At 61.9% G+C, this 111863-nt stretch carries 110 protein-coding genes and 1 tRNA gene (1 of these 111 running past the window's edge); 71 read left to right on the top strand and 40 right to left on the bottom strand.

Annotation, left to right across the window (positions count from 1 at the left end; all coding sequences use genetic code 11):
* A partial coding sequence (locus tag QZ190_RS03155) for a PCRF domain-containing protein (protein ID WP_291913407.1) occupies window positions 1-835 on the bottom strand: 835 nt, incomplete at its 3' end.
* A gap of 119 nt (window positions 836-954) precedes the next feature.
* On the bottom strand, window positions 955-2226 hold the full coding sequence (gene hemA, locus QZ190_RS03160) for a glutamyl-tRNA reductase (protein ID WP_090141713.1): 1272 nt from the start codon (window positions 2224-2226) through the stop codon (window positions 955-957).
* A 135-nt stretch (window positions 2227-2361) separates the two neighbouring features.
* Here hemA and QZ190_RS03165 point away from each other — a divergent pair, with 135 nt between their 5' ends.
* The gene (locus tag QZ190_RS03165) at window positions 2362-2637 is read left to right on the top strand and encodes a hypothetical protein (RefSeq protein WP_291913411.1); all 276 of its coding nucleotides are present in this window, start codon (window positions 2362-2364) and stop codon (window positions 2635-2637) included.
* 61 nt (window positions 2638-2698) lie between these two features.
* Here QZ190_RS03165 and ugpQ read toward each other — a convergent pair whose 3' ends face one another.
* The 5 genes from ugpQ to ugpB all read right to left on the bottom strand — a co-directional run bounded on the left by ugpQ (window position 2699) and on the right by ugpB (window position 7734).
* The gene (gene ugpQ, locus QZ190_RS03170) at window positions 2699-3466 is read right to left on the bottom strand and encodes a glycerophosphodiester phosphodiesterase (RefSeq protein WP_291913413.1); all 768 of its coding nucleotides are present in this window, start codon (window positions 3464-3466) and stop codon (window positions 2699-2701) included.
* Window positions 3463-4476: a sn-glycerol-3-phosphate ABC transporter ATP-binding protein UgpC gene (gene ugpC / locus QZ190_RS03175; protein ID WP_291913415.1), complete on the bottom strand. Its 1014-nt coding sequence runs from the start codon at window positions 4474-4476 to the stop codon at window positions 3463-3465. Before ugpC ends, ugpQ begins: the two co-directional genes overlap by 4 nt.
* A gap of 110 nt (window positions 4477-4586) precedes the next feature.
* Window positions 4587-5441 (bottom strand): sn-glycerol-3-phosphate ABC transporter permease UgpE, encoded by an 855-nt coding sequence (gene ugpE, locus QZ190_RS03180; protein WP_291913417.1) that lies wholly within the window; start codon window positions 5439-5441, stop codon window positions 4587-4589.
* A gap of 9 nt (window positions 5442-5450) precedes the next feature.
* Window positions 5451-6332 (bottom strand): sn-glycerol-3-phosphate ABC transporter permease UgpA, encoded by an 882-nt coding sequence (gene ugpA / locus QZ190_RS03185; protein ID WP_291913420.1) that lies wholly within the window; start codon window positions 6330-6332, stop codon window positions 5451-5453.
* A 97-nt stretch (window positions 6333-6429) separates the two neighbouring features.
* Window positions 6430-7734, bottom strand: a complete 1305-nt coding sequence (gene ugpB, locus QZ190_RS03190; RefSeq protein WP_291913422.1) for a sn-glycerol-3-phosphate ABC transporter substrate-binding protein UgpB — start codon at window positions 7732-7734, stop codon at window positions 6430-6432.
* A 291-nt stretch (window positions 7735-8025) separates the two neighbouring features.
* On the opposite strand from ugpB, the gene QZ190_RS03195 reads away from it, so the two are divergent.
* From QZ190_RS03195 to aspS, 10 genes are all read left to right on the top strand, one after another.
* The gene (locus QZ190_RS03195; RefSeq protein WP_291913425.1) at window positions 8026-11901 is read left to right on the top strand and encodes an FAD/FMN-binding oxidoreductase; all 3876 of its coding nucleotides are present in this window, start codon (window positions 8026-8028) and stop codon (window positions 11899-11901) included.
* A 41-nt stretch (window positions 11902-11942) separates the two neighbouring features.
* A complete protein-coding gene (locus tag QZ190_RS03200; RefSeq protein WP_291913427.1) occupies window positions 11943-12362 on the top strand; it encodes a DUF971 domain-containing protein in 420 nt (139 codons plus the stop codon).
* A gap of 10 nt (window positions 12363-12372) precedes the next feature.
* On the top strand, window positions 12373-13104 hold the full coding sequence (gene ubiE / locus QZ190_RS03205) for a bifunctional demethylmenaquinone methyltransferase/2-methoxy-6-polyprenyl-1,4-benzoquinol methylase UbiE (protein WP_291913429.1): 732 nt from the start codon (window positions 12373-12375) through the stop codon (window positions 13102-13104).
* A gap of 35 nt (window positions 13105-13139) precedes the next feature.
* The gene (locus QZ190_RS03210) at window positions 13140-14147 is read left to right on the top strand and encodes a TIM44-like domain-containing protein (RefSeq protein WP_291913431.1); all 1008 of its coding nucleotides are present in this window, start codon (window positions 13140-13142) and stop codon (window positions 14145-14147) included.
* A 108-nt stretch (window positions 14148-14255) separates the two neighbouring features.
* Entirely contained in the window at window positions 14256-14768 is a 513-nt protein-coding gene (locus QZ190_RS03215) for a hypothetical protein (protein WP_291913433.1), read from the top strand.
* Complete coding sequence (gene ubiB, locus QZ190_RS03220; RefSeq protein ID WP_291913625.1) at window positions 14768-16342, top strand: ubiquinone biosynthesis regulatory protein kinase UbiB; 1575 nt, start codon at window positions 14768-14770, stop codon at window positions 16340-16342. The genes QZ190_RS03215 and ubiB overlap by 1 nt, the downstream gene beginning before the upstream one ends.
* A gap of 24 nt (window positions 16343-16366) precedes the next feature.
* Window positions 16367-17842 (top strand): sodium:solute symporter family protein, encoded by a 1476-nt coding sequence (locus tag QZ190_RS03225; protein ID WP_291913435.1) that lies wholly within the window; start codon window positions 16367-16369, stop codon window positions 17840-17842.
* A 198-nt stretch (window positions 17843-18040) separates the two neighbouring features.
* Entirely contained in the window at window positions 18041-18364 is a 324-nt protein-coding gene (locus tag QZ190_RS03230; protein ID WP_291913437.1) for an FmdB family zinc ribbon protein, read from the top strand.
* Between the two features lie 37 nt (window positions 18365-18401).
* Window positions 18402-19067 carry a DUF502 domain-containing protein gene (locus tag QZ190_RS03235; RefSeq protein ID WP_291913439.1) on the top strand — a complete coding sequence of 222 codons (666 nt, stop codon included), beginning with the start codon at window positions 18402-18404 and terminating at the stop codon, window positions 19065-19067.
* Window positions 19068-19113: 46 nt separating this feature from the next.
* The gene (gene aspS / locus QZ190_RS03240) at window positions 19114-20925 is read left to right on the top strand and encodes an aspartate--tRNA ligase (protein WP_291913441.1); all 1812 of its coding nucleotides are present in this window, start codon (window positions 19114-19116) and stop codon (window positions 20923-20925) included.
* A gap of 245 nt (window positions 20926-21170) precedes the next feature.
* On the opposite strand, the gene QZ190_RS03245 is transcribed toward aspS, so the two are convergent.
* The 3 genes from QZ190_RS03245 to QZ190_RS03255 all read right to left on the bottom strand — a co-directional run bounded on the left by QZ190_RS03245 (window position 21171) and on the right by QZ190_RS03255 (window position 23263).
* A complete protein-coding gene (locus QZ190_RS03245; RefSeq protein ID WP_291913444.1) occupies window positions 21171-21608 on the bottom strand; it encodes an RNA-binding protein in 438 nt (145 codons plus the stop codon).
* Between the two features lie 281 nt (window positions 21609-21889).
* On the bottom strand, window positions 21890-22270 hold the full coding sequence (locus QZ190_RS03250) for a lytic transglycosylase domain-containing protein (protein ID WP_291913446.1): 381 nt from the start codon (window positions 22268-22270) through the stop codon (window positions 21890-21892).
* Window positions 22271-22615: 345 nt separating this feature from the next.
* Window positions 22616-23263 carry an ATP-binding cassette domain-containing protein gene (locus tag QZ190_RS03255; protein WP_291913448.1) on the bottom strand — a complete coding sequence of 216 codons (648 nt, stop codon included), beginning with the start codon at window positions 23261-23263 and terminating at the stop codon, window positions 22616-22618.
* 160 nt (window positions 23264-23423) lie between these two features.
* Here QZ190_RS03255 and QZ190_RS03260 point away from each other — a divergent pair, with 160 nt between their 5' ends.
* From QZ190_RS03260 to QZ190_RS03330, 15 genes are all read left to right on the top strand, one after another.
* The gene (locus QZ190_RS03260; RefSeq protein WP_291913450.1) at window positions 23424-23981 is read left to right on the top strand and encodes a molybdopterin-dependent oxidoreductase; all 558 of its coding nucleotides are present in this window, start codon (window positions 23424-23426) and stop codon (window positions 23979-23981) included.
* A complete protein-coding gene (locus QZ190_RS03265; RefSeq protein ID WP_291913452.1) occupies window positions 23981-25876 on the top strand; it encodes a response regulator in 1896 nt (631 codons plus the stop codon). The genes QZ190_RS03260 and QZ190_RS03265 overlap by 1 nt, the downstream gene beginning before the upstream one ends.
* A 90-nt stretch (window positions 25877-25966) precedes the next feature.
* A complete protein-coding gene (gene nudB / locus QZ190_RS03270) occupies window positions 25967-26449 on the top strand; it encodes a dihydroneopterin triphosphate diphosphatase (RefSeq protein ID WP_291913453.1) in 483 nt (160 codons plus the stop codon).
* Window positions 26449-27204 (top strand): endonuclease/exonuclease/phosphatase family protein, encoded by a 756-nt coding sequence (locus QZ190_RS03275; RefSeq protein ID WP_291913627.1) that lies wholly within the window; start codon window positions 26449-26451, stop codon window positions 27202-27204. Before nudB ends, QZ190_RS03275 begins: the two co-directional genes overlap by 1 nt.
* A 2-nt stretch (window positions 27205-27206) precedes the next feature.
* The gene (gene clsB, locus QZ190_RS03280) at window positions 27207-28433 is read left to right on the top strand and encodes a cardiolipin synthase ClsB (RefSeq protein ID WP_291913455.1); all 1227 of its coding nucleotides are present in this window, start codon (window positions 27207-27209) and stop codon (window positions 28431-28433) included.
* A 68-nt stretch (window positions 28434-28501) separates the two neighbouring features.
* Window positions 28502-29230, top strand: a complete 729-nt coding sequence (folE, locus tag QZ190_RS03285) for a GTP cyclohydrolase I (RefSeq protein WP_291913458.1) — start codon at window positions 28502-28504, stop codon at window positions 29228-29230.
* Window positions 29231-29233: 3 nt separating this feature from the next.
* Window positions 29234-29656, top strand: coding sequence for a BLUF domain-containing protein (locus QZ190_RS03290; RefSeq protein ID WP_291913460.1), 423 nt, complete (start codon window positions 29234-29236; stop codon window positions 29654-29656).
* A 45-nt stretch (window positions 29657-29701) separates the two neighbouring features.
* Window positions 29702-30580, top strand: a complete 879-nt coding sequence (locus QZ190_RS03295; protein WP_291913461.1) for a DMT family transporter — start codon at window positions 29702-29704, stop codon at window positions 30578-30580.
* 1 nt (window position 30581) lies between these two features.
* Window positions 30582-31406: a DUF429 domain-containing protein gene (locus QZ190_RS03300; protein WP_291913463.1), complete on the top strand. Its 825-nt coding sequence runs from the start codon at window positions 30582-30584 to the stop codon at window positions 31404-31406.
* Window positions 31407-31553: 147 nt separating this feature from the next.
* On the top strand, window positions 31554-32024 hold the full coding sequence (locus QZ190_RS03305) for a GNAT family N-acetyltransferase (protein WP_291913465.1): 471 nt from the start codon (window positions 31554-31556) through the stop codon (window positions 32022-32024).
* Between the two features lie 178 nt (window positions 32025-32202).
* Entirely contained in the window at window positions 32203-32751 is a 549-nt protein-coding gene (locus QZ190_RS03310) for a GNAT family N-acetyltransferase (RefSeq protein WP_291913466.1), read from the top strand.
* A 10-nt stretch (window positions 32752-32761) separates the two neighbouring features.
* Window positions 32762-33244, top strand: a complete 483-nt coding sequence (locus QZ190_RS03315) for a pyridoxamine 5'-phosphate oxidase family protein (RefSeq protein ID WP_291913468.1) — start codon at window positions 32762-32764, stop codon at window positions 33242-33244.
* 68 nt (window positions 33245-33312) lie between these two features.
* Window positions 33313-33711 (top strand): cupin domain-containing protein, encoded by a 399-nt coding sequence (locus tag QZ190_RS03320; RefSeq protein WP_291913471.1) that lies wholly within the window; start codon window positions 33313-33315, stop codon window positions 33709-33711.
* Between the two features lie 4 nt (window positions 33712-33715).
* A complete protein-coding gene (locus QZ190_RS03325) occupies window positions 33716-34672 on the top strand; it encodes a putative transporter (RefSeq protein WP_291913474.1) in 957 nt (318 codons plus the stop codon).
* Between the two features lie 97 nt (window positions 34673-34769).
* Entirely contained in the window at window positions 34770-35519 is a 750-nt protein-coding gene (locus QZ190_RS03330; RefSeq protein WP_291913477.1) for a hypothetical protein, read from the top strand.
* Window positions 35520-35569: 50 nt separating this feature from the next.
* Here the strand turns inward: QZ190_RS03330 and QZ190_RS03335 are convergent, their stop codons facing one another.
* The 4 genes from QZ190_RS03335 to QZ190_RS03350 all read right to left on the bottom strand — a co-directional run bounded on the left by QZ190_RS03335 (window position 35570) and on the right by QZ190_RS03350 (window position 40657).
* Window positions 35570-37255, bottom strand: a complete 1686-nt coding sequence (locus QZ190_RS03335) for a SulP family inorganic anion transporter (RefSeq protein ID WP_291913479.1) — start codon at window positions 37253-37255, stop codon at window positions 35570-35572.
* A 23-nt stretch (window positions 37256-37278) separates the two neighbouring features.
* Window positions 37279-38619 (bottom strand): sulfatase-like hydrolase/transferase, encoded by a 1341-nt coding sequence (locus QZ190_RS03340; RefSeq protein WP_291913481.1) that lies wholly within the window; start codon window positions 38617-38619, stop codon window positions 37279-37281.
* A gap of 8 nt (window positions 38620-38627) precedes the next feature.
* A complete protein-coding gene (locus QZ190_RS03345) occupies window positions 38628-39602 on the bottom strand; it encodes a tripartite tricarboxylate transporter substrate binding protein (RefSeq protein ID WP_291913482.1) in 975 nt (324 codons plus the stop codon).
* Window positions 39603-39682: 80 nt separating this feature from the next.
* The gene (locus QZ190_RS03350; protein WP_291913484.1) at window positions 39683-40657 is read right to left on the bottom strand and encodes a tripartite tricarboxylate transporter substrate binding protein; all 975 of its coding nucleotides are present in this window, start codon (window positions 40655-40657) and stop codon (window positions 39683-39685) included.
* Window positions 40658-40769: 112 nt separating this feature from the next.
* Here QZ190_RS03350 and QZ190_RS03355 point away from each other — a divergent pair, with 112 nt between their 5' ends.
* On the top strand, window positions 40770-41294 hold the full coding sequence (locus tag QZ190_RS03355) for a MarR family winged helix-turn-helix transcriptional regulator (RefSeq protein ID WP_291913487.1): 525 nt from the start codon (window positions 40770-40772) through the stop codon (window positions 41292-41294).
* A complete protein-coding gene (locus tag QZ190_RS03360; protein ID WP_291913489.1) occupies window positions 41291-41812 on the top strand; it encodes a thermonuclease family protein in 522 nt (173 codons plus the stop codon). Before QZ190_RS03355 ends, QZ190_RS03360 begins: the two co-directional genes overlap by 4 nt.
* 45 nt (window positions 41813-41857) lie before the next feature.
* Here the strand turns inward: QZ190_RS03360 and QZ190_RS03365 are convergent, their stop codons facing one another.
* The 3 genes from QZ190_RS03365 to gpmA form a co-directional block, all read right to left on the bottom strand.
* On the bottom strand, window positions 41858-42613 hold the full coding sequence (locus QZ190_RS03365; protein WP_291913492.1) for a molybdopterin-synthase adenylyltransferase MoeB: 756 nt from the start codon (window positions 42611-42613) through the stop codon (window positions 41858-41860).
* 26 nt (window positions 42614-42639) lie between these two features.
* Window positions 42640-44088 (bottom strand): S41 family peptidase, encoded by a 1449-nt coding sequence (locus QZ190_RS03370; protein WP_291913494.1) that lies wholly within the window; start codon window positions 44086-44088, stop codon window positions 42640-42642.
* Between the two features lie 99 nt (window positions 44089-44187).
* Complete coding sequence (gene gpmA, locus QZ190_RS03375) at window positions 44188-44925, bottom strand: 2,3-diphosphoglycerate-dependent phosphoglycerate mutase (RefSeq protein WP_291913496.1); 738 nt, start codon at window positions 44923-44925, stop codon at window positions 44188-44190.
* 126 nt (window positions 44926-45051) lie between these two features.
* Here gpmA and QZ190_RS03380 point away from each other — a divergent pair, with 126 nt between their 5' ends.
* The 9 genes from QZ190_RS03380 (at window position 45052) to QZ190_RS03420 (ending at window position 53546) form a co-directional block, all read left to right on the top strand.
* Window positions 45052-45453, top strand: a complete 402-nt coding sequence (locus QZ190_RS03380; RefSeq protein ID WP_291913498.1) for a rhodanese-like domain-containing protein — start codon at window positions 45052-45054, stop codon at window positions 45451-45453.
* 45 nt (window positions 45454-45498) lie between these two features.
* Window positions 45499-45759, top strand: coding sequence for a glutaredoxin 3 (gene grxC, locus QZ190_RS03385; protein WP_291913500.1), 261 nt, complete (start codon window positions 45499-45501; stop codon window positions 45757-45759).
* 135 nt (window positions 45760-45894) lie between these two features.
* A complete protein-coding gene (secB, locus tag QZ190_RS03390; protein WP_291913502.1) occupies window positions 45895-46374 on the top strand; it encodes a protein-export chaperone SecB in 480 nt (159 codons plus the stop codon).
* 25 nt (window positions 46375-46399) lie between these two features.
* Window positions 46400-47401, top strand: coding sequence for an NAD(P)H-dependent glycerol-3-phosphate dehydrogenase (locus QZ190_RS03395; protein WP_291913504.1), 1002 nt, complete (start codon window positions 46400-46402; stop codon window positions 47399-47401).
* 6 nt (window positions 47402-47407) lie between these two features.
* On the top strand, window positions 47408-48595 hold the full coding sequence (gene rodA, locus QZ190_RS03400; protein WP_291913506.1) for a rod shape-determining protein RodA: 1188 nt from the start codon (window positions 47408-47410) through the stop codon (window positions 48593-48595).
* A complete protein-coding gene (locus QZ190_RS03405) occupies window positions 48592-49479 on the top strand; it encodes an NAD(P)-dependent oxidoreductase (RefSeq protein ID WP_291913508.1) in 888 nt (295 codons plus the stop codon). The genes rodA and QZ190_RS03405 overlap by 4 nt, the downstream gene beginning before the upstream one ends.
* Before the next feature lie 66 nt (window positions 49480-49545).
* The gene (locus QZ190_RS03410; RefSeq protein ID WP_291913510.1) at window positions 49546-50622 is read left to right on the top strand and encodes a P1 family peptidase; all 1077 of its coding nucleotides are present in this window, start codon (window positions 49546-49548) and stop codon (window positions 50620-50622) included.
* 111 nt (window positions 50623-50733) lie between these two features.
* On the top strand, window positions 50734-52194 hold the full coding sequence (gene tldD, locus QZ190_RS03415; RefSeq protein ID WP_090141441.1) for a metalloprotease TldD: 1461 nt from the start codon (window positions 50734-50736) through the stop codon (window positions 52192-52194).
* 230 nt (window positions 52195-52424) lie between these two features.
* Window positions 52425-53546, top strand: coding sequence for a 3-deoxy-7-phosphoheptulonate synthase (locus QZ190_RS03420; RefSeq protein WP_291913516.1), 1122 nt, complete (start codon window positions 52425-52427; stop codon window positions 53544-53546).
* A gap of 112 nt (window positions 53547-53658) precedes the next feature.
* Here the strand turns inward: QZ190_RS03420 and mpl are convergent, their stop codons facing one another.
* Window positions 53659-55029: a UDP-N-acetylmuramate:L-alanyl-gamma-D-glutamyl-meso-diaminopimelate ligase gene (mpl, locus tag QZ190_RS03425; RefSeq protein ID WP_291913518.1), complete on the bottom strand. Its 1371-nt coding sequence runs from the start codon at window positions 55027-55029 to the stop codon at window positions 53659-53661.
* Window positions 55030-55100: 71 nt separating this feature from the next.
* On the opposite strand from mpl, the gene QZ190_RS03430 reads away from it, so the two are divergent.
* The 6 genes from QZ190_RS03430 to QZ190_RS03455 all read left to right on the top strand — a co-directional run bounded on the left by QZ190_RS03430 (window position 55101) and on the right by QZ190_RS03455 (window position 60085).
* Window positions 55101-55685, top strand: coding sequence for a hypothetical protein (locus QZ190_RS03430; protein WP_291913520.1), 585 nt, complete (start codon window positions 55101-55103; stop codon window positions 55683-55685).
* Between the two features lie 14 nt (window positions 55686-55699).
* Window positions 55700-56242, top strand: a complete 543-nt coding sequence (locus QZ190_RS03435) for a TlpA disulfide reductase family protein (RefSeq protein WP_291913522.1) — start codon at window positions 55700-55702, stop codon at window positions 56240-56242.
* Between the two features lie 160 nt (window positions 56243-56402).
* Window positions 56403-56861 (top strand): acetyl-CoA carboxylase biotin carboxyl carrier protein, encoded by a 459-nt coding sequence (gene accB / locus QZ190_RS03440; RefSeq protein WP_291913525.1) that lies wholly within the window; start codon window positions 56403-56405, stop codon window positions 56859-56861.
* Between the two features lie 15 nt (window positions 56862-56876).
* Window positions 56877-58226 carry an acetyl-CoA carboxylase biotin carboxylase subunit gene (accC, locus tag QZ190_RS03445; RefSeq protein WP_291913527.1) on the top strand — a complete coding sequence of 450 codons (1350 nt, stop codon included), beginning with the start codon at window positions 56877-56879 and terminating at the stop codon, window positions 58224-58226.
* Window positions 58227-58231: 5 nt separating this feature from the next.
* Window positions 58232-59128, top strand: coding sequence for a 50S ribosomal protein L11 methyltransferase (prmA, locus tag QZ190_RS03450; protein WP_291913530.1), 897 nt, complete (start codon window positions 58232-58234; stop codon window positions 59126-59128).
* A 69-nt stretch (window positions 59129-59197) separates the two neighbouring features.
* A complete protein-coding gene (locus QZ190_RS03455) occupies window positions 59198-60085 on the top strand; it encodes a zinc-ribbon and DUF3426 domain-containing protein (RefSeq protein WP_291913533.1) in 888 nt (295 codons plus the stop codon).
* 89 nt (window positions 60086-60174) lie between these two features.
* Here the strand turns inward: QZ190_RS03455 and QZ190_RS03460 are convergent, their stop codons facing one another.
* The 6 genes from QZ190_RS03460 to QZ190_RS03485 all read right to left on the bottom strand — a co-directional run bounded on the left by QZ190_RS03460 (window position 60175) and on the right by QZ190_RS03485 (window position 67164).
* A complete protein-coding gene (locus tag QZ190_RS03460; protein ID WP_291913629.1) occupies window positions 60175-60675 on the bottom strand; it encodes a histone in 501 nt (166 codons plus the stop codon).
* A 192-nt stretch (window positions 60676-60867) separates the two neighbouring features.
* Window positions 60868-62007: a ribonucleotide-diphosphate reductase subunit beta gene (locus QZ190_RS03465; RefSeq protein ID WP_291913535.1), complete on the bottom strand. Its 1140-nt coding sequence runs from the start codon at window positions 62005-62007 to the stop codon at window positions 60868-60870.
* 141 nt (window positions 62008-62148) lie between these two features.
* Complete coding sequence (locus QZ190_RS03470) at window positions 62149-65028, bottom strand: ribonucleoside-diphosphate reductase subunit alpha (protein WP_291913631.1); 2880 nt, start codon at window positions 65026-65028, stop codon at window positions 62149-62151.
* Between the two features lie 450 nt (window positions 65029-65478).
* Window positions 65479-66069: a 1,6-anhydro-N-acetylmuramyl-L-alanine amidase AmpD gene (gene ampD, locus QZ190_RS03475; RefSeq protein WP_291913537.1), complete on the bottom strand. Its 591-nt coding sequence runs from the start codon at window positions 66067-66069 to the stop codon at window positions 65479-65481.
* A gap of 52 nt (window positions 66070-66121) precedes the next feature.
* On the bottom strand, window positions 66122-66364 hold the full coding sequence (locus QZ190_RS03480; protein ID WP_291913539.1) for a PP0621 family protein: 243 nt from the start codon (window positions 66362-66364) through the stop codon (window positions 66122-66124).
* Complete coding sequence (locus QZ190_RS03485; RefSeq protein WP_291913541.1) at window positions 66361-67164, bottom strand: inner membrane protein YpjD; 804 nt, start codon at window positions 67162-67164, stop codon at window positions 66361-66363. The genes QZ190_RS03480 and QZ190_RS03485 overlap by 4 nt, the downstream gene beginning before the upstream one ends.
* A 77-nt stretch (window positions 67165-67241) precedes the next feature.
* On the opposite strand from QZ190_RS03485, the gene ffh reads away from it, so the two are divergent.
* Complete coding sequence (ffh, locus tag QZ190_RS03490; protein WP_291913544.1) at window positions 67242-68627, top strand: signal recognition particle protein; 1386 nt, start codon at window positions 67242-67244, stop codon at window positions 68625-68627.
* 1 nt (window position 68628) lies between these two features.
* On the opposite strand, the gene QZ190_RS03495 is transcribed toward ffh, so the two are convergent.
* Genes QZ190_RS03495 through QZ190_RS03505 form a run of 3 tightly spaced genes read right to left on the bottom strand, consistent with a single transcriptional unit; the run spans window position 68629 to window position 71839 of the window.
* Window positions 68629-68958: a 2Fe-2S iron-sulfur cluster-binding protein gene (locus tag QZ190_RS03495; RefSeq protein ID WP_291913546.1), complete on the bottom strand. Its 330-nt coding sequence runs from the start codon at window positions 68956-68958 to the stop codon at window positions 68629-68631.
* A 14-nt stretch (window positions 68959-68972) separates the two neighbouring features.
* Window positions 68973-70451 (bottom strand): glutamine synthetase family protein, encoded by a 1479-nt coding sequence (locus tag QZ190_RS03500; protein ID WP_291913548.1) that lies wholly within the window; start codon window positions 70449-70451, stop codon window positions 68973-68975.
* Window positions 70448-71839, bottom strand: coding sequence for an aromatic ring-hydroxylating dioxygenase subunit alpha (locus QZ190_RS03505; protein WP_291913550.1), 1392 nt, complete (start codon window positions 71837-71839; stop codon window positions 70448-70450). The genes QZ190_RS03500 and QZ190_RS03505 overlap by 4 nt, the downstream gene beginning before the upstream one ends.
* Window positions 71840-72055: 216 nt before the next feature.
* Here QZ190_RS03505 and QZ190_RS03510 point away from each other — a divergent pair, with 216 nt between their 5' ends.
* Window positions 72056-72451, top strand: coding sequence for a gamma-glutamylcyclotransferase (locus tag QZ190_RS03510; protein ID WP_291913551.1), 396 nt, complete (start codon window positions 72056-72058; stop codon window positions 72449-72451).
* On the opposite strand, the gene miaB is transcribed toward QZ190_RS03510, so the two are convergent.
* Together miaB and QZ190_RS03520 are read right to left on the bottom strand one after the other, a co-directional pair.
* Window positions 72452-73789 (bottom strand): tRNA (N6-isopentenyl adenosine(37)-C2)-methylthiotransferase MiaB, encoded by a 1338-nt coding sequence (miaB, locus tag QZ190_RS03515; RefSeq protein WP_291913553.1) that lies wholly within the window; start codon window positions 73787-73789, stop codon window positions 72452-72454.
* A 162-nt stretch (window positions 73790-73951) separates the two neighbouring features.
* Window positions 73952-74536 (bottom strand): DUF2889 domain-containing protein, encoded by a 585-nt coding sequence (locus QZ190_RS03520; RefSeq protein ID WP_291913554.1) that lies wholly within the window; start codon window positions 74534-74536, stop codon window positions 73952-73954.
* Between the two features lie 60 nt (window positions 74537-74596).
* Between QZ190_RS03520 and QZ190_RS03525 the strand changes: the two genes are divergently transcribed.
* From QZ190_RS03525 to QZ190_RS03600, 16 genes are all read left to right on the top strand, one after another.
* Complete coding sequence (locus QZ190_RS03525) at window positions 74597-76168, top strand: fatty acyl-CoA synthetase (RefSeq protein WP_291913555.1); 1572 nt, start codon at window positions 74597-74599, stop codon at window positions 76166-76168.
* Between the two features lie 227 nt (window positions 76169-76395).
* Window positions 76396-77199: a GntR family transcriptional regulator gene (locus QZ190_RS03530; RefSeq protein WP_291913633.1), complete on the top strand. Its 804-nt coding sequence runs from the start codon at window positions 76396-76398 to the stop codon at window positions 77197-77199.
* A 20-nt stretch (window positions 77200-77219) separates the two neighbouring features.
* Window positions 77220-78422: an ABC transporter substrate-binding protein gene (locus tag QZ190_RS03535; RefSeq protein WP_090138563.1), complete on the top strand. Its 1203-nt coding sequence runs from the start codon at window positions 77220-77222 to the stop codon at window positions 78420-78422.
* A gap of 24 nt (window positions 78423-78446) precedes the next feature.
* Window positions 78447-79319, top strand: a complete 873-nt coding sequence (locus QZ190_RS03540; RefSeq protein ID WP_053170744.1) for a branched-chain amino acid ABC transporter permease — start codon at window positions 78447-78449, stop codon at window positions 79317-79319.
* Window positions 79316-80293 (top strand): branched-chain amino acid ABC transporter permease, encoded by a 978-nt coding sequence (locus tag QZ190_RS03545; RefSeq protein WP_291913562.1) that lies wholly within the window; start codon window positions 79316-79318, stop codon window positions 80291-80293. The genes QZ190_RS03540 and QZ190_RS03545 overlap by 4 nt, the downstream gene beginning before the upstream one ends.
* Window positions 80287-81066 (top strand): ABC transporter ATP-binding protein, encoded by a 780-nt coding sequence (locus tag QZ190_RS03550; RefSeq protein ID WP_291913635.1) that lies wholly within the window; start codon window positions 80287-80289, stop codon window positions 81064-81066. The genes QZ190_RS03545 and QZ190_RS03550 overlap by 7 nt, the downstream gene beginning before the upstream one ends.
* Entirely contained in the window at window positions 81063-81773 is a 711-nt protein-coding gene (locus QZ190_RS03555; protein WP_291913564.1) for an ABC transporter ATP-binding protein, read from the top strand. Before QZ190_RS03550 ends, QZ190_RS03555 begins: the two co-directional genes overlap by 4 nt.
* Window positions 81774-81869: 96 nt before the next feature.
* Window positions 81870-82862, top strand: coding sequence for a tripartite tricarboxylate transporter substrate binding protein (locus QZ190_RS03560; RefSeq protein ID WP_291913566.1), 993 nt, complete (start codon window positions 81870-81872; stop codon window positions 82860-82862).
* Window positions 82859-84139, top strand: coding sequence for a 3-isopropylmalate dehydratase large subunit (locus QZ190_RS03565; RefSeq protein ID WP_291913568.1), 1281 nt, complete (start codon window positions 82859-82861; stop codon window positions 84137-84139). Before QZ190_RS03560 ends, QZ190_RS03565 begins: the two co-directional genes overlap by 4 nt.
* Window positions 84136-84639, top strand: a complete 504-nt coding sequence (locus QZ190_RS03570; RefSeq protein ID WP_090138553.1) for a 3-isopropylmalate dehydratase — start codon at window positions 84136-84138, stop codon at window positions 84637-84639. Before QZ190_RS03565 ends, QZ190_RS03570 begins: the two co-directional genes overlap by 4 nt.
* 17 nt (window positions 84640-84656) lie before the next feature.
* Window positions 84657-86321 (top strand): hydantoinase B/oxoprolinase family protein, encoded by a 1665-nt coding sequence (locus QZ190_RS03575; protein WP_291913637.1) that lies wholly within the window; start codon window positions 84657-84659, stop codon window positions 86319-86321.
* Window positions 86318-88390, top strand: coding sequence for a hydantoinase/oxoprolinase family protein (locus QZ190_RS03580; RefSeq protein WP_291913570.1), 2073 nt, complete (start codon window positions 86318-86320; stop codon window positions 88388-88390). Before QZ190_RS03575 ends, QZ190_RS03580 begins: the two co-directional genes overlap by 4 nt.
* Complete coding sequence (locus QZ190_RS03585) at window positions 88387-88989, top strand: cysteine hydrolase (protein ID WP_291913572.1); 603 nt, start codon at window positions 88387-88389, stop codon at window positions 88987-88989. Before QZ190_RS03580 ends, QZ190_RS03585 begins: the two co-directional genes overlap by 4 nt.
* Before the next feature lie 4 nt (window positions 88990-88993).
* Window positions 88994-90394: an FAD-dependent oxidoreductase gene (locus tag QZ190_RS03590; protein WP_291913574.1), complete on the top strand. Its 1401-nt coding sequence runs from the start codon at window positions 88994-88996 to the stop codon at window positions 90392-90394.
* Window positions 90391-91272 carry an isocitrate lyase/phosphoenolpyruvate mutase family protein gene (locus QZ190_RS03595; protein WP_291913576.1) on the top strand — a complete coding sequence of 294 codons (882 nt, stop codon included), beginning with the start codon at window positions 90391-90393 and terminating at the stop codon, window positions 91270-91272. The genes QZ190_RS03590 and QZ190_RS03595 overlap by 4 nt, the downstream gene beginning before the upstream one ends.
* On the top strand, window positions 91269-91766 hold the full coding sequence (locus tag QZ190_RS03600) for a GNAT family N-acetyltransferase (protein ID WP_291913578.1): 498 nt from the start codon (window positions 91269-91271) through the stop codon (window positions 91764-91766). The genes QZ190_RS03595 and QZ190_RS03600 overlap by 4 nt, the downstream gene beginning before the upstream one ends.
* A 27-nt stretch (window positions 91767-91793) precedes the next feature.
* Here the strand turns inward: QZ190_RS03600 and QZ190_RS03605 are convergent, their stop codons facing one another.
* The 5 genes from QZ190_RS03605 to QZ190_RS03625 form a co-directional block, all read right to left on the bottom strand.
* Window positions 91794-92405 carry a hypothetical protein gene (locus tag QZ190_RS03605; RefSeq protein ID WP_291913580.1) on the bottom strand — a complete coding sequence of 204 codons (612 nt, stop codon included), beginning with the start codon at window positions 92403-92405 and terminating at the stop codon, window positions 91794-91796.
* A gap of 154 nt (window positions 92406-92559) precedes the next feature.
* Window positions 92560-93654: a VWA domain-containing protein gene (locus QZ190_RS03610; RefSeq protein ID WP_291913583.1), complete on the bottom strand. Its 1095-nt coding sequence runs from the start codon at window positions 93652-93654 to the stop codon at window positions 92560-92562.
* Window positions 93647-94624 (bottom strand): DUF58 domain-containing protein, encoded by a 978-nt coding sequence (locus QZ190_RS03615; RefSeq protein WP_291913639.1) that lies wholly within the window; start codon window positions 94622-94624, stop codon window positions 93647-93649. The genes QZ190_RS03610 and QZ190_RS03615 overlap by 8 nt, the downstream gene beginning before the upstream one ends.
* 31 nt (window positions 94625-94655) lie before the next feature.
* Window positions 94656-95636 carry a MoxR family ATPase gene (locus QZ190_RS03620; protein WP_291913642.1) on the bottom strand — a complete coding sequence of 327 codons (981 nt, stop codon included), beginning with the start codon at window positions 95634-95636 and terminating at the stop codon, window positions 94656-94658.
* A gap of 105 nt (window positions 95637-95741) precedes the next feature.
* On the bottom strand, window positions 95742-96665 hold the full coding sequence (locus tag QZ190_RS03625; RefSeq protein WP_291913585.1) for a trypsin-like peptidase domain-containing protein: 924 nt from the start codon (window positions 96663-96665) through the stop codon (window positions 95742-95744).
* 55 nt (window positions 96666-96720) lie between these two features.
* Here QZ190_RS03625 and QZ190_RS03630 point away from each other — a divergent pair, with 55 nt between their 5' ends.
* On the top strand, window positions 96721-97794 hold the full coding sequence (locus QZ190_RS03630) for a VWA domain-containing protein (protein WP_291913587.1): 1074 nt from the start codon (window positions 96721-96723) through the stop codon (window positions 97792-97794).
* 69 nt (window positions 97795-97863) lie between these two features.
* On the opposite strand, the gene QZ190_RS03635 is transcribed toward QZ190_RS03630, so the two are convergent.
* A complete protein-coding gene (locus QZ190_RS03635) occupies window positions 97864-98562 on the bottom strand; it encodes a glutathione S-transferase N-terminal domain-containing protein (protein WP_291913590.1) in 699 nt (232 codons plus the stop codon).
* 254 nt (window positions 98563-98816) lie between these two features.
* Here QZ190_RS03635 and QZ190_RS03640 point away from each other — a divergent pair, with 254 nt between their 5' ends.
* The 3 genes from QZ190_RS03640 to QZ190_RS03650 are packed head-to-tail and all read left to right on the top strand — an operon-like array spanning window position 98817 to window position 101661.
* Window positions 98817-99407, top strand: a complete 591-nt coding sequence (locus tag QZ190_RS03640) for a carboxymuconolactone decarboxylase family protein (protein WP_291913591.1) — start codon at window positions 98817-98819, stop codon at window positions 99405-99407.
* A gap of 37 nt (window positions 99408-99444) precedes the next feature.
* Window positions 99445-100422 (top strand): tripartite tricarboxylate transporter substrate binding protein, encoded by a 978-nt coding sequence (locus QZ190_RS03645; RefSeq protein ID WP_291913593.1) that lies wholly within the window; start codon window positions 99445-99447, stop codon window positions 100420-100422.
* A gap of 60 nt (window positions 100423-100482) precedes the next feature.
* Complete coding sequence (locus tag QZ190_RS03650; RefSeq protein ID WP_291913595.1) at window positions 100483-101661, top strand: MFS transporter; 1179 nt, start codon at window positions 100483-100485, stop codon at window positions 101659-101661.
* A gap of 9 nt (window positions 101662-101670) precedes the next feature.
* Here the strand turns inward: QZ190_RS03650 and QZ190_RS03655 are convergent, their stop codons facing one another.
* Window positions 101671-102666 carry an asparaginase gene (locus tag QZ190_RS03655; protein WP_291913597.1) on the bottom strand — a complete coding sequence of 332 codons (996 nt, stop codon included), beginning with the start codon at window positions 102664-102666 and terminating at the stop codon, window positions 101671-101673.
* A 3-nt stretch (window positions 102667-102669) separates the two neighbouring features.
* Window positions 102670-103515: a fumarylacetoacetate hydrolase family protein gene (locus tag QZ190_RS03660; protein ID WP_291913599.1), complete on the bottom strand. Its 846-nt coding sequence runs from the start codon at window positions 103513-103515 to the stop codon at window positions 102670-102672.
* 84 nt (window positions 103516-103599) lie between these two features.
* Here QZ190_RS03660 and QZ190_RS03665 point away from each other — a divergent pair.
* The 4 genes from QZ190_RS03665 to QZ190_RS03680 all read left to right on the top strand — a co-directional run bounded on the left by QZ190_RS03665 (window position 103600) and on the right by QZ190_RS03680 (window position 107476).
* Window positions 103600-103676: transfer RNA gene (locus QZ190_RS03665), tRNA-Met, on the top strand.
* Between the two features lie 110 nt (window positions 103677-103786).
* Window positions 103787-106327, top strand: a complete 2541-nt coding sequence (locus QZ190_RS03670; protein ID WP_291913600.1) for an FtsX-like permease family protein — start codon at window positions 103787-103789, stop codon at window positions 106325-106327.
* 45 nt (window positions 106328-106372) lie between these two features.
* Complete coding sequence (locus QZ190_RS03675) at window positions 106373-106777, top strand: group II truncated hemoglobin (protein ID WP_291913602.1); 405 nt, start codon at window positions 106373-106375, stop codon at window positions 106775-106777.
* 60 nt (window positions 106778-106837) lie between these two features.
* Complete coding sequence (locus QZ190_RS03680) at window positions 106838-107476, top strand: Smr/MutS family protein (protein WP_291913604.1); 639 nt, start codon at window positions 106838-106840, stop codon at window positions 107474-107476.
* Window positions 107477-107491: 15 nt separating this feature from the next.
* Here QZ190_RS03680 and QZ190_RS03685 read toward each other — a convergent pair whose 3' ends face one another.
* Window positions 107492-108319 (bottom strand): symmetrical bis(5'-nucleosyl)-tetraphosphatase, encoded by an 828-nt coding sequence (locus tag QZ190_RS03685; protein WP_291913606.1) that lies wholly within the window; start codon window positions 108317-108319, stop codon window positions 107492-107494.
* A 243-nt stretch (window positions 108320-108562) separates the two neighbouring features.
* Between QZ190_RS03685 and QZ190_RS03690 the strand changes: the two genes are divergently transcribed.
* Complete coding sequence (locus tag QZ190_RS03690) at window positions 108563-108862, top strand: H-NS histone family protein (RefSeq protein ID WP_291913609.1); 300 nt, start codon at window positions 108563-108565, stop codon at window positions 108860-108862.
* A gap of 216 nt (window positions 108863-109078) precedes the next feature.
* Window positions 109079-109594, top strand: coding sequence for a transcription termination/antitermination protein NusG (locus QZ190_RS03695; RefSeq protein WP_291913611.1), 516 nt, complete (start codon window positions 109079-109081; stop codon window positions 109592-109594).
* 19 nt (window positions 109595-109613) lie between these two features.
* Here QZ190_RS03695 and uppS read toward each other — a convergent pair whose 3' ends face one another.
* Window positions 109614-110309 carry a polyprenyl diphosphate synthase gene (gene uppS, locus QZ190_RS03700; RefSeq protein WP_291913612.1) on the bottom strand — a complete coding sequence of 232 codons (696 nt, stop codon included), beginning with the start codon at window positions 110307-110309 and terminating at the stop codon, window positions 109614-109616.
* Between the two features lie 106 nt (window positions 110310-110415).
* Window positions 110416-111863: the 3' portion of a cation-translocating P-type ATPase gene (locus QZ190_RS03705; RefSeq protein WP_291913615.1), read on the bottom strand. 1270 nt of this gene lie beyond the right edge of the window; only the last 1448 of its 2718 coding nucleotides appear in the window; its start codon lies beyond the right edge, outside the window; its stop codon occupies window positions 110416-110418.

Here is a 111863-nt window from a genome sequence, read left to right on the forward strand (position 1 = left end):
GGATGCGGGCCGTCAGCCCCTTCAGCGCTTGCGCCTTGTTGCTGTGCTGGCTGCGGCCGTCCTGGCATTCGGCCACGATGCCGGTGGGCAAGTGGGTGATGCGCACCGCTGAATCGGTTTTGTTGATGTGCTGCCCGCCCGCACCGCTGGCGCGGAACGTGTCGATGCGCAGGTCCGACGGGTTGATCTTGATGGCCTCGGCCTCGTCCGGCTCGGCCAGCACCGCCACGGTGCAGGCGCTGGTGTGGATACGGCCTTGGGTTTCGGTGGCGGGCACGCGTTGCACGCGGTGGCCACCGGATTCGAACTTGAGCGCGCCATACACCTGGTCGCCCTCGATGCGCACCACGACTTCTTTGAAGCCACCCAGCTCGCTCACCGATTCCGAGACGATCTCGCACCGCCATCCCTGGCTTTCGGCATAGCGCGTGTACATGCGCAGCAGGTCCCCTGCAAACAGGGCCGACTCATCGCCCCCGGTGCCGGCGCGGATTTCGAGAAAGGCCGGGCGGGCGTCGTCGGGGTCTTTGGGCAACAGCATGCGCTGCAACTCGGTTTCCAGGCTTTGCAGCTCGGCGCTGGCGCTGGCCGCTTCTTCTTCGGCCATCTCGCGCATGTCTTCCTCGTCCAGCATGGCTTGCGCGGCGGCCAGGTCGGCGCTGCGCTGCTGAAAGCGGGCAAAGCGCGAGGCCACGGCGCTGACTTCGGCATGTTCGCGCGAGAGCTTCAGGAACTGCGTCATGTCGGCCATGATGTCTTCGCGGGACAGCAAAAAGTCCAGCTCGGTCAGGCGCAGGGCGTAGCGTTCGAGTTGTTGGATGAGGAAAGGTTTCATGCGGGCGGGAACGGTTGGGAGCTTGGATCGCGGCGCTGGCCCTGAGTCGGTGCAGACGCTGCAGGCAGCAGGGACAGAGAAAGTGTCGGCGCGCAAGCCCCGACCTGCCAAGTCAGCCGCTAACGCTCTTTGCGCAGGAAAACGCGCTGCACCGTCTGCATGGTCTGCTCGCGGTGCTCTGGCTCAGCCCCGCGCAGCTCGGCCAAGGCGCCGTGCAGCATCTTCTGGGTCAGGCCCTTGGACAGGGCTTCCATCACGGCGATCGGGTCATCGCCCCGGGCCAGCAGCTTGCGGGCGCGGGCCAGCTCGGCTTCGCGCCAGGCGTCGGCCTGGTTTTGCAGTTGCTGGATCAGGGGCACGGTGCCGCGTTGGCCCATCCAGTGCATGAAGCTTTGCACGCCGGCATCGATGATGACCTCGGCTTCGGCCACGGCCGCTTGGCGGTGGGCCTGGCCGGTTTGCACCACGCTCGCCAAGTCGTCCACGGTGTAGAGGTAGACGTCTTCGAGCGACTTGACTTCGGGTTCGATGTCACGCGGCACGGCCAGATCGACCATGAACATGGGGCGATGTTTGCGTTTTTTCAGGGCCCGCTCGACCGCGCCCAGGCCAATCAGGGGCAGGGTGCTGGCGGTGCAGCTGATGACGGCATCAAATTCGTGCAGGCGCTCGGGCAGGTCGGCCAGGGGCATGACATCGGCCCCAAAGCGGTGGGCCAGCAATTCGGCGCGGTCCAAGCTGCGGTTGGCGATCACCATGCCTTTGGGCTGCTTGGCTGCAAAGTGGGTGGCCACCAACTCGTTCATTTCGCCCGCACCGACAAACAGGATGCGGATGTCTTGCAGGTTTTCGAACAGCTGGCTGGCCAGGCGCACCGAGGCGGCGGCCATGCTGATGGAGTGGGCCCCGATTTCGGTGGAGCTGCGCACTTCCTTGGCCACGGCAAAGCTGCGCTGGAAAAGTTGGTTCAGGGTGCTGCCCAGGGCACCCGCTTGTTCGGCGGCGCGCACGGCATCTTTGAGCTGACCCAGGATTTGGGCCTCGCCCAAGACCATGGAGTCCAGCCCGCTGGCCACACGGAACGCATGGCGGGCGGCTTCGTTGCCTTCGAGCAAATAGGTGTGGGCGTGCAGCTCGGACGCGCTCACGCCACCGGTTTGGGCCAGCCAACGCAGGGTGTCGTTGGTGGCGGCCTGGTCGGCGGCGCAATAAATTTCGGTGCGGTTGCAGGTCGACAAAATAGCCGCTTCGGGCTCTTGCGAAATGCGTTGGGACAGGTCACGGCGCAGGCCTTGCAGGGTGGGGACCAGTTTGTCCACGGCGAACGCAAACCGACCGCGCAGATCCAGCGGTGCAGTGGTGTGGTTCAAACCCAGGGTCCATACAGCCATGAGGGCCATTATAGGCACGCCCTGTCAACTTTGCTTGACACAATGACTACAAGAAAAGTAGACGTGGTTTTGCATGCACAATTTCAGGCTCCGGGGGCACTTGTGGCCAACTCGGACCACTCGGAGCGAGACTTCATGACGTTTTGGCAATTGGTTTTGCACCTGTTCAATTTTGCCCTGCCCGCTTTGGCCATGGCGCTGTTCATGCCTTGGGCCGGGCGCTGGGTCATCGGGCCAGGCCGGGCCAGCCTGCGCCGCCGCATGGGGGTGCAGGCCCTGTGCGGGCTGGCGGTGCTGGTGGGTGGGCTCTTGCTGCACGGTCAGGACGGCAAGATGAGCACTTACATCACCCTGGTGCTGGTGGCCGCGACGGCCGAGTGGTTGATGCAGCGCGGCTGGGCCACCAAGTAAGACCGCCCTGAACACCGCCCTGCGTGGGCTCATACCCCTTGGTTTCAGATGGCCCTTGGTTTCAAACCGGGCTGAACAGGTCCACCCGGTCGGTGATGATGCCGTCGGTGCCCAGGGCCAGCAGGTGCTGTGCGGCCCAGTCGTCGTTGACGGTGTAGCTCAGGCACCGCATGCCTGCGCCATGGACTTGGGCCACGGTGGCCGCGTTCCACAGCGCGTAGTTGGCCACCACGGCCACGCAGCCGAGTTCTTGGGCTTTCTCAAACCAGCCGGTCCAAAGCGTGTCGACCAGCAGGCCACGGGGTAATTCAGGAGCGGTTTGCTGGGCGGCGGCCAGGGCCTCGGGTTTGAACGAGGTCAGGAGCGGCGGCACGGCAGCACCCTCCCACAGTCGAGCGGCCAAGCGGGCCACTGCCTCACCTGTGGCGGCTTCGGTGCCTGGCGTGGGCTTGATCTCGATGTTGAGGAGGTAACGGTTGGCCAAGCAAAACCGCGCCAGCGCTTCGAGCGTAGGCAGGGCTTCACCTGCAAAAGTGCGCGAATGCCAGCTGCCCGCGTCCAGTTGCGACAGGGCATGCCAGGGCAGGTCACCGCCGATGCCGTGGCAATTGGTGGTGCGCTCCAGCGTGGCGTCGTGCATCAAGAACACCACGCCGTCGGCGCTGAGCTTGGCGTCGCACTCGAACATGCGGTAACCGTGCGCGGCACCTAAGCGGAAGGCGGCCAGGGTGTTTTCCGGTGCGAGCTTGCCTGCACCCCGGTGCGCAATCCAAAGCGGGTAGGGCCAGGCGGGGAGGTGGGCGGTGGTGGCCAATGTATCGGGTTTCATGCCGTGGCGATGCGTTGACCGGTTTTGGCGTCAAACCAGTGCAGTTTGTCCGCGCGGGGGGTGATGCAAAAGGACTCGCCAGCTGAAGGGGTGGGCAGGGAGGCGTCCAGGCGCAGCGTGAGGTTTTCTGTGCCCAAACGGGCGTGCACCAGCCGCTCAGCGCCAAGCAGCTCCACGGTTTCCACCTGCAAAGGCCAACCCGTGGGCGTGATGTCCATGTGCTCAGGGCGAATGCCCAGGATGCGGCCTGCGGGGGTGTCTGGGGCTTGTTGGAGCAAGTTCATCGGGGGCGAGCCAATGAAGCTGGCCACAAAGGTGCTGGCCGGGCGGTTGTAGACCTCTTCGGGCGTGCCGAACTGCTCCATGTGGCCGCCGTTCATCACGATCATGCGCTGGGCCAGGGTCATGGCTTCGACCTGGTCGTGCGTGACAAACAGGCTGGTGATGCCGAGTTCGCGGTGCAGCTTTTGAATTTCCAGCCGGGTCTGGGCACGCAGTTTGGCGTCCAGATTGGACAGCGGCTCGTCAAACAAAAAGACTTGGGGCTGGCGCACGATGGCGCGGCCCATGGCCACGCGCTGGCGCTGGCCGCCTGAGAGCTCGCGCGGCTTGCGCTGCAGGAGGTGAGAGAGTTCCAGAATGCCAGCGGCTTTGTCCACCCGTGCCTTGATCTCGTCCACTGGCACTTTGGCGATTTTCAGGCCATAGGCCATGTTGTCGAACACGCTCATGTGCGGGTACAGCGCGTAGTTCTGAAACACCATGGCGATGTCGCGCTCGGCAGGTTCCAGGTCGTTGACCACGCGCTCGCCGATCGAAATCGTGCCGCCCGAGATGTCTTCAAGGCCCGCCACCATGCGCAGCAAGGTGGATTTGCCGCAGCCCGAAGGCCCGACGATGACCACGAACTCGCCGTGTGCGATCTGAGCGCTCAGGTCGTGGATGACGGTGTTGGCCTTGGCCCCTTGGCCATAGGTTTTGAGGATGTGAGAGAGGGTGATGGCAGCCATATGTTTTTTGATCAGACGAGGACAGAGCGCCGCTTCGCATGGGTCTGTCCCCGGCTTGTTAATTCGACGAGGACAGAGCAACGCTTCGCATTGGTCTGTCCCCGGGGTTATTACTTCTCCGTATCAACCAGGCCCTTGACGAACCATTTTTGCATCAGGATGACGACCAGCGCCGGGGGGAGCATGGCCAAAATCGCGGTGGCCATGACCACGTTCCATTCGGTGTAGGCCTCGCCAGCGATCAGGCGTTTGATGCCCATGACCACCGGGTACATGTCTTCGTTGGTGGTCACCAAGAGCGGCCACAGGTATTGGTTCCAGCCGTAGATGAACTGGATCACGAACAACGCCGCGATCGAGGTGCGTGTCAGCGGCAACAGGATGTCGATGAAAAAGCGCATGGGCCCTGCGCCGTCCATGCGGGCGGCTTCCACCAGCTCGTCAGGCACCGTCAGGAAAAACTGCCGGAACAAAAACGTGGCCGTGGCCGAGGCGATCAGCGGCACGGTCAGGCCCGCATAGCTGTTGAGCATGCCCAAGTTGGAGACCACCTCGTAGGTCGGGCCGATGCGCACTTCGACCGGCAGCATCAGGGTGACAAAAATCATCCAGAACACCAGGTTGCGCAGCGGAAAGCGGAAATACACGATGGCAAAAGCCGAGAGCAATGAGATGGCGATCTTGCCCAGGGCGATGACCAGCGCACTGACCAAGCTGACCCACATCATGGGGGCGGCCGCCGGGATGCGGCTGCCTGCACTGGTTTCGCCGCCAAACAGGGCGGTTTTGTAGGTCTCCAGGGCGTGGCTGCCGGGCCACATGGACATGGGCACCGATTGGGCGATCTCGGCGGCGCTTTGGGTTGAGGCCACAAAGGTCAGGTACAGCGGGAAGGCCACGATCACCACCCCCAGGATCAGCACCAGGTGGGACAGGACCGTGAGGCCGGGGCGTTTTTCAATCATGGGGCGGGCTCAGTACTGGACTTTTTTCTCGACAAAACGGAACTGCACCACCGTCAGCGCCACCACGATCAGCATCAAGATGACCGACTGCGCGGCCGAGCCGCCCATGTCCAGCGCCTTGAAGCCGTCGTAATAAACCTTGTAGACCAAAATGGCCGTGTCTTTGCCGGGGCCGCCTTGGGTGGTGGCGTCGACAATGCCGAAGGTGTCAAAAAAGGCATACACCACGTTGATGACCAAGAGGAAAAACGTGGTGGGCGACAAGAGCGGGAACACGATGGTCCAGAAGCGGTGCCAAGGGCTGGCTCCGTCGATGGCGGCTGCCTCCAGCAGGGATTTGGGGATGGACTGCAGCCCCGCCAGGAAAAACAGGAAGTTGTAGGAGATTTGCTTCCACACAGCGGCCACCACGATCAGGGTCATGGCGTGGCCGGAGTCCAGTAGGTGGTTCCACTCGATGCCCACCGAGCGCAGGTAAAAAGCGATCACGCCCATGGGTGAGGCGAACATGAACAGCCACAGCACGCCCGCCACCACTGGGGCCACAGCGTAAGGCCAGATCAGCAGGGTTTTGTAGATGGCAGCGCCCTTGAGCACCCGGTCGGCCATCACGGCCAGCAGCAGCGAAATGCTCAGGCCGGAAAAAGCCACCAGCAGAGAAAAAACCGCCGTGGTCTTGAAGGATTCGAGGTAAGTGCTGTCGGCAAACAGGCGCTCAAAGTTCTCCAGTCCGACAAATTCGGTGCTGGTGCCAAAAGCATCTTGTGACAGCACGCTTTGGTAAAGCGCCTGCCCGGCGGGCCAGAAAAAGAACACCAGCACGATGGCCATTTGGGGCGCCACCAAAAGCCAAGGCAACCAGCGGGACTGAAATCGAACGCGTTTTTCCATAGGGGCAGAGTTTAGGCGAGCCACAAAAGCTCAAAAAGCAGGGGCGCGTGGCCCCTGCTTTCAAGACAAAACCCGGGCAGGCGCCCGGGGCGCGGGCTCACTTGTTGGCTTTTTGGAAGCGCTCGAGCTGCTCGTTGCCACGCTTAACGGCGGCATCCAGGGCTTCTTTGGGGGCTTTTTTGCCGGCCCAGACCTGTTCGAGTTCCTCGTCGTTGATGGTGCGGATCTGCACAAAATTGCCCAAGCGGATGCCGCGTGACTTCTCGGTGGTCTTGCGGATCATCTGCTCCACCGACACGTCGGTGCCAGGGTTTTGCTTGTAGAAGCCAGATTTCTCGGTCATCTCATAAGACGCCTTGGTCAGCGGCAGGTAGCCGGTGCGCTGGTGGCTCTTGGCCGCTTCTTCGGCCTTGGACAGGTGGGCAAAGAACTGGGCCACGCCCTTGTATTCATTGTCCTTCTTGCCTGACATGACCCACAGGCTGGCACCACCAATGACGGTGTTCTGGGGAGCGCCCGCCACATCGGGGTAATAAGGCAGGGTGGAGATGCCGGAAGCGAACTTGGCGTTGCGCTTGATGTTGCCGTACAGCGCAGACGAGCCGGTGGTCATGGCGCATTCACCCGAGACGAAGACCGCATCGGCCGCATTGCCCCGGCCTTTGTAGACGAACAGACCGGTTTTGGCCATGTTGGCCAGGTTCTCGATGTGGCGCACATGCAAGGGGCTGTTGAAGTTCAGGCGGGCGTCAATGCCGCGCATGCCATTGCCCTTGGTGGCGAATTCGGTGTTGTGCCAAGCCGAGAAGCTTTCGAGCTGGGTCCAGCTCACCCAGCTGGTGGTGAAGGGGCATTTGTGGCCGGAGGCCTTGAGCTTGCCTGCGGCCAGCGCCACTTCGGGCCAGGTCTTTGGTGGCTTTTCGGGGTCCAGGCCAGCGGCCTTGAAGGCGTCCTTGTTGTAATGGAAGACCGTGGTCGAGCTGTTGAAGGGGAAGCTCAGCATCTGGCCGTTGGGGGCGGTGTAATAACCGGCCACGGCGGGCACGTAGGCGTTGGCGTCAAAAGTGACACCGGCTTTTTTCATGACCTCGCCGACGGGCACGATGGCACCTTTGCTGGCCATCATGGTGGCGGTGCCCACTTCGAACACCTGCAGGATGTGCGGGGCATTGCCGGCACGGAAGGCGGCGATGGCGGCGGTCATGGACTCGTCGTAGCTGCCTTTGAAGGTGGGCACGATTTTGTAGTCTTTTTGGCTGGCGTTGAAATCCTTGGCCAGGTCGTTGACCCATTCACCCAGGGCGCCGCCCATGGAGTGCCACCACTGGACTTCGGTTTGAGCCTGGGCTGACACGCTGGCCAGACCCAAGGCGAGGGCGGTGAGGGAGAGTTTGAGTTTCATGCAGGCTCCTGAAAGGGGTAAAACAAAAATGAATAGACCGCTTGGAGGTGCCCAAGCTTGAAGGCCGTCGCCTTGTATTGGGGTCGATTCACATGTCGTGCTGATTAAAACCATGTGAAAGATCCATGACAACCCGGACTTTCCATGAGTCCAGACCCCTGGGTGACAGGTGCCCCCACCCCCGGCGCGTGTTTGCTGCACTGCGGTAACATCTCGCCTCAGCCGGTTAGACGCCTCCGTCCAGGTCTGGCTGAACGCGTTTTTACCCACGCATTTGACCGCGCACCCCCCATGAATGCTCCCACCACGCTCCAACTTTTGATGCAAGCCGACGCCGATGCGCCGCGCCTGCGCGAGATTCCTTACAACTACACCAGCTTTTCAGACCGCGAAATCGTGCTGCGCTTGCTGGGCGAGTCGGCCTGGGATCTGCTCAATGAACTGCGCGGAGAACGCCGCACGGGCCGCTCTGCCCGCATGCTGTACGAAGTGTTGGGCGACATCTGGGTGGTCGAGCGCAACCCCTATTTGCAGGACGACCTGCTGGACAACCCGGGCCGCCGTAAATTGCTGGTCGAGGCCTTGCAGCACCGCCTGGGCGAGGTGCAAAAGCGCCGCACCCCGGGCGTGGACGCCGCCCGCGACGCCTTGGTCGGTCAATTGCTGGCCATGGCTGCTCAGGCCGTGACGCAGTTCAGCGAGCGCTTCACCCGCATGGCCAAACTGCGCAGCCAGGTGCAAAAGACGCTGGGCCGCCTCACGGCCAAGGACAACATCAAGTTCGATGGCCTCTCGCGTGTGAGCCATGTGACCGACGCTACCGACTGGCGCGTGGAATACCCCTTTGTGGTGCTGACGCCTGATTCCGAAGTCGAGATGGCCGGTTTGGTCAAAGGTTGTATCGACTTGGGCCTGACCATCGTTCCACGCGGCGGCGGCACGGGTTACACGGGCGGCGCTATTCCCTTGACCTGGAAGAGCGCGGTCATCAACACCGAAAAGCTAGAAGCCATGACCGAGGTCGAGATGGTCGACCTGCCCGGTATTGCGCACAAAATTCCTACCATTTACTCCGAAGCCGGTGTGGTGACCCAGCGCGTGGCCGATGCGGCCGAGCGTGGGGGCTTTGTGTTCGCGGTGGACCCGACATCGGCCGAAGCCAGCTGCATTGGCGGCAACATCGCCATGAACGCGGGTGGCAAAAAGGCGGTTTTGTGGGGCACGGCGCTCGACAACCTGGCCAGCTGGCGCATGGTCACCCCTGACGCCGAATGGTTGGACGTGGTGCGCATGGACCACAACATGGGCAAGATCCACGACGCCGAGGTCGCCACCTTTGAGTTGCGTTACTTCAAGGCCGACGGCAAAACCCCGATCCGCACCGAAACCCTGGTGATCCCGGGCAAGACTTTCCGCAAGGAAGGTTTGGGCAAGGACGTGACCGACAAGTTCTTGAGCGGCTTGCCCGGTGTGCAAAAAGAAGGCTGCGACGGCCTGATCACCAGCGCCCGCTGGGTCGTCCACCGCATGCCCACCCACACCCGCACCGTGTGCATGGAATTCTTTGGCCACGCCCGCGAGGCCGTGCCCAGCATCGTCGAGATCAAAGACTTCATGTTTGCCGAGCAAAAGCGCACCGGCACCGTGATGGCGGGCCTGGAGCACTTGGACGACCGTTATTTGCGGGCCGTGGGTTATTCCACCAAGTCCAAGCGCGGCGGCTTCCCCAAGATGGTCTTGATCGGTGACATTGCCGGTGACAACGCCGACGACGTGGCCAAGGCGACCAGCGAGATCGTGCGCATTGCCAACTCGCGCAGCGGCGAAGGCTTCATCGCCATCAGCCCCGAGGCGCGCAAAAAGTTCTGGTTGGACCGCAAAAAAACCGCTGCCATTTCGCGCCACACCAACGCCTTCAAGGTCAACGAAGACGTGGTGATTCCGCTGCCGCGCATGGCCGAGTACACCGATGGCATCGAGCGCATCAACATCGAGCTGAGCCTGCGCAACAAGCTCAAACTGTGCCGCGAAATCGAAGCCTTCCTGGAGCGTGGCAACCTGCCGCTGGGCAAGCAAGACGATGCCAACGACATCCCTTCTGCCGAGTTGCTGGAAGACCGCGTGGCGCAAGCCCTGGCGGTGGTGCGGGAGGTGCGTGCGCAGTGGCAAGGCTGGTTGACCGATGTCGACACGCTGTTCCCTCAGCTGCAAGAGCACAGCCTGCGCGCCAGCTGGAAGACACAAATTCGCCCGGCTTTCCAGAACATCTTCTCTGGCTCGGCCTTTTTACCGATCCTGACCGAGGTCACGGCCATTCACCAGCGCGTGCTCAAAGGCCGCGTGTGGGTGGCGCTGCACATGCACGCCGGTGACGGCAATGTGCACACCAACATCCCGGTCAACAGCGACAACTATGAGATGCTGCAAACCGCGCACGAGGCGGTGGCCCGCATCATGGTGCTGGCCCGCAGCCTGGACGGTGTGATCTCGGGCGAGCACGGCATTGGCATCACCAAGCTGGAGTTCTTGACCGACGCCGAGTTGGCCAATTTCACCGCCTACAAAGCCAAAGTGGACCCGGAAGGGCGCTTCAATAAAGGCAAGCTGCTGCGCGGCGCGGCCCTGACGGGGCTGGGCGACGATGTGCACGCCGCTGACCTGACCCATGCTTACACCCCCAGCTTTGGCCTGATGGGCCACGAGTCGCTGATCATGCAGCAGTCGGACATTGGCGAGATCGCCGCCAGCGTGAAAGACTGCCTGCGCTGCGGCAAGTGCAAGCCCGTGTGCGCCACGCATGTGCCGCGTGCCAATTTGCTCTACAGCCCGCGCAACAAGATTTTGGCGACCTCTTTGCTGGTTGAGGCCTTCCTCTACGAAGAACAAACCCGCCGGGGCATCTCCATCAAGCACTGGCAAGAGTTTGAGGACGTGGCCGACCACTGCACCGTGTGCCACAAGTGCCTGACGCCTTGCCCGGTGAACATCGACTTTGGCGATGTGTCCATGAACATGCGCAACTTGCTGCGCAAGATGGGTCAAAAGAGCTTCCGCCCAGCGGCTGAGTTTCAGTCTTGGTTCATTGGTACGGCCAGTCCGAATGCCATTGCGTTGGGTCAAGCTTTGACCAAAATCAGTTTCAAGGCCCAGCGTTTGGGTAACCGTGTGTTGAATGTGTTTGCACGTCAACAAACCAAGGCTCCTCCAGCGTCAGTGGGTCAACCACCGATCAAAGAACAGGTGATTCATTTCATCAACAAAAAAATGCCCGGAGGCCTGCCCAAAAAGGGTGCCCGAGCTTTGTTGGACATTGAAGACAAAGATTACGTCCCGATCATTCGTAACCCTAAAACCACGAGTGCTGAGACCGAAGCGGTGTTTTATTTCCCCGGCTGTGGTTCGGAGCGCTTGTTCAGCCAGGTGGGCCTGGCCACCCAGGCCATGCTCTGGCATGTGGGCGTGCAGACCGTGTTGCCACCGGGCTACCTGTGTTGCGGTTATCCGCAAAAGGGCTCGGGTCAGTTCGACAAGGCCGAGAAGATCATCACCGACAACCGGGTGCTGTTCCACCGCGTGGCCAACACGCTCAATTACCTGGACATCAAGACTGTGGTGGTGAGCTGCGGCACTTGCTACGACCAGTTGCAGGGCTACGAGTTCGACAAGATCTTCCCCGGCTGCCGCATCATCGACATCCACGAGTTCTTGCTCGAAAAAGGCATGAAGTTGGACGCGGGCGGCGCCTACCTGTACCACGACCCTTGCCACAGTCCGATGAAGCTGCAAGCACCCATGAAAACCGTCACAGCATTGTTGGGTGATGGTGTTTTGGAAAGTACGCGCTGCTGCGGTGAAAGTGGGGGCTTGGCCACATCGCGCCCTGATATTTCGACGCAGATTCGATTCCGAAAAGAAGAAGAAATTCGCAAAGGCGAGGTCGCTTTGCGCCAATCGGGGGCAGTCACAGCGGAGGAGAACGTCAAAATTCTCACGTCTTGCCCGAGCTGTTTGATGGGTTTGAACCGTTACCAGGACGACCTGCAAAACGGCCTGCTCGAAGCCGACTACATCGTGGTCGAGATGGCCAAGCACATCCTGGGCGAAGAGTGGATGCCCGAGTACGTGAGCGCTGCCAATGCGGGCGGCATTGAGCGCGTTCTGGTGTAACCCCAACACGCAACCCGACAGCAAGATTTCGAAAGCAAAAGATGGCCGGATTGAAAAAAGACATGCCCCACCCCGAGTCGTTGACCCTGCACGGTCAGACCCGGGTGCTGGAGATCGGGTTTTCTGACGGTGCGCAGTTCCGCATCCCCTTCGAGCTGATGCGCGTGTACTCGCCCTCGGCCGAGGTGCAAGGCCACGGCCCTGGCCAGGAAGTGCTGCAAACCGGCAAGCGCGAGGTCGGCATTGCCGAAATCGAGCCTGTTGGCAATTACGCCGTGAAACCCACCTTCACCGACGGGCACGAATCGGGCCTGTTCACTTGGGAATACCTGTATTTTTTGGGCGACCAAGAAGTCGCTTTGTGGAAGCAGTATGAAGACCGCCTGCAAGCGGCGGGCTTGAGCCGCGACGCGCCCATGGTCGAAGCCTCGGCGGGCGGCAGCTGCGGTCACAAGCATTGAGGGGGCGGGCATGAGCAGCACCCACTTTGGTTTCAAAACCGTCGATGAAACAGAAAAAGCCAAGCATGTGCGTGGTGTGTTCGACTCGGTCGCGTCCAAATACGACGTGATGAACGACCTGATGTCCATGGGCTTGCACCGCGTGTGGAAGGCCTACACCGTGCAGGTGGCCAACCTCAAAGAGGGTGATCAGGTGCTGGACATCGCAGGCGGCACGGGCGACTTGTCCATGGCCTTTGCCAAAAAAGTGGGGGCCACGGGCCGTGTGGTGCACACCGACATCAACGAAGCCATGCTGTCCACTGGGCGTGACCGTCTGGTCGACCATGGCTTGGCCTTGCCCACCTTGGTGTGTGATGCTGAAAAGCTGCCTTTTCCAGACAACCATTTCAACGTGGTCAGCGTGGCCTTTGGTCTGCGCAACATGACGCACAAGGATGTGGCCTTGAAGGAAATGTGCCGGGTGCTCAAACCGGGCGGGAAATTGCTGGTTTTGGAGTTTTCGAAGGTGGCCAAACCCCTGGAAAAAGCCTACGACTGGTACAGCTTCAAGATCCTTCCCCAATTGGGTAAGTTGGTGGCGGGCGACGCCGACAGCTACCGTTACCTGGCCGAATCCATCCGCATGCACCCCGGGCAAGAAGACCTGAAAACCCTTATGAAAAATGCCGGATTTGGCCATGTGGATTTTCACAATTTGTCGGCTGGGGTGGTAGCCTTGCACATGGGCATCAAATGTTGACGCCCGAAATCTGAATTTCCTGAGTTGGAGACACCATGAACAACAAGTTGATGACACTGATGCTCGCAGGCGTGATGGCCTTGGGCAGCCTCAATGCTGAGGCAGCACGCCGCATGGGTGGCGGCAAGTCTGTTGGCCAGCAGTCGAACCAGGTGACCAAGCGTGACGCCGCGCCGCAAACCCCGGCCGCACCTGCACAAAATGCCGCGCCCACCAACGCAGCCAAGCCCGGTGCGGCACCTGCAGCCGCTGCCCCCAAGAAGCCTTGGGGTGCGATGTTGGGTGGCTTGGCCGCTGGTTTGGGTCTGGCCTGGTTGGCCAGCTCTCTGGGCTTGGGTGAAGCCTTTGGCAACATCCTGATGGCTTTGTTGATCGGTGTGGCCGTCATCGCCGTGATTGGCATGATCATGCGGGCCCGCCGAGGAGGTGCTGCACAAACAGGTGGTAATGGTGGCCTGGCTTACCAAGGTGCAGGCGCATCGGCTGATAACCCCGCCACCTACAAACAGTACAGCCCCCAAAACGTGGGCAACGACGCATCGGCCCGCCCATGGGAAGGTCAAAACACCCGCTTCGACAGCTCGGCTGCGTCGCAGTCCACCGGCTCCATGATCGGCTCGGGCATCGGCTCAGGCCTGAGCGGCTCGCAAACCTGGGGCATCCCCGCCGGTTTCGACGTCGACAACTTTGTCACGGCTGCCAAGCGCAACTTTGTTACTTTGCAAGACGCCTGGGACCGTTCGGACATCAGCGCCCTGCGTTCCATGATGACGGACGCCATGGTGGTGGAAATCCGCAACCAGCTGTCCGAGCGCGAAGCGCAGTTCCCCGGTCAGCCCAATAAGACCGAAGTGGTCATGCTCGACGCCCAGCTGCTGGGCATCGAAGAGCAGGCCGATACCTACTTGGCCAGCGTCGAGTTCAACGGCATGATTCGCGAAGACGCGGCTTCCGGCCCCAGCCCATTCCGTGAAGTCTGGAACATGACCAAATCCAAGCAAGGCGGCGGCTGGCTGGTGGCTGGCGTGCAAGCGCTGCAATAAAGACCGCGCCATAAAGCCCTGAAGCTTTGGGGCTGGCACTTTCGGGAATAATCGGGGACTATGGCAACACAGTCCCCTTTTTCATGGGCCGCTCAGGCGCTCCCCGACATGGTCAACCGTCTCGCGACCAACTTCCAGCCCCCGGACTGGGTGGTGGACGAGGGCATCAACCGCCTGGTTTTGTTCCTCAACCATGTGCTGATGAGCGAGCCCGAGGCCATGGCCCGTTTGGCCCGCCAAAAAGGCCAGCGCATCGAGCTGGTCTGGGACCGCATTCAACTTCAATTGAGCCCCACCCCTGCAGGCCTGCTCGAACGCGGCCGTTTTGAAGGCTTTGACCTGCGCCTGACAGTGACCGAGGACTCGCCCGTTTCCATCGCTTCGGCCTTGGCCCGGGGCGACAAACCCAAGGTCCGCATCGAAGGCGATGTGCAGCTGGCCGCTGAAGTCAATTGGCTGATCGACCATGTGCGCTGGGATGCCGAAGAGGATCTGGCCCGCCTGATCGGCGACGCCCCCGCGCATACTCTGACACAAGCTGCCCGTCAGGCCATGACGGCATTGCGCAGTTTTGTCGCCCAGCGACCCGGCACCGGCTTGCGCACGGGCAGCGCAGCATGATGCGCTGGGGCCGTTTCGGGCGCGGTGCCTTCATCGTCTTCATCGTCCTGCGCTACGGCCTGGACGAGTTGGTGCTCTCCAGCTTTCAGAAACCCTGGATTCGCCTGCTGGCCCGCGTACTTTCGGTGGGCCGCGACTTGCGCTCACCGCGCGCTGTGCGCCTGCGCGAGGCGCTCGAGCGTCTGGGTCCGATCTTTGTGAAGTTTGGCCAGGTGCTGTCCACCCGGCGCGACTTGCTGGCCCCCGACATCGCTGAAGAACTGGCCAAGCTGCAAGACCGCGTGCCGCCGTTCAGTTCTGCCATCGCGGTGGCCTCGATCGAGCGGGCTTTCAACCGCAAAGTCGACGACATCTTTGAAACTTTTGAGCGCGAGCCTGTGGCCAGTGCTTCGATTGCGCAGGTGCACTTTGCCACTTTGCGCGGCAAATCGGGTGACGTGCGTGAGGTGGCCGTGAAGGTGTTGCGACCCGGCATGCTGCCCGTCATCGACAAAGACCTGAGCCTCATGCGCATGATGGCCGGTTGGGTGGAGAGCCTGAGCGCCGACGGCAAACGACTCAAGCCTCGCGAGGTGGTGGCCGAGTTTGACAAATACCTGCATGACGAGCTGGACCTGGTGCGCGAAGCGGCCAACGCCGCGCAGCTGCGCCGCAACATGCAAGGCCTCGATCTGGTGCTGATCCCTGAAATGATCTGGGACTTTTGCCACCCAGAGGTCATCGTCATGGAGCGCATGCACGGCGTGCCCATCAGCCAGGTCGACCGTTTGCGCGAGGCGGGTGTGGACATTCCCAAGCTGGCCCGCGATGGCGTGACGCTGTTTTTCACGCAAGTGTTCCGCGACGGCTTTTTCCATGCCGACATGCACCCGGGCAACATCCAGGTGAGCCTGGCCCCGGAGACCTTTGGCCGCTACATCTCCTTGGACTTCGGCATCGTGGGCACGCTCACCGAGTACGACAAGGAGTACCTGGCGCAAAACTTCACCGCGTTTTTCCGCCGCGACTACAAGCGCGTGGCCGAACTGCACATCGAGTCCGGTTGGGTGCCCCCCGAAACGCGGGTGGACGAGCTGGAGTCGGCCATTCGCGCGGTGTGCGAGCCTTACTTTGATCGCCCGCTCAAGGAAATTTCGCTGGGCATGGTGCTCATGCGGCTGTTCCAGACCTCGCGCCGCTTTCAGGTCGAGATCCAGCCGCAGTTGGTGCTGTTGCAAAAAACCCTGCTCAACATCGAAGGCCTGGGCCGCGACCTGGACCCGGAGCTGGACCTGTGGAGCACGGCCAAGCCTTTCCTCGAGACCTGGATGCTCGAGCAAATCGGTCCCAAAAAGCTTTGGGAAGAGCTCAAGGCCCAGGCCCCGCATTACGCCAAACTGCTGCCGCAGTTGCCACGCTTGCTGCACGAGTACCTGAAACAACCGCGCCAAAACGATGCACGGCAGACCGAGCAGCTGCTGGCCGAGCAGCGCAGAACCAACAGACTGCTGCAAACCCTGATTTACGCCAGCTTGGGCTTTGTGGTCTCCTTGCTCGTTTTGCAGGTGGGCATGCACCTGCAACTGATTTACTAAGCCTGATTTTTGGAGGGTACGAAGGTGCTGCTGACTTTTGTGATCGCTTACTTGGCCGTGACCATCAGCATTGGTTTGTTGGCTGCACGCCGGGTCCATGGGGCCAAGGATTACCTGGTGGCGGGCCGGAGCTTGCCGCTGTACATGAACGTGGCCACCGTCTTTGCCACATGGTTCGGGGCCGAGACGGTCCTGTCGGTGTCGGCCACCTTTGCCAAGGATGGCCTCAATGGCATCCCCGGTGACCCCTTTGGTGCCACGGTTTGCCTGGTGCTGGCGGCTTTGTTGTTTGCTAAGCTGTTTTACCGCCTGAACCTGCTCACCATTGGCGACTTCTACAAGGTGCGCTATGGCAAGTCTGTGGAGGTGCTGACCAGCGTGGCGATTGTGTTGTCTTACCTGGGCTGGACCTCGGCGCAATTGACGGCGCTGGGCTTGGTCATTCATGTGCTCTCGTCCGGGGCGATTGATCTGAACTACGCCATCATGATGGGCGCCGCCGTGGTGCTGGTCTACACCGTGTTTGGCGGCATGTGGTCGGTGGCCTTCACCGATTTGTTCCAGACCGTGGTGATCGTGGTGGGCCTGGTCCTCGTGGCCACCTTGGTGGGCGGCAATGCGGGCGGCTTTGAGAAGGTGGTGGCGCAAGCGGCGGCCGACGGTAAGTTCGACATGTTCCCGGCCGACATGGATGCCGCCGCCTGGTGGGCCATGGCGGGTGCTTTCTTCGCCTTTGCCTTTGGCTCCATTCCGCAGCAGGACGTGTTTCAGCGCATGACCAGCGCCAAGGACGAAAAAACTGCCGTGCGCGGCACCGTCATTGGGGCCTTGATGTACTTTGTGATCGCTTTCATTCCGCTGTACATCGCTTATGCGGCCCTGATCGCCCATCCCGAGCTCAAAGCCTTGTTCGAGTCGGAAGACGCCCGCACCATCCAGCGCATCCTGCCCGATCTGGTGCTGGGCAAGATGCCCATGTGGGCGCAGATTTTGTTCTTTGGTGCTTTGTTGTCGGCCATTTTGTCGACCGCCAGCGGTGCCTTGTTGGCTCCCACCGCTACCTTTACCGAGAACGTGCTCAAGCCTTTTGTGCCCCACATGAGCGACCGCCAGTTCTTGCTGCTGCTGCGCGTCATTTTGGTCACTTTCACCTCGTTTGCCCTGTTGTTTGCCCTCAACAGCACCAGCACCATGTACGAGATGGTGCAAAACGCCTACAACGTCACCTTGACCGGGGCTTTTGTGCCGCTGGTGGCCGGAGCCTTCTGGCGGCGGGCCAACACCCAGGGGGCCTTATTTTCGGTGGTGTTGGGCGTGGGCACCTGGCTGGTGTTCAACTTCCTGGCTCCCGAAACCCTGGTGCCAGCCAACTTGCTCGGCCTGATGGCGTCCATCGTGGGCATGCTGCTGGGCTCTTTGGCACCGAGCGTGATCACCAACCGGGGTCAGTCCATGGCCAGCGCCTTGGACCACGCCGCCCGGGACACCTCCAGCCGCTGAAGCCACGGTCACAGTGGCTTTTATGGTCACTGTGGCCAGCGCGGACATTTTGGCCATCGGCCGACAAGGCCCCTTGGCCACAACCCAAGCCGTGAGGCCGGGCCAGCGCTGGGGTGTTGCCTTGGGTCTTGGGGCTTGAGGGGCGATGCCAAGCCTATAATTGAAGGTTTTCTTGCATCACCTTCAAAGGCTTTTCACATGCCCATTTACGCCTACAAATGCGACGCCTGCGGCCATGCCAAGGATGTTCTGCAAAAAATGAGCGACGATCCATTGACCGATTGCCCCGCTTGCGGCGCCCCCAAATTCAACAAACAGCTCACCGCCCCGGGTTTCCAGCTCAAGGGCACAGGCTGGTATGCCACTGACTTCAAGGGCGGCGGAGCAGCCGCAGTCCCTGCCGCAGCGGGCACCGCAGCAGATGCTGTCGCCGCACCGTCACCAGCTCCAGCCAGCGACAGTGCAGCGCCTGCCGCAACGGCCAGCGCCGCTGGCTGCGCCGCTTCGTGCGCCTGCCATTGATCTTTCTGAACGCTGACTTCACCGATTGCCCCACCCCATGAAACACCGCAGCTTCAAACAGTATTTCGTCACCGGCTTGCTGGTGTGGCTGCCCATGGGCATCACCGTCTGGGTGATCATGTGGTTGGTGGGCATGCTCGACGCCATCTTTTTGGCGGTGCTGCATGCGGCCGACACCTTGATCCCGGGCGTGCACGCCAGCGCCGAATACCTGCGTGGCGTGCCTGGCTTGGGCGTGGCCATTGTGGCCGTGTTCATTTTTGCCACGGGGGTGTTTGTGGCCAACATGTTTGGCCAATGGTGGCTGCGCAAATGGCACGGCCTCATGAACCGCATCCCTGTGGTGCGCAGCATCTACACCAGCGTCAAGCAGGTGGCAGACACCTTGTTTTCGGGCAGCGGCCATGCATTTTCCAAAGCCTTGTTGGTCCAATACCCGCGTCAGGGCTCGTGGACCATTGCGTTTTTGACCGGCACACCCGGTGGTGAAGTGGCCCAGCACCTGGGCCAGCCCATGGTCAGTGTGTACGTGCCCACCACGCCCAACCCCACCTCGGGCTTTTTCCTGATGATGCCCAAAGCCGATGTGGTGGAGCTCGACATGAGCGTGGATGACGCGCTCAAGTACATCATCTCCATGGGGGTGGTCGTGCCCGGCACGCCTGCGCCCAAGCCCATTGCAGCCCAGCCCCAGTTGGGCTGATGCCTTTTCCGAACCCTGTTCCTGCGAATCCAGAAAGTCCCACAACATGTCCATGCGTTCCCACTATTGCGGTCTGGTGACCGAAGCCCTGATCGGCCAAGCCGTGAGCCTGTGCGGCTGGGTCAACCGCCGCCGTGACCACGGCGGTGTGATCTTCATCGACCTGCGCGACCGCGAAGGCTACGTGCAGGTGGTGTGCGACCCTGACCGCCCCGACATGTTCAAAGTCGCTGAAGACGTCCGTAACGAATACTGCGTGCAGATCAAAGGCATCGTGCGTGCGCGCCCCGATGGCACCAGCAATGACGGCCTCAAAAGCGGCAAGATCGAGGTCTTGTGCCACGAGTTGATCGTGCTGAACGAATCGGTCACGCCGCCGTTCCAGATTGACGAAGACAACTTGTCCGAGACCACGCGCCTGACCCACCGTGTGCTGGACCTGCGCCGCCCCTACATGCAAAACAACCTGATGCTGCGCTACAAGGTGGCCATGGAAGTGCGCAAGTACCTGGACGAAAACGGTTTTGTGGACATCGAAACCCCGATGCTGACCAAGAGCACGCCCGAAGGGGCGCGCGACTACCTCGTGCCCAGCCGCGTGCACGATGGCCAGTTCTTTGCCTTGCCCCAGTCGCCTCAGCTCTTCAAGCAGCTCCTGATGGTGGCCGGCTTTGACCGGTACTACCAAATCACCAAGTGCTTCCGCGACGAAGACCTGCGCGCGGACCGCCAGCCCGAATTCACCCAGATCGATATCGAAACCTCCTTCCTGACCGAAGAAGAAATCCGCGACATGTTCCAGGGCATGATCAAACGCGTATTCCTCAAAACCATTGGCGTGGACCTGGGCGAGTTCCCGGTCATGACCTACCAGGACGCGATGCACATCTACGGCTCCGACAAGCCCGACCTGCGCGTGAAACTGCAGTTCACCGAAGTGACCGATGTCATGGGCGATGTGGACTTCAAAGTGTTCTCCGGTGCGGCCAACATGAAGGGCGGCCGCGTGGTGGCCCTGCGCGTGCCGGGTGGCTCGGTCGAAGGCGGCGGCATCAGCCGCGGCGAGATCGATGCCTACACCGAGTTCGTCAAGATCTACGGTGCCAAGGGCCTGGCCTACATCCGCGTCAACGACCTGTCCAAGGGCCGCGAAGGTTTGCAGTCACCCATCGTGAAGAACATCCACGACGCGGCATTGAATGCCGTGCTGGAGCGCTCGGGCGCCCAAAACGGCGACCTGATCTTCTTCGGTGCCGACAAAGAGAAAATCGTCAACGACGCCATCGGTGCCTTGCGCATCAAAATTGGCCACAGCGCTTTCGGCAAAGCCAATGGCCTGTTTGAAGACCGCTGGGCCCCGATGTGGGTGGTGGACTTCCCGATGTTCGAGTACGACGACGAAAGCCAGCGCTACACCGCCGTGCACCACCCGTTCACCGCGCCCAAAGACGGCCACGAAGACTGGATGGTCACAGCCCCCGAGAAGTGCATCTCCAAAGGCTACGACATGGTTTTGAACGGTTGGGAAATGGGCGGTGGCTCGGTCCGTATCCACCGCGCCGACGTGCAGCAAAAAGTGTTTGACGCTTTGAAGATCACGCCCGAAGAAGCCCAACTCAAATTCGGCTTCCTGCTCGACGCGCTGCAATACGGCGCACCACCGCACGGCGGCCTGGCCTTTGGTTTGGACCGCATCGTCACGCTCATGACCGGTGCCGAGTCGATCCGCGACGTGATCGCCTTCCCCAAGACCCAACGTGCCCAGTGCTTGTTGACCCAAGCCCCCAGCCCGGTGGACGAAAAGCAATTGCGCGAATTGCACATCCGCCTGCGCAATGTGGATGCGGTCAAAGCCTAAGCGGCGCTGACCGCTCCCATGCCAACGCCACCTTCGGGTGGCGTTGGCATTTGTGGGGTTGCCCAGTTCATCCGAATCAGCCAGCGAGGTGCACAGGCAGTCCAAAGCTTTTGTCGAGGATGGTGAAGGACCCACAAAAAAGGCCTCAAAACCGAAGTCTTGAAGCCTTTGATGTCTGTGTTCAGCCTGACGCTGAACCAGAAATTTTGCAACGGCATCGCTGCCGTTTGCGGGGTTTGCAGGGCTTAGTAGCCGCCGCGGCCGCCGCCGCCACCGCCGTAGCCGCCACCGCCGGAGCGATCGCCACCACCGCCGTAGCCGCCGCCACCGGAACGGCCGCCACCGCCGCCGTAGCCGCCACCGCCGGAGCGATCACCGCCACCGCCGTAACCGCCACCACCGCCGCCGAAGCCGCCGGTACGGGGAGGACGTGCCTCCATCGGACGGGCTTCGTTCACGGTGATGCTGCGACCGCCCAAAGATTGGCCATTCATGCCGTTGATCGCGGCTTGGGCTTCGGCATCGCTGCCCATTTCCACAAAACCGAAACCTTTGGAGCGACCGGTGTCGCGTTCCATCATGACTTTGGCGCTGGTGATGGCGCCGAATTCGCCGAATGCCTGTTGCAGGTCTTCGTCGCGAACGGTGTACGGCAGGTTGCCGACGTAAAGTTTATTGCCCATGGGGACTCCTGAAAAACACATGAAAACAAAAGCGATGGGGTCCCGAAAGCACAACAAACCTGAAAAGTGCCGCCGTAGCGCGCGAAACTGACCGATCACCTCAAATGTGACGTTTTATGGACGCGCACCATCAGATTATGGGGCATAGCATCAAAATAGCACCAAATATCGTCAATGTTTCTGGATTGACCTTGTTTTAAAGAGCCCTCTTGTGCCATTTACCAACACGAGACCCACAGCCCAGAGCTCATGCCCGCTTGGAAACTCCCAGGTGCCCAGCTTCAGCGCCAAACGCCTGTGCGCACCAACTCTTGTCGCAGTAGAGCCTGATAGCGTTGGTTGTGAATGGGGGTGGCCGAGTGGTAGGCGGCCACACCAAACCAGGTGTTGCCGTGGCGCAGCATGACGCGTTTGAGGTGCCAGGCCGCCACATGGGTGGCCACGCAGGGGTCCAGCAGCCGCTCGGGCGTGATGCCCCATTGCGCCAGTTCGCGAAAGTGGATCGAATTGATTTGCGCCATGCCTACATCGATGCTGCCATTGCGGTTGCGGCTCACCACATGGGGGCGCATGCCCGACTCCACTTGCAAGATGGCCCGCAGGATGTGGGGGTTCACACCATGGCGCTGCGCGGCCGGCATCAGGCAGGGGTCAGCGGCCAAGCCAGGGGCGGTCTTGGCTGGGCTAGGATTTTGGGCACGGGCATGGCCGGCTGCGAGCGCCCATGCCAGCCCACACAGGCAAAGGGCTGCGAGCTGCCGACAGTCAAAGCGCATCAAGGTGGTGACATTCATGTTTCGTTCAGGCCTGGCCAATTTCTACCCATGGGCTGGGATGAATCCAGACAGGTGGCTGGGTCGCGTATGACGCATTCAGCTGAGCACCCAAGGCCAGACCATGGGCCCCGCCAGCCAGCAGAGTCAAACAATATTTGTTTGGAGCATCGGCACGGTGATGGTTTTCTTGACCGACAAGCCTGCAAGGGGCAGCGCCTCCGTCACCCCATCTCAGAGCTGGAGGACTGACACCAGTGGCAGATGGGCGGGCTTTTCGTAGTCTGCGATCAGCCAGGCGCGCTCGGTGTTTTGAGCCCGTTGCGCCAAAAATGCCTGTAGGCTGCGGATGGATGCTTGGTCCAGCGAGACAAAAGGCTGGTCGAGCAAAGTGACCGTGGCTCCGCTGGCCAGTGCCGCCACCAGGCCCACCTTGCGGCGGCTCCCGGTCGAGAGCATGTTCAGCCGTTTGTCCAGATGAGGTGCCAATTGCAAGGCTTCGATCAGCTCGTTTTTCGTTTCATCCGACCAGGCGGGTAAAGACGCACGAAGCTTCGCCCAGCATTGCACGGGTGTGTCGCTGTCGTGCAGCGGCAAGCGCAGGTCGATCCAGAAAACCGCCGACGGCTGCGGCAGGCTCAAAGGGGAAGCCCCACTGGCCAAGCGCAGCTGCCCAGCCGTGGCCACCAGATCGCCGCTGAGCAAGCGCATCAAACTGGTCTTGCCCACGCCCTCATCGCCCAGCAAGGCGGACACACCTGCTGGCAGTTGCAGAGCAAGATCGCGAAATAGCTGCAGATCGCCCGGGCCACCGCTCAGGCCAGTGACGCTCAGCACGGTGTAGGAGGCCTTTTGTAGGAGGTCAAAAGTCTGTTTCAGCATGGCTTGAATGCTAGCAGCAGGCCATGCCGAGCCCGTCTGCTCGACCGGTGGGATGCAATTGGCAAACACTTTTACACTTTGAAACAAATTATTTTTAGTGTTTTAAATTGGAAAAATATAATTCTTAATCGTTCAATTGGCTAATAACGGAAAAACGATCATGTGCACAGGGAATTTGTTGGAAGTCGGCGAAAAGACAAAAACAGTCTTGCCCAATTTGCGCCGCAAGATCGGCGTGCTGTGCGTCATGGCGGGCATGTTCACTGGGTCTGCCGCATGGGCCCTGGAGGCGCCCAAAGGGCCTGTGGTTCTGCAGGTGTCGGGTCTGATTGAGGCACACAACCAGGGCAAAGTGGCCGCCTTGGACATGAAGGCCTTGCAGGCTTTGCCGCAAAAAAGCTTCACCACACAGACCCCCTGGGATCAAAAACCCGTGACCTTCAGCGGCCCCTTGCTGCGCGATGTTTTGCAGCTGGTCAAGGCCAAAGGCCAGCACATTCGGGCAGTGGCGCTCAACGATTACCGTGTGAAGCTGCCTGTGTCCGATGCGCGTGAGCACGATGTGGTGGTGGCTGTGCAAATGAATGGCCAAGCGATCCCGGTGCGCACCAAGGGGCCTTTGTTCATTGTTTACCCCTTTGATGCCAAAAAAGAACTCCAGCACAAGACCTACTACGAGCGCTCCATCTGGCAGCTCAAGGCCATTGAGGTGGAGTGATGCAAACGCGTGAGGGCACGCCCGAGGCAGAAGGGCCGCAACACCTGGCACCGTCCCGATTCTTCTGGGGGCTGGCCTTGGTGGCGGTCCTGGTGATCACGGCCTTGGTGGTGGCCACCACGGTGCAATGGCGTCAGGCCCAGGCCCTGGAGGCCGCAGCGCGGCTGCAGGAAGACTCACTCACGGCCATGACCACTAATCTGGAGCGTGAGTTGTGGCGTTTCGATGCGGCCATGTCCCGTGCAGACATTGGCTCTCCAGACACGACAGAGTCAGACTTGGCGCAGGAGCGGTCATTGCGCTTTGATATTTTGGTCAGCCGTGTCAATTTGTTGCTCAACAGCCCCAGCCTTGCGCGTGTGCACCACCGCGAGGAATACACCGCCTTGACCCCCCGCTTGCGCCAATGGGTGGCCAGAGCCACACCTTTGGTGGACGGGCAAGACTGGGCATCGACCGCATGGCCCGGACTCATGAAAGAGTTGCAGCAAATGGCACCCGAGGTCCAGGCCCTGAACTCCGCCTCCGACATGGTCATGGGTGAGTGGGTGCAAAAACAAGTGGCCACCGTGCGCGAACAAAGCCAATGGATCGCTTGGCTCACCTTGGCTCAAATCCTGGGTTTGGTGTTGGGCGCGGTGGGTCTGTACGTGCACGAGCGCAAGCAAAACCAGGCCCAAAGGGCGCAGCAACGCCTGCATGCGCAGTTGATGCAAGCCAAGGAACAAGCCGAAAGTGCCAACCAGGGCAAAAGTCGTTTCCTGGCCAACATGAGCCACGAGTTGCGCACGCCTTTCAACGGCATATTGGGCATGCTGGGCTTGTTGGAAAAAACCCAGAACGGCTCAGAGCAAGCGGATTTGATTCAGACCGCCAAGGGCAGCGCCTCGCATTTGTTGGCGGTGCTCAACGATGTGCTGGAGGTCTCGGCCCTGGAGGCGGGCAAAATCCAGGTGCATCCAGAGCCCACAGACATGGGCGATTTTTTGCAGGAAGTGCACCGATTCATGCGGGTGCAGGCGCAGAACAAGGGCTTGCAATTGCAACTGACGGGTGACCTGCACAAGCCCTGTGTGGTGATGGTCGACCCCTTGCGTTTGCGGCAAATCCTGTTCAATGTGCTGGGCAATGCCATCAAGTACACCGATCAGGGTCATGTCGAACTCCGCGTTCGACGCGAGTCGCTGGTCGATGGTGTGCAGTGGCAGATCGACATCGCCGACACCGGCATCGGCATGAGCGAGGCCACCCAACAAGGCTTGTTTGAGCGCTTTCACTGGGGCGATGCCTCGCTCACACGCAAACAATCGGGCTCGGGTCTGGGTCTGGAAATTTCCAGATCCTTGGCCCGCCTGATGGGCGGCGAGTTGAGTGCGCGCAGCCAACTGGGACAAGGCTCGGTGTTCACCCTGAGCTTGAAAACCCCCTGGTCGGCTTTGTCTGCTGCCCATGTCACCGCACCTGCACCGAGCGAAGATGTCCATCGTGCTCCTGCGCCACTCGATCCTGCACCTGCCAGCGAGCCCTTGCGTGTTTTGGTGGCGGAAGACCACCCGGTCAACCGCAAAGTGGTGGGCTTGTTGCTGCAAAGCATGGGCCACCAGGTCAGTTTTGCCGAAGACGGTCAACAAGCGCTCACGCAGGCCAGCCAGTCCGATTTCGATCTGGTGCTGATGGACATCCACATGCCGGTCATGGATGGCCTGAGCAGCGCCCGCCACATTCGTGCCTTGCCGGGTGAGCGGGGTCAGGTGCCCATCGTGGCGCTCACGGCCGATGTGATGAACGATGCGGCTGACCAAGCGATGGCTGCAGGCATGAACGCGTTTTTGTCCAAACCCTTGCAAAAAACACAGCTGCAGGCCGTCATGCCGCTCAAGCGGCGCCAGGCTTGACGCGCTGAACGGCCTGCATCGACGCGTTCATCAGAGGGCTGACTACAATGAATTGATCTTCTGGTCTTTCATTTGGAGTCTGCCCCGTCCATGACGCAACCGCTCTCCCCATCGCCTGCGCCCTTCAAAATTCCGGAGTCGGTGCTGGTGGTCATTCACACGCCTGAGCAAGACGTCTTGCTGATCCGGCGTTCTGACTGGGGCACCTGGCAATCGGTCACGGGCAGCAAAGACCACCCCAAAGAAAGCTGGCTGGAGACGGCCATCCGCGAGGTGCAGGAAGAAACCGGCATCGATGCCCGGGACCCGAGTTGCCGCTTGCAAGACTGGCAACTGGAAAACGTGTACGACATTTACCCCGCCTGGCGCTGGCGCTATGCGCCCGGTGTGAGCCGCAACACCGAGCGGGTGTTTGGTCTGTGTGTGCCGCAACGCATGCCCGTGGTGCTCAGCCCCCGCGAGCACACCGACGCGCAATGGCTGCCCTGGCATGCTGCGGCTGACCAGTGCTTTTCCCCCTCGAATGCCGAAGCCATCCTGATGCTGCCGCGTTTTGTATTGCCCAAGCCATGATGAAGCCCGAACGCCACGAACACCCGCTTTTGCGGGTGGCCACTTACAACATCCACAAAGGCGTTCAAGGCTTGGGGCCAGCGCGTCGTCTGGAGATCCACAACCTGGGTCACGCGGTCGAGCAGCTCGACGCCGACATCGTTTGCCTGCAAGAGGTGCGCCGCGAGCACCGCCGCGAGGCGGCTTATTTCAGGCACTGGCCCAGCCAGCCGCAAGCCGAGTATTTGGCCCCGGAGGGCTACGAGGCCATTTACCGCACCAATGCCATCACGCGCCACGGCGAGCACGGCAATGCCATGCTCTCGCGCTGGCCTGTGCTCTCGCACCAGCACCGCGACATCTCGGACCACCGCTTTGAGCAACGCGGGTTTTTGCACACACAGGTCGAGGTGGTGGACCGTGTGGTGCATGTGCTGGTGGTGCACCTGGGGCTGGTGCCCGCCAGCCGTGTGCGCCAAGTGGCTTTGCTGCTGGCCCACATTGCGCAAGACATTCCGGCCCACGCGCCGGTGCTGGTGGCGGGCGACTTCAACGACTGGGGCACGGGCCTGGGGCGACGCATGGCGCAGGCCGGGTTTCGGGAATGGCGCGAGCAGCCCACGCCCACCTACCCCTCGCGCTTGCCCTTGAATCAGCTCGACCATGTGTACGCCCGAGGCCTCACGCCTGTGCATGCGATGGTGCCCTCGGGGCGCATCTGGCAGCGCATGTCGGACCATTTGCCGCTGGTGGCCGAATTCGCCTGGAACGACTGAGCATGCGGCACAACCCGGCGCTGCGTGACGGCCACCAAATCCGCCTCATTGAAGGGGGGCAGGATTACTTTGAAACACTGGTGGCTGCGCTCGACCAGGCCCGCTCGCACGTGCTGCTGGAAACCTATATTTTCGACGTCCATGGTGCAGCCGTGCGGGTGGCCGAGGCGCTGGAGCGGGCGGCCTTGCGTGGTGTGCGGGTGTGGTTGGTGGTTGACGGCGTGGGCACCCCCCAGTTGCCCGAGGTCTGGCGCACGCGCTTTGCCCAGGCGGGGGTCGATTGGCGGGTGTATGCGCCTTTGGGCACCTTGGGCCTGCTCATTCCCAGCCGCTGGCGGCGGCTGCACCGCAAGCTGTGCGTGGTGGACGGGCACACGGCCTTTTGTGGCGGCATCAACATTCTGGACGACTGGTACGACCCGCACCACGGCAGCCTGGCCCAGCCCCGGCTGGATTTTGCAGTCGGCGCGCAAGGCGAGCTGGTGGGCCATATCCAAGACAGCATGACGCAGTTGTGGTGGCGCTTGCAGGGCGCACAGCACGCCCGCGAACGCAAAATTGCGCAATCCCTGCGCTCCTTCAAAACCGCAGGCCTGCCCCTGCCCTGGAAGCAGCCGCTGCCCCTGCCCGACGGCTCGCCGCCGCCCAGCAGAGCGGCTTTGCTGCTGCGCGACAACGTGTTGCACCGCAGCCAGATCGAGCGCGCTTACCTCAAAGCCATTGGCATGGCCCGCCACGAGGTCTTGATCGCCAACGCCTATTTTTTGCCGGGTCGCAGATTGCGCCAGGCCTTGGTGCATGCGGCCCAGAGGGGCGTGCGCGTGCGCTTGCTGCTGCAAGGGCGTTATGAATACTTCATGCAATACCATGCAGCCCGCCCGGTCTATGGCACCTTGTTGGCGGCCGGGGTGGAAATCTACGAATACGACGCGAGTTTTTTGCACGCCAAAGTGGCTGTGGTGGACCCCGACAACGAGCGCCCTTGGGCCACTGTGGGCTCGTCCAACCTGGACCCCTTGAGCTTGCTGCTGGCGCGAGAGGCTAACGTGGTGGTGGCGGACCGCTGGTTTGCGCAACAACTGCACCAACGTCTGAGTCAAGTGATGGCGTCGCAAAGTACGCCCGTGTCGGCCACTTTGGCCCAAAGGCGTTGGCACCAGCGCTTGCGTGACCGCCTGGCGTTTGGCCTGATGCGTTTGGCGCTTTTCCTCACTGGCCACCGGTATTGAAACGGGCAGGGGGCAAACCCCTGATCGCTGTGCGCCGATCAATCGCTGTTACGATCTTGCGCATGTTAATGAATTCCCCAGACGCCATGACTGCTTCTGCTGCCACGCCCGAAGACGACGGCGTTCCTGTTTCCGTGAAGATCCGCGAGCGCATCAACGCCGCCCGCAAACGCTTCCACGCCAACGACAACATCGCCGAGTTCATTCAGCCCGGCGAGCTGGAAAAGCTGCTCGACGAAGTCACTGACAAGATGGCGGGCGTGCTCGACAGCCTGGTGATCGACACGGTGAACGACCACAACACGGGCGATACTGCCCGCAGAGTGGCCAAGATGTACCTCAAGGAAGTGTTCAAGGGCCGCTATGTCGAAGGCCCCGAGATCACCGAATTCCCCAACGCCGAGCACCTCAACGAGCTGATGATCGTTGGCCCCATCACCGTGCGCAGCGCCTGCAGCCACCACTTTTGTCCCGTCATTGGCAAGATCTGGATCGGCGTGTTGCCCAACGAACACACCAACGTGATTGGCCTGTCCAAATATGCCCGTCTGGCCGAATGGATCATGGGGCGTCCACAAATCCAGGAAGAAGCCGTGGTGCAATTGGCCGACCTGATCCAGCGCAAAACCCAGCCCGACGGTTTGGCCATCGTCATGGAAGCGAGCCACTACTGCATGGGCTGGCGCGGCGTGAAAGACATGGACAGCAAGATGATCAATTCGGTCATGCGCGGAGCGTTCCTCAAAGACGTCAACCTGCGCCGTGAATTTCTGTCATTGATTCCCGGAAGGAACTGAACCATGTTGGTCCGCCTGCTTTACGCCAGCCGCACGGTCGATCCGCGGCCCGAGACGATTGAATCCATCCTGGCCCAGTCGCGCCAGTACAACCCGACCAGTGGCATCACCGGCATTCTTTGCTACGGCGGCGGCATTTTTTTGCAAGCCATTGAAGGCGGTCGCATCGCGGTGAGCGAGTTGTATGGTCACATCCAGAAAGACACCCGCCACAAGGATGTGGTGCTGCTGCATTACGAAGAAATTTCCGAGCGCCGCTTTGGTGGCTGGACCATGGGCCAGGTCGATGCGTCGCGCGTGAACACCAACATCTTGCTCAAGTACTCCGAGCGGGCCGAGCTGGACCCGTACAACGTCTCGGGCAAAGTCTCTCTGGCCTTGCTCGAAGAGCTGATGGCCACGGCCTCCATCATCGGCCGGGCTTAAAACGCCCACTCACCCCTAAGCCCCGCAAGGGGCTTTTTCACGCCCATGCCCCTGAGTGCGCTTGCCCTGGTTGTTCTGGCTGGATTCATCCATGCCTGCTGGAACATCGCGGCCAAAAAGGCCGGGGGCGACGTGCGCTTTGTGGCTTTCACCTCGGTGGTGCTGATGGTGTTTTGGGCCCCGGTGGGCCTGTGGGTGGGCTGGCAGCAAGTGTCCGATTGGGGTCTGTTGGAGTGGAGCCTGGTGTTGGCCAGTGCCTTGCTGCACATCGTTTATTTCATTGTGCTGTTGCGCGGCTATCGAAAGGCCGACCTGACGGTGGTTTACCCGCTGGCCAGAGGCTCGGGGCCGCTGTTGTCGTCCATGGTGGCGATTTTTTTCCTGGGCGAGCAAATTTCTTCGCTGGGCCTCTTCGGCATTTTGGGGGTGGTGGGGGGGGTGTTTTTGATTGCGGGCGGCCCGGGTCTTTGGCAGGCCGCACAAGACCCTGAGAAGAAAGCGCGTGTGCGCACTGGCATTTTTTATGGCGGCGTCACGGGCCTGTTCATCGCCAGCTACACCGTGGTCGATGGCTATGCCGTCAAGGTGGCGCTGATGTCGCCCATCCTGGTGGATTATTTCGGCAATCTGGTGCGTTTGGTTTTCTTGTTGCCCACCTTGCTGCGCGACCGTCCGGTCGTTTGGGCGCTGTGGTTGCAGCAGCGGCGTTACGCCTTGGTCGTTGGCATTTTCAGCCCCGTGTCGTATGTGCTGGTGCTGTACGCGCTGCAGGTGGCGCCGCTGTCGCATGTGGCCCCGGCGCGTGAAGTGTCCATGCTGTTTGCCGCCTTGCTGGGGGGCCACCTGTTGGGCGAAAAAGACCGGGGTCCTCGCATTGCCGGGGCCGTGCTTATCGCTGCTGGCGTGATGGCCTTGGGGTGGTGAGATGAACACGGTGTCCTTGATCGGTTGTGATTTTTCCAGCAGCCCGAGCAAACGCAAACCCATCATGCTGGCCCTGGGTCAGGCCCGGCAGGGCAGGGTGCAGCTGCAAGCCCTGCAGACATTTGAAACGTTGAACGCTTTTGGCGACTGGCTGGCGCAGCCCGCCGACTGGGTGGGTGGTTTTGACTTGCCCTTTGGACTGCCGCGTGAACTGGTCGAGACCCTGGGCTGGCCTACCGACTGGGCCGCCTGTATGGACCATTATTGCGCCTTGGATCGACCTCAAATTCGCGAGCAGTTTGCAGCGTTTTGCAATGCCCGCCCGGTGGGTGGCAAATTCGCCCACCGCGCCGCAGACCGACCTGCGGGCTCCAGCCCGTCCATGAAATGGGTCAACCCGCCCGTGGCCTACATGCTGCATGCGGGCGTGCCCCTGTTGCGGCAAGCGGGTGTGCACCTGCCTGGCTTGCACTCAGGCGACGTGCGCCGTGTGGCGCTGGAGTCCTACCCCGGCTTGCTGGCGCGAGAGGTGCTGTGCAACCAGAGCTACAAAAGCGACGACAAAGCCAAACAAACCCCCGAGCGCCTGCTGGCCCGCCGCGAACTTCTGAGCGCGCTGGAGCGCGGCCAGACCCGCTTGGGCCTGCGCCTGGTGGCCAGCAACGCGCTGATGGGCCGCCTGGCTGACGACGCCAGCGGCGACGCCCTCGACGCCACCTTGTGCCTGATGCAAGCGGCCTGGGCGCAGCAGCAGCACGAGGCGGGGCATCCGCAATACGGCTTGCCGCCGTGTGATCCGCTGGAGGGGTGGATCGTCACGGCGTGAAGGGTTGCCATTGGTTGCCTTTGGTATTCTTTTGTTATGGCATCATGGGTCACGTCATGGGTCACAGGAGCCGCTGCCGATTGGCTGGTGGCCAAACAACCACGATGCACCATTTCATTCGTCCAAGCCAGACAAATCCACAGCACCATGCACATCGAAATCGATGACCTGAGCCGGCCCCAAGTTCATGCGCTGCTGCGCGAGCACTTGGCCCACATGCATGCATTGAGTCCAGCCGAACAGGTATTCGCTTTGGACTTGAACCAGCTCAGGGCGCCCGACATCACCTTCTGGACCCTTTGGGAAAACGATGAGTTGCTCGGTTGCGTGGCACTGAAGGCGTTGTCAGCCACGCATGGCGAAGTCAAGTCCATGCGCATAGCCGACCCACACCGTGGCCGTGGCGCTGGTCGTGCGTTGCTCGTTCAAGTGGTGGAAACGGCCATGCAACGCGGCTATCAAAAATTGAGCCTGGAAACAGGGACACATCCCGAATTCATGCCCGCACAGCAGCTGTACCTGAGCATGGGTTTCAAGGCCTCAGGCCCGTTCGCAGATTACGAGGCCAACGCGCACAGTTTGTTCATGGAACTGGCGCTTGTGAATAGGGTCCTGTGAGGCGAGAGGGATCGAATTGCAAGCTTGGTCACAATTTTGAAATAAGTATGCGCTTCAAAAAATTAGCCTTGCACACTGAAAAGCTGGTCAGCATTGACATGCTTCGACCCGTGGGTCACCGCCATTGCGCACGACGCCCTTCGATTTGAAGATTGAAGAGTTTTTCAATACGCCTGACATGCACACCATCATGCCAATAGCCCCACTCACCGCCGCACATGCCATGGCTTACAAGGCCTTGATGCTGCATGCCTACGAGCATGCGGCCGATTCATTCACCTCCACGCCTCAAGAGCGCGCATTGGAGCCGGACAGTTGGTGGCGCGGGCGCATCGATGATCCTTCAGGGTTGACATGGGTGTGGGGTGCTTTTGCCGAGGCTGAACTGGTGGGTACGGTGTCCGTGGAATACGCCGCAAAAACGAAAACACGCCACAAGGGCCTGATCGTGGCCATGTTTGTGCGTGAACATTTTCGCGGGCAAGGCCTGGCCCGCAAACTGATGCGTGCAGCTGTTGAGCATGGCATGGCACGCCAAGGCCTACGCGTTCTTCAGCTGGAAGTGACGCAAGGCAATACCCATGCAGAACGGCTTTACCAAAGTCTGGGTTTTGAGCCTTTCGGGGTGGAGCCCATGGCTGTTTGGACGCCTGACGGATACCGATCCAAAGTTCACATGTGGTTGGATCTGGCGTCAATGGGCGCACGCAAGAATCAACCTTCTTGAACAGACCCCCATGAAGACCAAGACGCCCATCTTGTCCACGGCTGTCCGAGAATCCGCCCGCAGCAGCGTCTTGTGCTGGCTGGCCACGGTCGATGCCGACGGGCAGCCCCATGTCTCGCCTAAAGAGGTCTGGTCCATCGCGGATGACCAGCATGTGGTGGTGGCCCATATCGCATCGCCTGTGACGGCACGCAACATCTGCCAGCAGCCGCAGGTGTGCCTGAGCTTTGTTGATGTGTGGGTGCAAAAAGGCTTCAAGCTGTTGGGCACGGCGCAAGAGGTGCTTGCCGATGACCCCGTTTTTTTTGCTTGGGCAGCGCCGCTCTTGGCCATGGTGGGGCAGCGCTTTGTCATCCACAGTGTGCTGGTCATTCGCGTCACTTCCGTGGCTGCCATCGTGGCGCCCGGTTATCGGTTTTTTCCGGATGAAACCACCGAGGCCTCGCAAATCGAAGCGGCCATGCGCACCTATGGGGTGCGGCCCATGGCCTGAGGTCGCCCGCAGGCACGTCGCCAGCGCGCCAGCCGTTACGATAGCCCACAACCATTCAGGAGATGCAGATGACGACACAAGGCTTTGTGGTGACCCACGCCAAGGACGCGCAGTTTGACAAAGGGCTGCGTTCCTTTTTTGAATACCGCGATTTGGGCATGAAGGCGGCCACGGGCGGGCGGGTCACGGCCAGTGTGATCCGGGCGGCTGGGGGGCAAGAGTTTTCCAGCCAAGCGCATTTTCACAAGACGCAGTTCCAGTTGGTCTATGTGCTCAAGGGCTGGATCGAGTTCGAGTACGAAGGCCAGGGCGTGGTGCGTTTGGAGGCGGGTTCGTGCGTGCACCAGCCGCCTGAAATTCGCCACCGCGAACTGGGCCACAGCCACGATGTGGAGTTGCTGGAGGTGGTGCTGCCCGCCGACTTTGACACCGTGACGGTGGACAGCGTCAACCCGAAAAAGGCTTGAGCCGATGTTCCGCAGTTTCTTTCTCTCCCGCCGTTGGGCCTTGTGGGCTTGGGGTGGCTTGTTGGTTTTGGTGGCGCTGGTGTTCATCACCGTGCAGCAGACCGTCAAGCTGAACGCTTGGTATGGCGAGTTTTATGACCTGTTGCAAAAGCCTGAACAAGCCGGAGGACTGGAGAAGTTCTGGGGCTTCATGCTGCAGTTTGCGTGGATTGCTTTTCCGTTCATGTTGCTGCGCAGCATGGAGACGTATCTGGCCTCTCACTTCGCTTTTCGTTGGCGTCAGGCGTTGACCGAGGTCTACCTGCCGCGCTGGAAGGCCACCGATGCCACGGTGGAGGGTGCGTCGCAGCGCATACAGGAGGACTGCATGCGCTTTGCCCGCCAGACCGAAAACCTGGGCCTGGGCTTGGTGCGTGCGCTGCTCACGCTGGTGTCGTTCATTCCGATTTTGTGGGCTTTGTCCGCGGGCATGGCGATTGCCTGGCTGCAGTTTGAGGGCTCGCTGTTTTGGGTGGCGCTGGTCACGGCCGTGGGCGGCACAGTCATTTCATGGTTTGTGGGCATCCGTTTGCCGGGGCTGGAATACAACAACCAGAAAACCGAGGCTGCCCTGCGCAAGGACCTGGTGTTTGCCGAGGACGAGCGCAGCCGCATGGATTTGCCCACGGTGTTGGAGTTGTTCATGGGGGTGCGGCTGAACAATTTTCGATTGTTCAACCACTACGCTTACTTTCACCTGTGGAGCAATTTGTACAGTCAGATGATGGTTATTTTTCCTTTCCTGCTCATGGGGCCTTCCTTGTTCACGGGTTTGATCACCTTGGGGGTGATTCAGCAGGTGAGCAATGCCTTTGGCAAGGTCAACGACGCGTTTTCTTACCTGATTGAGCGCTGGACCGACATCACGGAGCTGCGCTCGATCTACAAACGCTTGTCGGAGTTTGAAAAGGCGTTGGCTTAGACCCACGTTCAGCGCGCACTTGTGGACTCTTTTGTTTTCATTTTTGGCTTGCATGGGTACACTTGAAGACCGTTTCAACCTTCATGGCAGGTCTTACATGCAATCCGCTTCACGCTTTTTTCGCCATACCTCCCTGGTTCAGGGCATGCAGCACGCCACGCTGATCTGTGCCGTGGGGGGTGTGCTGGCCTGGGCCACGCCTGTTGGGGCGCAAACCGGCTGGCGCTCCGTCGCGCCTGCATCGTCTGGCCCCGCTGTGGTGGTGACGCCAATTCCGGAGGCCGTTGCGCCCGAGCCCCAGGCCCAGGCCCAGGCCCAAGCCCCGGCTGAAGGCGGTTTACAAATGTTTGGTGTGACCTTGAGCACGGCCACACGTGCCGACATGCGTCAAGCCATCCGAAATGAGGGCTTGAAGCCCCAGCGTGAGGACGATGCCTTCCAGGAAGACATTTACGAAGCCCTCAACTGGATGCCTGGTTTGCTTCAGATGAAATTCAGTTATGCCTCACAGGGACAAAGGCTGGCGCGGGTGGACTACGTGTTCATGACCTTCTCTGACAACGCGCATGTGGAGGATGTGAAACTGCGCATCGAGGGCCGTTTTGGTCGACCCCAGCGTGTCACGGGCCGTGAGCAAAGCGGACCGTATCAAGCGGTTTGGCGCTTGCCAGACCAGATGGAAATCTTCGTGGCGCGTGAATGGCCCCAAAAAACCACCCAACTGCGCTTCACCAACCTGCCCGTTTGGGCTCAGATGCGGCCCGATTCGGTCCGCGAGGACGGTCAGGTGGTCCGGCGCGAGAGAAACCAGAACAACCAGGCTTTGCCCATGTGGGTGTCGCGCTGACATTGTTGATGGATAGGGTCAAAGCCATCACGCAGATGGCTTGAAAGCCCTCAAATGGCCGCTGCCGCGATGTCGTCCGGCAATGGGGTCAGCTGGGCCAGGCCCTGCAGCGTTTCGGCGTCGGTGCGGTAGAGCTGCAGGTAGGGTCCCTCGGCCAGTTCTCCCGCCCGGCGCAAGGTGGTCTCTACTGGCAGCTTGATCCCGCTGATGTGCAGCGTGATGCTCCGGCTGGCCAGTTGGCGGTGCAGCTGGCCAAAGGTGTCCACACCCGTCACATCGATGCGGTTGATGGGCTGGGCAAACAGGCAAACGTGTTTCACATCGGGGTGGCGGGCCAGATGGTCGGTGATGGCCCTGTCAAATTCGCTGGCGGCGGCAAAGTCCAGTTCGGCGTCCATGCGCAGCGCGTAAAGCTGGGGCCCCAAGGGCGGCAATTTCCACAGATGCCGGTCGCGCAGGCTGCCGTCGATGTGCAGGCCGACTTCGATGATGCGCGGGTGCAGACGGGTGTGCAAAAAGTGGCTCAAGCCCACCAGCACACCGGTCATCACACCCCAGTAAATGCGTGGCGCGGTCAACAAGGTCATGGCGAAGGTGATGCCCGCCGTCATGGTTTCGATGCGGCCCACGCGCCAGAGGCTCAAAAACTGCCGGGGCTGGAACAAATTGAGCACGGCCACAATCACGGCCGCCGACATGACCGAGCGCGGCACAAATTGCAGCGCGGGCATGAGGATGAGCAAAGCCAGCAGCACAAAGCCGACCGAGGCGACCACCGCCCAGCCCGATCGCGCCCCGGCGTAGAGCATGAGGGCCGAGCGTGAAAACGAGGTGCTGGTGGCAAAACTGCCCGAAAACGCCGAGGCGATTTTGGCCAGGCCCTGGCTGAAGAGTTCGGTGCTGTCGTCCCAGCGCTTGCCGTCGCGGCGGCACTCGATGCGGGCGCTCGACGCTGTTTCCAGAAAACTCACCAGCGCGATCACCATGGCAGGCACCCACAACTGGTTGATCATGTCCAGGCCGGGCCATTCAGGCCAGTAAAAGTCGGGCAGGCCCGAGGGCAGCAGGCCGACGACGGCGCCATGGTCCTGGTAATCGGTGGCATAAGCGATGGCCGAGGCGATGCCCATGACGATCATGATGCCGGGCCAGCGCGGCTTGAAACGCCGCAGCAGCAAAAGCACGGCCAAGCTGCCCAGGCCAAACAGCGCGGGCCAACTGCTCAGCCAGGTGGGCCAGGTCTGCACATCCCAGCTCCAGGCTTTGATGCCCAGCAGGCCAGGCACTTGCGAAGCCATGATGAGCAAGGACGCAGCCTGGGTGAAGCCGGTCATGACCGGGGCGCTGACCAGGTTGATGAGCCAGCCGTAATGCCCCAAGCCCAGGAGCAGTTGAAGGGCCCCCGACAGCAGTGATAACCAAACCGCCAGCGCCACCCATTCGGGAGAGCCGGGTTCGGCCATGCCCGTGAGCGAGGCGCCAATCAGCACGCAGGTGAGTGCAGCCGGGCCGACCGACAAGCGGTTGGCGCTGCCAAACAGCACGGCCAGCAAAGCGGGGATCAGGCAGGTGTACAGCCCGGTGACCAAGGGCATGCCAGCCAAGCCGGCGTAGGCCACGGCCTGTGGAATCATGACCAGCGCCACCGTCAGGCCCGCCAGCACTTCGGTGCGGACCAGCGGTGCCGTCAGTCGGGGCCACTGGCGAAAAGTCAAAAAGCGTTGCATGTCAGGCATGCCCGATCTTAGCCGCCAAGGCCTCAGCGCTGAGGCATGTCTTTGACCGAGTAGCCCAGGCTGATGGTCGCGTCTTCGGGGATGGCGGGCACGGTGCTGTCCCAGGCTTCCCAGGCAGCGCGCAGGCGTTGCAGGGTCTCGGGCTGGTGCTTGGCCAGGTTGGCACGCTCGCGCTCATCGGCCGGGATGTTGAACAAATAGTCGTTGCCGTCCACCCGCAGGTATTTGTAGTCGCCCATTCGCAGGGCGCGTTGCCCCCGGTGGTTCATGCGCCAGTACAAGGGGCGTTCGAACTGGTGTTGGGCGTCGCGCAGCACAGGCAGCATGGATACACCATCAAAGGGCAAGTCGTCATGCGCTTTGGCGCCTGCCAACTCGACCATCGTTGCCGACCAGTCCATGGTCATGCAGTGTTGCGTCGAGGTGCCGCCGGGTGCGATGACGGCCGGCCAGTGGGCGATCCACGGCACACGGATGCCGCCTTCGGTCAGGTCCATCTTGCCGCCCACCAAAGGCCAGTTGTCAGAGAATCGCTCGCCGCCGTTATCGCTGGTGAAAACGATCAGGGTGTTGTCGAGTTGGCCTGTCTTTTTGAGGGTATCCACCACCCAGCCGATGCCTTCGTCCATGTGGTGGATCATGCGGTGGTAGGTGTGGATGTTGCCGCCGTGCAGGTGGAACAGGTTGTCTTTGACTTCTTGCGCCAGCGCATGGTCTTCACGGGTTTCCCAAGGCCAATGTGGCGCGGTGTAGTGCAGGCTCAAAAAGAAAGGCGTGCCCTGCGCTGCGCCGGGGGCCATGCGGTTCACAAAGTCCACCGCCTTGTGCGAGATCAGGTCGGTGAGGTAGCCGTCTTCTGGCGTTTCGTTTTCGTTTGTGAACAGGTCGTGCGCGCCGCTGGAGGCGCAGTGTGTGAAGTAGTCCACGCCGCCCGACATGGGGCCAAAAAATTCTTCGTAGCCCGACTTGATGGGGCTGAAATGGGGTGGGTAGCCCAAATGCCATTTGCCGATCAAGGCGGTGCGGTAGCCGCTGGCCTTGAGCAGCGAGGGCAGCGTCGGGTGCTCGGGCGGCAGGCCCAGCACCGCGCTGCCTCTGCTCTTGCTGTTGATGGGCTCGTCGGCACCGCCGCGCAGGCGGTACTGGTAACGGGCGGTCATCAGCGCAAAGCGGGTGGGCGAGCACACGGGCGAGTTGGCATAGCCTTGCGTGAACTTGAGGCCGTTGGCGGCCAGTTGATCGAGCACGGGCGAGACTTTGCCGAACTTCGCGTCCCGGCCGCCGTAGCAGCCGAGATCGGCAAAGCCGAGGTCATCGGCCACGATGAAGATGATGTTGGGGCGTTGTTGTGAAGGCGTGTTCATGGTGGGCGTCAATCGACTTTCATGCCCGTAGATTTGACCACACGGTCGTAGCGCTGAGATTGATCGGTCAGTCGTTTGGCGGCATCTTGGCCGGTCAGGCCCTCATAAAACAAATCCATGCCTGCCAGTTGGGTTTGGGTGTCTGGGCGCTTCAATGCGTCTGAGAAGGCTTTTTGCAGCAGCTGCACCACGGGCTCGGGTGTGGCCGCTGGCACCATGGCCACGTAGAGCACTTCAAGCTCCAGGTCCTTCAGGCCGACTTCGGCCACAGTCGGGATGTCGGGGGCTGAACGCGAGCGCTGACGGCTGGTCACGGCCAAGGCATTGACCTTACCGGCTTTGACATGCGGCAGCATGCCGGGGGTGGCGAGTACGCCAGCATCTACCTCGCCTGCCACCACGGCAGCGACGGCGGGTGCGTTGCCTTTGTAGGGGATGTGCTGGATCTTGATCTTGGCCGCATCCATGAAAATTTCTGCAGCCAGATGGCCGGGGCTTCCGCTGCCCGCGCTGCTGAAGTTCAGGCCCTTGCTTTTGCCTTGGGCGATCAGGTCTTTGAGGGTTTTGAAGCCAGTGGAGGGGTGGGCGCCGACCAACAAGCCCGAGGAGACCATGACCATGATCGGCCGCAGGTCAGCGGGCTTGAAGGCCATGCTTTTGTAGATGTAGGGGTTGACCGTGAAGGTGGTGTCGATGCCGAACAGCACGGTGTAACCATCGGCCGGGCTTTTGGCCACAAAGTCGGCTCCGATGTTGCCGCCAGCGCCGGGCTTGTTTTCTACCACCACAGGCTGCTTGGTCTGGGTGGTGATGAATTCACCGACGCTGCGCGCCAGAAAATCGGCCGGGCCACCGGCTGGAAAATTGGACACAAACTTGATGGGTTTGCTGGGATAGTTCTGGGACCATGCAGGCATGGCCAAAGCGCAAGCGGCCAGACCGAAAAACAAGGCTGTGCGGCGCTGGGTTGTCGAGACGTTCATGACAAATTGAGTGAGTGATGAGGGTGATTCATTGGCGCAAGGCCTTGGCACGGGGTCGGGTCAAAGTGCAAGCCTGGGCTTCAGTCCAATTGCACGCCCGTGGCCTTGATGGGTTTTTCCCAGCGGGCCAGATCGGCTTTTTGCGCTGCTGCCAAATCGGCTGAGTTGGAGCCAATCGGTTCATAGCCCAGTTTGACCATTTTTTCTTTCATGGCCGGGTGGCGGGCCATTTTCATCATGGCTTTTTCCAGGCGACTGAGCACCTCGGCAGGCAGGCCCGCCGGGCCGTACATGGCAAACCAGGCGGTGGCGTCCATGTTGATGCCGGACTCTTGGAGGGTGGGCACCTCCGGCACTTGCGCGTCGCGTTTCGCGCCCGTCACGGCGATGATGCGCACCTTGCCCGAGCGGTGCAGTTCGGCGGTTTCCGAGACCACGTCAAACTTGTAACCAATGTGGCCGCCCAGCAAGGCATTGTTGGCGGGTGCACCGCCCTGGAATGGGATGTGATTCAGTGTGATGCCCGCAGATTGCTCCATCAGTACGCCCATGAAATGCGGCAAGGTGCCGGCGCCCGGTGTGCCGTAGCTGGCCGAGGCCGGGTCGGTTTTGGCTTTGGCCGCCATCTCGGCCATGTTTTTCACGTTGCTGGCGGGGCCAGAGACCACACCAAACTGAAAGCGTGCAATTTGCGAAATGGGCGTGAAGTCTTTCACCGCGTCGTAGTCGAGTTTTTTGTAAACGTGCGGGAACAGCACCATGGGGCCGCTGGGCAAAATGACCACGGTCTGGCCATCGGGTTTGGCGGCCTTGGTCATGTTCAGGGCGATGCGCCCGCCTGCGCCGGGCTTGTTGTCGACCACGATGGTGCCAAAGTCGTCGCGCAGCGCATCGGCCACCATGCGGGCCAGCACATCGGCCGAGCCGCCGGGCGGAAAGCCGACCAGGATTTTGAGTAGGGGCTTGTCTTGGGCCTGCAAACTGGGTGTGATCACGGCCAGTGACAGGGCGACCAAGCCCAGGGCTCGGCGGGTCAGGTGTCTGATGGTATTCATGAAAGTCTCTTGGTGAGTGTGGCTAAAGCCCGGGTGCCCGGTTCCAATGTGACGAAAATGTAGTCCTTGCCGTGACAATTGTTCTAATCAATCATCCTCCCGGAAAACCCTGATGTCGCTGTCCCCATCCCAACGTCTGGCCTCCATTGAAGACCTCCTGCTCTACAGGTTGGGCCGCTTGTCCAGCACAGCCGGTGCTTTGGTGGTGCGGCTGTGCGAAGGGGGTTACGGCATCACGCGCCGGGAATGGGCGGTGGTGGCGCAGTTGTATGAAAACGGCAGCTTGCCGCCCTCGGTGCTGGCTGAGCGCATGCACCGTGACCGCGCCCGCACTTCCCGCACCTTGACGGCTTTGGGCAAAAAACAATTGGTGCTGCGCACAGTGACGCCGGGTGACCGGCGCGGTGCGCGGGTGGAGTTGACCCCTGCTGGGCGGCAGTTGTATGACGATTTGATGCCGCGCATCCAGGCCATCAATGGCCAGGTTTTGAGTGCCTTGGAAGCCGATGAGGTGGTGCAGTTTGACGATGTGCTGGTGCGTCTGCAGGCGCGCGCCCAAAGCCTGGTGATCGAGCTCAGTCCCAATTGGCCGCGTGCCAACCGCCGGCGCGGCCCGTTGGCGCGGAGCCCGGCATGAGGGTTTGGCTATGGGGCGTGCTTTTGGCTTGCTGGCTGGGGAGCGTTGGGGCACAAGAGCGCAAGTCCCCGAGCCAGGCCAAGGCCGAGGTCTGGACCGGCTGGGTCAGTTGGGTGATGGACGGTGACACGGTGTTGGTGGTGCGCCCGGGCCAGAAAGAGCCGGTCAAGCTGCGCCTGGATGCCGTGGATGCGCCTGAAACCTGCCAGCCCGGCGGCCCTGCGTCACGCGACGCCATGATCGCGCTGGCGCTGCGCAAGCCGGTTCAGGTGCAGTCGCTGGGGCACGACGGCTACGGGCGGGACATTGGCCGTTTGTGGGTCGATGGGGCTGACCTGGGGGCTGAGATGGTGCGCTCGGGCATGGCCTGGGCTTACCGGTTTCGCACGGGCCGGGGGCCTTATGCGGCGTTGCAGCGGCAGGCGCAAAAGGAAAAGCGCGGGGTGTTTGCCGGGCGCGAAGAGCCTATGTCACCCGCTTTGTTCAGGAAGTTCAACGGCAGTTGTCACGCCCCTTGAACTTGTAGCAAGGGATGCTGGCTCAGGGGCTGGCGTGGACGTGGTTCAGGCCCGGTGAGCCGCGCACACCGGACACAGCGGGTTGCGCTGCATGCGGATGTCGGTCCAGGACAGCTCGCGCCCGTCGAGCATGAGCAAACGCCCGGCCATGTGGCTGCCCATGCCGCTCAGGATCTTGAGGGCTTCGGCCGCTTGCACCGTGCCGATGATGCCCACCAGCGGCGCGAACACGCCCATGGTGGCGCAACGCGTTTCTTCGGGCAGTTGTGCGGGCGGGAAGATGCAGGCGTAGCAAGGCGTATCGGCCTGCGTGCTGTCAAACACCGAGACCTGCCCGTCCATGCGGATGGCCGCGCCCGAGACCAGCGGTTTGCGGTGCACCACGCAGGCCAGGTTCACGGCCTGACGGGTTTCAAAGTTGTCGCAGCAGTCGATCACCACATCCGCTTGGGCCACCAGGGTGTCCAGCAAGGCCGCATCGGCGCGTTGGGTGATGGGGGTGACGCGCACGTCTGGGTTGATTTGCGCAATCGCGGTGCGCACCGACTCGGCTTTGAACTGGCCCACCCGGTCCAGGGTGTGGGCAATTTGGCGCTGCAAGTTGGTGGCGTCCACCTCGTCGTGGTCGACCACGGTGATGTGGCCCACGCCCGCACTGCCCAGGTACAGGCTGACCGGAGAGCCCAGGCCGCCCGCACCGATGATGAGGGCATGCGAGGCCAGGAGTTTTTCCTGGCCGTCGATGCCCAATTCGTTGAGGAGGATGTGCCGCGAGTAGCGCAGCAGCTGCGTGTCATCCATGGGCTGCCTCCGCCAATCGCTGACGCTCAGTCTTTTTTGTCGACTTTGCGCTCGGCCAGCGTGGTGCTGGCTTTGACAGGCTGGCCTTTGAGTTGCTTGAGGGCCTGGGCCAATTGGAAGTCCTTGTCGGAGCCAAACTCGGGCACGCGGCGCTCGGCCACGGGCTTTTTGGCTTCTTCTTCCAGTTTTTTCATGGCCTCTTCACGCGCTTGCTCACGGGCCGGGTCTTTTTTCTCTTCGGCTTCCTTGCCGTTGGAGAGGTGCTTTTGCAGGTCGGCTTCGCGGGTGCGCAAGGCGGCAAAGACGTTGCCGGTTTCGGTCTCGTCCAGCATCACGTCGGGCACGATGCCCTTGGCCTGGATGGCGCGGCCACTGGGCGTGTAGTAGCGGGCGGTGGTGATTTTGAGGGCGGTGTCAGGTCCCAACTGGCGCACGGTCTGCACCGAGCCTTTGCCAAAGGTCTGGCTGCCCATGAGGGTGGCGCGTTTGTAGTCTTGCAAGGCGCCGGCCACGATCTCGCTGGCCGAGGCCGAGCCTTCGTTGACCAGCACCACCAAAGGCACTTTTTTCAGCGCACCCCCCGTGGCCTGCGTCATGCGGGTGATGGGGTCGTTGCTGCTGTTGCGCCGCCAGAACTGGGGCGAGGCCTTGTAGGTGAATTTGCTCTCGGCCAGTTGGCCGTTGGTGGTGACCACCGTGACGTTCTCGGGCAAGAAGGCTGCCGACAAGGCCACGGCAGCGTCGAGCAAGCCGCCCGGGTCGTTGCGCAAGTCCAGCACCAAGCCCTTGAGCTGGGGGTCTTGCTTGTACATGTCTTCGATCTTGCGGGCAAAGTCTTCCACAGTACGTTCCTGGAACTGGGACACGCGGATCCAGCCGTAACCTGGCTCGATCAGTTTGGATTTGACCGATTGGGTCTTGATTTCTTCGCGGATGATGGTGACCGGGAAGGTGCGGTTTTCGTCTTTGCGGAAGACGGTGAGCACCACCTTGGTTTTGGGCTCGCCACGCATGCGCTTGACCGCTTCGCTGAGCGACAGGCCTTTGAGGGGGGTGTCGTCGACCTTGGTGATCAGGTCGTTGGTTTTGAGACCGGCCCGGTCCGCTGGGGAGCCTTCGATGGGGGTGACGATCTTGACCAGACCGTCTTCCTGGCTGATTTCGATGCCCACGCCGACAAAGCGGCCCGAGGTGCCTTCAGAAAACTCCTTGAAGCTTTTCTTGTCGAAGTACTGTGAATGCGGGTCCAGGCTGGCCACCATGCCGGAGATGGCTTCGGTGATCAGTTTCTTCTCGTCCACGGGCTCGACGTAGTCGCTTTTGACCATGCCGAATACGGCCGCCAGTTGCTGCAGCTCTTCCAGCGGCAGGGGGGCCATGTTGCCGCGCGCCACGGTTTGCAGCGACACCGTCGTGAGCGCTCCGGCCAGAGCGCCAACGCTGAGCCAACCGACGATCTTGAGTTTATGTCCCATTTTGCGTGTGCATGTGCAGTGAAATTGAATTCAATATACACCCGCAAGCCCCGAGCCGTGGGGCTTGGCGTGTAATTTCCTGTAAAGGTCTTTCCTCAGTCAGGCTTTGCCCTGGCTGGCCACAGCTGCGGCAGCTTTGGCAGCGGCTTCGGCATCGCCCAGGTAATAGTGGCGAATGGGGCGCAGGTCTTTGTCCAGTTCGTACACCAAGGGGATGCCATTGGGGATGTTCAGGTGCACGATGTCGGTCTCGGAGATGCCGTCCAGGTACTTGATCAGGGCGCGGATGGAGTTGCCGTGTGCGGCGATCAAGACGCGCTTGCCCGCCTGAATGCTGGGCGCAATGCTGTCGTTCCAGGCCGGCAGCACGCGGGCCACGGTGTCTTTCAGGCATTCGGTCAGGGGCACCACGGCCGGGTCGGGGTAGCGGCGGTCGCTGCGCTCGCAGCGGGGGTCGGTCGCTTCCAGGGCGGGCGGCGGGGTGTCGTAGCTGCGACGCCAGACCAGCACCTGCTCGTCGCCAAATTTTTTGGCCATGTCGGCTTTGTTCAGCCCCTGCAGCGCGCCGTAGTGGCGCTCGTTCAGGCGGTAGTCCTTGACCACGGGCAGCCAGGTGCGGTCCATTTCATCCAAGGTGTACCAGAGCGTGTGGATGGCCCGCTTGAGGACCGAGGTGTAGCACAGGTCAAAGTCCCAGCCTTCGGCCTTGAGCAGTTTGCCCGCCGACATGGCCTGGCTCACACCCGTGGGGGTCAAGTCCACATCGGTCCAGCCGGTGAATCGGTTTTCCAGGTTCCAGGTGGATTCGCCGTGGCGAATGAGGACAAGTTTGTACATGGGCAAAGGGGCCGCAAAAGGGCGCGCAGAAGGGGGGTGAAACAAAGGTTGAGCCCGTCATTTTAGAATCGGCACTGGTAGGCCTTTGATCGGGCCTTTGTTTTTTTGCCTCAAAAGGTCTGATTCGTGAACTTTCTCATAGACAACTGGATGCTGCTGGCCATGGCGCTGGCTTCGGGTTTTGCTTTGCTTTTGCCGGTGTTGACCAAGGGCAGTGGGCTGGATCCGCAAGCCATGGTGCAGCTGATGAACCGCGACAAAGCGGTGGTCATTGACGTGTGTGAGCCTGATGAATTTGCCCGCAGCCATGTGATCGGTGCCAAAAACCTGCCCTTGGGCCAGTTGGAGGACAAGCTGGGCCAAGTGGTCAAAAACAAGTCGGCCCACGTCATCATGGTGTGCCAGGTGGGTGCGCGTTCGGCGCGCGCAGCGGCTACTGCGCGAAAGCTCGGCTATGACAATGTGCAGTCGCTCTCGGGTGGTTTGCGCGCCTGGGTCGCGGCCAGCATGCCGACCGAAAAATCCTGATCCCTCATTGACCCACCGTCATCCACATCCCCACCAGGAAATCCCATGCCCGCCGTCAAGATGTACACCACCGCCGTTTGCCCCTACTGCACGCGTGCCAAGCAAATTCTCAAATCCAAAGGCGTCGAGCAGATTGAAGAAATCCGCATCGACACCGACCCCGCTCAGCGCGACCACATGATGCAAATCACCGGTCGCCGCACGGTGCCGCAGATTTTCATCGGCCAGACCCATGTGGGCGGCTGCGATGACCTGGTGGCGCTGGACGCCCAAGGCGGTTTGCTGCCTTTGCTGCAAGCAGCCTGAAGCCTCATCGGGCTGTCAGGGTTTTCACAAGCCTGGGCCGGCCCGAAGGCGGTCATTCATCGCTGATAATCGCCTGTCTTTCCTCCTCACCGGACCGGTTTCCCCTCCGGCCCAACCTTTTCCAAAGAGTTTCCTATGCCCGATACCGCTGTCACTCCAAGCCCCGAAGTTCAAGCGCCTGTTTTCCAGATTCAGCGTGTGTACCTGAAAGAGGCTTCGCTGGAGCAACCCAACTCACCCGCCATCTTGCTCGACCAGCAGCAACCCAGCGTGGACATCCAGCTGGGCGTGGAAGCCACCCCCGTGGCCGAGGGCGTTTTTGAGGTCTGCGTGACCGCCACCGTGCACACCAAAATTGCCGACAAGACCGTGTTCCTGGTCGAGTGCAAGCAAGGCGGCATTTTTGAAATCCGCAACCTGCCCGATGACCAGATGGGCCCCGTGATGGGCATCGCTTGCCCGCAAATCGTGTACCCCTACCTGCGTGGCAATGTGGCCGACCTGATCACCCGTGCGGGCTTTCCGCCTGTGCATTTGGCCGAGATCAATTTCCAGGCCATGTACGAGCAGCAGCAAGTCCAGCAAGCCGAGCAGGCCGCTGCGATCACGCAGTAAGCAGAACCCGAGGTTCAGCCGGACCATGCACATCACCCTCCTTGGTGCCGGCGCTTGGGGCACCGCCATGGCTTTGGCGGCGGCCCGGCACCCGGGTGGGCACACGGTCACCTTGCATGCCCGCGACGCCAGCCAAGCCGAGGCTTTGCGCACGCAAAGGCAAAACGCCCGCTACCTGCCGGGTGTGGCCTTGCCCGAGTCGATTGAAATTTCATCGGCCCCGTTGGCGTCTTTGCTGGCGTCTTCGCCCCACTGCGATTTGTGGGTCATTGCCACGCCCATGGCGGGTTTGCGCACCGCGCTCGCGGCCATGGCCGATGTGCGTGCGCCTGTGGCCTGGCTGTGCAAGGGCCTGGAGTCGGGCACAGGGCTGATGCCGCACGAGGTGCAGGCCCAGGTGGCGCCGCACCTGCAAGCGGGCGCTTTGAGCGGTCCCAGCTTTGCCCTGGAAGTGGCGCGTCAGCAACCCACAGCTTTGGTGGCGGCCAGTACCCACGCCAGTGTGCGCGACGCTTTGGTGCAGGCCTTTCATGGCCCGGCCTTGCGTGTTTATGCCAACCGCGACATCGTGGGGGTGGAAGTGGGAGGGGCCGTTAAGAACGTGCTGGCCATCGCCACAGGCTTGTGCGATGGGCTTGATCTGGGCCTGAATGCGCGCGCTGCCCTCATCACCCGGGGCTTGGCCGAGATGACGCGCTTGGGCTTGGCGCTGGGCGCGCACAGCGACACGTTCATGGGCTTGTCGGGTTTGGGTGACCTGGTGTTGACGGCCACGGGCGACCTGAGCCGCAACCGCAAAGTCGGCTTGCTGCTGGCCCAAGGCCAGTCGCTCGACCAGGCGGTGGCCTCGCTGGGGCATGTGGCCGAGGGGGTGTACAGCGCCCGCACGGTCCTGCAGCGTGCCCGCGACTTGGGGGTCGACATGCCAATCACCGAGGCGGTGGTCGCTTTGCTGGACGCTCGCTGCAGTGCCCGAGAGGCCGTGCAGGCCCTGATGGGGCGCGACCCCAAGGGTGAATTTGCCTGATTCAGCATGAACAAGACCGCTCGCCAAGGCCCGCTGACATCGGCCTCCGTCTTTCAAAAACCCACCACGCTGCAGCGGTTGTGGCGTTTGCTCGAGGGTTTTGACGGGCCCTTGGCTTTCGCCGTTTTTCTGTTGGCCTGCCTGGGCATGGTGATCATGTATTCCTCGGGCTATGACCACGGCACCCGTTTTGTCGACCATGGCCGCAACATGCTGATTGCAGGGGCCATCCTGTTTGTGGTGGCGCAGATCCCGCCTCCCAAACTCATGGCCTGGGCGGTTCCGGTGTACGCGGTGGGTGTGATTTTGCTGGTGGCGGTGGCCCTTTTTGGCATCACCAAAAAAGGCTCTACGCGCTGGATCAACCTGGGTGTGGTGATCCAGCCCAGCGAGATCATGAAGATTGCCTTGCCCCTGATGCTGGCCGCCTGGTTCCAAAAACGCGAGGGCCAGTTGCGGCCCTTCGACTTCGCGGTGGCCTTGTTGATTTTGGGCATCCCCGTGGGCCTGATCATGAAGCAGCCGGATTTGGGCACCTCCTTGCTCGTGCTGGCAGCGGGCTTGGCCGTGATTTTCTTTGCCGGACTCAAGTGGCGCTGGATTTTGCCGCCCGTTGGCTTGGGTTTGGTGGGCATCGTGGTGCTGGTGATCATGGAGCCCACCCTGTGCCAGCCCAATGTGGATTGGCATGTGCTGCACGAGTACCAGCGGCAAAGGGTGTGCACCTTGCTGGACCCGGGCCGAGACCCGCTGGGTAAGGGCTTTCACATCATCCAGGGCATGATCGCCATCGGCTCGGGCGGCTTTTGGGGCAAGGGGTTCATGCAAGGCACGCAAACCCACCTGGAGTTCATTCCCGAGCGCACCACCGACTTCATTTTTGCGGCCTTGGGTGAAGAGTTCGGGCTCTTGGGTGGCCTGGTTTTGCTGGCCTGCTTTTTCTTCCTGATTTACCGGGCCCTGGTCATCGCCATGCAGGCCCCCACCTTGTTCAGCCGATTGCTGGCGGGCAGCATGGCCATGATTTTTTTCACCTACGCCTTCGTGAACATGGGCATGGTCAGCGGCATCTTGCCGGTGGTGGGTGTGCCTTTGCCTTTCATCAGTTATGGCGGCACGGCCATGGTCACCCTGGGGCTGGCGCTGGGCATTCTGATGTCGATCGCCAAATCCAAGCAACTGGTGCAGACATGACCCATCTGGCGCAGGTCGCGGTGGTGGGGGCTGGCAATATGGGCGGTGGCATGCTGACCCGTTTGCGCGGTCTTGGCTGGTCTGTGGCGGTGCATGACATCGACCCGCTGGCTCAGTCCAAGGCGGTGGCTTTGGGGGCCGTTGCTTGTGGGTCCGCCATGGAGGCTGCCCGACATTTGATGCCCGACGGTGTGTTGATGGTGGTCGTGGTGGATGCCGCACAAACCGAGGCGGTGCTGTGGGGCGAGGGCGGCGCTGGCCCTGTTTTGAAGCCTGGTCAAGCGGTCATGCTGTGCCCAACCCTGGGGCCTGCCACGGTGCAAAGCCAAGCCGAGCGTTTGGCGCAGATGGGCATTGACTGCATCGATGCGCCCATGTCCGGTGGTCCCGTGCGGGCCCAAGAGGGCACGATGAGCTTGATAGTGGCCTGCTCGGATGCGGTGTGGCAGCGCAGCCAAAATCTTCTGAATGCCTTGAGCCAGCAAGTTTTTCGCGTCGGAACCCGCGCTGGAGACGGCGCGCGCACCAAGCTGGTCAACAATTTGCTGGCTGCGGTGAATCTGGCAGGCGCGGCCGAGGCCATGGCCTTGGCCGAGCGTTTGGGGCTCGATCCTGCCGCCACACTGTCGGTGATTGAAGCCTCCAGTGGTCAAAGCTGGATTGGCTCGGACAGGATGCGCCGGGGTTTGGCGGGTGATTTCGAGCCGCGTGCCCACGTCACTTTGCTGGCGAAAGACACGGGCTTGGCTGTGCAAGCAGCTGACGAAGTGGCGTTTGATCCGCCCTTAGGGCGCTTGGCAAGGGACTTGTTTGCGCAAGCCCTGGGGCATGGTTGGGCTGACTTGGACGATGCGGCCTTGCTCAAACTCATGCGCCAGCGCTGAAGCACTGCCATCAGCGCGCTTGGCGGATGGTTGGATTTGAAAACCCCCTGACCCCGGAGAACGCCCATGAACCGACCCCGAGCCCGTGAATTGGGCCTGCCTTTTGCGGGCCAGACCGGCCCCTTCAACGCCATCACCGACGTGCCCGGGGTGACGGTGGGCTTCACCACCCTGACCGACCCCTCGCGCCGCATGCGCACAGGGGTCACGGCCATCGTGCCCCGGCAGGATGCGAACAAGCCCATGCCCGTGTGGGCGGGCTTTCATGCGCTCAATGGCAATGGCGAGATGACCGGGGTTCATTGGATCAACGATGCGGGCTATTTTCTGGGGCCCGTGCTGATCACCAACACCCATGGGGTGGGGGCGTGCCATCAGGGGGCGGTGCAATGGATGCTGGGCCGTTACGCCGAGCATTTTCAGAACCACCACGCCTGGGCCATGCCTGTGGTGGCCGAAACCTACGACGGGGTGCTCAACGACATCAATGCCCTGCATGTGCAAGCGGCGCATGCCGTGGCCGCGCTCGACGCCGCCGCCAGTGGGCCGGTGGCCGAAGGCTCGGTGGGGGGCGGCAACGGCATGATCGCCTACGAATTCAAGGGTGGCACCGGCACATCTTCGCGCCAGATCCAGGTGGCAGGCCAGACCTACACCCTGGGTGCGCTGGTGCAGGCCAATTACGGCAGGCGTCACTGGCTGTCGGTGCTGGGTGTACCTGTGGGGCAAGCCATGCCGGGCGGCTTTGCCAAGAAAGAAAGTGGCTCCATCATCGTCATTTTGGCCACCGATGCGCCCCTGTCGGATGCGATCTTGCGTTCGCTGGCCAAGCGGGCAGGCCTGGGCATCGCACGCTCGGGCAGTCCGGGGGGCAATTCATCGGGCGATATTTTTCTGGCCTTTTCGGTGGCCGATCCCATGCCTCACCCCGAAAAAATGGGCGCAGTGATTCAGCGCCACAGCCTGAACTGGGAGGTGCTGGACCCGCTGTATGAAGCCGCAGTGCAGGCTGTGGACGAGGCCGTCATCAACGCTCTGGTGCAGGGCGAGGATGTGCCCACCGTCAAACCGGCCGGGCATGTGGTGCCTGCGCTGGACACGGCCAAGCTGCTGGACTTGATGCGCCAGCATGGCCGGATGTAGGCTTTCAGGGCGGCGGTTCTTTGATTTGCGAACCCGACTCGGACACGGTCGGCACAGTCCTGGCCTCTCCAGCCCCGGCAAGGGTCTTGATCCGTGCCTACAATGGCTCCCATGATTTCACGCGAACCCACCATCGAACGTCTGGCCACAGCCCGCTCCCTCTTGCTGGAGCCTTTTGGTCTGGACGAAACCCACCTCAGCCGCGCTTTGGCCGCCATCAAGGCCCATGCTGTGGACGATGCCGACCTGTACTTTCAGTACACCCGCTCCGAAGGCTGGAGCCTGGAAGAGGGCATCGTCAAGACCGGCAGCTTCAGCATCGACCAAGGTGTGGGCGTGCGGGCCGTGTCGGGCGAGAAAACCGCCTTCGCCTACTCGGACGACATCTCCGAAGCCTCTTTGATGGATGCGGCCATGACGGTGCGCACCATCGCGCAGGCCACGCAAAACAAACGCATCAAGGTGCCGGCCCGCAAGGTCTCGGCCAGCCGCTCGCTTTACCCGTCGCTCGACCCGATGTCCACGCTGGACAGCACAGCCAAGGTGAATTTGCTCGGCCGTGTCGAAAAAATCGCCCGTGCCAAGGACCCCCGCGTGGTGCAGGTCATGGCCGGTCTGGCCACCGAATACGACGTGGTCATGGTGGCCCGCGCCGACGGCACCCTGGCCGCCGATGTGCGCCCCTTGATTCGCCTGTCGGTCACGGTGATTGCCGAGCAAAACGGCCGCCGCGAAGTGGGCAGCAGCGGCGGCGGTGGCCGCTTTGGCCTGGCTTATTTTGACGATGGCATGGTCGAGACCTATGTGCAAGAAGCCGTCTCGGCCGCGCTGATCAACCTCGAAGCCCGACCCGCGCCTGCGGGCGAGATGACGGTGGTGCTGGGCAATGGTTGGCCCGGCGTGCTGCTGCACGAAGCCGTGGGCCACGGTCTGGAGGGTGACTTCAACCGCAAGGGATCGAGCGCCTTCAGCGGCCGCATCGGCCAGCGCGTGGCGGCCAAAGGCGTCACCGTGCTCGACGACGGCACCATCGCTGACCGCCGGGGCTCGCTGAACGTGGACGACGAAGGCCACGCCAGCCAAAAGAACGTGCTGATCGAAGACGGCATCTTGCGCGGCTACATCCAGGATTCGATGAACGCCCGCCTCATGGGCGTCAAACCCACAGGCAACGGCCGCCGCGAAAGCTACGCCCATGTGCCCATGCCGCGCATGACCAACACCTACATGCTGGGCGGCGACAAGAGCGCCGAAGAAATTGTGGCCAGCATCAAAAAGGGTCTGTACGCCACCAACTTCGCGGGCGGCCAGGTGGACATCACCAGTGGCAAGTTCGTGTTTTCGGCCAGCCAGGCCTACTGGGTGGAAAACGGCAAGATCCAGTATCCCGTCAAGGGTGCCACCCTGATCGGCAGCGGCCCCGAATCGCTCAAGAAGATCAGCATGATCGGCAACGACATGAAGCTCGACTCGGGTGTGGGCACCTGCGGCAAGGAAGGCCAGAGTGTGCCCGTGGGTGTGGGTCAGCCTACGCTGCGCATCGATGGCCTCACCGTGGGCGGCACGGCCTGAGGCGCCTGTTCGGGTTTGCCCTTGGGCGGTCCCGTCAGGAAGCGTCATCAACCTGTGATACATTGAATACATGTCTTCGCGCATCGCTTTTTACTTTTTTTATTTTTGGTTCTCAGTCCCCGGCGGACGAGAGGCGAGCGCATAAGCACCCGAACATCTCGACACACACCGCCGGAGCCCCAAAGCCCGGCGGTTTTTTTTCACCTGTTTTTAAATCTGAGGAGTCCACGATGAACGCCAAAACCGCAGCCCCCGAGAGCTGGTATCCGAATGCCGCCGACCGCAAAGGCCAGACCGACGACGAACGCATCAAGGACATCACCGTGCTCCCACCGCCAGAACATTTGATCCGCTTTTTCCCGATTGCCGGCACGGCCACGGAAACCCTGATCACCCAAACCCGCAAAGCCATTCAGAAGATCGTGCACGGCCAAGACGACCGCTTGCTGGTCATCATCGGCCCTTGCTCGATCCACGATCCGGCTGCAGCCCTCGACTACGCCCGCCGCCTCAAGCCCCTGCGTGAAAAATACGCCGACACGCTGGAGATCGTGATGCGCGTGTACTTCGAAAAGCCCCGCACCACCGTGGGCTGGAAAGGCCTGATCAACGACCCCTACCTGGACGAGAGCTACCGCATCGATGAAGGCCTGCGCATCGCACGCCAGCTGCTGATCGAGATCAACCGCCAGGGCCTGCCCGCAGGCAGCGAGTTCTTGGACGTGATCTCACCCCAGTACATTGGCGACCTGATCAGCTGGGGTGCCATCGGCGCTCGCACCACCGAAAGCCAGGTGCACCGCGAGTTGGCTTCGGGCCTGTCGGCCCCCATCGGCTTCAAGAACGGCACCGATGGCAACATCAAGATCGCGACCGACGCCATCCAGGCCGCAGCCCGTGGCCACCACTTTTTGTCGGTGCACAAGAATGGTCAGGTTGCCATCGTGCAGACCCAAGGCAATCAGGATTGCCATGTGATTTTGCGCGGCGGCAAAGCCCCCAATTACGACGCTGAAAGCGTGGCCGCCGCTTGCAAGGAACTCGAAGCCGCCAAGCTGCCTGCTACTTTGATGGTGGACTGCAGCCACGCCAACAGCAGCAAAAAGCACGAGCGCCAGATCGACGTGGCCAAGGACATCGCCGCGCAGATCAGCGGCGGCTCGCGCCAGGTGTTTGGTGTCATGGTCGAAAGCCACCTCAAAGACGGTGCCCAGAAGTTCACGCCCGGTCAGCACGATGTGACCCAGCTGACCTACGGCCAGAGCATCACCGACGCTTGCATCGGCTGGGACGACAGCGAAGGCGTGTTGCAGGTGCTGTCGGATGCGGTCAAGGCTCGCCGCGCAGGCTGATGGAAGGCGCGGCCTTTGACCCTTCATGGGAGGCCGCACCTGCAGTCGAATGATGGCATGGGCTGTAGCCCACATTGGCGAGCAGGCGCTCGCTCCCCCTCAGGGCAGGACCTCAGCGGGTCGCCAAGGCGGCGAGCAGCTTGGCGTGAATCCCGCCAAAGCCGCCGTTGCTCATGCACAGCAGGTGGTCTCTGGGCTGCACTTGCGCCAGCACTTGGGTGATGACTTCGTCTATGTTGGTGCCCACTTGCGCTTTGGCCCCCATGGGCAGTAGCGCCGCAGTGGCATCCCAGCCCAGTCCGCCCGAATGGCAAAACGCCAGATCGGCTTCTTCCAAACTCCAGGGCAGCTGGGCTTTCATGGTGCCGAGCTTCATGGTGTTGCTGCGTGGCTCGAAGATGGCGAGGATGCGTGCCTTGTCCACTTGGCGGCGCAGGCCGTTGACGGTGGTTCGGATCGCGGTGGGGTGGTGGGCGAAGTCGTCGTAAACGGTGATGCCGTTCACTGTGCCGCGCACCTCCATGCGGCGTTTGACGTTTTCAAAAGTGGCCAGTGCTTGGGCCGCCACCGCTGGGTTCACGCCCACATGCTCGGCAGCCGCGATGGCAGCCAGCGCGTTGAGTTGGTTGTGCACGCCGCCAATCGCCCATTGCACCTTGGCCACCGGTTGACCAGTCTGCAACACCTTGAAACTGGAGGGTTCGCCTTCGGCCACAAAGTCGCTCACCGCTGCACCAAAGGTTCGAACTTCGCTCCAGCAGCCTTGTGCCAGCACGCGAGTCAGGCTTTCCTCCAGGCCATTGACCACCACCCGGCCCGAGCCGGGTACGGTGCGCACCAGGTGGTGAAACTGGCGCTCGATGGCGGCCAGGTCGTCAAAAATGTCGGCGTGGTCGAACTCGAGGTTGTTCAGGATGGCGGTGCGCGGGCGGTAGTGCACAAATTTGCTGCGCTTGTCGAAGAAGGCGGTGTCGTATTCGTCGGCTTCGATGACGAAGTACTTTCCGCCGCCCAAGCGTGCCGATACGCCGAAGTTGAGCGGCACGCCACCCACGAGAAAGCCGGGTTCCAGCCCCGCCTGCTCCAGCACCCAGGCCAGCATCGAGGTGGTGGTGGTTTTGCCGTGCGTGCCCGCCACCGCCAGCACATGGCGGCCTTGCAGCACATGCTCGGACAGCCACTGGGGGCCGCTGGTGTAGGGTGCGCCGGCTTCCAAAATCGCTTCCATCAGCGGGAATTTGGGGCTGCCGTCGGCCAGTCGGGCGCGGCTGACCACGTTGCCCACCACGTACATGTCGGGTTGGACGGCCATCTGGTCGGCGTCAAAACCCTCGATCAACTCGATGCCCAAAGCCCGCAGTTGATCGCTCATGGGCGGGTAAACGCCCGCGTCACACCCCGTCACCCGATGCCCTGCCTCGCGGGCCAGCGCGGCCAGGCCCCCCATGAAGGTGCCACAAATGCCCAAGATATGTATATGCATGCCCGGATTTTAGGGGGCCATCGGGCGCAGCCCGGACGGTGACCCCTTGGGGCCGGTCACAATCGGTGCCCATGAACGACCTTGCCCTTGAAATTGCCGCCACCGCTGCCCGTTTGGTGGTGGAAGAAGGCTTGGCCTTTGGCCCGGCCAAGCACCGCGCCCTCAAAGAGCTGGGCCTGCCCACGCGCACCGCTTTGCCCAACAACGATGTGGTCGAGGCCGAGGTGCGCGACTACATCGCCTTGTTTTGTGCCGACACGCAGCCGGGCGAATTGCTGGCCTTGCGCGAATTGGCAAGGGTCTGGATGCAGCGCCTGGCCGAATTTCGCCCGCACCTGGGCGGTGCGGTCTGGCAAGGCTGGGCCACGCGCTTGTGTGATGTGGATCTGGCCTTGTTTTGTGACGACCCGAAATCGGCCGAAATCGCCCTGATCAACCAGAACCAGCGATACGAGACGCAAACCGTGCGCGGCCTGCACGGCGATGATGTGGAGGTGCTGAGCCTGCACAGTTTTTGTGAGGCCTTGAACGAAGATGTGGGCGTGCACCTGCGCATTTACGACCTGGACGATTTGCGCGGGGCTTTGCTGCCCGATGCGCAAGGCCGTTCGCCGCGGGGGGATTTGGCTGCTTTGGAGCGCCTGCTGGCGTCATGAAAGACAATTCGAACATGAATCAACCCCACGCCAATGCCTCCAGACGCCACTTGATTTGGGGGGCCGGTGCGGCCGCTGCAGTCGCCGGGGTCGGCATGGCCTTGTGGCGGTTTGAGCCTCGGGACGTGGCGCAGGCCGAAAGGCACCCGTTTTGGGGTCAGCAGTACGAGACGCCTTCGGGCCAAGCCTTGGCCATGGCTGCTTTTAAGGGCAAACCCCTGCTGCTGAACTTTTGGGCCACCTGGTGCCCGCCCTGCATCGAAGAATTACCGATGATTGACGCCTTCTGGCGTGAAAATACAGCCAACGGCCATCAAGTGGTGGCTTTGGCCATAGATCAGCCCAGCGCTGTGCGCAAATTCCTGAGCCGTCAAGCACTGGGTTTTTCCGTGGGATTGGCCGGTCTGGAAGGCACCCAATTGGCCAAATCCTTGGGCAATGCCGCCGGTGGCTTGCCATTCACTGTATTTTTCAAAGCAGATGGCAGCATTTGGCGACAAAAGATGGGGCAACTCACGGCCGATGATTTGGCTCAATGGCGCAGCGCCACCCTTTGAGGCGGTACAGACCGAACGCGCAGGTGCCACAGCCGTATGAAACCGCTGACAGGCCTCAATACACCGCGGCTGTTCGGTCAAGAAAAGGCAAATTCAAGGGATTTGACTGGAATTTGGTGTAAATTCGCTCCATTACATGTGCTCAAGCAATGGAGGATCTATGGATTTGCGCAAACTTAAAACACTGATTGACTTGGTGTCCGACTCGAACGTGTCGGAGCTGGAAATCACCGAAGCCGAAGGCAAGGTCCGCATTGTCAAGAGCATGGGTGTGGCCCAACCGGTGGTGATGCAGCAAGCCGCTCCTGTGGCCGCCGCGCCTGTCGTGGCCGCCCCGGCCGTGGCTGCCGTCGAGGCCGCACCTGTGGTGGCTGCAGCGCCCGCTGGCCACGCTGTGAAGTCGCCCATGGTGGGCACTTTCTACCGCTCCTCCAGCCCCGGCTCGGCACCATTCATCCAGATCGGCTCGGTGGTCAAAGAGGGCGACACCCTGTGCATCATCGAAGCCATGAAGATCCTCAACGAGATCGAATCCGACAAGTCCGGCACCGTCACGCAGATTCTGTGTGAAAACGGACAGGCCGTGGAATACGGTCAGCCTCTTTTCATCGTCGAATAAACCCACGGGGATTTCATGTTCAAGAAAATCCTGGTCGCCAACCGAGGCGAAATCGCCTTGCGCATCCAGCGCGCTTGTCGCGAGCTGGGCGTCAAGGCGGTGATGGTCTATTCCGAAGCCGACAAAGAAGCCAAATACGTCAAGCTGGCCGAAGAAGCCGTCTGCATTGGTCCGGCGGCATCCCCGCTGAGCTACCTCAACATGCCCGCCATCATTTCGGCTGCCGAAGTGACGGATGCCGAGGCGATTCACCCCGGTTACGGCTTTTTGAGCGAGAACGCCGACTTTGCCGAACGGGTCGAGAAAAGCGGTTTCCAGTTCATTGGCCCCACGCCCGAGTCGATCCGCATCATGGGCGACAAGGTGTCGGCCAAGCAAGCCATGATCCGCGCGGGCGTGCCCTGTGTGCCTGGCTCCGAAGGCGAATTGCCCGATGACCCGGTGCAAATCCGCCGCATTGCCAAAGCCGTGGGTTACCCGGTCATCATCAAGGCCGCTGGCGGCGGTGGTGGTCGCGGCATGCGCGTAGTGCACACCGAGGCGGCACTCGTCAACGCTGTGCAAATGACCAAGGCCGAAGCCGGTGCGGCGTTTGGCAATCCGGCGGTCTACATGGAAAAGTTCCTTCAGAACCCGCGCCATGTGGAAATTCAGATCATGGCCGACAAGCACCGCAACGCCGTGTATTTGGGCGAGCGCGACTGCTCCATGCAGCGGCGTCACCAAAAGGTGATCGAAGAGGCGCCGGCACCGGGCATTCCCCGCAAGCTGATCGACAAAATCGGCGAGCGCTGTGTGGCCGCCTGCAAGAAGATCAATTACCGCGGGGCGGGCACCTTCGAGTTCTTGTATGAAAACGGCGAGTTCTATTTCATCGAGATGAACACCCGTGTGCAGGTCGAGCACCCGGTGACCGAGTGGGTCACCGGCGTGGACATCGTCAAGACGCAGATCATGGTCGCTGCCGGTGAGAAACTGCCGTTCACCCAAAAGCAGATCCAGATCCGGGGACACGCCATCGAGTGCCGCATCAACGCGGAAGACCCCTTCAAGTTCACGCCATCGCCGGGTCGTGTCACGTCGTGGCACATGCCTGGCGGCCCTGGCGTTAGGGTCGACTCGCACGTTTACAACAACTACTTTGTGCCACCGAACTACGACTCGATGATCGGCAAGCTGATCGTTCATGGCGACACCCGCGAGCAGGCTTTGGCTCGCATGCAAACAGCTTTGAATGAAACTGTGATCGAAGGCATCAGCACCAACGTGCCCTTGCACCGCGAGTTGATGGTCGACGCCAAGTTCATGCAAGGCGGCACCAACATCCATTATTTGGAACACTGGCTGAGCCAGCACAAGCGCTGAACTTTATGTATGAACTGAGCCTGCTGTGCCCCGAAGACCGGGTGGACGTGCTGAGCGATGCGCTCGATGCCCTGGACGCCTTGAGCGTGTCGGTGGAAGACGCGGATGCCCAGACGCCCGCCGAACAAGCCCTGTTTGGCGAACCCGGCATGCCGCCACCCAAAGACGGCTGGCAGCGTTCGCGCATGGTGGCCTTGTTTGCCCAGGAAGCGGCGGCCAAGGAGGCGGCCGTTTTGTTGGGTGCGCAAGACTTTTTTGAGGACTGCCAGTTGCTCGGCATCCAGACCGTGGAAGACCAGGACTGGGTGCGCTTGACCCAGTCGCAGTTTGCGCCGGTCGAGGTGACGCCTGATTTCTGGATCGTGCCCACTTGGCACGAGCCGCCCGAACAAGCCCGCCAGATCATCCGACTCGACCCAGGTCTGGCTTTTGGCACCGGCACCCACCCCACCACCCGCATGTGTTTGCGCTGGATTGCCCAGCACGACCTGCAGGGCCAGCGCGTGCTCGACTACGGTTGCGGCTCGGGCATTTTGGCCATTGGCGCCGCCAAATACGGTGCCACCGACATCGACGCGGTGGACATCGACGAAGCGGCGGTGACTTCAACCGAGTTGAATGCACTGGCCAACGGTGTTCGGCTGCAGGCCGGTTTGCCCGACAAAGCGCAAGGCCAGTACCAGACCGTGTTGGCCAATATTCTGGCCACGCCATTGAAAGTGCTGGCTCCCCTGTTGTGTTCTTATGTGGCCCCCGGTGGGCACTTGGTACTGGCCGGTATCCTGGAGCGCCAGGCTGAGGAGCTTCAAGCCGCGTACGCGCCTTGGGTGACTCTTGTGGTGGCCGATGCCCAGGAAGGCTGGATCTTGATGACCGCCAAGTTGTCGGCTCAGCCCGCTTGATGCGGGTCAGGGCGTGCTCCGATCGGCGCAGACCGCCTGAGTCTGCTTAAGCCTGTCTACAATCTGGCCATGAACAGGATCACCCGCTGCCCCTCGTGCACCACGGTTTATCAGCTGGGGGAAACCCATTTGCAGGCAGCCAAAGGCTGGTTGCGCTGTGGTGCCTGCGGCCATGTTTTTGACAGCACGGGCTTGGTGTTGCGCTGGACGCCAGCGCCTGATGCCTCAGCTGTTTCGTCTGCAGCTCCAGCGTCCGCTGCGCATGAAGATGGGTCATTGAGCGCTGCGCAAGCGCATCCTGGGCCCGACTTGGTGGCCGATCCGGCAGACCGCATTGCAATCGACGGTTTTTTAAAAAAGGAAGACCACAGCGCTCCATTTCAGGCTCGGCCAGCGCAATCCGAGCTGGCCGCGTTTGAACAGGCTTTGTCCAGTTTCAAGCCTGAACCTTTGACTTTTGAGCCCTTGGCTCAGCCAGAGAAGGCGGCTGCTGCAGTGCCCTCTCGGTCATGGCTTGTGCCTTACGCGGTGCTGAGCTTGGCCTTGTTGCTGCTGCTGCAGTTGGCCTATGTGCAAAGAGATGCTCTGGTGGCCTCATGGCCTGCCAGTGAATCCGTGTTGCGCCATGTGTGCCAGTCCTTTGGTTGCCAAATCAATCCGCTGCGCGATGTCGAGGGCGTGGTCATCGACAGCTCCAGCTTGGTGCAACGCAGCGACGACCATGTGCTGACTTGGTCCGTGCGCAACACCACGCGCCGCGTTCTGGGTACGACGGCCTTGGAGCTGAGCTTGATGGACCCCCAAGGCAAATTGGTGCTGCGCACCGTGGTCTTGCCTGCGCAGACGGGGGCGCCGCCAACCCTGTCCCCTGACCAGTCCTGGTCGGGCAGCTTGAAGGTTCTGGTCTCGCCCGAGCTGGTCTTCAGCGATTACCGCTTGCTCAGTTTCTACCCTTGATCCTGGCCGGTTAGCCAGCCCTCTTGCACGTAAAAAAGCCCGGCACTGTTGCCAGTGACGGGCTTGGTGGCTAGCGCCTGAACTGTGAATCAGGGCTTGGCGGCCGAAGGAAACGGCCACGCAGCTTGAGGATTCAGAGTCGTTTGTGCAGCCGGGGCAGCGGGTGCTTTGGATGCCTTCTTTGCTGCTGGTTTTTTGGCCGCTTTTTTCACAACCGCTTTTTTGGCCGCTGGTTTTTTGGCTGCAGTTTTCTTGACTGCGGCTTTTTTGGCCGGTGCTGCTTTTTTGGCGGGAGCGGCTTTTTTCGCTACGGCTTTTTTGGCCGGTGCTGCCTTTTTCGCTGCTGGCTTTTTGGCTGCGGCTACTTTCTTGGCGGGAGCGGCTTTTTTGGCCGGTGCTGCTTTTTTGGCGGCTGGCTTTTTGGCTGCGACTGCTTTTTTGGCAGGAGCGGCTTTCTTAGCGGGAGCTGCTTTTTTGGCGGCGGGTTTCTTGGCTGCGGCTACTTTTTTAGCTGGAGCCGCTTTCTTGGCCGGTGCGGCCTTTTTCGCTGGAGCAGCTTTTGTTGCTGCTGCTTTTTTTGCAGTTGCCATGATTTTCTCCTTGATCAAGTTGAGAACTCAACGGAAAGGGAACGCTTGGTGCTTGTTGGATTGCACAAAGCGATCCATGACATTGGGGAAGTCCCCAGTGCCATGAACGCGGAAAAGCCACACCGCCCAAAGTCCAAAGACTTTGTCGCGTGTGGCTGGAAGAGGGGGGACATGGAAGGGTGGATCAGAAGATCAGTCCCAGGACAAGGCCCCGCCGGTTTGGTATTCGATGACCCGGGTTTCAAAGAAGTTGCGTTCTTTTTTCAGGTCGATCATCTCGCTCATCCAGGGGAAGGGGTTCTCTTCGTTGGGGAAGAGGGCCTCCAGACCGATCTGGGTGGCGCGGCGGTTGGCGATGTAGCGCAAATAGCCTTTGAACATGGAAGCGTTCATGCCCAACACGCCACGGGGCATGGTGTCTTCTGCGTACTGGTATTCCAACTCAACCGCTTTGAGGAACAGGTCCTTGATTTCGGCTTTGAATTCGTTGGTCCACAGCTGTGGGTTCTCGAACTTGACGGTGTTGATCAGGTCAATGCCGAAGTTGCAATGCATCGACTCGTCGCGCAGGATGTACTGGTATTGCTCGGCAGCACCGGTCATCTTGTTTTGACGACCCAAGGCCAGAATCTGGGTAAAGCCCACGTAGAAAAATAGGCCTTCCATCAAGCAGGCGAACACGATCAGCGACTTGAGCAAGGTCTGGTCGGCTTCAAGGGTGCCGGTCTTGAAGTGAGGGTCCATGATCACGTTGATGAACGGGATCAGGAATTCGTCCTTGTCACGGATCGATTTGACTTCGTTGTAAGCGTTGAAAATTTCGCTCTCGTCCAGACCCAATGACTCCACGATGTACTGGTAGGCGTGGGTGTGAATGGCTTCTTCAAATGCTTGACGCAACAGGAACTGGCGGCACTCGGGTGCTGTGATGTGGCGGTAGGTGCCCAGCGTGATGTTGTTGGCGGCCAGTGAATCGGCTGTCACGAAGAAGCCGAGGTTGCGCTTGACGATACGGCGCTCATCTTCGGTCAGACCGTTGGGGTCCTTCCACAAGGCGATGTCGCGGTTCATGTTCACTTCCTGCGGCATCCAGTGGTTGGCGCAGGTGGCCAGGTATTTTTCCCAAGCCCATTTGTATTTGAAAGGCACCAGCTGGTTGACGTCGGTTTGGCCGTTGATGATGCGCTTGTCGGCGGCATTCATGCGGCGTGGTGCCGCAGGCGCAGCTGCGGCAGCCGACGGCGCAGCGCTGGCAGCAGCGCTGTCTGCACCAGTGAAGGAGGGCATTGCAGGTTGCAACGCGGGTTTGACTTGATCGTCCCAGGACAGCATAAAAAATTCCAGTTCTCAAATTATGAAAGCATGACCAAAAATTGCAAAGCCGTTCGTCCATTTAGGACGCAGGCTGCGCATGAAGTGTTGTGCCATTGCATCGAACAGCGCACGTATATGCGCTGCGCGGTGCAAGGACCCTCACTGGCAAGCTTCGCAACCTGGATCGTCGATGGCGCAGAACTTGATATCGGTGGCAGGCGTTGCAGCCATTTGCGCTTGCGCGGCAGCGGCGGCGGCCTCGATGGCGCTCATGCCACTACCGGGTGCACCCGATGCGGACACCGCGTTGTGTGAGCCGGAACTCACGGTGGATTTTTCAACTTGCGTGGCGCTCGAGGTGCGCAGGTAGTAGGTGGTTTTCAAGCCGCGCAACCAAGCGAGCTTGTAAGTGTCGTCGAGTTTCTTGCCCGATGCACCAGCCATGTAAATGTTCAGCGATTGCGCCTGGTCAATCCACTTTTGGCGACGCGCTGCGGCCTCAACCAACCAGGTGGTTTCAACTTCAAACGCGGTGGCGTACAAGGCCTTGATGTCTTGGGGCACGCGGTCGATGGGGCGCAGCGAGCCGTCAAAGTGTTTCAGGTCCATGACCATCACGTCGTCCCACAAACCCAGACGCTTCAAGTCCCGCACCAGGTAGCTGTTGATGACGGTGAACTCGCCAGACAGGTTGGACTTGACCGACAGGTTGCCAAAGCAAGGCTCGATCGAGGCGTCCACACCAATGATGTTGGAGATGGTGGCGGTGGGCGCAATGGCCACGCAATTGGAGTTGCGCATGCCGTCTGCCTTGATTTTCTGGCGCAGGGCGTCCCAGTCCAGCGTGGACGAACGGTCCACTTCCACATAGCCGCCGCGCTCGCGTGCCAGCAAGTCGATGGTGTCCAAAGGCAAGATGCCCTGGTCCCACAAAGAGCCCTTGTAGCTGGAGTACTGGCCGCGCTCTTTGGACAACTCGGTCGAGGCCCAGTAAGCGTAGTAGCAGATCGCTTCCATCGACTGGTCGGCAAACTCCACAGCCGCTTGCGAGGCGTAAGAGATGCGCATCTCATACAGCGAATCCTGGAAGGCCATCAGGCCCAGGCCCACAGGGCGGTGGCGGATGTTGGAGTCGCGGGCTTTTTTGACCGCGTAGTAGTTGATGTCGATCACGTTGTCCAGCATGCGCATGGCCGTGGAGATGGTCTTTTTCAGCTTGTCGTGGTCGAGGACCTTGCCGCTGGCGCTGTCCTTGAGGTGGCGTGAGAGGTTGACCGAGCCCAGGTTGCAGACGGCGGTTTCGGTGTCGCTGGTGTTGAGCGTGATTTCAGTGCACAGGTTGGACGAGTGCACCACACCTGCGTGCTGCTGGGGCGAGCGCACGTTGCAGGCGTCCTTGAAGGTGATCCAGGGGTGGCCGGTCTCGAACAGCATCGACAGCATCTTGCGCCACAGGTCGGTGGCGGGCAGTTTCTTGCTGGGCTTGATCTCGCCGCGCTCTGCTTTGGCCTCGTAGGCGGTGTAGGCTTTTTCGAAATCTGCCCCGAATTTGTCGTGCAGATCCGGGCAGTCCGACGGCGAGAACAAGGTCCAGTCGCCTTTTTCCATGACGCGGCGCATGAACAGGTCGGGGATCCAGTTGGCCGTGTTCATGTCGTGTGTGCGGCGGCGGTCGTCGCCGGTGTTCTTGCGCAGCTCCAGGAACTCTTCGATGTCCAGGTGCCAGGTTTCCAGGTAGGTGCAGACCGCGCCTTTGCGCTTGCCGCCCTGGTTGACGGCGACAGCGGTGTCGTTGACCACTTTGAGGAAAGGTACCACGCCTTGGGATTCACCGTTGGTGCCCTTGATGTGCGAGCCCATGGCGCGCACACGGGTCCAGTCGTTGCCCAGACCGCCCGCGAACTTGGACAGCAAGGCGTTTTCCTTGATGGACTCGTAAATGCCGTCCAGGTCGTCGGGCACGGTGGTCAGGTAGCAGCTCGACAGTTGGGGGCGCAAGGTGCCGCTGTTGAACAGCGTGGGGGTAGACGACATGAAGTCGAACGAAGACAGGACTTCATAGAACTCGATGGCGCGGGCTTCGCGGTCGGTCTCGTTGAGCGAGAGGCCCATGGCCACACGCATGAAGAAAGCCTGCGGCATTTCGATGCGCTGCTTGCGCACGTGCAGGAAGTAGCGGTCGTACAAGGTCTGCAGGCCCAGGTAATCGAACTGAAGGTCTCGCTCGGGCTTGAGGGCTTCAGCCAGTTTCTTCAGGTCAAACTGGGCCAACTTGGCGTCCAGCAGGTCGTTGTCGATGCCTTTTTTGATGAACTGAGGAAAGTAATTGATGTACTCATCGGCCATCTGGTCCTGTGTCACTTCTTTGCCCAGGATTTCCTTGGCAATGGTGTGCATGAGCAAGCGGGCGGTGACGTAGGTGTAGTCAGGGTCTTTTTCGATCAAGGTACGCGAAGCCAGGATGGAGGCCTTGTACACCTCTTCCATGGGCACGCCGTCGTACAGGTTGCGCATGGTCTCGGCCAGGATGGGCTCGGGGTTCACGTCTTGGCCCAAACCGGCGCAGGCGTTGACCATGAGGGACTTGAGGTAGTTCAGGTCCAGGGCCATGCGTTTGCCCTGGTCGATCACGTGCAAGGCAGGCTCTTGAGGGGCGGAGGCCACAGTTTGGGGTTGTTGGCTGCGCTCTTGGGTGCGGCGTTCGCGGTACAGCACGTAGGCGCGGGCCACTTCGTGGTTGCTGCTGCGCATCAGGCCCAATTCGACCTGGTCTTGCACGTCTTCAATGTGGAAAGTGCCGCCACCGGGGCGTGAGCGCATCAGGGCGCGCACCACGTTCTGGGTCAGTTCTTCGACCACTTCGCGCACGCTGGCAGAAGCGGCCCCTTGGGTGCCGTGCACCGCCAGGAAGGCTTTCATCATGGCCACGGCAATCTTGTTGGGCTCGAAGGGCACCACGGCGCCATTGCGGCGGATGATCTGGTAATGGTTGAGGGGGTGCACTGTGGCAGCGCCAGCCCGTTCAGCGGGCAGGCTCATCAGGCCGGAGGACGTGGGGGGGATGGTCAGGTCAGTTTGCATGGTCATCTTTGTGTTTATGGTCTGGGTTGAATCGGTCAAAAAGCCGTGAAATACGGCTCAGGCCTGTTTGTGAGAATTTGTAACGGACACTATATCTGGTGTCTGGGGTCATGACAAGCCACTACAGGTAGTGTACCGGCTCAAGATGGGCTGCGGAGCGAAAGTACAAGGCTTGGGTTTTGTGCGCGGCGTGAGAATGGGCTTTTCAGAGGCTGAAATAAGCCGCTGAAAATCAACAAGAGACGGGCTTGAGCGGTTGAAGCTCAGTTGCAATGCGACTTCCAAGGGTTTTTCAGGCTCAAACGCTCGTTTTACGGCCCTGCCAAGCGTGGGCTGCTGGATTCAGAAACTGATGAAATGTTCGGATAAATGTAAAAAAAGCTAAAAAATATTTTTTTGTGTGTCGCATCAAAAGCACAAGGGGAAACACTGATTTGGCAGTTCGACAGCTGCCTTCAGCCGCATCCAGTCAAAACCCACCCCCGGATCGTGTTTGCGGCCCGGCGCGATGTGCTCATGGCCGGCGATGTGCGCGATCGGGTAGTGCCGGTGCAAGGCCAGGCACAGTCGGCTCAGTTGCTCGTATTGGGCGTCCTCGAACACATCGCCCTCCAGGCCTTCGAGCTCGATACCGATCGAGTCGTCATTGCATTGGGGGCGTCCTCTGTACTCGGACTGCCCGGCATGCCAGGCCCGATCGTCGGCGCTGACAAACTGCCACAGGCTGCCGTCCCGCCGGATGTAGAAGTGCGAGGACACCTGCAGGCCTCGAATTTGAGAGAAATACGGATGCGCATCCCAATCCAGCTGGTTGGTGAACAGCGCTTGCACCTCCTGGCCGCCGTATTGGCCGGGCGGCAGGCTGATGGAGTGGATGACGAGCAAATCGATGCAAGCACCTGCGGGCCTGGGGCCAAAGTTGGGCGAATCCAGCCTGAGGGCGGGCGCGTACCAGCCCTGGTCCCAAAGGTGAGAGGGTTCGGCGACGTGGTCAGGCATGCTTGGGCGTGGTCGGTGGCGGTGGTCGGGCTCTGCAGGCAGGCCCGGGGTGTCACACCGGGTTGCGGTCTTGTGCGGCTGCGCGGTGTTCGGTGCTGCAGTACAGCCCCTTTTCACCCGTGACGGCTTCGTCTTGCGGCAGGTGGATGCCGCAATGCAGGCAGACCGCCATGTTGGCGGGGGTGGCCGGAGTGGCCGGGGGTTGGGCTTGGGCGGCGTCTGAGTTGACGCGGCGGCTGCGTTTGAAGACCCAGATCGCCAATACAATGACCAAGAGCCAAATCAGGTATTTCATCCCACGCGTCCAATCAAGACTTCCAGCACAAAGCGCGAACCCGCGTAAGACAGCAGCAGCAAGCCCGCGCCGATGTAGAGCACCCGCACGGCGCGGCGGCCCCGCCAGCCCCATTGGCTGCGGCCCACCAGCAAGGTGGCAAAGGTGAGCCAGGACAGGACGGCAAAGACGCGTTTGTGGTCCCATCGCCAACCGGTGTGGCTTTGGCCATACAGCGCCTCGCCAAACAGGGCACCCGCCACCAAAGTGGCTGTCAGCAGGGCAAAGCCGGCCGCTACAAAGCGAAAGGTCAGTCGCTCCAGTGTCAACAGCGGCAGGCCGCTGGAGCCTTCGTGGGCCTGGCGGATGTCATGCTCCGTGCGGGTCATCATCCAGGCGTGCACCACGGCGGCTGCAAACATGCCATAGGCCGATAAACCCAGCGCAAAGTGCAGGGGCAGCCAGGCCGAAGCCTGGGTGGTGATCAAGGTGCCCGGAAACACCCAGGCCAGCACCACGGTGAGGGCGCCTAAGCTGCCCACGGCCCAGCGGGCCTTGAGTTTGGGGAAAAACTGGGTCTCAATCATGTAGGCCGTGACCACCAGCCAGGCGGTGACCGACAGCGCCGGGGCAAAGCCAAAACGCACCGGCCCCATCAACAGCACCAGCAAACTGATGGCGTGCAAGGCCCAAGCCAGCCAAAGCAGGCGGCGCGCGTGCACATCGCTCAGGCGGCGGGGCACCAAAGCGGGCAAGGCATAGATCAGGGCTGCCAATGCCGAGAAGGGCAGCGTCCACAAAGGCGCACTCGCTAAAATCATGAGTCCGAGTTTAGCCTTTCAGGCGCTGCCGCTGGGGCTTCGCCAACACGCTTGACCGGTTTTTTCTGGATTCCCCCATGGCCTCCGCCCTGACCGACAAACTCTCACGCCTCGTTAAGACACTCAGCGGACAGGCCCGCATCACCGAATCGAATGTGGCCGACATGCTGCGCGAGGTGCGCATGGCCTTGCTCGAAGCCGATGTGGCCTTGCCGGTGGTGCGCGATTTCATCGCCCGCGTGAAGGAAAAAGCCCTGGGCCAAGAGGTCATGGGCTCACTCAAGCCTGGCCAGGCCTTGGTGGGTGTGGTCAACCGCGAATTGGCCGCCACCATGGGCGAGGGCGTGTCCGACATCAACCTGGCTGCCCAGCCACCCGCCGTGATCCTGATGGCCGGTCTGCAAGGGGCTGGTAAAACCACCACCACCGCCAAGCTGGCCAAGCACCTGATTGAAAAGCGCAAAAAGAAAGTGCTCACGGTCTCGGGCGACGTGTACCGCCCTGCGGCGATTGAACAGCTCAAGACCGTCACCGCGCAAGCTGGTGCCGAATGGTTCCCCAGCTCGCCTGACCAAAAACCGATCGACATTGCACGCGCCGCCATCGATTACGCCCGCAAGCACTTTTTTGATGTGCTGCTGGTCGACACGGCCGGTCGCTTGGCGATTGACGAAGCTTTGATGGCCGAAATCAAGGCGCTGCATGCTGAACTCAAGCCTGTTGAAACCCTGTTCGTGGTGGACGCCATGCAGGGTCAGGACGCGGCCAACACCGCCCGTGCCTTCAGTGATGCCTTGCCGCTCACCGGCATTGTGCTCACCAAATTGGATGGCGATTCACGTGGCGGTGCGGCCCTGTCGGTGCGCCAGATCACGGGCGTGCCCATCAAGTTTGCGGGTACGAGTGAAAAAATTGACGGCCTGGAAGTGTTCGACGCCGAGCGCCACGCAGGCCGGGTGCTGGGCATGGGCGACATCGTGGCCCTGGTCGAGCAGGTCACGGCCGGTGTGGACATGGAGGCCGCGCAAAAACTGGCGTCCAAGGTCAAGAGTGGCGGCAGTTTTGACTTGAACGACTTTCTGGCACAGATCCAGCAGATGAAGCAAATGGGCGGTTTGTCGAGCCTGATGGACAAGCTGCCCAGCCAGCTGACGGCCAAAGCCGGATCGATGGACATGGACAAGGTCGAAAAAGACATTGGCCGCAAGCAAGGCATCATCCACAGCATGACGCCCCAAGAGCGCAAAAAACCTGAGCTGATCAAAGCCACCCGCAAGCGCCGCATTGCTGCTGGCGCGGGCGTTCAGGTGCAAGACGTGAACCGCATGCTCAAGGAGTTTGAGCAGATGCAGGACATGATGAAAAAAATGTCCGGCGGCGGCATGATGAAGATGATGAAACGCATGGGCGCCATGAAAGGCATGATGGGCGGCGGCGGGGGCTTCCCCGGCATGCCGCGCTGATTCAGTACTGGCTTGCGGGCAGCGTGACCTGCAGGCCGTCCAGCTCTGGGGTGAGCATGATCTGGCACGACAGGCGACTGCCCGGCTCGCGCGTTTGGGCGGTGAAGGCCAGCATGCCGTCTTCGTCGCCGGTCATGGCTGGCAACTTCGCCAGCCAGTCCCCTGGCACCACCACATGACAAGTCGCGCAGGTGAGCAGCCCGCCGCAGTCGGCCTGGATGCCGGGCAAATTGGCATCGACTGCGGCCTGCATCAGGCTTTGGCCAGGCGCGGCTTGCAAGGTGTGGGCGGCTTGTGCCGGGTTGTGAGGGTGCAGGTGGATGGTGATCATGTTCAAAAGGTTTTTCAAATGCGCCCGAAATACTCGCGGCGGTGGAATTCCTGGGCGTCATCGGCCTGCGCCAAGCGCTGGTGTTCGGCTTGTTTGATGGTGCTGTAGTAATCGACAAAAGGCTGGCCCAGCGCCTGGCACAAGACCGCATCTTTTTGCAAGGCGCGCACCGCATCGGCCAGGCTGGTCGGGATGGTGTGGGCACCTGCCGAGTAAGGTGTTTCGGTGGCTGGCGGCGCTTGCAGCTGTGTGTCCACACCATCCAGGCCCGCATGGATTTGCGAGGCCATGTACAGGTAGGGGTTGGCAGCGGGCTCGCCCAGGCGGTTTTCTATGCGGGTGGCCTTGTCGCCCGCGTTGCCGATCACGCGCAGCATCGCACCCCGGTTGTCGCGGCCCCACAAGATCGACTGCGGCGCCATCGCGTTGGGTCTGAAGCGCCCATAACCATTGCTGGTGGCTGTGCACAAGGCGGTGAGCGCCGGGGCATGGGTCAGCAGCCCTGCCAGCCAGGACGCGCCCGCATCGCTCAACACCTGCCGCACATCGCGTGAGGTGCTGCCGGGCTCGGGCACATCGCGCATGAAGACAGGGCGGCCCGTGGTGTCGACCAGGGATTGGTGCAAGTGCCAGCCGCTGGACATGATGGCGTCAAAGGGCGGGCGGCACATGAAGGTGGCGTGGTAACCCGCGCGGCGCAGGGCCTGGCGCGTGGCATTGCGAAACAGCACCATGTGGTCGGCGGCCGTCAGCGCATCGCGCACGTCAAACACCGCTTCGACCTGGCTGGGGCCCAGTTCGATTTCGAGCGAGATCAGCGGCAAGCCCAACGCTTGCGCGGTGCGCTGCACGATGCGCAGCGGCTCTTCGGCGCGGTCAAACCAGGCCTCGGTCAGCAAGTTGAAGCCCGGGTGGATCAGGCTGACCTCGGGCGCGGGGCCGGGCCAGGCGGCGCGACTCGGGTCCAGGTCGTGCCCGTGCAGCGGGTCTTTCAGGCGGTAAATGTGGAACTCAACTTCCAGCCCGCAGCGCATCTGCCAGCCGCGCTCGGCCAGGCGTTGCACGGCCTGCTGCAGCACATGGCGTGAGTCGAGCGGCACGATGCGGCCATCGGCCAGGTAGGGCTGGCACTGCAGCCAGCCGGTTTTGTCGGTCCAGGGCAGCACCTGCCAGCTGCCCGGGTCGGGCATGAGCGTGAAGTTGCTGGCCCCGGCAAAGCCGGGCAGCGTCTCTTCGATGCCCGGTTCGAACACCTTGAAGGCGGTGCGGTCCGAGCTGTCTTTGAGCAGCAAGGTGCTGACCATGCCGATGCCGTTGGCCAGCGCCTGGCGCAGCTGCGAAGCCACGAGGGTCTTGCCGCGCACCACGCCGTGCAGGTCGCACCAGCCCAAACGGATCAGCTCGATGCCCGAGGCCTCAACCTGTTGCAGCAATTGCACGCAATCCGCTTGCCGCTCCGGGCTGTTCAGGCCGCAACGTTCGGCGAAACTCATGCTGCGCTCGTGTCGGCTGGGCTTGGCACATCAGCTGTCAAGGTGGCGTCCCAAGGCGCGCCGCTGCGTTTGGCCGCGCAGGCTTCGCGCCACCATTGCGGCCACTGCCCGCTGGGCGCGATGCCGTCCACCGTGTCGGGCCCCACGCGCTGGCGGGCCACAGCGGCTTGTGCAAAGCCGGGCGGCAAGCCCCCGGCCTGCACGGTCTCAATGGCTTTGAGCAGCATGCGCCGGTTGGCCATGATCACCTTGTCGCTGGTGCCCAGGTGCTCGCGGGTGCGGTCCTGGATCGCGCCCATGCTCTCGCAGGCCCACTGGTCGTGCACATTGATGTCGTCTTCGCCCATGCCCAGATAAGTGCGCGAAATTTGCTCTTCGGGGTTAAAGCCCCAGTGGTTGTGTCGGCCCGCTTTGGGGATGTAGTCGGGCAGCGTGACCGAGGGCAGGCGCTGGTTGCGCATGGCCTCTTTGTCCACCGGGCCGGCAAAGCTGGTGAACACCGAATACCAATAGGTGTGCGTGTCGTCCACCGGCACATGCATCTGCGTGATGGTCATGGTTTCGGACAGCGGAATCACAAAGGTGTGTGGGAACAGCGCATTCGTCACCCGCACATGGGTCAGCGCCTCGTTGATCGGGCGCAGGGCCGTCAGGCGCAGGCCCGCATCGGTGGGCTCAAACGAAATCTCGGGCTGGTCCAGCTCGCGCATCACCCGCGTCATGGGCCAGCGCTCGCCTTGCACATCGCCCGCACTCGCGCCGCGAAACTGGCGGCCATAACTGCCTTCAAGCGACTCGTCATTGAAGAAGCGGTGCAGGTAGGACGCATGCGCCGGGTCAATGCCCACCTCAAACGCCTGCAACCAGTTGCAGTGCCACAGGCCCTTGAAGGCAAAGGTGTGTGTGGCCGGAGCGCTGAAAGCGTCGATGCCCGGCAGTGGCGGCGGGGTCTGGCCTTCGGGCCCGAACCAGCCAAACAAAATGCCGCTGCGCTCGGTGATCGGGTAGCTGCGTTGGCGCACCCGTGTGCACAGCGTGCTGCCAGTAGGCTCGGCAGGGGTTTCAATGCACTGACCCGTCACGTCGAACTTCCAACCGTGGAAAGGGCAGCGCAGGCCATCGCCTTCGTTGCGGCCATAGGTTAGGTCAGCGCCCCGGTGCGGGCAGTCGCGGTCGAGCAAGCCGTAGTTGCCCTGCGCGTTGCGAAACAGCACCAGGTCCTGCCCCAAAATGCGCACGGCTTTGACGGCGCGAATCCCCATGCGCGGATCGAGCACGGGGTTGAACTCGTCCACCAGCGCCACGGGCTGCCAATAGTGACGCATCACTGCGCCGCAAGGCGTGCCCGGGCCGATGCGGGTGATCAATTCGTTTTGTTCAGCTTTCATGGGAGGCCTCTGGACAGTGAAGTCCGCGTCTGGATGGTGTTTGCGCCGAGTGGGCGCACGCACACCTGCGATGACTATCAGTTTAAACCGCAGCGCAGGGCCCACCCGCCAACAGGCGACAGGCGACAGGCGACAGGCGACAGGCGACAGGCGACAGCATGACCCGTGTCAAGTGGGGGCCAGACAAGGCGCGGCCACTGACGCAAAATTGGGCCCATGACACAGCTACTTTTTATCTACGGCACCTTGATGCCCGGCCTGCGCCTGGAGGCCCAAATGCAAGGTGCTCGCTTTGTGGGCGCAGCCCAAGTGCCCGGCCGCTTGGTCGACGTGGGGCGCTACCCCGGGTTCCTTGTGGGCGATGGCCTGGTCACGGGCGAAGTCTATGAGGTCGATGCTGCACACCTGGCCCGGCTGGATGCGGTGGAAGACATGGTGCCCGGCGACCGCGCCGCCTCGCAATACTGGCGCGAGGAGGTCACCGTGGCGGCCGGCCCGCTGCAGGGCCAGCGGGTACAGACCTATGTGTACAACCGCCCGGTGGACGGCTGCACACCCATTGCGCACGGCGACTACCGCCGCTACATCCGCGAGGTCGGGCGGGAATCTTGATCAGTCTTTGATCACCAACTCGCCGCGCAGCGAGTGCGACAGGCCTTGGGTGATGCGCACATCCGCCATCTGACCGATCAGGCGGTCCATGTTCGGGCCGCCGGGGAAGTTGACCACCCGGTTGCACTCGGTGCGACCCGCCAGCTCGGTGGCGTCCTTGCGTGAAGGGCGCTCCACCAAAATGCGCTGCACCGTGCCCACGCGGCTGTCGCCAATGCGCTGCACGTTCTCTTCGATGGTTGCTTGCAGGTGGTGCAGGCGGCGCAATTTTTCGGCGTGCGGCGTGTCGTCGTGCAGGTTGGCCGCAGGCGTGCCGGGGCGAGGGCTGAAGATGAAGCTGAAACTCGTGTCAAAACCCACATCGGTGATCAGCTTCATCATCTTGTGGAAGTCGTCCTCGGTCTCGCCGGGGAAGCCCACGATGAAATCGCTGCTGAGCGACATGTCGGGGCGGATCGCCCGCAGCTTGCGGATCGTGCTCTTGTATTCCATGGCGGTGTAGCCACGCTTCATGGCCATCAGGATGCGGTCCGAGCCGTGCTGCACCGGCAGGTGCAGGTGGCTCACCAGTTTCGGGATCTTTTCGTACGCGTCGATCAGGCGTTGCGTGAACTCATTCGGGTGGCTGGTCACGTAGCGGATGCGCTCGATGCCCGGCATGTCGGCCACATATTCCAGCAGCAAGGCAAAGTCGGCAATCTCTGAGGTACCCCCCATCTTGCCCCGGTAAGCGTTCACGTTTTGGCCCAGCAGGGTGATCTCTTTCACGCCCTGCGCGGCCAAGCCCGCCACTTCGACCAGCACATCGTCAAACGGGCGCGAGACCTCTTCGCCCCGGGTGTAGGGCACCACGCAGTAGCTGCAATATTTGCTGCAGCCTTCCATGATCGACACAAAAGCGGTGGCGCCGTCCACCTTGGCAGGCGGCAGGTGGTCAAACTTTTCAATCTCGGGGAAGCTGATGTCCACTTGCGGGCGCTGCTTGCGCTCGCGTTCGTTCAGCAATTCGGGCAGGCGGTGCAGGGTCTGCGGGCCAAACACCACGTCCACATAAGGCGCACGCTTGATGATCTCGGCGCCTTCCTGGCTGGCCACACAACCGCCCACGCCAATCAGCACGCCCTTGGCTTTGAGGTGCTGGACCCGGCCCAAGTCGCTGAACACTTTTTCTTGTGCCTTCTCTCGCACCGAGCAAGTGTTGAACAAAATCAGATCGGCCTCATCCACATCCTGCGTGGGCTCATAGCCCTGGGCCGCGCCCAGCACATCGGCCATCTTGTCCGAGTCGTACTCGTTCATCTGGCAGCCAAAGGTTTTGATGAAAACCTTCTTGCTCATGCGGCCTCCACGGATTCAATGGAGGAGATGAAGTCAAGGCAAAGCAAAGCACGCCCGCGAGGGGCCAAAGTGCAGCGGTTCATGGTGTAGATCCAGAGGCTGTGAAAAAGAAAAGCGCAGATGCGCTTTGGAAGCTGCAGATTATCGCAGGCGAGCCCCAGCTCAGTTGCCAACGTCCTCAGCGGCCTTCGGCTTGAAAAACATCGGATACGCCCGTTGCACCGTCGGGCTGTCATAGGCCCAGCTGTGGCATTGGCCCAGAAAATAAGGCGCTTGGGTCATTTCGGGGTGGGGCTGGCCTGCCAGTTCGCGGCGCTGCCATTGGCCTGAAGGCAGGGTTTGGTAAGCGGCGGTGGCCATGTTGAACAGCATTTCGCGCAGGTGGGTGCAGCCGTCGGTGCCGCCTACGTGTTGGTTGATGACTTTGCGCCAACCCGGGCCCATGGTGCAGCCGATGAGCTTGTGCATGTTGTGTGGTGCCCCGCTGCATTCGGCGTGCGGGATGTCGTCCATGGAGGTGGCGATGTCCTGGATGACCATTTGGTTGTTGAGCGTGACGCGGATTTTCAGGTTATGGATCGGCTGATCGCCGGGGAAAAGCCGTTCGTTGGGCACCTGGAAGCCGAAGGTCTTGACGTCGGTCAGTTGGGCTTCGATGTCCCACAGGCCGTCTTCGCGGTCAAAGCCTTGGTACACCACGGTGCGCGTATGTGACAGTTTTCGGGGGGAGGGTGGTGGAAGTGCCAATGGAAATCTCGAATCGGTGATGTTGAATGCTTGGATCATATCTACAGAGGAGCCCTGAGCATGTCCCAAGCTGTTCAACACACCATCCACCCCGCCGTTCGCCGCCAGACCATTGCCGATGCACTGCGCCGCACCGCGATCCGCTTGCCCACCAAGACAGGCATCGTGTGCGGAGCCACCACCTGGACGTATGCCGAGTTCGATGCGCTGGTCACGCGCCTGGCGGCAGGCCTGTCCCATATCGGCGTGGCCGAGGGCGACAAGGTGGCGGTGCTGGCCCGCAACTCGCATGGTTTTGCGGCGCTGCGCTTTGCCCTGGCCCGCCGGGGCGCGGTCATGGTGCCGATCAACTTCATGCTCAAGGCCGAAGAGGTGGCTTACATCTTGCGCCACGCAGGTGCCAAGACCCTGGCCACCGACAGCGGCCTGGCCGAGTTGGCGCAGTCTGCAGCCAAGCTTGACACACAAGTGCAGCAATTCATTTGGCTGCCATCCGAAGACCCGAGCGAGCCCGTGGCGGGCATGCACAGTTTTGATGCGCTGGCGGCTTGCACCGATGCGCTGCCCGATGTGCAGCTGGGTAGCTACGATGTGGCGCAGATCGTCTACACCAGCGGCACCGAGTCTTCTCCGAAGGGCGCGCAGCTCACGCACGATGCCGTGCTGTGGCAATACGTCAGCTGCGTGATCGACGCCGAAATCGCAGAGGCGGATGTGGCCCTGCACGCGTTGCCGCTGTACCACTGCGCCCAGCTCGATGTGTTTTTTGGCCCAGCCATTTACATGGGCAGCACCAACGTCATCACTTCCAAACCCACGCCCGACAACCTGCTGCCGATGCTCGAAAAGTTCGGCATCACCAGCTTCTTTGCGCCGCCCACGGTGTGGATTGCGCTGCTGCGCTCGCCGCTGATGGATGCGGGCAAGCTCGCCAGGCTGGCCAAGGGTTATTACGGCGCGTCCATCATGCCGGTGGAGGTGCTCAAGGAATTGGCCTCGCGCCTGCCCCAAGTGCGTCTGTGGAACCTGTACGGCCAGACCGAAATCGCGCCGCTGGCCACCATGCTCGGCCCAGACGACCAGCTGCGCAAACCGGGTTCGTGTGGCAAAGCCGTGCGCAACGTCGAAACGCGCGTGGTGAACGATGCCATGCAGGACGTGGCCGTGGGCGAGGTGGGTGAGATCGTGCACCGTTCGCCACATTTGATGCTGGGCTACTTTCATGACGACGAGCGAACCCAGGCCTCGTTTGAGGGCGACTGGTTCCACAGCGGTGATCTGGGCATGATCGACGACGAGGGCTACATCACCGTGGTGGACCGCAAGAAGGACATGATCAAGTCTGGCGGCGAAAACGTGGCCAGCCGCGAGGTGGAGGAAATGATTTACCGCCTGCCGCAAGTGAGCGAAGTGGCGGTGATCGGCCTGCCCGATCCCAAATGGGTGGAGGCTGTGACAGCCGTGGTGGTGGTCAAGGCCGGGCAGACCTTGGACGAGGCGGCGGTGATCGCGCACTGCGCGCAGCACATGGCCGGTTTCAAGTGTCCAAAGCGCGTGGTCTTCACCGATACGCTGCCCAAGAACCCAAGCGGCAAACTGCTCAAGCGGGATTTGCGCTTGCGGTATGCGTGAAGCGTTGAGCGTTGAGCGCGCAGGGGCCTGTCTGACATCCCGGACTTGATCCGGGATCCATGTATTTTGTTGCTTTGGAGGGGCCAAAACATGGACCCCGGCTTGGGGGCCGGGGTGACAAACTTCAAAAGACGCGTGGACCAAGGGAAATCCCTGATCAAATGTTCTATGCATAAGACCTGAATGTTCTATTGACAGGACAATGGGACTGTTCCACCATGGCGGTCATGGATGCCCATCTGCCTTTGCCCAAGTACCACCAGATCTATCTGGTGCTGCGCGAGCAATTGCGCGAGGGCCGCTTTGACGATGGTTTGCCGGGCGAGCTGGCCTTGATGGGGCAGTTTGGTGTGGCGCGTGTCACGATCAGGCGGGCTTTGTCGCAGCTGGCCGAAGAGGGCCTGATTCAGCGCGAGCCCGGGCGGGGCACACGGCCAGTCGCGGCGCGCGCACAAGAGGTGAAGATGCAGGCCTCGACCATGGCCAGTGGCCAGCAGGCCCGCCTGACGGGTTTGCTGGAAAACCTGGTCACCATGGGCATGCGCACCAAGGTGAGGGTGCTGACTGTGGAACGCATGCGTGCCCCGGTGGACGTCGCCGCCGCGCTCAAGCTGCACAGCGCGGCTCTGGTGCAAAAAGCCGAGCGCGTGCGCAGCACGCCCGAAGGCCCCCTGTCGCACATCACCACTTGGGTGCCCGATGCGATTTCGGCTGGCTTTGGCAAGCGCGAGCTGGCGCAAAAACCCATTTTGGTGCTGCTCGAAGAGTCGGGCGTCAAGGTGGGCCGGGCTGAGCAAACCATCTCGGCCCGACTGGCCGATGTGGGCATGGCCCAGCATCTGGATGTTTCTGTCGGATCGGCCTTGCTGGCGGTGCGGCGTTTGATTTATGACGAGGACGACCGTCCCGTCCAATGGCTGCATGGCTTGTACCGACCGGACCGGTACGAATACCAGATGCAGTTATCCCGCGTTGGCAGCATCGATGCCAAGGTGTGGGTAAGCCAAGAGCTGTCCGCCAACTTTCATTGACCTACTTAAAGGATGTTCTCATGACCTCACGTCGCACTTTCATGGGCCAGTCCGCTGCTGCGGCCTCGGCGCTCGCGTTTCCATTGGTGGGCGGGGCTCAGCCCAAGCCCATCAAAGTGGGTGTTTTGCACCCTGTGACCGGTGCCTTGGCCTACTCGGGCCAGCAGTGCCGTATGGGCGCCTTGATGGCGATTGAAGACATCAACAAGGCTGGCGGCATCAAGTCGCTGGGCGGCGCCAAGATCGAAGCCATGCTGGGCGATGCGCAGTCCAGCCCCCAAGCGGGCACGGCCGAGATCGAGAAGATGAACGAAGCGGGTGTGAGCGCCGTGGTCGGTGCCTTTGCATCCGCCATTTGCCTGGCCACGACGCAAGCCGCAGCCAAATACAACCTGCCCCATGTGGTGGACGTTGGTGTGGCCGACCAGATCGTCGAGCGCGGCCTGAAAAACACCTTCCGCTTTGGCCCTGGCTACAAGAAGTGCGCCGAAGTGGCCGTGTCCAGCCTGCACGTTTTGAACACCGCTGCAGGCAAGCCCGCTCGCACCGTGATGATCGTGCACGAAGAGTCGCTGTTCGGCACAGGCACGGCCAACTTGCTGGCCAAAGAGCTGCCTGGCTACGGCTACGAAGTCAAAGAAATCATCAAGCACGCCAACCCCACGCGTGACTTCAACAACATTGCGCTGCGCATCAAGCAGGTCAACCCCGACATCCTGATCCCGGCCAACTACTACAACGAATACGCCCTGCTGGTGCGCACACTGCAGCAGCAAAAGATCACGCCCAAGGCCATTTACTCGGTGCTGGGCGGTGCGGCGTCGAGCTACAAGTTCGTCAAGGAATTCCCAGATGCGGCCAACGGCATCATCGACTGCAACCATTGGTTCAACCCCAAGGACAAGCGTTCGGCCGAGTTGCGCAAGCGCGTGGAGGCTCAAGGCCAGTTCTTCAGCTACGAAGTGTTCATGACCTACACCGCCATGATGCTGCTGGCCGATGCGATCGAGCGCGCCAAGTCGCCTGACCGCGCCGCCATCATCGACGCGCTGGCGTCCAGCAAGTTCGCCAATCACATCATGCCCTACGGCGCGACCAATTTTGTCAACGGTCAAAACATGGGCGCACAGCCTTTGATGACCCAGGTGCAAAAGGGCGACATCAAGGTGATCGTGCCGCGCGACTACCGCGAGATTGAGCCGATTTTCCCGCTCAAGGGCTGAGCTGCGCTGACCTGAAAGACCCCGATGCTGGACTTCAACATCCTGTTTCCTTCGGTGCTCAACGGCATCACCACCGGTGCCGTGTACGCGTTGATCGCGCTGGGCCTCACGCTGATTTATGGCGTGCTGCACATCATCAATTTCGCGCATGGTGCGTCCTTGATGGTGGCGCTGTATGGCGTGTACATGCTGAAGCAACACTTCGGGGTCGATCCCTACATGGCCCTGCCCATCATGGTGCCCGCCATGTTTGTGCTGGGCTATGCACTGCAGCGCGGGGTCATCAACCGCGCCAGCCACGGCAAGGATGAAAACATCCTGCTCGTCACGCTGGGCATCTCCATCGTGCTCGAAAATTTGGCGCTTTTGTTCTTCAAGTCCGACACCCGCACCATTGAAACGGCCTACACCTTGACCACGGTCGAGATCGGGCCCGCCTTCATCGCGCTGCCCAAGCTGGTGTCCTTTGCCGGGGCTTTGGTCGTGTCGGCTGTTTTGTTGCTCATCGTGCAAAAAACCGACTTGGGCCGCGCCATTCGCGCCGTCTCCAAAGAGAAACAAGGCGCACGTTTGATGGGCATCGATGTGGACCATGTGTACGCCATGTGTTTTGGTTTGGGCCTGGCCAGTCTGGGCGCAGCGGCTTGCTTTTTGATGCCGGCTTATTACGTGAACCCGCAAGTGGGCAATGGTTTTGTGCTGGTGGCCTTCACCATCGTGGTGCTGGGCGGCATGGGCAGTTTTGCTGGAGCCTTGTTGGGTGGCTTGTTGATTGGCGTGGTGGAGTCGCTGGGCGGTTTGCTGCTGGGTGAATCGTTGGGCCAGGTGGGTATTTTTGTGATTTTCATTGCGGTGCTGTTGCTGCGGCCGCAAGGCTTTTTTGGAGCGAAGGCATGAAAGACTTTCGCAACATCGCACTGTTTGTGGTGCTGGTGGGGGCGGTGCCCTTGTTCACCGATTCGGGCGTGATGCTCAACTTTGTCATGACCTCTTTGTACGCCTGCTTGCTCTCGCAAGCCTGGAACGTGCTGGGCGGTTTTGGTGGTCAGTTTTCTTTTGGCCATGCGCTGTTTTTTGGCACGGGTGCTTATGTGCAGGCCATCGCACAAATGCAGTGGGGCCTGAGCCCCTGGGTGGCATTGCCACTGGCCATGGTGTTTGCGGCGGGTGTGGGGGCCTTTGTGGGCGCGGCCTCGTTCCGTTATGGCCTCAAGGGCTCTTACTTTGCGCTGGTCACGCTGGCTTTTGCCGAGGTGTTCCGCATTTTGGCCACCTCGGTGCCCTTCACGGGGGCGGGCGTGGGCCTGATGCTCCCGCTCAAAGAGTCGGCGGCCAACATGCAGTTTGGCAGCCGTGCCGGTTTCATCTGGCTGATGCTGGGCCTGGTCACGCTGGCGCTGTGCATCACCGCTTGGCTGCGCCACTCGCGCTTTGGCGCCTACTTGCAGGCTGTGCGCGACAACGAAGACGCGGCCCGCGCCATTGGCGTGAACCCCTTCAGTGTCAAGCTGATCGCCACCGTGTTGTCGGGCGGCCTGATGGGCGCAGGCGGCGCGTTTTATGTGCAGGTGTTCCAGTACATTGACCCGGGCATTGCCTTTGGGGCGCACACCTCGGTCGAGGCTCTGGTGGGCGCGATTGTGGGCGGCATGGGCACGCTGTGGGGCCCGCTCTTGGGTGCGGTGAGCCTGCACATTTTGGCCGATGTCACGCGCAATTTGTTTGGCCAACTGCCGGGCATCAACATGGTCATTTATGGCGTGGTGCTGATCGTGATTGTGATGTTCTTGCCGCGCGGCATTGCGGGGCTGGGCACCATCACGCCGCTGCAGTGGTTGCGTGGCCAAAAGTCTGACGGAGACAAATCATGAGCACGCTGCTGCAGATCGAGGGCGTGGGCAAGTCATTTGGCGGCTTGAAGGCCGTGCAAAACGTGAGCCTGTCGGTGACCGAAGGCCGTTTGAGCGCCTTGATTGGCCCCAACGGCGCGGGCAAGACGACCTTGTTCGCGCTCATGTCGGGCTTTTTGACACCAGACACGGGCCGTGTGGTGTTTGCAGGTCAGGACATCACCGGCCAGCCACCGCACCTGAACGCCCGCATGGGCTTGACGCGCACCTTCCAGATCGTGCAGCCCTTTGCCGCTCAAACCGTGCGTGAAAACATCGCGGTGGGGGCGCACCTGCATTTGCCGCGCCGCGCCCAAGCGCTGGAATTTGCCGAATCGGTGGCAAGCCAAGTGGGCCTGAGCCCGCAGCTGGACAAGCTGGCCAGCGACCTCACGGTGGCGGGGCGCAAGCGCCTGGAGCTGGCCCGCGCATTGGCCACGCGTCCGCGCTTGCTGCTGCTGGACGAGGTGCTGGCGGGTCTGAACCCGCAAGAAATTGCCGAGATGATCCCGGTGGTGCAAGGCATTGCCCAAAGCGGCGTGACGGTGCTGATGATCGAACACGTCATGCAAGCGGTGATGAGCCTGGCGCAAGAAGTGTGGGTGCTGGCGCAGGGGCAGCTGATCGCGCAGGGCACGCCTGCCGAAGTGACGAACAACAAATCCGTGGTGGAGGCTTATCTGGGCCACGGCACGGCCGAGCGTTTGCAAAAGAACGTGGCCCAAGCCCAAACAGTTCAGGAGGCACAGGCATGACTGCTTTGTTGGATGTGCAGGGCCTCAAATCCGGCTACGGCGTGGTCGAGGTCTTGCGGGGTGTGGACCTGCAGGTCATGCCCGGTGAGTTGGTGGCGCTGCTCGGCAGCAACGGCGCGGGCAAGACCACGCTCAACCTCACGCTCAGCGGCCTGGTGGCCACGCGTGCGGGCCAAGTGGGGTTTGACGGTCAGGACATCACCGGTCTGCACTCGCGTCAGGTGGTCCAGCACGGTTTGATCCAGGTGCCCGAAGGCCGCAAGGTGTTTCCTAACCTGAGCGTGCACGAAAACCTGGAGCTGGGGGCTTTCACGCGAGGCCGTGAGCGCAAGCAGCAAAACCTGGACAAGGTCTACGAGACTTTCCCGCGACTGAAAGAGCGCGTGGCGCAATTGGCGGGCACGTTGAGCGGCGGCGAGCAGCAGATGCTGGCCATTGGCCGGGGCCTGATGGCCGAGCCACGCTTGCTGATTCTGGACGAACCCTCACTGGGTTTGTCGCCACTTTTGGTGGAAGAGTTGTTTGGCCTGATCTCGCAGCTGCGCAGCAGCGGCTTGGCGATCTTGTTGGTGGAACAAAACGTGGGCCAGTCGCTCGACATCGCGGACCGCGCTTATGTGATGGAAAACGGCCAGATCCGTTTTTCTGGCACACCTGCCGAGTTGTTGGCCAGTGACACGCTCAGGCAAGCCTATTTGGGCATGTGATGGCCATGGGGTCGAACTGACGCCCCGGCAAAGGGCTGCGTTCGCAAGCCAGCGTGGACAGACACCCGATTGATTTTTGACACGGAGGACAGCCGCATGACACACACATCCTTTTCGCCACGTTCCACCCCTTCACGCCGCGCCTTGGTGCTGAGCGCAGCCTTGGCCTGTGCCGGTGCCACCGGTTGGGTGCAAGCCCAAACCCAGCCGCCCATCAAAATTTTGGTGGGTGCCCCCGCAGGCGGCACCACCGACACCATGGCCCGTACCTTGGCCACGGTCTTGGGCACGCAACTGGGCCGCACGGTGGTGGTCGAGAACAAACCTGGCGCGGGCGGCAACCTGGCGGCTGACGCCGTGGCCAAGGCCGCGCCCGATGGCAACACCTTGCTGATGAGCTTCACCAGCCACGCCATCAACGCCTCGCTCTACCCCAGCCTGCCGTTTGATCCAGTGAAAGATTTCACGCCGCTGACCATGGTCTCGACTTCGCCGTCGATCCTGGTGGCCCACCCCAAAGTGCCAGCCAACAACGTTAAGGAATTGATCTCGCTGGCCAAGACCAAGCCCGGACAACTCAACTTTGCGATTGGCGCATTGGGATCGTCCCTGCACATGGCCGGTGACGCCTTCAAGATGCAGTCGGGTGTGTACATCGTCAACATTCCCTACCGGGGCACGGCCCCTGCGGTGCAGGACGTGTTGGCCGGTCAAGTCGATTTGATGTTTGCCGCCATTGGCAATGTGCAGGCGCACATCAAGGCGGGCAAGCTCAAGGCCCTGGGCGTGACCAGCGCCAAGCGCTTGCCCGCATTTCCCGACGTGCCCGCCATTGGCGAGAGCTTGGCCGGTTACGAGTCGAGCGCCTGGTTTGGTTTGTTTGGCCCGGGGCGCATGAGCCCTGAACTGAGCAAGCGCCTGGCCGATGCGGCCCGCGCTGCGGTGTTGTCGCCCGATGTCAAGCGCCGCATCGAAAGCGAAGGGGCCACGGCGGTGGGCAACAGTCCGGAAGAATTTGCCCGTTTTGTCGACAGCGAGATCGTGCGCTGGCGCAAGGTGGTGCAGTACGCAGGAGCGAAACCAGAATGAGCGCTGCTGTTTCGCAAACCCTGGCCCAAAAGCTGATCGCTCGTGCCGCTGGCCGCAGCCATGTGGCCGTGGGCGAGGTGGTCACCTGCAAGGTCGACCTGGCCATGTTCCACGACTCGTCCGGCCCACGCCGCTTGAAGCCCATGCTCGACGAGCTGGGGGCCGAGATTTGGGACAAAAACAAAGTCGTGCTGGTGCTGGACCACTACGTGCCCGCACAAGACGCGGACGCGCAGCAGATTGTGCAGATCGCACGCGACACGGCCAAACAATGGAAGCTGCCGCATGTGATCGACAGCGAGGGCATTTGCCATGTGGTGCTGCCCGAGCGGGGGCACTTGAAGCCCGGCATGTTTTGCGTGGGCGGCGACTCGCATTCGCCCACGGGCGGTGCTTTTGGTTGCTACATGTTCGGCATTGGCGCGACCGAGATGCTGGGCGTGTGCGTGACGGGCCAGATATGGGTGCAGGTGCCGCGCACCTTGCGCATGCACTGGTCGGGCCGTTTGCAAACGGGTGTGTCAGCCAAAGACATGATGCTGCACATGGTGGGGCGCTTTGGCATGAACGGCGGGCAATACCAGGCGGTGGAATTTGCCGGGCCTGCGGTGCAGGCGCTGTCCATGGCCGAGCGCATGACGCTGTCCAACATGAGCGCCGAGATGGGCGCGCAAGCCGGTTTGATTGCGGCCGACGAGACCACCTTGCAGCACCTGCGCGGCATTGGCGTGGCACCTGAGCATCTGGCCGGGGCCGAGCAATGGTTCACCGACGAAGACGCTGAGTACGAGCAGCAAGACTTTGACGCCAACACCCTCAGCCCGCAGGTGGCCGCGCCGCACAGCCCGGCCAACACACGGGATGTGGGAGCGTTTGTCGATGTGTTGCCGAATATTGCCTACATAGGCGCCTGCACCGGCGCCAAACTGGAAGACCTGCGGGCCGCCGCTTCGGTGCTCAAGGGCCAGCGCGTGGCTGCAGGTGTGCAGCTCATGGTGGCACCGGCCAGCGCGCGAGAACAAGCGCAGGCCACACAAGAAGGCGTGATGCAAACCTTGCTGGACGCCGGGGCCACGGTGCTGCCCAACAGCTGCGGCGCGTGTGCGGGCTACGGCGCGACTTTCCCCGAAGGCTCCACCGTGATTTCGACCACTGCCCGCAATTTCAAAGGCCGCATGGGCCCCGCCAGCGTGAACGTGTATTTGGCCTCACCCTACACCGTGGCGGCCTCGGCTTTGCGTGGGCGCATCAGCGATGCACGCGAGGTGCTGGCATGACGAAGCGTTCGTTTGACAACGCACGGGTGTGGCGGCTCGGTGCCGATGTGGACACCGATGCCCTGGCGCCGGGCGCTTACATGAAGCACGGCCTGGAAGTGATCGGCTGGCATTGCCTGGAAGCGGTGCGCACGGACTTCGCATCCGGTGTGCACGAGGGCGATGTGATCGTGGCCGGGGTCAACTTTGGCATCGGGTCATCGCGCGAACAGGCGGCCGGTGTGCTGCGGCACCTGGGCCTGGCGGCGGTCATTGCACCGTCTTACAGCGGTCTGTATTTCCGCAACGCCTTCAACCTGGGCCTGCTGCTCTTGACCTGCCCAGAAGCCGACCAAATCGAAGAGGGCGAGCGTGTGGGCGTGACGTTTGAAGGCGACACCCCGCTGGTGATTCGCGCGAACGGCCAGCGCCTGGCCTGCGCCCCGATTCCTGAATTTTTGATGGACATGGTCGATGCAGGGGGCTTGCTGCCTCTGCTCAAACAACGAAAGCCTGCATGAAACCGACTGAACCTGTGATGGAAGCTGTGATGGACCCGGTCACCTTGGCCGTGCTGCGCGGCCGTTTGGAGCAAATCGCCGACGAGATGGACGCGACGCTGTACCGCAGCGCTTTCAACCCCATCATTGCCGAGGCGCACGATGCCTGCCACGGCTTGTACGACGCCCTCACCGGCGACACCCTGATTCAGGGCAAGTCGGGCTTACCTGTGTTTGTGGGCGCCATGGCTTTTGCCGTGCGGGCGGCCATGCGTGTGGCGGCCGAGCGCGGCGGCATGCAGCCGGGCGATGTGTGGCTGTTCAACGACCCCTATGAGGGCGGCACGCACGCCAACGACTTCAAGCTGGTCAAGCCCTGCTTTCGCAATGGGCAGCTGTATTGTTTTTTGGCATCGGCTGCGCATTGGCACGACGTGGGCGGTGCGGTGCCGGGCAACTACAACCCGGCAGCCACCGAGTGCTGGCAAGAAGCGGTGCAGATTCCGCCCGTGCGCATCTTGCGCGCTGGTGTGCTCGACGACGATGTGCTGGCCATCCTGCGCGCCAACACCCGCCTGCCCGATAGCCTGTGGGGCGACCTGAACGGCCAGCTGGCAGCGCTCGAATTGGGTGCCCGCCGCCTGGACGGCTTGCTCGACGAATACGGCGACGCCAAAGTGGCGCAGGCGCTGGTGGAGCTGCGCACCCGCGCTGTGCGCCTGATGCGCTCACACATTGGCAGCCTGCCCGATGGCCGTTACAGCTTTGAAGACGTGCTGGACAACGACGGCGTGAAAGACGAGTTGCTGACCATCGCGCTCGACATGACCGTGGCTGGGGACCGGCTGACGCTGGACTTCTCGCGCACCTCGGCGCAGTGCGCCGGGCCGGTGAACATCTCCCGCGCCACGGCAGTCGCTGCTTGTTATGTGGCTTTGAAGCATGTGTTCCCCGATGTGCCCGCCAATGCAGGTGTGCTCGATGCGGTGGATTTTGTGATCCCCGACGGGCTGGTGATCAGCGCTTCGCGCCCGCGTCCGGTGGGCGGCTATACCGAAACCATTCTGCGCATGATCGATGTGATCTTCAGCGCCACGGCCTTGGCCGATCCGCAGCGGGCCGTGGCCCATGCCTATGGCACCATCAACGCCTTGTCGATCGCAGGGCACCGCACCGACGACAAACGCAAAGGCCAGCGCTGGGTGATGTTCAGCTTCTTTGGCGGCGGGCACGGTGGCCATTCCGATGGCGACGGTCTGTCACACGGCAACGCACCGATCTCGACCGCCACGATCCCGCCCATGGAAATTCTGGAAGCGGCCTACCCGGTGCGCTTCACCCAGTGGGCTTTGCGCCCCGGCTCGGGCGGTGATGGCCAGCACCGGGGGGGGGTGGGTGCTATTTACGAAATTGAATTGCTCGAAGACAGCGCCGAGGCTTTCATCTTTGGCGAGCGCGGCAAGTCGGCCCCCAAGGGCATTCATGGCGGCCAGCCTGCGCTGCCCAACGTGTTCGAGCACTGCCAAAACGGCGAGTGGAAGACGCCGCCCATGGTGTCCAAGATGTTGGGCATCCATCTGAAAAAAGGCGACCGGGTTCGCCTGCAAACCCCGGGCGGCGGCGGCTGGGGTAACCCGGCAGACCGGTCAGAACAAGACCGCGCGAAGGACAGCGCACTGGGTTACACCAAGGAACAAGCATGAGCGAGGCAGCAGTGAATCAGCCGCATTGGGTGGTGGGTGTGGACGTGGGCGGGACCTTCACCGACCTGTTTGTGCTGGACGAAAAAACCGGCCAGGCCCGCATTGTCAAAGTGCCCTCAACCCGGGGCGAAGAAGCCCGGGGCTTCATGAACGGCATCGCCAAGGTCACCGGCAACACCGGGGCCGATGGTGCCAAAGAGATTGCCACCATCGTGCACGGCACGACGGTGGGCACCAACGCTTTGCTGGAGCGCAAGATCGCCCGCACCGGCATCATCACCACACGGGGTTTCCGCGATGTGCTGGAGATGCGCCGCCGTGACCGCCCGCAAACCTGGGGCCTGCGCGGCAGCTACACCCCGGTGGTGCCGCGTGCTTGGCGACTGGAAGTGGACGAGCGTGTGCTGGCCGATGGCCAGTTGCACACGCCCGTGAATCTGGACCAGGTGCGCGAACAAGCCCGCGCCTTGCTGGCCGAAGGCTGTGAGGCGGTGTGTGTGTTTTTTGTGCACGCCTATGCCAACCCCGGTAACGAACAAGCCGCGGTGGCCGCCGTGCGCGAGATCTGGCCCAACAGCTATGTGACAGCGGCCAGCGAAGTGCTGCCGGAGATCCGTGAGTTTGAGCGCTGCTCCACGGCCACGCTCAACGCCGCCTTGCAACCTGTGGTGGGCAGCTATTTGCAACGCCTCGATGGCGACTTGCGTGCCCAGGGCTTTGGTGGTGAGTTGCTGATTGTGCAAAGCAATGGCGGCGTGATGTCGCGCCAGACCGCTTGTGATGTGCCGGTGCGCACCGCGCTGTCAGGCCCGGCAGCGGGTGTGATGGCCTGCGCCGAAATCGCACGCGCTTCGGGCTTTGAAAACGTGATCACCGGCGACATCGGCGGCACCTCGTTTGACGTGTCCTTGGTGGCCGGTGGCGAAGCGGCATTGGCCGCGCAAACCTCGATCGAGTTTGGCTTGGTGGTGCGCTCGCCCATGATCCAGATCGAGACCATTGGTGCCGGTGGCGGCTCGATCGCTTCGGTCGATGCGGGCGGCATGCTGCAAGTGGGCCCCGAGTCGGCCGGCAGCATTCCCGGCCCCGCTTGTTACGGGCGCGGCAACACCCGCCCCACCGTGACCGACGCCAATGTGCTCTTGGGCCGCATCGCAGCAGACCGGCCTTTGGGTGGCGGGTTGTTGCAAAAGCTCGATTCGGGCTTGTCCGAAACAGCGATTGCCCAGCATGTGGCCGAGCCTTTGGGTTTGACCGCGCTGGCTGCAGCCGAAGCGATCTTGACGGTGGCCAATGCCCGCATGGCGGGCGCGATCCGCGTGGTGTCGATCGAGCGTGGGCACGATCCGCGCCAGTTCGCCTACATGCCCTTTGGCGGCGGCGGCGGCCTGCATGTCTGCGCCATGATGCGCGAGGTGGGCGTGACCACCGGCATCGTGCCGCGTTACCCGGGCGTCACATCGGCGCTGGGCTGCGTGATGGCCGACATGCGCCACGACGCGGTGCAGACCCTGAACGTGGCCCTGGCCGATGTGGCTTGGCCTGCGTTGCTGGAACGCGTGGATGGCCTGGCCGAGGCTTGCCAGGTGCGCCTCGATTCCGCCGGTGTGAATTTTGTGCGGGTGGACGAAGTCATCAGCTTTGACATGCTTTACATGGGCCAAACCCACACGCTGCAAGTGCCCCTGAAACGAGAAGCTTTGAACGCGGCGGGTTTGTTGGCCGCGTTTGAAGCGGCTTACCAGCACGCCTTTGGCCGCGTGCTGCAAGGCCCGGTGATCCGGGTGATGAACCTGCGTTATGCGCGCATCGGGCGGCGGCCCAAGTTCGACCTGGCGGTGCTGGCGCCACAAGGTGAAGGCCGCACGGCACCGGTGGGCGAGCAGCAGGTCTACCACCAGGGCCAGTGGTGGACTGCGCAGCGCTACGCGCGCCTGAGCCTGCCCGTGGGCACCGTGGTGCAAGGCCCGGCGATTTTGGAGCAGCCCGACACCACGGTGTGGTTGGAGCCGGGCTTTGAGGGCCGGGTGGACAAATTGGGCAACTTGTTGGTGGAGCGCACAGCATGAACTTGAAGAACGCGAAATTGGGCATGGTCATCGTGGACCTGCAAAACGATTTTCTGGCCCCCGACGGCGCTTATGCCCGGGGCAACACCCTGAGCGCCGAGGCGGTGAAGCTGCCCGAGCGCATGGCCCCGGTGGCACGCGCCATCAAGGCCCGTGGCGGTTTGGTCACTGCCAGCCTGTTCACGCTCTGGCCCGATGCACAGGGCGAGCCCATGATCTCGGCGCACCTCAAAGAGCGCCGCCCGTTTTTGCGCAAAGGTGACTTCGCACCCGGCAGCCGAGGCCAGGCCAATGTGGACCTGCTCGCACCGCTGGTCGACGTGTCGGTGTTCAAGGTGGCGTATTCGGCCTTCTTCAATACACAGCTCGACTGGGTGCTCAAAAAATCGGGCATAGACACGCTGGTCGTCTGTGGCATCGTCACCAACGGTGGTGTGGCCAGCACGGTGCGTGATGCGCATGTGCGTGACTACCACGCCATCGTCTTGTCGGACGGTTGCGCCGCCTTCAGCGAAGCCGCGCACCAGGCCGCGCTGGCCGACATGGCTTCGGTGGGTGATGTCATGGACAGCGCCACTTTTTTGAAGCAACTGGGCTGAAGCCATGAACGCGCCGCTGCCGCAAGTTCGCCTGGCTGCTGATTTGCAAGCCGAGGACCACACGCCGGTGGTGATCGTGGGCGCTGGCGCTTGTGGCCTCACGGCTGCGCTGGCCCTGCACCGCTTGGGTGTGGATTGTGTGGTGCTGGAGCGTGATGCCTTTGCAGCAGGCTCCACCGCTTTGTCCTCGGGCTTCATCCCGGCCCCCTGCACGCAAGCGCAACAAGCGCAAGGCATCACCGACAGCGTGGCGCAGTTTGCGGCTGACATTCAAGCCAAGGCCCATGGCCAGGCCGCACCCCACTTGGTGCAGGCCTATGCCAAACACATCGGTCCCGCCATGGACGCGCTGGCCCAACACCACGGCCTGCCCTGGCAGGTGCTGGACAACTTTTTGTACCCGGGCCACAGCGCCCACCGCATGCACGCCGTGCCCGAAAAAACCGGTGCCGGTTTGATGAGCCGCCTGCAAGCGGCGGCCGACGCCGCAGGCGTGGTGCTGCTCACACAAGCGCAAGTGACCGAGCTGTGGGCCGACGACGCGCAGCGCATCCACGGTGTGGGTTTTATCAGGCCCGATGGCCAGACCGAGCGCATCCGCTGCGATGCGGTGATCTTGGCTTGCAACGGATTTGGCGGTGCTGCGGCCATGGTGAAAGAGATGCTGCCCGAGATGGCCGAGGCCACTTATGCGGGCCATGTGGGCAACGACGGCAGTGCCATCGCCTGGGGCCAACAACTGGGTGCGCGATTGGCCGACTTGGGCGCGTACCAAGGCCACGGCTCCTGGGCCGTGCCACAAGGCGCTTTGATTTCGTGGGCACTGATGATGGAAGGCGGCGTGCAGATCAACGCCCAAGGCCAGCGCTTTCACGACGAAACCCAGGGCTACTCGGAGGCAGCGGTGCATGTGCTGGCTCAGCCGGGCGGTGTGGCCTGGAATGTGTTCGACGATGCGCTGCTGGCCTTTGCACAAGACTTTCCGGATTTGGTGGCGGCGCAAGGCGCGGGGGCGGTGCAACACGCCGCCGATGTGGCCGCACTGGCTCAATTGATCGGTTGCCCACCCGAAGCCTTGCAAGCCACTTTGAACGCCGTGCAACCCGGCACCGACCCGTCCACAGGCCGTAACTTCAAACGCAAACTGCAAGCCCCGTTTCACGCCATCAAAGTCACGGGCGCTTTGTTCCACACCCAAGGCGGTTTGGACATCGACGCGCAAGCCCGCGTGTTGCGCGAAGACGGCACCCCTTTGCCCAATGTGCTGGCCGCAGGCGGCGCAGCGCGGGGCGTGTCGGGGCAGGCGCTGTGGGGCTACTTGTCGGGCAATGGCTTGCTCAGCGCCATTGCGGGCGGCCACATTGCAGCGCATACAGCACAACAACTTTTGAAAGACACGCCATGAGTCAGCCGCACAATTTGGCCCAGCGCCTGCAACAAGCTCAGGCCTTGCTCGCCCCCGGTGTGTACGACGCGCTCACCGCGCTGGTCGCGCAGCAGGCCGGTTTTGAAGCCGTGTACCTGTCGGGCGCATCGATCGCCTACACGCGCCTGGGACGCTCCGACATTGGCCTGACCACCGCCACCGAAGTGGCACAGACCTTGGCGCACATCACCGACCGGGTGAATATTCCGGTCATCGTGGACGCCGACACCGGCTTTGGCAATGCGCTCAACACCCAGCGCACCGTGCGTGATTTTGAACGCGCCGGGGCCGCGATGATCCAGATCGAGGATCAGACCTTCCCCAAACGCTGCGGCCACCTGGACGGCAAAGGTGTGGTGCCCGTGGCCGAGATGCAGGGCAAGCTGCGCGCCGCATTGGACGCCCGCCATGACAAAAACACCTTGATTTTGGCGCGCACCGACGCTGTGGCCGTGGAAGGCCTCGACGCCGCGCTGGAGCGGGCCGAGCGTTACCTGGAATGCGGGGTGGATGCGATCTTCATCGAGGCGCTCAGGTCCGATGAACAAATGAACCGCGCCTGCGCCCAGTTTGCCAAGCGTGTGCCACTGCTGGCCAACATGGTCGAAGGTGGCAAAACGCCAGTGCAAAGCGCGGCCGAGTTGGGTGAGCGGGGTTTCAAGATCGTGATCTTTCCGGGTGGCACGGCGCGGGCGGTGCTGCACACGCTGCAAGGCTATTACTCGAGCTTGCACACGCACCAGACCACCCGCCCCTGGCAAGACCAGATGCTGGATTTTGATGGCCTGAACGCGGTCATTGAAACCCCGCAGCTGCTGGCGCTGGGGCAGCGTTATGAAGGCCGCGAAAAGACATGACGCAGCCCTTTGTTCTGCGGGGTCTGCAAGTCGGTGACATCGGTTGGGTGGCGCACCGGCAGGGCATTTTGTACGCGCAGGAATACGGCTGGGACGGCACTTTCGAGGCCTTGGTGGCCGAGATCGCCGCGCAGTTCGTCAAAAATTTTGACGCTGAATGGGAGAACGCCTGGATCGCTGAACGCGAAGGCCAGGTGGTGGGCTCTGTGTTTTTGGTCAAGGTGTCCGAGCAAGAGGCGAAGTTGCGTTTGCTGTATGTGGAGCCCGATGCGCGTGGCGCAGGCCTGGGTCGACGCCTCACGCAAGAATGCATCGCGTTTGCCAAAGCCAAAGCTTACGCCAAGCTCACTTTGTGGACCAATGACATCCTGCATGCAGCCCGCCGTATTTACCAAGAGGCCGGGTTCGTGTTGGTGTCCGAAGAGCAGCACCACTCTTTTGGTGCCGATCTGGTGGGGCAGTATTGGTCGCTGGACCTTTGCCAAAGGCATTGACCTGCAAGCGCTTGGTCCGTGACTGACTTATGGACGCGTTGACCGGGGCGGGCACCAGCCCATTTCAAGCCAGTGCGCGTAGCCTGGCTTGAAGGGCCATGCCGTGTGTTGCACGGGGGTCCCGGGGGGCAAGACGTTTTCGGTCAGGTGGTCCAGCCAGGGGCTGATGGCGCCCATTTGATGCAACCAGGCTTGTCCTTCGGCCGTTTCCATGGCCACTCCGGCGCTGCCCTGGCGGGACAAAGGCAGGGTGGTGTCCGGCAAGCTGCGGCCAGACATGCGGTCGTGCACGCTGCCCCAAGCCACGTGCTGCAAGGTTTTTTGCAGCGATCGCAAACGGCGGCTCACAGTATCCAGCGGTTCGTGGGTGAAGCGCAGCTGGCCCAGCAGGTTGTCGAACCAGAAAAAGGCCTTGGGCATGGCCTGGATGCTTTCACGCAAATGGGCCAGGCCATCCCCCGTGTGCAGGTGCAAACGCGTGCCCTGACTTTGCAAGTGCCGTCCGTGCCGCCAGCGAAACAGGGGCGCAGCCAAGGGGTCGATGTCCCAAGCGTGAACTTCATCAAATTGCGCCAGCCAGTGGGTGGGCAGCATCCAGCCCGCACTGCCCCCCAACAAAACCAGCTGTTGGCGAGGCATGGTTTGCGCCGTCAACCAGTCGGCTATTTGCGCAGACGCGCTCGCCCACTGTGCTTGGGATCGCCAAGCGCGCCAATGCCAATGCCATCCGCCAGTCAGGTTCATACCCGAACTTTAAACCTTGAGCGCGCTGTTTTGCCCTGCATGGGCGGGCTCAAATGATGCGCCCGTGACGCCACCAAGTCCAGGCGCAGCCCCAGGACAGCAGCAGCATGCCCAGCAAGGCACACAAAGCGGAGATCTCGGTACGCCTGTGCTTTTTGAGCACGATCTTGCTGCTGAGCGATTTGTAAATCTGCAGCAAGTCCTGGCTGTTGTCGGCGCTGAAGTATTCAGCACGGGTGATCTCGGCGATTTTTTTCAGACTGGCTTCGTCCAGTTTGACGCGCATTTGCATGCCTTGGGCCTTGAGCACCGTGCCTTGCACCGAGCCCACACCCACGGTGTAGACGCGCACCCCCAGATCGGCGGCCACCTGGGCCATTTTGAGGGGGTCTGGCCCTGCATTGCTTTGGCCATCGCTGAGCAGCACGATGGCCGCAGCGCTGTTGGAGCCGGGCGGCACTTTGGGCAGGCCGATCGGCGGTCGTGGTGCGACACCCGATGTGGGATCCGTTGGGGCAGGTGTGGGCCTCCCCAAAGGTGCTCCCGTGGAGGCGGGAGGGTTGGCTTCACCATCGATGAGGCCGCGCACGTCCAGGCCCGAGCCGGGCAGCATGGCATGCAGCGCAATCACGATGCCGCTGCCCAAGGCCGAGCCGGGTTGCAGGCTCAGCTGCTCGATGGCTTGAATGACCAAGTCGCGCTGGTCGGTGGGGGCCTGAACCAAGGCCGCCGCCCCGGCCACGCTGACCACGCCCAATTTGACCTGAGCAGGTTGTCCCATCACAAAGCTTTTGGCGGCCGCCTGGGCGGCTTCGATGCGGCTGGGTTGAACATCACCAGCCCGCATGCTGCCCGAGCTGTCGATGGCCAGCATCACGGTGTCAATACGGCTGGGCAACAACAAAATGGCCTGCGGCCTGGCCATCGCCAGCAGAATGCCCGCCAAGCCCAACAGGACCATCAGCGCTGGGGCATGTCGCGTGAATCGAAGGGTGCTCACACCGGTGTTCATGCTGGCCGAGGGCCAGGCCCGCTGCACGCCTCGTGCTTGCCAGGCGATGTAGAGACCCAGCCACAGCGGCAAGGTCGCCAGCAGCCACAGCAGGCGCGGCCAGACAAACTGGATCGAGTGCCATTCAGGCATGAACGCCCCCTGTCGCCATGGGCCGCGAGCTTGCGGCACTGAGCTGGCTGGCGCGCTTGCGCAGTTGTGCAAACCGCAGCAGGGCCTGGTCCAGCGCTTCGTCGGTGTTCAGCTCCAGGCAGTCCACGCCGGCATGGGCCAGGCTGTCCAGCAAAACCGCTTCGCGGTCCTGGGCGTGTTGTGCAAAACGCTGGCGGAAAGCCGCATCGTTGCCATCCACCAGCAGCTGCTCGCCCGACTCGGCGTCTTGCACCAGCAGCATGCCTGTGTTGTCGGGCCAGGCCATCTCCAGCGGGTCGCGCAGGCGCACGGCCACCACTTCATGACGCAGGGCCAACTGGGCCAGCGGTTTTTCCCAGCCGGCTGGGCTGATGAAGTCCGACACCACAAACACCGCCGAGCGGCGTTTGAGCACCGACTGAGCCTGCATCAACCAGGGCCCCAGTGCGCTGGTCTGCACGGCCTTGGCATGGACTGGGGCGGCGCGCAGCATCTGGTGCACGATGTACAGCAAATGGCGTCTGCCTGAGCGTGCGGGCACCACGCTGTGGGCGCTGTCTTGGCCCGTGAACAGCATCAGCCCCACGCGGTTGCCGTGTTGTGACAGCAGCTTGGACAGCACGGCCACGATGCTGCAAGCCAGTTCGCGCTTGCTGGTGGGGCCCGAACCGAAGGCCACGGAGGCAGACAGGTCCAGCACAAACCAGGCGGCGATTTCGCGGTCCTCCTGGTGTTCACGCACATAGGGGGTTTGCATGCGGGCGGTCACGTTCCAGTCGATGTGGCGCACGTCGTCGTGAGCTTGGTATTCGCGCAGATCGGCCAGCACCAGGCCAGTGCCGCGAAACAGGCTGCGGTAGTCGCCTTGCAGCTGACCATCGAGCCGTTTGAGCACGGTCCATTCCAGCCGCTGCAGCCATTGCGCAGCATGGGGCATGCTCGTGGCTGCGCCCGGCGACCCCGAGACCATGGCCTGGGGCTGGCCTGGACTCACTGTGGCCTCAGCTGGCTTTTTGCGCAGAAAGCTGAACATGGCGGTCCAGTGGTTTGTCGGGGGCGGGCACGGCCAGCAGGATTTTCAGGATCAGGGCATCGGCCGTCATGCCGTCGGACAAAGCTTCGTAGCTCAGCACCAAGCGGTGGCGCAGCACGTCGGGCACCAAGTCGATCAAATCCTGCGGCAGTGCGTAGGGCCGACCGCGCAGGAAGGCCAACGCTCGGGCCCCTTCGATCAGGGCAATGGTGGCGCGGGGGCTGGCACCAAAGGTCAAATAGGGTGCCAGTTCGGGCAAGCCACAGCGCACCGGATCGCGTGTGGCGGCTACCAGCTTGACCGCGTACTGCACCAGGGCCGGGTCCACATAGCCTTGGCGGCACTGTGCTTGCAGCGCCATGAGTTGCGCCGTGTCGGCCACGGCCGCTGCGGTGGCAGGCATGCCAGTGACGCGTTGCACGATGACGAACTCTTCTTCTTCGGTGGGGTAGCCCACCAGCACCTTCATCATGAAGCGGTCCACCTGCGCTTCGGGCAGGGGGTAGGTGCCTTCGGTCTCGATCGGGTTTTGCGTGGCCATCACCAAAAAGGGGCGGGGCACCGCATGGGTTTCGCCTGCGATCGTGACTTGCCGCTCTTGCATCACTTCGAGCAAGGCGCTTTGCACTTTGGCGGGGGCACGGTTGATTTCGTCGGCCAGCAGCAAGTTGGCAAACACCGGCCCCAGCACGGTGCTGAACTCGCTGCTTTTTTGGTTGTAGATGCGGGTTCCCACCAAATCGGCGGGCAGCAAATCAGGGGTGAATTGAATGCGCTTGAAGCTGCCTCGCACCGCTTGGGCCAAGGTGTTGACGGTGAGGGTTTTGGCCAGGCCTGGCACGCCTTCGATCAACAAGTGGCCTTGCGCCAGGATGGCCACCAGGATGCGTTCAAGGAAAGCGTCTTGGCCGACCACCACACGTTTGACTTCGTAGAGCACCCGCTCCATCAGGGCGGCGTTGACGGGCGCACTTGGGGGTGTCTGGCCCTGGTTCCATGCCAATTCAGAGGGGTTCATGCACAAAGCCTTTCAAGATCGGTTGGAGCAGAAAAATCAAAATGGCGACACACCCATGCCGCCGCCTGCGCTTTCGATGGTCGCGGCAAACACGATGCCGATGAAAGTGCGGGCAGAGGTGGGGTTGAGGATGGCGGTGACAATGCCCACCACCTCACCGGCCATGTTGATGAGTGGCCCGCCCGAGTTGCCAGGGTTGGCGGCGGCATCGGCCTGGATCAGGCCACGCATCATGGTTTTACCTTCAGAGCCGAACGACCGGTTCAGCCCCGAGACCACGCCGGCCGAGACCGAGGGGCCAATGCCAAAAGGGAAACCGACGGCCACCACCTCGTCACCGGGTTGCAGGTTCTGGCTGCTGCCCAGCGTGGCCGGCTGCAGGTCGTCGGGCAGGCGTTTGGCCTTGATCACGGCCAGATCGTTTTCGGGCTGTACGCCGATCACCAGTGCTTCCGATTCCGTGCCATCGGCAAAAGTGACCTGGATGCGTTTGGCGCCTTGCACCACATGCAAGTTGGTGAGGATGACGCCTTCTTCGGAAATCACCACGCCAGAGCCCACGCCGCTGTCTTGCAGCTCACCTCGGGGGTTTTTCTTGTCTTCGTCCTGGGTGCGCACATGCACCACCGAGGGGGCAATCAGCTGCGCAGCGCGGGCTGCGCGCGAGGGCAGGTCCTGGGTGTTCAAGGTGTGCAGCACGGCCGCGTTGATGTCGTCTTGTGTCAGCCGCTGGGGCGCACCCACTTGCCGGGTCAGGCCCCAGGTCAGCGCGGCGGTGAGCAAGGCGCACAGCAGCAAAGCGGCCCAAAGCGGCAGACGCTGCAAGCGCTGGTGGACGATGCTGGCGCTGCGGGAAGCCGATGGTGCTGAAGGGGTGACGACGGCCGCTACGGCCGGAGCAGGCAGTTGGTCAGCCCCTTGTGCAGTGGGCTTTCGGCTGTAGAGTGCGGCGCGTCTCATTGTTGTTGGAGCCTTCGGTGATACAGTGGGCAGACTTCATCGCACGCCACACAACATGCACTTTATCTGGCCTGAGCTGCTTTGGCTATTGTGTTTGATCCCCCTGTTGGTGGTGGGGTACATCCGGGCTTTGCGGCGCAAACGCACCATGGCGGTGCACTACCCCAGCCTGAACTTGATTCGGCCTGCATTGGGCCCCGGACACCGGATCCGCAGGCATATCCCTCCCGCTTTGCTGTTGTGCGCCCTGACCTTGGTGTTGTTGGGTGCCTCTCGGCCCAGTGCTCAGATCTCTTTGCCTGCCGACTACCTGACTCTGGTCTTGGCCATGGACGTCTCGCGCAGCATGCTGGCCGAAGACGTGCCACCCAGCCGCATCGTCGCGGCCCAACAGGCGGCCAAAACCTTTGTGCAGGAACTGCCTGGTCATGTGCGCGTGGCCGTCGTGTCCTTTGCGGGCAATGCTCAGCTGGTGCAGGGTGTGACGGACGATCAAGAAGCTTTGCTGGCCGCCATCGATGGCTTTCAGCTGCAGCGCGGCACAGCCACCGGCAGCGGCTTGCTGGTGGCCCTCAACACTTTGTTGCCCGAATCGGCTGTTGATCTGGAGTCGGTGTTGTATGGTGCCGAGTTCAAGTCGGGCAACCTGGTGGCACAAGGGGGCGGTTTGGCGGGGCGATCGCTGGACCAGCGCTCTGCGCCTGCGGCCTCCGAGGGCCCCAAGTCGGTGCCTGTGGGCTCCTACACTGCTGGGGCGGTGATCTTGTTGTCAGACGGACGCCGCACCACGGGACCTGATCCGGTGGAGGTGGCCAAGTGGGCGGCTTCCAAAGGGGTGCGTGTCTACACCGTGGCCTTTGGTACGCCGAATGGTTTCATTCCAGGCTTTGAGGGTTTTTCCTTTTACGCCAGGGTTGACGAAGAGGCCTTGCAAAAAGTGGCCGAGACCACGGGGGCCGAATTTTTCAGGGCCACCAACGCCAACGATTTGGCCATGATCTACCAGCACCTGTCGTCCAAGTTCACCTTGGAGCGGCGTGACACCGAAATCACAGCATTGCTGGCGGCATTGGCAGGTGTTCTGGTGTTGTTGGCCATGGGCTTGTCCATGCGCTGGTTCCGCCACTAAAGGGGCCTGTTCGTCACACGCACGGGGCGTAGAGCAAGCCCCGTGTGGCGTGTGGCAAGGCCCTGAAATTCAGCCTTGCTTGAGCCGCTCGTTTTGCGGGAACATGAACTTCTTGGCGTCCGCGTCCATCTCGGTCTTGAAGGTGTACTTCGCTTTGAAGGCCTCGGCTCGCTGGGCGGCCGGGCGGGCGTTGAGCAAATCGAGCACGCGTTTGATGTGCGGGTAGTGTGTCCAGGTGGCTTCGCCCGTGCCCAGCACATAAGGCAGCATGCGCGCCCAGCCCCACAGCGCCATGTCGACGATGCTGTAGTGCTCGCCCAGCATGTAGGTGTTTTGTGCCAGGTGCTTTTCCAGCACGCTCCAGTGGCGGTGGGCTTCAAAGTCGTAGCGGTTCAGGGCGTACTCTTTGGGCTCGGGTGCGGCATGGCGAAAGTGCACCGACTGGCCCGAAAACGGCCCGATGCCGCTGGCGATGAACAGCAGCCAGGACAGGGCTGCGCCGCGCTCTTTGGCTTGGGCCATGCCTGGCACAAATTTTTGCTCGCGGTCGGCCAGGTACAGCAAGATGGCGTTGCTGTCGAACACGGTCACATCGCCATCGGTGATGGCGGGCACTTTGGCGTTGGGGTTCACGGCCAGGAAGGCCGGTTCAAATTGTTCGCCCTTGCGCGTGTCCACTGGCACGGCCTCAAATGGCAGGCCCAGCTCTTCGAGCAGCAGGGCGATCTTCATGGGGTTGGGGGCAGCGTTGAAGAAAAATTTCAGCATGAGCGCGTTCCATCCAAAGAGGGTGAGGGTTGGGGGCGACAGGCCAAGTGTTCAAGGCCCAATGTCCAAGCAGCTGCAAGTGTCACTCAGACCTGGCCCCATAGGCTCGCCGTGCCAGTCATGTGGGTGACTCGAAGGCTTGCGCTTTGTTGTTACGTTCGCGCCTCGCTCTGCGCATGTTGGCTTCTCAAATCCGTTTGACTTGAGCTTGTGCAGCAGCCTTGGTGTCTCACCCTTTGATGCAGGAACGCTTCATGACCGAACGATTGGCCCAGCTCCGTTACGACGAATTGCCACCCGAGGCGAGGCCTTTGGCCGATGACATCCTCAAGGTGTCGAGCGCAGCGCTCGGCGGCCCCTACAACGCCTTGTTGCGCAGCCCCGAGATGGCCCGGCGCGCTTTTGACTTTCTGGACTACCTGCGCTTCAGGACCTCGGTCAACAAACGCTTGAACGAATTCGCCATCCTGATTCAGGCGCGCATCTCGAACGCGCAGTTCGAGTGGTGGGCCCACGAGCCCATTGCACGCAAAGCGGGTTTGTCGGACGCGGTGATGCGCGACTTGCAGCAATGCCAGCGCCCCAGCAGCATGCAAGAGGACGAACGTCAGGTGTATGACTTTTGCATTCAGCTTTCGCTCAACCACCGCGTGAGTGACGCCTTGTGGCAAGAAGCTGTGTCCAGCATGGGCGAGCAAGCGGTGGTGGACCTCACGGTCTTGTCGGGCACCTATGTGATGGTGTCCATGCTGCTGAACGCCACGCAAGTGGGTATTCCCGGCGGCGGTGCTGAACCCCTTGAGGTCTTGAGTCCTCTGGAGATTCGCCAGCGCTTGTTGGCCTGATCCATCACACTGCGACGTTCAAAAACTGGAGACTTCCATGCCCATTCGTTTCATCCGCACTGGCCTGGCCATGCTGCTGGCCGCCACCGCTTTTCAGGCTTCGGCGCAAGACTTTCCCAATCGCGCCATCACCATGGTCATGCCCTATGCCGCAGGCGGCCCGGGTGACACCATCACGCGCTTGTTTGCCGGGGCCATGCAAAAGCACTTGGGCCAGCAGATCGTGGTGGACAACACCGCAGGCGCCTCGGGCTCGATCGGCACGGCCAAAGTGGCCCGCGCCAAGGCCGATGGCTACACCTTGCTGATGATCCACGTCAGCCACGCCACCAACGTGGCCATGTACAAAAGCCTGCCCTACCACCCGGTGGACGATTTCGAGCCGATTGGCCGGGCCACCAGTGGCCCCATGGTGATCGTGGCGCGCAACGAGTTTCCGGCCAAAAACCTGAATGAGTTTGTGGCCTACGTGAAAGCCAATGGCCCCAAAGTCAGCCTGGCGCACGCGGGCGTGGGATCGGCTTCGCACCTGTGTGGCTTGATGATGATGAACGCACTGAACGTCAAGCTCAACGAGATTCCCTACAAGGGCACAGGTCCGGCCTTGACCGACCTGATGGGCGGTCAGGTGGACATTTTGTGTGACCAGACCTCGGGCACGGTGCCCTCGGTCAAGGGCGGCAAGATCAAGGCCTATGCCTCTGCGGGCAAAGCCCGTTTGCCTCAACTGCCTGAGGTGCCTGCCATCACCGACGCCGGTGTGGAAGGCTTTGACATCAACATCTCCTTTGGCCTGTATGCGCCCAAAGGCACGCCCAAGCCGGTGCTCGATCAGTTGACCTCGGCCCTGCAAAAGTCGGTGGCCGACCCGGAGGTGCGCCAGCGTCTGGAGGCCATGGGCATCTCGGCCGTGACTGTGGACCAAGCCCGTCCAGAGGCATTGCGGGCTCACCTCAAAAACGAGATCGACACCTTGGGCGGCTTGTTGGTCAAGGCGGGCGTCAAAGCCAACTGATGCAGCAAGTGCTTGCCGGGGCCTTGCCAGGTCCCTCTCGCCTGTACGGGAGATGAACCGATGACAAACTGGTGGCCTTTGCTGCTGACCCTGGTGATCCAGGCCATGGTGGCCATGGCCTTGCTCAGCCTGCCCGTGGTGGCCCCGGTGGTGGCGCAGACTTTGCAGGTCTCGCCCGCCTTGGTGGGCCTGTATGTGTCGGTGACCTATGCCGGGGCGATGGTGGCCACCTTGATGGGGGGCGCCACGGTGGCCCGCATGGGGGCCATCCGGGTGAGCCAGTGGGGCCTGGTCTTGTGTGCCTTGGGCTTGCTGTTGTGCGCCGTGCCTTGGCTGCCGTCCATGGTGCTGGGCGCGGTGTTGATTGGGCTGGGTTACGGCCCGATCACCCCGGCCAGTTCGCACCTGCTGGCACGCACCACGCCCAAGCATCAGATGTCGCTGGTGTTTTCCATCAAACAAACCGGCGTGCCTTTGGGCAGCATGCTGGCAGGGGCCGTGGTGCCGCCTTTGGCGCTGCTGGGCAATTGGCAGCTCAGTCTGGTGGCGGTGGCCGCGGTGTGCTTGCTGTGCGCCTGGGTGTCACAAAGCCTGCGGGCCGAACTCGACAGCGACCGCCAAAGCGACACCCGTATCCGCTGGGGCAGTTTGATCGAGCCCATTCGCCTGGTGCTGGCCCACCGGGCGCTGCTGATCATGGCGTCTTGCTCGTTCATGTTTTCCATGGTGCAGCTGTCGCTCACCACGTATTTGGTGACTTTTTTGCACGACGATTTGTCATATGGCTTGGTGGCCGCGGGCCTGGCTTTGTCGGTCACGCAGTTGGGCGGCATTGGCGGGCGCGTGGTCTGGGGTTATGTGGCCGACCGTTGGTTGGGGGCGCGGCGCATGCTGCTGCTGTTGGCCAGCATGATGGCTTTGGGGGCCTTGGCCTCGGCCTTTTTGACGACCGACACGCCGCAGGCTCTGGTGATCGCCATCTTGGTGGCCTTTGGGGCCTCGGCCATTGGCTGGAACGGCGTGTACTTGGCCGAAGTGGCGCGTCGTGCACCCGCTGGCATGGCCAGCATGGCCACGGGCGGCACGCTGGCCTTCACCTTTTTGGGTGTGGTGGTGGGGCCGCCGATGTTTGGGGCGTTGTCGGGCTTGTTTGGCACCTACCGCGCCGGTTTTGTGGGCCTCATGGTCATGGCCAGTGTCAGCGGCACGGTGCTGTATTTCAGTCAGCGGCCCCGTTGAATCGGGCGTTTAGCCCGCCAACAAAATCCGGTCGATCCAGGCCTGAATCGCGGGGCCGTCCATGCCGTGCGCCAAGCCCAGCAGCATGACGATGCGCACCTTGTGGGGCGGCAAGGGGCCTGCGGTCAGGATGCCGTGCTGGGCATCGGCGTACACGCTGGCCCGTGTCACGCTGCCGGTGATGAATCGGGCGCAGCGCGCCACCAACACACCTTGCGCGGGGAGTGATTGAATGAAGGCACGGTAAGCCGTGGGTGTGTTGGCGTTGCCCAAACCGGCGTGCACGATGCCCCTTGCCCCGGCGGCCACAAAGGCACGCATGGCGGTCTCGTCCACCCCGGCATAAGCCACGGCAATGTCCACGCGTGGCCACACAGAAGGCGTCTGCCAAGCCACGGTGGGGGCACGCCCAGCGGCGCGAAACCATTGCACCGATTGGTCAGCCACCTCGCCCACGGCACCGGCCAGAGGACTGTCAAAGGCCTCCACACTGCTCACATGGCGTTTGGCGACCCACAGGCCCGAGTGGATGCGGCCGTTCATGACCACCAGCGTGCCGCGGCCTCGCGCACCGGGGCAGGCGGCCACACTGCAGGCGTCCAGCAAGTTGGCCGGGCCATCGGCCGAATAGGCGGTGGCCGGGCGCATGGCCCCCACCACCACGATGGGTTTGTCGCTGTCCACGCTCAGGTGCAAAAAGGTCGCGGTTTCTTCCAGCGTGTCGGTGCCGTGTGTGACGACAATGCCCACCACCTCCGGGTTGTTCACGGCTTGCATCACGGCGGCGTGCAAGTCGAGCCAGTGCTCGGGCCGCACATCGTAGCTGGCCAGTTGCATGGGCTGAGAGACTTCGATGTCGTAGCGCGCACGCAGCTCGGGCACCGTATCGACCACGGCGGCCAGGCTCAGGCTGGCGGGTTGGTAGTCGGTGCTGCTAGATGCGGCGCTGGCCGCGCCTGCGATCGTGCCGCCCGTGCCGATCAGGGCCAAACGGGGTTTTGTCATGGTTCAAGTCTCCGAAAAAATCATGTGTACACGGCCCAGTGGGCCGTAATCGGCGCTGGCGCAGTCGCCCGGCTGCAGTTCCAGCGGCACCATGCAGGTGCCCGTGGTCACCACATGGCCCTTTTGCAGCGTGATGCCCAAGCCAGACAGCTGGTTGGCCAGCCAGGTCAGGGCGATACGCGGGTCGCCCAGCACGTTGGCGCCCGTGCCGTCACGGGTGTACTTCAGTTGGTTGCCGTGTTGGACACGGGCGTGCACCGGGTAGGTGCTCAAGTCCAGATCGCGCCAGACATCGGGCGCGGCCTCACCCAGCACCAAGTGACGTGCGCAGGCGTTGTCGGCCAGCAGTTGTGCCTCGCCCGCTGCGGTAAAGGGCTCGAGCCGCGAGTCGGGCACTTCCAGGGCTGGGTGCAAGCTGGCCACGGCGGCCATGACTTGCTGCTGGGTATAAAGCACGGCTTGAGGTGGCAGGTCTTGCGCCATGGCAAACGCAAATTCCGGTTCGGCCACGCGCATGCGGTTGCCCGCTGACGGCACATGGGCACCACTTTCAAACACTTGGCCTGACAACAAGCGCCCGGCCAGCGGCCCGCTCACGTTGATATGGGCTTGCCCGTTGGCGCTGGTGGCGGCAATTTTCCAGCCGAGCACCTCGCGGCCAGACACCAAGGGCAGTTGGGCTTGGGCGGCGTAGCCTTGGGCGGATGTCATGGGGCGGCAGTCTTCGGGCAGGGCGTTCATCACTTGGCCAGATTGCCAATGCGCCCAGATCATTTGGGCGGCTTGCTGGGCGCTGACCTGGCCGGCAGAAGGCTGTGATGGGGCGGGGGCTGTGCTTGACGGTGTCATCTGCCGATTGTTACGCCAACTGGCCCATTTGCCACGGAATTTTGTGTATAATTTCGGGCTTGACGACGACGTCAAACAGTTTCAGGTGATATAGCTCAGTTGGTTAGAGCGCAGCATTCATAATGCTGATGTCGGTGGTTCAAATCCACCTATCACCACCAATTCAAAGCCCGTAGTTTCACGACTGCGGGCTTTTTGGTTTTTGTCGCTCGTCTTGTCTCGCCAAGCCCCCAGCCCTGCCAGACCTTCGCCCCTCGGTTATGGTCAGGGGATGAACAATCAGTCTTGGATGCATGGTTTGAAGCTGGGTGCGCGCCAGTTGTGGCGTGACCTGCGCGCGGGCGAGTTGCGCCTCTTGATGGTGTCGGTGGCGCTGGCTGTGGCGGCCTTGACGGCGGTGGGTTTTCTGGCCGACCGCATGCAGTCGGGCCTGTGGCGCGATGCGCGCCAGCTGCTGGGGGGGGACGCGGTGGTGGTGAGCGACCAGCGCACGCCCGATGCCTTTGTGCAAAAGGCCCGCGATGCCGGTTTGCAGAGCAACACCAACGTGAGTTTCCCGACCATGGCGCGGGCCATGAACGCGCCGGATGCCGTCTCCCCACCTGACACGCCACCCGCAACCCGTTTGGTCGCCCTCAAAGCCGTGGAGCCCGGTTACCCCTTGCGCGGTCGTTTGGAGATAGCGGGCCTCACCGCGCCCAGCATTCCACCTGAGGGCGAGGTCTGGGTCGATGCGGCCTTGCTCGAAGCCCTGAATGTGCAAGTCGGCCAGATGCTGGGCTTGGGCGAGCGCAGTTTGCGCATTGGTGCCACCATCACCCGCGAGCCCGACCGGGGCGCGGGCTTCATGGGTTTTGCACCGCGCGTGATGATGAACATGGCCGACTTGGCCTCGACCGGACTGGTGCAGCCGGCCAGCCGCGTGAGCTGGCGCATGGCGGTGGCGGGCAGTGATGCGGCCGTAGGCCAGTTTTTGCCCTGGGCGAAGGCCGAGGCCGACAAGCCTGAGGTGCGCGGCGTGAAGGTGGAGTCGCTGGACAGCGGTCGCCCCGAGATGCGCCAGACCTTGGACCGGGCCTCCCAGTTTTTGAACCTGGTGGCCTTGTTGGCCGCCTTGCTGTGCGCTGTGGCCGTGGCCTTGGCGGCACGCAGTTTTGCCGAGCGCCAACTGGATGCTTGCGCTTTGCTTCGTGTTTTGGGGCAAAGCCAGCGCACACTCACATTGAGTTATGGCCTGGAATTTCTGGGTGCAGGCCTGGTGGCCAGTGTGCTGGGGGTGCTGGCCGGTTATGGCGTGCACCTCGGGTTTGTGCAGTTGCTCGCCGGTCTGGTGGATGCCAATTTGCCGGGTGCCACGCTGCAGCCCGCGCTGATGGGTCTGGCCATGGGCTTGACACTGCTGGTGGCCTTTGGCCTGCCGCCTGTGTTGCAGCTGGCCAAGGTGCCACCGCTGCGCGTGATCCGCCGCGACCTGGGCAGTGTGCAGGTGCGCTCGGGCCTGGTGCTGGTGATGGGCTTGCTCGGATTTGCCGTCACGCTGCTCATGGTCAGCCGCAACCTGACGTTGGGCCTGATCACGGTGGGCGGTTTTGCCGTGGCGCTCTTGGTGTTTGCCGCTTTGGCAGCGGCCGCTTTGTTTTTGCTGCGCCGTGTGGTGCCAGACGAGTCGGCCCCGCGCTGGCTGCGCCTGGCCACGCGGCAGGTGGCGGCGCGGCCGGTGTTCGCGGTGGTGCAGGTCAGTGCTTTGTCGGTGGGTTTGCTGGCGCTGGCTTTGCTGGTCTTGCTGCGCACCGACCTGATCGCGAGCTGGCGTCAGGCCACGCCCGTGAATGCGCCCGACCGCTTTGTCATCAACGTGCAGCCCGATCAGGCCGAGGCCTTTTTGTCGCACCTGAACAAAGCCGGCGTGCAGTCGCCCGATTGGTTCCCCATGATCCGGGGACGATTGGTGGCCATCAATGGCCGTGTCATCGGACCCGATGACCTGATGGCCGACCGGGGCAAACGCTTGCTTGACCGAGAAATCAACCTCTCGCACAGCGCCGTCTTGCCGGACCACAACCCCCTGGTGGCCGGGCGCTGGCAGGCCGAGGAGGCCGATGGCGTGAGTGTGGAAGAGGGCATCGCCGAAGCGCTGGGTTTGAAATTGGGTGATCGCCTGGGATTTGACATTGCCGGTCAGCCGCACGAGGCACGGGTCACCTCTTTGCGCAAGGTGGATTGGGCGTCAATGCGGGCCAACTTCTTCATGCTGTTTCCAGTCTCGAAAATGCCCGACTTGCCCATGACCTACATGGCCGCTTTCCGCTCACCCGAGGGCGTGCCGGGTTTTGAGAACGCCATGGTCAACGCCTTTCCCAACATCACCAGCGTGGACATGCGCAGCACGCTGGCGCAGGTGCAGCGGGTCATGGACCAGGTGATCCGGGCAGTGGAGTTTTTGTTCGCCTTCACTTTGGCCGCGGGCCTGATGGTGTTGCTGGCCGCAGTGGGCGCGAGCCGCCAGGCGCGTGAGCGCGAATACGCCATCATGCGGGCGCTGGGTGCAGGCCGCAGCCTGCTGGCGCAGGTGCAACGCACCGAGCTGCTGGGCATCGGCTGGCTGGCGGGCTTCATGGCCAGCGCCATGGCGCTGGTGGTGGGCTGGGCCTTGGCCCGTTATGCCTTCGAGTTCGCCTGGCAGCCACCTTTGTGGGCCCCATTGGCCGGTGGCCTGGCCGGAGCCTTGCTGGCCTGGGGTGCGGGCAGCCTGAGTTTGGCCGGGGTGTTGCGCCAGCCGGTGGTGCAGACTTTGCGCCAAGCGGCGCAGTGATCTTGCTGGGTCAGGGCCCTTTGCAACCCGTCACAATCGATGGCTATGAACATCGAAGAAAAGCCCCCGTTTGACACGCCCTTTGCCTGGATAGGTGGCGAAGCGGTGGTGCGTGCCCTGGCCGACCGCTTTTACGACCTGATGGACATGGAGCCCGGCTACAAGGCGCTGCGCGATGCGCACGGCAGCAGCCTGGACGGTGCCCGTGACAAGCTGTTCTGGTTTTTGTGCGGCTGGCTGGGCGGGCCCGAGCATTACACCGAGCGCTTTGGCCACCCGCGTTTGCGCATGCGCCACATGCCGTTTTCGATTGGTGTGCTCGAGCGTGACCAATGGCTGGCCTGCATGGACCAGGCCATGACCGAATTGAACCTGGACCCGGTGCTGCGCGAGCGGCTGAACGCCAGTTTCTTCAAGACCGCCGACTGGATGCGCAACCGGGGTGTGTGACGCGCCTGCGATCTACCTTGTTCGCTGAAAACGCCCCACACGCCCTGCCTGGAATCCACCGTGAAAATCAATGCGCTGCAAGACCTGAAAAAAGTGCGCCAGAAGCTGGCCGAGGCCCACGCGCACGCCCAGGCCTTGGCGGCTGCGCAGGTGCTGGCGGCGCGTCAGCGCGAAGCCGAAAGCAACCTGTTTGTGCGCGCCGTGGGTGCTGTGCAGCGCTTGCCTGCGCACGACCTGGTCAAGTTGGACGGCCCAAGCCCAGCCCCCATTGCGCACCAACGCCAAAAGGACAACGAGGCGGTGCTGCGCGATTGCCTGAGCGATGAATTTGACGCCAGCACTTTGCTCGATACCGACGACGCGCTGAGCTTTCGTCGCCCGGGCATTGGGCGCGACGTGATCCACAAACTGCGCAAGGGCGATTGGTCGATTCAGCGCGAGATTGATCTGCATGGCCTGCGCAGCGACGAAGCCCGCGTGGCTTTGTCGGAGTTCATCCGCCTGGCGCACCGCCAGGGACTGCGTTGCTTGCGGGTGGTGCATGGCAAAGGCCTGGGTTCGCCCGGCAAAACCCCCGTGCTCAAGTCCAAAGTGCACAGCTGGCTGGTGCAGAAAAACCAGGTCCTGGCCTTTGTGCAGGCCAAGCCCGCCGAGGGCGGTGCGGGGGCCTTGGTGGTGTTGCTCAAGCCCGGTGGTTGAGCGCAGCGACTGCCCTCAACCCGGCGCTTGCGCCTGAGCGCACGCCACTTGAACCAGCGCGCGCTGTCCGTCTTCGCCCTGGCGCATGGCGCTCAGGCAGCCGCCCCAGAGGCAGCCTGTGTCCAATGACCAGATGTCGCTGCGGCCTTGCCAGCCCAAAGTGGACCAATGGCCAAAGGCCACGGTGATGTCCGCCGTGCGCCGCCCCGGTACGTCGAACCAGGGCATGAAGCCGGCCGGGGCTTGCGCCGCGCTGTCCTTGGTGGCGAATTCCATGGTGCCATCGGCCGCGCAAAAGCGCAGGCGCGTCAAGGCGTTGACCACCACCCGCCAACGGTCCAGTCCCGTCAAATCGTCGCGCCAGGCGGCGGGCTCGTTGCCATACATGTGGGCCAAAAAATGGGGCAAGTCCGGCCCACGCAAAACAGCCTGCACCTCATCCGCCAAGGACAAGGTCTGCGCCAGAGTCCAGCTGGGCAAAACCCCCGCATGCACCGACAACACCCCGTGTGACCACAGCGCCAGGTGCTGCTGGCGCAGCCAGCCGATCAATACTTCTTTGTCTGGCGCTTGCAGCAGACCCTCCAGTGTGTCCAGCCGCTTGGTGCGACTGAAGCCCCAGGCCACGGCCAGGGCGTGCAAATCATGGTTGCCCAGCAGGCACTGCACACTGCCTTGCAGCGCCATCAAGCGGCGCAGCACGCCCACCGAGTCCGGGCCCCGATTGACCAGGTCTCCCAAAACGATCAAGTGGTCTCGGCTGGGCGAAAACGCCACCTCGTCTAGCAAGCGCGCCAAAGGCGCGTCGCAGCCTTGAATGTCACCGACCCAGTAAATCGCCATATGCACCCTTCATGGAACCAGCTCCTCAAAGGGAGTCAAGATTTTGGATATTGTGAGCCAGATTTACCTGTGATTTTCGGGGGCATTGGGCTTTGTGGACGGTTGGTGATTTAAAAAATCCCACAAGATCGAATAGTGATGGCCTTCAAGTCGGCCTCATTCAAATATAGAGCAAGCAGTACTGCCAAATAAAACCGCTTTGATGTACATTAACGCACTGTCATTATCTATTGAGGTTAAACCATGTCCTTGTCCTATAAAGAATTATTGCAAAAGCGCGAAGCCTTGGAGCGTGAAATTGCCCAAGCGCGTCAAAATGAAATCTCCAGTGCCGTGGCCAAAGTGCGCGAGCTGGTGGCCGAGTATGGCTTGACCGCACAAGACGTTTTCCCAGGCCGTGGTGCCAAAACTTCGGCTGCCAAGCCTGCGAGCAAAGTGGCCGCCAAATACCGCGACCCCGCCACTGGTCAAACCTGGACAGGTCGCGGCAAAGCGCCCAAATGGATCGAAGGCCAGGACCGTGCGCCTTTCGTGATTGCCTGAATCACGGGAGCCGAATCGTCTTGGTTTTAAATTGACTGTTTAAGGTTAATTTTATATTTTTGACGATTTTGGATTTTGAAAGCCAACCCCGCTGCGGCGGGGTTTGTTGTTTCAACCGGAGTGACTTGGGCTTGGTCATGGATTCATAAAATGGTGGACCCAAGGGGTTGACCGATCGTGAGAATGGGTGTCGTCTTGGATTCTGAGATTGTCGATATGCAAAACCAGAGCTTGAACCGCTGGTATCTGGCCTATACCAAGCCCAAGCAGGAATCTGTGGCCTTGGTCAACCTGGAGCAACAGGGCTTTGAAGCCTATTTGCCGCTGTTCAAGAAATTCAAGAAAACCGAACAAGGTCCGGTAGCGCTGTTTGAGCCCATGTTTCCGCGCTACATCCTGTTTCGACCCAGCCGTCTCGAACAAAGTATTTCAGCGGTGCGCAGCACCAAGGGCGTGACCACGATTGTTCGGTTTGGTTTTGAACCGGCCCTGTTGAGTGAGGATGTGGTGCAGCGGATTCGCCAGATGGAGCAATTGCGCGATCAGGCCACGATCGAGGAGCTCAACCAACTCAAGGTGGGGCAAAAAGTGCGCCTCAAGCACACCGCCTTGGGGGCCATCGAGGGTTTGGTGCACAACGTGTCCAGCAAAAGGGTGGCGGTGTTGCTGGAAATTTTGGGGCGGCCCACCGTGGTGCAGGTGGATCACCACCAGGTCGAAGCCAGCGTTTGAGGCTGGGCATGCCCGCGCGTCACAGGGGGGCAGAGGAGCCAAAGCGCCGGTCGCGCGTGGCAAACCAGGCCAGAGCCTGCTTCAGGGTTTCGGGCGAGAAGTCCGGCCACAGTTCGTCGCAGAAAAACAGCTCGGCATAAGCCGCTTGCCAGAGCAAAAAGTTGCTCACCCGCGACTCTCCGCCCGTGCGGATCAACAAATCCACTTCCGGTGCATCGGCTGTGCTCAGGTAAGGGGCCAGGGCATCTTCGGTCAGGGCGTCCAGAGGTTTGTCCGGGTGCGCCTTTTGCCAGGCTTTGGTGGCCTGGAGCATGTCCCAGCGGCCGCCGTAATTGGCGCAAATGTTCAAGGTGATGACCACATTGTTCGCCGTTTGCTCTTGGGCATCGGCGATCAGTGCTTGCAGGGCCGGCGCAAATCGGCTGGTGTCACCCAGCACCTTCAGCCGCACCCCGTTGGTGTTCATGTTGCGAATTTCCTTTTTCAGGTAAGTCGTGAACAAGCCCATGAGGCTGCTGACCTCCTCTTCGGGGCGCTTCCAGTTTTCGGTGCTGAAGGCAAACAGGCTCAGTTGGGGGATGCCGATTTCTCCGCAGGTTTTGACGATGTCGCGCACCCGCTGCGCGCCCGCCGCATGGCCCAAAGCCGCAGGCATGAAGCGCTTTTTGGCCCAACGGCGATTGCCGTCCATGATGATGGCAATGTGCTGTGGCAAAGGGGAGCTGGGAGAAAGGTACAACAGAGGGACTCTATTTGAAACAGAGTCCGATTTTAGTGGCACTGCGATGGGCTTGATCGGGTGAGGTGGACGTGCGTGGTGTCTATGCTTGCGAAAAAGCCTGCTGGCACTTGGCCAGTGCCAGCATCAGCGGCCAGGACAGGATGCCCCAGAACAAGGCCATGCCCCAAGCCATGGGGGACAGTGGTGCCCATTGCATGGGCTCAGCCAGCCAGGGCCAATGGATGGCCAAGGCCAGCAATCCCATGGCCAGGCCCACGAAGACCGGGGCTGTCGGGTTGGCCAATGGCCAAAGTCGTCCGCCTTGGGCGGTGTTGGCATCGCGCAGTGCCCGGGTGCCGACGGGCCTGAACAGACGGGTGAAGGACCGGCTGGAAAAAACCAGAACGCCGTGGCCGGTGATCAAGGTGACAAAAGCCATGGACCTCAGGTGTTCTTCGGTCCAAGGGGGCCCCTGAATCAGCCAACTTGCGTCATGGGGTCCCTGGGCCAACCAGGCCCCAAGCGCGGGTGTCATGCCGATGGACATACCCACACAAACCAGCACGCACAGGCCTTGTCCTGCTGCCCAGGTGATTTGCCGGGCACTGAACAAAGCGGTGCGGGGATCTCTGGGCGGGCGCTGCATGACGTCAGGGTCGGCCGGTTCTTGTTCAAAGGCGATGGCGCAGGTGGGGTCAATCACCAGTTCCAGCAAGGCCACATGCAGGGGCAGCATCAGTGGTGGCCAGCCCATGAGCATGGGGACGAGAGCCATGCCCGCGATCGGGATGTGGATGGCAAAGATGTACTGCATGGACTTTTGCAGGTTGCCGAAAATGCGCCGTCCCAAACGGATGCCCCGAACGATCGAGGCGAAGTTGTCGTCCACCAGCACCAGGTCGGCGGCTTCCCGCGCAACGTCGGTGCCGCGGGCACCCATGGCGATGCCCACATGCGCGGCTTTGAGGGCCGGGGCGTCGTTCACACCATCGCCCGTCATGGCCACCACATGGCCCTGGGCTTGGAGCGCCTGCACGATGCGTAGCTTCTGGTGTGGCGAGATGCGTGCACAAACCGTGACCTGGCGCAGCCGCTCGCCCAAAGCCACTGCATCCAGGCCTTCCAAAGCTTCGCCGGTCAGGGTTTTCCCGTCGGGCAGTCCGGCTTGTCTGGCGATTTCTTGGGCGGTGGCCGGAAAGTCGCCCGTGATCACGATGACTTGAATGCCTGCCGATTGGCAGTCGGCCACGGCCTGGGGGATTTCGGGGCGCAAGGGGTCGGTCAGCCCGATCAGGCCCAGCCACACAAAGTCAAAGTCGTGGGGACTGTCGGGGTAGCTTTGGCCATCGAACCGGCTGTGTGCCACAGCCAACACGCGCAAGCCTTGTGCGGCCATGTCCGCCACGCAGGCCAGCCAGTGCTGACGAGCGGCCGGACTCAGATGACACAGATCCATGATGGCTTCGGGCGCCCCTTTGGCCGAAACCACATGCGGATCATGGGGATCGAACTGCCAGACATGCGACATGGCTTTGAGGCTGGGGCTCA

Source organism: Limnohabitans sp. (genome assembly GCF_017848645.1).
In the GTDB taxonomy this organism is placed as follows: domain Bacteria; phylum Pseudomonadota; class Gammaproteobacteria; order Burkholderiales; family Burkholderiaceae_C; genus Limnohabitans_A.

Bases quoted from the DNA above. Each gene is read 5' to 3' on its own strand.
- hemA (WP_090141713.1), bottom strand. From the start codon at position 2,226: ATGGCTGTATGGACCCTGGGTTTGAACCACACCACTGCACCGCTGGAT.
- QZ190_RS03165 (WP_291913411.1), top strand. From the start codon at position 2,362: ATGACGTTTTGGCAATTGGTTTTGCACCTGTTCAATTTTGCCCTGCCC.
- ugpQ (WP_291913413.1), bottom strand. From the start codon at position 3,466: ATGAAACCCGATACATTGGCCACCACCGCCCACCTCCCCGCCTGGCCC.
- ugpC (WP_291913415.1), bottom strand. From the start codon at position 4,476: ATGGCTGCCATCACCCTCTCTCACATCCTCAAAACCTATGGCCAAGGG.
- ugpE (WP_291913417.1), bottom strand. From the start codon at position 5,441: ATGATTGAAAAACGCCCCGGCCTCACGGTCCTGTCCCACCTGGTGCTG.
- ugpA (WP_291913420.1), bottom strand. From the start codon at position 6,332: ATGGAAAAACGCGTTCGATTTCAGTCCCGCTGGTTGCCTTGGCTTTTG.
- ugpB (WP_291913422.1), bottom strand. From the start codon at position 7,734: ATGAAACTCAAACTCTCCCTCACCGCCCTCGCCTTGGGTCTGGCCAGC.
- QZ190_RS03195 (WP_291913425.1), top strand. From the start codon at position 8,026: ATGAATGCTCCCACCACGCTCCAACTTTTGATGCAAGCCGACGCCGAT.
- QZ190_RS03200 (WP_291913427.1), top strand. From the start codon at position 11,943: ATGGCCGGATTGAAAAAAGACATGCCCCACCCCGAGTCGTTGACCCTG.
- ubiE (WP_291913429.1), top strand. From the start codon at position 12,373: ATGAGCAGCACCCACTTTGGTTTCAAAACCGTCGATGAAACAGAAAAA.
- QZ190_RS03210 (WP_291913431.1), top strand. From the start codon at position 13,140: ATGAACAACAAGTTGATGACACTGATGCTCGCAGGCGTGATGGCCTTG.
- QZ190_RS03215 (WP_291913433.1), top strand. From the start codon at position 14,256: ATGGTCAACCGTCTCGCGACCAACTTCCAGCCCCCGGACTGGGTGGTG.
- ubiB (WP_291913625.1), top strand. From the start codon at position 14,768: ATGCGCTGGGGCCGTTTCGGGCGCGGTGCCTTCATCGTCTTCATCGTC.
- QZ190_RS03230 (WP_291913437.1), top strand. From the start codon at position 18,041: ATGCCCATTTACGCCTACAAATGCGACGCCTGCGGCCATGCCAAGGAT.
- QZ190_RS03235 (WP_291913439.1), top strand. From the start codon at position 18,402: ATGAAACACCGCAGCTTCAAACAGTATTTCGTCACCGGCTTGCTGGTG.
- aspS (WP_291913441.1), top strand. From the start codon at position 19,114: ATGTCCATGCGTTCCCACTATTGCGGTCTGGTGACCGAAGCCCTGATC.
- QZ190_RS03245 (WP_291913444.1), bottom strand. From the start codon at position 21,608: ATGGGCAATAAACTTTACGTCGGCAACCTGCCGTACACCGTTCGCGAC.
- QZ190_RS03255 (WP_291913448.1), bottom strand. From the start codon at position 23,263: ATGCTGAAACAGACTTTTGACCTCCTACAAAAGGCCTCCTACACCGTG.
- QZ190_RS03260 (WP_291913450.1), top strand. From the start codon at position 23,424: ATGTGCACAGGGAATTTGTTGGAAGTCGGCGAAAAGACAAAAACAGTC.
- QZ190_RS03265 (WP_291913452.1), top strand. From the start codon at position 23,981: ATGCAAACGCGTGAGGGCACGCCCGAGGCAGAAGGGCCGCAACACCTG.
- nudB (WP_291913453.1), top strand. From the start codon at position 25,967: ATGACGCAACCGCTCTCCCCATCGCCTGCGCCCTTCAAAATTCCGGAG.
- QZ190_RS03275 (WP_291913627.1), top strand. From the start codon at position 26,449: ATGAAGCCCGAACGCCACGAACACCCGCTTTTGCGGGTGGCCACTTAC.
- clsB (WP_291913455.1), top strand. From the start codon at position 27,207: ATGCGGCACAACCCGGCGCTGCGTGACGGCCACCAAATCCGCCTCATT.
- folE (WP_291913458.1), top strand. From the start codon at position 28,502: ATGAATTCCCCAGACGCCATGACTGCTTCTGCTGCCACGCCCGAAGAC.
- QZ190_RS03290 (WP_291913460.1), top strand. From the start codon at position 29,234: ATGTTGGTCCGCCTGCTTTACGCCAGCCGCACGGTCGATCCGCGGCCC.
- QZ190_RS03295 (WP_291913461.1), top strand. From the start codon at position 29,702: ATGCCCCTGAGTGCGCTTGCCCTGGTTGTTCTGGCTGGATTCATCCAT.
- QZ190_RS03300 (WP_291913463.1), top strand. From the start codon at position 30,582: ATGAACACGGTGTCCTTGATCGGTTGTGATTTTTCCAGCAGCCCGAGC.
- QZ190_RS03305 (WP_291913465.1), top strand. From the start codon at position 31,554: ATGCACATCGAAATCGATGACCTGAGCCGGCCCCAAGTTCATGCGCTG.
- QZ190_RS03310 (WP_291913466.1), top strand. From the start codon at position 32,203: ATGCACACCATCATGCCAATAGCCCCACTCACCGCCGCACATGCCATG.
- QZ190_RS03315 (WP_291913468.1), top strand. From the start codon at position 32,762: ATGAAGACCAAGACGCCCATCTTGTCCACGGCTGTCCGAGAATCCGCC.
- QZ190_RS03320 (WP_291913471.1), top strand. From the start codon at position 33,313: ATGACGACACAAGGCTTTGTGGTGACCCACGCCAAGGACGCGCAGTTT.
- QZ190_RS03325 (WP_291913474.1), top strand. From the start codon at position 33,716: ATGTTCCGCAGTTTCTTTCTCTCCCGCCGTTGGGCCTTGTGGGCTTGG.
- QZ190_RS03330 (WP_291913477.1), top strand. From the start codon at position 34,770: ATGCAATCCGCTTCACGCTTTTTTCGCCATACCTCCCTGGTTCAGGGC.
- QZ190_RS03335 (WP_291913479.1), bottom strand. From the start codon at position 37,255: ATGCCTGACATGCAACGCTTTTTGACTTTTCGCCAGTGGCCCCGACTG.
- QZ190_RS03340 (WP_291913481.1), bottom strand. From the start codon at position 38,619: ATGAACACGCCTTCACAACAACGCCCCAACATCATCTTCATCGTGGCC.
- QZ190_RS03345 (WP_291913482.1), bottom strand. From the start codon at position 39,602: ATGAACGTCTCGACAACCCAGCGCCGCACAGCCTTGTTTTTCGGTCTG.
- QZ190_RS03350 (WP_291913484.1), bottom strand. From the start codon at position 40,657: ATGAATACCATCAGACACCTGACCCGCCGAGCCCTGGGCTTGGTCGCC.
- QZ190_RS03355 (WP_291913487.1), top strand. From the start codon at position 40,770: ATGTCGCTGTCCCCATCCCAACGTCTGGCCTCCATTGAAGACCTCCTG.
- QZ190_RS03360 (WP_291913489.1), top strand. From the start codon at position 41,291: ATGAGGGTTTGGCTATGGGGCGTGCTTTTGGCTTGCTGGCTGGGGAGC.
- QZ190_RS03365 (WP_291913492.1), bottom strand. From the start codon at position 42,613: ATGGATGACACGCAGCTGCTGCGCTACTCGCGGCACATCCTCCTCAAC.
- QZ190_RS03370 (WP_291913494.1), bottom strand. From the start codon at position 44,088: ATGGGACATAAACTCAAGATCGTCGGTTGGCTCAGCGTTGGCGCTCTG.
- gpmA (WP_291913496.1), bottom strand. From the start codon at position 44,925: ATGTACAAACTTGTCCTCATTCGCCACGGCGAATCCACCTGGAACCTG.
- grxC (WP_291913500.1), top strand. From the start codon at position 45,499: ATGCCCGCCGTCAAGATGTACACCACCGCCGTTTGCCCCTACTGCACG.
- secB (WP_291913502.1), top strand. From the start codon at position 45,895: ATGCCCGATACCGCTGTCACTCCAAGCCCCGAAGTTCAAGCGCCTGTT.
- QZ190_RS03395 (WP_291913504.1), top strand. From the start codon at position 46,400: ATGCACATCACCCTCCTTGGTGCCGGCGCTTGGGGCACCGCCATGGCT.
- rodA (WP_291913506.1), top strand. From the start codon at position 47,408: ATGAACAAGACCGCTCGCCAAGGCCCGCTGACATCGGCCTCCGTCTTT.
- QZ190_RS03405 (WP_291913508.1), top strand. From the start codon at position 48,592: ATGACCCATCTGGCGCAGGTCGCGGTGGTGGGGGCTGGCAATATGGGC.
- QZ190_RS03410 (WP_291913510.1), top strand. From the start codon at position 49,546: ATGAACCGACCCCGAGCCCGTGAATTGGGCCTGCCTTTTGCGGGCCAG.
- tldD (WP_090141441.1), top strand. From the start codon at position 50,734: ATGATTTCACGCGAACCCACCATCGAACGTCTGGCCACAGCCCGCTCC.
- QZ190_RS03420 (WP_291913516.1), top strand. From the start codon at position 52,425: ATGAACGCCAAAACCGCAGCCCCCGAGAGCTGGTATCCGAATGCCGCC.
- mpl (WP_291913518.1), bottom strand. From the start codon at position 55,029: ATGCATATACATATCTTGGGCATTTGTGGCACCTTCATGGGGGGCCTG.
- QZ190_RS03430 (WP_291913520.1), top strand. From the start codon at position 55,101: ATGAACGACCTTGCCCTTGAAATTGCCGCCACCGCTGCCCGTTTGGTG.
- QZ190_RS03435 (WP_291913522.1), top strand. From the start codon at position 55,700: ATGAATCAACCCCACGCCAATGCCTCCAGACGCCACTTGATTTGGGGG.
- accB (WP_291913525.1), top strand. From the start codon at position 56,403: ATGGATTTGCGCAAACTTAAAACACTGATTGACTTGGTGTCCGACTCG.
- accC (WP_291913527.1), top strand. From the start codon at position 56,877: ATGTTCAAGAAAATCCTGGTCGCCAACCGAGGCGAAATCGCCTTGCGC.
- prmA (WP_291913530.1), top strand. From the start codon at position 58,232: ATGTATGAACTGAGCCTGCTGTGCCCCGAAGACCGGGTGGACGTGCTG.
- QZ190_RS03455 (WP_291913533.1), top strand. From the start codon at position 59,198: ATGAACAGGATCACCCGCTGCCCCTCGTGCACCACGGTTTATCAGCTG.
- QZ190_RS03460 (WP_291913629.1), bottom strand. From the start codon at position 60,675: ATGGCAACTGCAAAAAAAGCAGCAGCAACAAAAGCTGCTCCAGCGAAA.
- QZ190_RS03465 (WP_291913535.1), bottom strand. From the start codon at position 62,007: ATGCTGTCCTGGGACGATCAAGTCAAACCCGCGTTGCAACCTGCAATG.
- QZ190_RS03470 (WP_291913631.1), bottom strand. From the start codon at position 65,028: ATGAGCCTGCCCGCTGAACGGGCTGGCGCTGCCACAGTGCACCCCCTC.
- ampD (WP_291913537.1), bottom strand. From the start codon at position 66,069: ATGCCTGACCACGTCGCCGAACCCTCTCACCTTTGGGACCAGGGCTGG.
- QZ190_RS03480 (WP_291913539.1), bottom strand. From the start codon at position 66,364: ATGAAATACCTGATTTGGCTCTTGGTCATTGTATTGGCGATCTGGGTC.
- QZ190_RS03485 (WP_291913541.1), bottom strand. From the start codon at position 67,164: ATGATTTTAGCGAGTGCGCCTTTGTGGACGCTGCCCTTCTCGGCATTG.
- ffh (WP_291913544.1), top strand. From the start codon at position 67,242: ATGGCCTCCGCCCTGACCGACAAACTCTCACGCCTCGTTAAGACACTC.
- QZ190_RS03495 (WP_291913546.1), bottom strand. From the start codon at position 68,958: ATGATCACCATCCACCTGCACCCTCACAACCCGGCACAAGCCGCCCAC.
- QZ190_RS03500 (WP_291913548.1), bottom strand. From the start codon at position 70,451: ATGAGTTTCGCCGAACGTTGCGGCCTGAACAGCCCGGAGCGGCAAGCG.
- QZ190_RS03505 (WP_291913550.1), bottom strand. From the start codon at position 71,839: ATGAAAGCTGAACAAAACGAATTGATCACCCGCATCGGCCCGGGCACG.
- QZ190_RS03510 (WP_291913551.1), top strand. From the start codon at position 72,056: ATGACACAGCTACTTTTTATCTACGGCACCTTGATGCCCGGCCTGCGC.
- miaB (WP_291913553.1), bottom strand. From the start codon at position 73,789: ATGAGCAAGAAGGTTTTCATCAAAACCTTTGGCTGCCAGATGAACGAG.
- QZ190_RS03525 (WP_291913555.1), top strand. From the start codon at position 74,597: ATGTCCCAAGCTGTTCAACACACCATCCACCCCGCCGTTCGCCGCCAG.
- QZ190_RS03530 (WP_291913633.1), top strand. From the start codon at position 76,396: ATGGATGCCCATCTGCCTTTGCCCAAGTACCACCAGATCTATCTGGTG.
- QZ190_RS03535 (WP_090138563.1), top strand. From the start codon at position 77,220: ATGACCTCACGTCGCACTTTCATGGGCCAGTCCGCTGCTGCGGCCTCG.
- QZ190_RS03540 (WP_053170744.1), top strand. From the start codon at position 78,447: ATGCTGGACTTCAACATCCTGTTTCCTTCGGTGCTCAACGGCATCACC.
- QZ190_RS03545 (WP_291913562.1), top strand. From the start codon at position 79,316: ATGAAAGACTTTCGCAACATCGCACTGTTTGTGGTGCTGGTGGGGGCG.
- QZ190_RS03555 (WP_291913564.1), top strand. From the start codon at position 81,063: ATGACTGCTTTGTTGGATGTGCAGGGCCTCAAATCCGGCTACGGCGTG.
- QZ190_RS03560 (WP_291913566.1), top strand. From the start codon at position 81,870: ATGACACACACATCCTTTTCGCCACGTTCCACCCCTTCACGCCGCGCC.
- QZ190_RS03565 (WP_291913568.1), top strand. From the start codon at position 82,859: ATGAGCGCTGCTGTTTCGCAAACCCTGGCCCAAAAGCTGATCGCTCGT.
- QZ190_RS03570 (WP_090138553.1), top strand. From the start codon at position 84,136: ATGACGAAGCGTTCGTTTGACAACGCACGGGTGTGGCGGCTCGGTGCC.
- QZ190_RS03575 (WP_291913637.1), top strand. From the start codon at position 84,657: ATGGAAGCTGTGATGGACCCGGTCACCTTGGCCGTGCTGCGCGGCCGT.
- QZ190_RS03580 (WP_291913570.1), top strand. From the start codon at position 86,318: ATGAGCGAGGCAGCAGTGAATCAGCCGCATTGGGTGGTGGGTGTGGAC.
- QZ190_RS03585 (WP_291913572.1), top strand. From the start codon at position 88,387: ATGAACTTGAAGAACGCGAAATTGGGCATGGTCATCGTGGACCTGCAA.
- QZ190_RS03590 (WP_291913574.1), top strand. From the start codon at position 88,994: ATGAACGCGCCGCTGCCGCAAGTTCGCCTGGCTGCTGATTTGCAAGCC.
- QZ190_RS03595 (WP_291913576.1), top strand. From the start codon at position 90,391: ATGAGTCAGCCGCACAATTTGGCCCAGCGCCTGCAACAAGCTCAGGCC.
- QZ190_RS03600 (WP_291913578.1), top strand. From the start codon at position 91,269: ATGACGCAGCCCTTTGTTCTGCGGGGTCTGCAAGTCGGTGACATCGGT.
- QZ190_RS03605 (WP_291913580.1), bottom strand. From the start codon at position 92,405: ATGCCTCGCCAACAGCTGGTTTTGTTGGGGGGCAGTGCGGGCTGGATG.
- QZ190_RS03610 (WP_291913583.1), bottom strand. From the start codon at position 93,654: ATGCCTGAATGGCACTCGATCCAGTTTGTCTGGCCGCGCCTGCTGTGG.
- QZ190_RS03615 (WP_291913639.1), bottom strand. From the start codon at position 94,624: ATGGTCTCGGGGTCGCCGGGCGCAGCCACGAGCATGCCCCATGCTGCG.
- QZ190_RS03620 (WP_291913642.1), bottom strand. From the start codon at position 95,636: ATGGAGCGGGTGCTCTACGAAGTCAAACGTGTGGTGGTCGGCCAAGAC.
- QZ190_RS03625 (WP_291913585.1), bottom strand. From the start codon at position 96,665: ATGAGACGCGCCGCACTCTACAGCCGAAAGCCCACTGCACAAGGGGCT.
- QZ190_RS03630 (WP_291913587.1), top strand. From the start codon at position 96,721: ATGCACTTTATCTGGCCTGAGCTGCTTTGGCTATTGTGTTTGATCCCC.
- QZ190_RS03635 (WP_291913590.1), bottom strand. From the start codon at position 98,562: ATGCTGAAATTTTTCTTCAACGCTGCCCCCAACCCCATGAAGATCGCC.
- QZ190_RS03640 (WP_291913591.1), top strand. From the start codon at position 98,817: ATGACCGAACGATTGGCCCAGCTCCGTTACGACGAATTGCCACCCGAG.
- QZ190_RS03645 (WP_291913593.1), top strand. From the start codon at position 99,445: ATGCCCATTCGTTTCATCCGCACTGGCCTGGCCATGCTGCTGGCCGCC.
- QZ190_RS03650 (WP_291913595.1), top strand. From the start codon at position 100,483: ATGACAAACTGGTGGCCTTTGCTGCTGACCCTGGTGATCCAGGCCATG.
- QZ190_RS03655 (WP_291913597.1), bottom strand. From the start codon at position 102,666: ATGACAAAACCCCGTTTGGCCCTGATCGGCACGGGCGGCACGATCGCA.
- QZ190_RS03660 (WP_291913599.1), bottom strand. From the start codon at position 103,515: ATGACACCGTCAAGCACAGCCCCCGCCCCATCACAGCCTTCTGCCGGC.
- QZ190_RS03670 (WP_291913600.1), top strand. From the start codon at position 103,787: ATGAACAATCAGTCTTGGATGCATGGTTTGAAGCTGGGTGCGCGCCAG.
- QZ190_RS03675 (WP_291913602.1), top strand. From the start codon at position 106,373: ATGAACATCGAAGAAAAGCCCCCGTTTGACACGCCCTTTGCCTGGATA.
- QZ190_RS03685 (WP_291913606.1), bottom strand. From the start codon at position 108,319: ATGGCGATTTACTGGGTCGGTGACATTCAAGGCTGCGACGCGCCTTTG.
- QZ190_RS03690 (WP_291913609.1), top strand. From the start codon at position 108,563: ATGTCCTTGTCCTATAAAGAATTATTGCAAAAGCGCGAAGCCTTGGAG.
- QZ190_RS03695 (WP_291913611.1), top strand. From the start codon at position 109,079: ATGCAAAACCAGAGCTTGAACCGCTGGTATCTGGCCTATACCAAGCCC.